This is a genomic window from Niallia sp. FSL R7-0271, assembly GCF_038005785.1.
In the GTDB taxonomy this organism is placed as follows: Bacteria; Bacillota; Bacilli; order Bacillales; family Cytobacillaceae; genus Niallia.
Window position 1 is genome coordinate 2,264,190 of the sequence record NZ_JBBOTZ010000001.1, and the last position, 115,343, is coordinate 2,379,532.

A 115,343-nucleotide genomic window follows, 5' to 3' on the forward strand; every position below is an offset into this window, starting at 1 on the left:
TGTCAGCGATGCTTTTAGAGGTATTTTTCAAGAGAACAGCTGCTCTAACCATTCTCTGTGACTGTAGCAGTTCAATAAACGTCTTGCCGGTTCGCGTTTTTAGCATATTGCCTAAGTAATTCGGATTAAAGTTAAATACCTTTGCAAGTGAGGTTAATGTACAGTCCTTATAGTTATTTTCGATATAATGAAGAATTTCCATCAAATTCGTGCGGCCGATTTTTTCGTAAGTTTCGAAGTTTTTATCAAGCTGATAAATTCGCATCAGTTCAAAAAACAAAACAGGCAGCAAGGCATTAATAATATCTGTCGAATAGTCTGTCGGAAAAAAGAACTCACACAGCAATTTTTTGATAGTATGCTGCAGTTCGTCATGCTGCTCTGAATGAAACAGAATATATCTGTCATGAAGCTGATTCTCTGTTATAGCATTCAGTAAAAATTCAGAAACGACACCTTTCCCTGTAAATTGCGACCAAAAAGCAGTGGAGAAGGTGTCTTTCTTCATAATGATATTGACGAGGATATCATCCTTCCCCAGTGCAGGGATACTGTGTGGAACATCTGTATCAAGAATACATACTTGTCCTTTCGTTAATAGTATTTCCTCACCATTTATTATTTGGCGGCATGTGCCTGAATACACATAATTGATTTCTATAAAGGAATGCATATGCAAAGGCATGTCTGCATAGCGATGATGTTTATTTATAAATATTGGTCCTCTATGAAAAAAATACTCTTCCCGCATTCTAGGGATTGCATCCCCATTTTCTATATGTAATTCATGACCATCAAAGTCATTCACATTTTCTCCTGTCTTAATTTGAAGTTCTTCAATATAATCAAGACTTCGCAATAATTCATCAAGCTGCTGGAGATTCAACTTAGCCACTCTCCCTTTCCCAATATAACCTCCCTCTTACTCTGAAAAAGTGAGCAGCATATCGATATGAGGAATATTATCCTCTAAGTAACTACTAGAAATAGACTTAAACCCAAATGAAGCGTAAAATTTCTCTAAATGACTCTGAGCCTGAATCTTGATTGCTGTCTCGTTTAGGTCATCTTGGATAAACATAATTGCTTTTTTCAGTAAATCATGGGCGAGGCCCTGTCCTCTGTATGCTTTTTTAACGAGCACTCTGCCGATTGACGCTTCTTTGTAAGACACCCCTGCTGGCAATATTCTTGCATAGGCAGCAATTTCTCCGTCTAATTGGGCGAACAAATGATAGGATTCAATATCCTTTCCATCCACCTCTAAATAAGGACAATTTTGCTCGACAACAAACACAGCTGTTCTTTCTTGTAAAATCGTATACATTTCAACAGTATTTAGCTCATTAAATGCTTTCAAATTCCATTCCATCATAAATCTCCTCGATAAGTGTATTTTATCCGTTTATTATATATGAATTTGTACAAATTTCTAACAAAAAAAGTTAAAATAGGACTCTTTCATAAATCATGTGCTTTGGCGGCAAGCTTACCTGTTTTCCTTAAGGATTGCATCTTCCGCATGAACAATGCACATCCAACTTCTTTAGGTAGGAATAATCTCTTTAGATTTAATATTTAGAATTTATGAACTTTAATATTTTCCTAAAAAAATAGGAAATTTGGACGATAGAAAATACGTTCATTACATACATACTTTTTGTTTTCTGGCAAACTCATTGAAAGATGAGGACGCAAAGCTTCAGGTCTAAGGCGTATAAAGCTACGACGGCTGGGTTGCAGGATGTTTCCATATTCTTTGCAGCCCTTGATTCTTTAAGGGCTTTTTTTGTTAGAACACATAAAGGCATCCAATACATATCATAAGGAGGAAATTATGGATTTACAGAAAGTACAGCAGTTATTTCCAAGTGAGGATGGAGATCGCGGGCAGCAATTAAGGCTATTAGGTTATATTGAACAACTAATTGCCGGTATTGACAGCAAAAAAGATCCAAACAAAGCTACATTAGGTCCAATGCAAGAAAAAAGTGATGATTTCTACAAAGAAATCGTGGAGTCTGCGGCAGCTCCCGAATCAGGAATGGATATGGAGGAAATAGTCAAAAAACTAGTTGATCTATCAAACGGACATCCTTACCATACAAGAAATTTCGTAACGAATGTATTACCAATGGCAAGCATACCTGGGATTATTGGACTATTAACCACATCGATTCTAAATGGAAATAACTTATGGGATGTATATGGTCCGGCAGCTTCTGAAGCAGAGGTAAAAGTTATTTCCATGATGTCCAAGCTGGTTGGTTATGATTACAAAAAAAGCTGGGGTTATACAACTTGGGGTGGCCAAGGAGCTGTTTTCAGCGGTCTCCGTTTAGCAATTGCCAAGCAATTCCCGCATGCTAAAGAAGAAGGAATCCCTAATAACCTATACTGCTTTGCTTCTGAAAATGCTCACTACAGCTTGTTAAAATCTGTTGAAGCAACTGGAATTGGAAGCAACCATTTAATTCGTGTGAAAGCAGGCAATGACTTTGCGATGGATATGACAGATTTCAGAAGTAAACTGGAAGAAGTCATTCAAAAAGGCGGTATCCCTGTATATGTTGTCGCAACTACTGGAACAACAGATAGTTTCGGCATTGATGATGTAAAGCAAATCAAAGAAATTACAACAGAAATAGAGAAAAAGCATCAGTTAAAACCAATACATATTCATGCCGATTCTGCTTTAGGCGGTTTTTATTCCCTATTTTCATCCTATGATTTCACCCAAAATCCTCTTGGGTTTGAAAAAGAGGTTTTAGAGGGACTGCGTCATATTAATGAAAGAATGCAGCATATCTCCTTGGCAGACAGCTTATGCTTTGATTTCCAAAAGCTTGGTCAAACACCATATTTAACAAGCCTTTTCTTAATTAAAAATGGCGAAGATCTTGGTCTGCTTGATCTGGAAGAATTCGAAACACCTTATGTCGGTAATCGTGGGTATGGAAGCTACCATACAGGTTATACGTTAGAGTGTTCAAGAATGGGAAGTGCCATCGCAATATATGCTGCTTTATTGGCATTCGGCGTGGAAGGTTACCAGCAAATACTCGCTAATTATGTACGCGTAAATCTTGAGTTTAGAAAAAAATTAACAGCAAGAATCCCTAATATGGGTATCACAAACTATCAAAATATCGGTCCTATTACTACATTCCGACTCTATCAAGATACAGTTCATTGGGATTTAGAACAAAATGGCCAAGCAACGACAGAACAAATCTTACATACAAACGAATTAAACAATGAATTATTTGAAATACTTGGTCAACAGCGGGAAGATGTGTTTTTTGGAGATACGAAAAAACAATGCTTAGTAAATGCTAGTGATTCAAAAGAGCGCCTGCCGATTTATGTAGCAAAATTATTCTCCATTTCTCCATATACGGAAGTAGAACATATCGATCATTTTATTAACGCGATTGAAAATTCTATTAAAAAGATGGAGGGACTAAAAATTGAAGTTACCATCTAGAAATAAATCGATCTTATTTAAAAATATTCTAGATTTTGTTATACCGATTGCTATATTTTCTGTTATTTTTAGTGCTACTCTTTATACTTTTTCGATGAATATTATCAATAATTATGTTATTGATCAATTTGAGAATCGCTTAGAAACTGTTCTAAATGACATGGTAGAAAATATTGATCCAGCTATAGTTCAAAGCGCCGACAGCGGAAGCAGCACAAGCTATCATGAGCTAATAACTACAGTAAATCAATACCAAGTAAAACATGAGGTTGAAAATACTTATGTTCTAGCGAAAAAGGATAATAAAGAATACATTGTTGCCTTAAGCAACACAGATGCGCAGGGTTCAGACTATACTTTCTCAGATGAAATGAAAAAAACTCTTTCTGAGGGAACAACTCATTTCAGCGACATTTATAAGGATGAATTCGGCATTCACAAATCGATATTTGCACCTATTAAAGGAACAGATATGATTGCTGGAGTTGATATGGATGCTTCTTTTATCAATAGCTTAAAATCTTCAGCCCTTTATACGTCATTAGCTTTAACACTGATATTTATTATCTTAGGAATAGTCATTGCCTACTTTGTCAGCAAAAGAATTACTAAACCGATTATTTCATTAAAGGACTACGTAAATGAGGTTGCTGATGGCAACTTGGCTATAAAAGATTTAAATATAAACAGAAAAGACGAAATCGGACAACTTGCAAGTGGAGTTCAGCATATGGTCACAGACCTTAACACTCTTATCCATAAAATTGCTAAGAACGCCCAAGAAGTTTCGACAACCGCTGAAGAACTAAGCTCAAGTGCAGAGCAAACAAATCTTTCTGTTGTTCAAGTAACTGAATCTATTCAGGAAGTTTCAAATGGTGTCGAAAATCAGACGCAAAATATTGATAAAATGAACAAAGGAATATTTAATGTTTCTAAAGGAATGGAACTCATTTTTGATAATGCAAAAGAAGTTTCCATAAACTCAAATGAAACTGCTGATATTGCCACGAATGGATCAATGGTTATTGACTCAGCGATTGAGCAAATGAATGTTATTCATCAATCGATGAAGCATACTTCTGAAGTTGTTAATAGATTAAGTACACAAACGAATGAAATCAGTGAAATTATTTCATTAATCACTGCAATTGCAGACCAAACTAACCTATTGGCATTAAATGCTTCGATTGAAGCTGCAAGAGCTGGTGAGCACGGTAAAGGATTTGCAGTCGTAGCGGAGGAAGTACGAAAATTAGCCGAAGAATCTAGAACTGCTGCAAATGACATTACAAATAAAATAGAAACGATAAAAGTAGAATCTTCCAACGCTGTAGAAGCAATGAACACCGGCTATAGCAAATTAGAAGATGGAGTTGCAACGTTTGACCAGGCTAGAAGTGCTTTTGTAAACATCCAAAAGTCAGTTGAAGGAGTTAACAAGCAAATCACAGAAGTTAATGTTGCGATTGAGGATATGAATAATGGTGTGCAGCAAGTTTCCAAATCAATGGAGGAGCTTAGCGGAATATCTGTTGAAACAACAAGTAATGTTCAACAAATTGCAGCAACCTCAGAAGAACAAACGGCCATATTTGAAGAAATTGCAAATTCAGCTTCCACTATGTCGACAATGGCTGAAAGTTTGCGCGACAGTGTTAAGAAGTTTAAATTGTAATAAGGTTAATTTAACAGGGTGTCTAAAGTTTTCTTTAGACACCCTATTATGCTATTGATCTAACTGAGGCGGCAGCGTCTTAAATCCACTTGTTCGCTTATACAAAAAGAAGATTCCTAGCACCAGCCACACCGTGCCGAGAAGCAGCGCCAGTCTGTCCATACCAGCCCATACATATACGATGACGGCAAACCCAAGTGCCGGTAATACAAAAAATTGCAGATGATTCCAGCCTGTTGGCTTCCAAATTTGACTGCTATTAAGTTTAAGTCCCTCCCTTTTCTTCTTCACATAATACAGCCAGATAACAGAAAGATTCAGTGCAGCAAATCCAAAAAAGGCGCCGTAGTTTACTAGATTCGAAATGGTACCGATATCTACAGTGCTCCCAAGAATAAATTCAATAGCAACAATCATCATAATGTTATAATGTGGCGTATTAAAGCGTTTATTGACTCCTGCAAATATTCCCTTTGGCAAAAGATTATCACGTCCCATGCCATATAATAGTCTTGACCCCGCCGCAGTTGCCACGAGGTTAAACACTGCAAGTGAACTCAAAAAGCCAGCACTGTAAAAAAGCCCAAATCCTTCTCCTCCACTAATCACAGACACTTGATATAACACAGTGTTAATCCAATTTTCATCACTCACATAGTTCCTCCAGTCAGGAATAACTAGCATCGCTGTATAACTGCACACTACCATTGTGACTAAGCCGATACCAACACAAAGAAAAATTGCTCTTGGTATATCTTTTTTGGGGTTTCGCGTTTCCTCAGCCATTGTGGTGATTGCATCAAACCCCAAAAAGCTGAGCACCGCCAAAGATGTTGCGCCAACTAATCCTTCTAGACTATCAAAATGAAAAGGCTGAGTACTAAACAATGTTCCTGTTCCCACATCATTTGCATAAACTGCCCTGCCCCAGACTAATATACAACCCCAAACAACAAATTCACCAAGTAGTAGAAACCAAATCCCCATTTTTGACATCAGCTCTACACCGAATAAATTTAGTATCCCAATACCAATAGAGAAAGCTGCAAGTAACACCCAAAAAGGAATGCCAGGAAAATATTGTTGGACGAGATAAGCTGCACTCACAGAGGTGACAGTTGGTATTAACACATAATCTAAAGTAATAACCCAGCCTGCCAAAAAGCCAAGATGAGGATTCCAACCTCTTCCTACATAGCTGTAGACTGAACCTGCTAACGGAAAATTCTTCACCATAACAGAATAGCTGTTTGCAGTCAAAAGCATGGCACATCCTGCGAGCAAAAATGGCAGGGCGACTGTGCCGCCGGACGTCGTCAGAAGGACGCCAAAGATAACAGCAGGCGCTAATGGCAGCATGTAGTTCAGCCCAAAGGCCGTCAATTGAATAATATTCATCGATCCATGTAATTCTTGTTCATAACCGAATTTTGCTGTGAGTGAATCCTGCTGGGCACTATTTTTCTTTTGCAGCTCCAAATGTTATTCCTCCTTGTTAATGTGAGTGATTATGAATGCTCGTATCCAATTCCCCTTGTTCACTGCTCATTGTTTCGGCAAAGCCTACAGTGCTGATAAGGATAATATTCATTATAAAAAATGCAGAAAAGACCTTTAGCTTCCCTTTAAACGCAGCGGGATTACTTGTTACTGTATCCTTTGTCAACAGTAACAGGACGAAGTAAACGCTAATTAAAAATAGGAAATCCATAGCAAGAATCATGAAGATTGCTTCTATCCCTGTAAGCATCACACCGAGCATGGTTCCCATCATCGCTCCCATCAGGCTTGAGGCTTGTGCTTCCATTATTCCTTTGACTCCAAAATCTTTTCCTGAAAAAACAGCAAGAGCAGCGCTTAAAATGATAGCTAAAACAGTCATTAATGCAAAAAAACCAGGAAACCATACAGCTAGCAGCAATCCAATTGTCACACTACTTGTCATGGACAAAAACATAGGAATACACGATGCATATGGACTGACTAACTTAAATTTTTTTAACTTTTGGCTCAATCCAAAGGAAATAATATATAAGATTACCATCAACAAACTTATTCCGTTTATCATGAATTCCCCTCCATACTGGAAGGAGAAGAAAATTATTTTCTTCTCCTTCTTGTTTTAATTCGTACTGCAATTAGAATTAGAGTGACAAGCTGTTTTCGCTTTTGGCCGAGGCAAATCCAAAGCTGGATTTCGGTCGAAAAAGCCCACTGGTTTTAGCTGGAAATTGATATAAGCTGTTGGCATTACTGGCCAATCTTCTGGTCTTGTAATATGATGGTGCCCCATTGTATACCAAAGTACGATATCATCATTTTCGATATTCCGGTTTTTTGATATATACTTTGGCAAACCGTCACCGCCTTGATGCTGATTTGGATAGTTGCCTGTAGCGTACTTTTCCTTATCATCAAACTTTGTTACATAAAGATGATGTTTAAGAAAGCTGGCCCGTTTCATTACACTTGAATTTTCTCGAGCGAACGGCAGGCAATTTTCTCCTGGCATAATCTTATATCCCACAGGTGTTCCAACAGCATTTAGAGAATTGGGATTTATCACCTTCCATGTCCGCTGTGTTGCCAAATCTAACGTTCGTTGTGCCTCCAATTCTGTCTTAAAGACCTTTGTATCAATATAAAAAGCATTATCGTGCGGATTGTCTGCTCCTTGTTCTTCAGGCAAGGTATTGATTTCCATAACAGAATTGTTCATTCCATCAAGCATAGTGTCTATTCTGTAATTAAAGAAATGCTGATGATAAGCGGCGTTCAGCTTTGGAGCGATTTCTGTTCCATATTTTGATTTTCCACTCTCATCAAATGTTCCTGTATTAAGCATGCCTGTCAGCTTTACTTCATTCTCAATGGTGCCGTCTTGATAAAAGCTCCAATAAAAACCATAATCATAATTCCCGACCGTACAGAAGAAAGAAATCACCAATCTGCGAGACCGGCGTGTTTCTACCTGTTCAGTTCTCCAGTCAGTATGCTTCCAGGCTATTCCATAATCCTCCTCATGTAGACATACAGCGTTCGGTATTGTCCGCACATTTCCCTTACTGTCTGTCATAACGGCATTAAAATAGCGAATTTCCCCTAAGCAGTCACAGCCCAGCGTCAACGAGTTTGCCAGCTGCCCCATTCCATATTCACCTGCGTCGAAGGCGTTTTGAGTATTGTGAGCAAAGCTTGAGTCTGCATACGGAACAACCATTTCTGACAATGCAGCCCTGTAAAGAATTGGTCGCACTACTCCTTTATCCTCATAACCAACTGTATAAAGGACAAGACCTTCTCTTGGCGTAAAACCGAAACGAATATGCCATTTTTGCCACTTAATATAATGTCCTTCCACCTCAAAGCTTGGACCTTCCGGCTGAATTATTTCCAGTGGTTTTAAGTCTGTTCTTAATGTAATACAGTCTGTTGCCTCTGGCGTGTAATTAGCATCAAGAGGCGGCAGTGGACGGATGCCGTGATCTTCAAAGCGATGAATTTTCATTTTATTCAAATCGACATATACGACAATCCCTGTTAATGGGTACGCATAGCCATTATCATTCGGAAATTTTCGCACCCAGCAGATTGCCCTTGCCAGCCGCTTCCCTTCATCTTCTTTGACCCCAAAGTTACCAGCAGACCACGGATCTACCATAACAAGGTCGGGATTTGTAATTCCTCTTCTTTTTAGAGCTTCTTTAAATTCAGGACTGTTCTTCACAACCTGTTCACATTCCTCAAACTCATCCAGCATTATACCAGGTTGGACCCCCGGGATATGGTTCCATTCGAGAACCTTTCCCATAGTGATTGAAACTATTGCTTCAAAAGTTTGTTCCGATTCATTGTCCAGAATAATAAGGAAAGCTTCGCGATTAATGTCTTCACCTACCTTATATTGAAGAACAACATCCTTATCTGGTTCATTTAAAACGACTGTGCAAAAGCGAATACTCTCAGCAAGGTTTTTTTCCTGTTTAAGAATGGCTACTGCTTTTGTTATTTCTTCAGCTGTTAATGGTTCGAGGGGGTGATTGACCTTATTAATAACACTTTGAACACTCATTTTAGTTCCTCCTTGTTTTTGGTTGAACTAAATATACTTAATTTTCAGAATATAAACATTGTAAAAAACGGAACATGTTAGTTCACCTATAAAAACTATGTAAGATAATTTAACATTATTGTGGTGCAATCATAAACGGTTAACTTATAATGTTTAACAACTTGCTTATGTAAGAAATTACGTATCGTAGGAGGAATTTTATGTCTTTTCTATTCAATCCCACTCAGCCTGAAATGAAAAGGTACAGCCATTATTATGAAGAAGCAAAACCTCCTGCGTTTTTGCGGCAGGAGATTTATTTGTTCTATCAATTTAGAGTTCAGAATACTTCGATTGTCCATTTACCTGTCATACCAGATGGCTGTATTGATGTGCTTTTTTGCTTTCATCCGCACAATCCGTTTGCTGTCGTAGCTACCAGCCCTGTCGAACGCTGCACTTATGATTTCATGGCAGACTGTGACTATTTCTGTGTACGTTTTTATCCAGAGCAAACGAGCCTCCGGTTCCAATGCTCCATGAAGGAAATTAATGCTTACAAACAAATATCCTTTTTTGATATCATCCGTTGCCATCCTTCTATTTTGGAGGAATTAGCCCAATTAAAAACATTAAATGAACGCATCCACCGATTTGCCTTCTTTCTACAATCACAGACTCAGAGCGGCAATTACGACTTGAACCTAACCTCGTATTGTCTTGAAAAGATTTATACCTCTCACGGAATGTTAAATATGAAAGAATTATCTTCCCTAACCGGTTATTCTGACCGTTATATCCGCAAAAAGTTTGAACATTATATTGGCTTTTCTCCAAAAGAATTTAGCCAAATTGTCAGACTGCAAAAGTCAGTGGAAAGCCTGCTCGCTAACAATTCAGCAATTAACGAAAAGACAGTAGATAATTTTGGTTTTTATGACAAATCTCATTTCTATAAGGACTTCAAAAAGTACATGCATATTACGCCAATCCAATATAAAGGCATTTGCTCGCTGACTTAATATTATTTTAAAAAGGAAAAGAATGGTTTCCAGAGCTAATTACTTTACAGAATTCGCCCGATGTTGTATCCTCTTAAGGTAGCATATTTCATGTCTCTGTAGCTCAGTAGGATAGAGCGGCAGCCTCCTAAGCTGTGTGTCGTGGGTTCGATTCCCTCCAGGGACGTCATCATAAAAGCTGGCACTTTGCTGCCGGCTTTTTTCTGTCTGCGCCTTAAATTCTCTGCAAAAAACTGCTTATATTTATTGCTTCTCCCCCTAATTGTTTACAGCCATTTTAAAAAAACAGTAATTATTAAATAAAACGCTTGCTAAAAACTTGTAAGCGGTGTCATAATCATTTTATATCATTATCATAGTGTTAGTTTTACTTATTTAAATCATTATCCTAAAAAAGCAGTTATTTAAAGACAAGGGTATGGTGAGGCTATGTTGGTTAATAATTTGAGGGAAAAATTGCTTTCAGAAAATGAAATTGAGGCATTTGCCTTGGCATCTGGAACGGATGATCTGCATGAGATTTTATCCAGTCTAAATTCAGCTTCACAGAGTGCTGAGGATGCAGTTCTGTCAGCAGATTCTTTAATGAACAAGACAGACAAGATTACCATCATGAAACATCCCCGTTATGTCGATATTAAAGTACATAAGCATGACTTTCTAGAAATAAGCTATGCCTATATTGGCGGATTTACACAATGGATTAATGGAGAGACAGTTGTGATGAAGGAAGGCGACTTGACGATATTGGATACAGATGTCATGCATACCATCCAAAAGGCAGATAAAGACACCGTCATTATTAATATTCTCCTCCGCAAAACTTATTTCAATCATAATATTCTTGCCCGTTTGACTGAGAATGATCTCATTTCTAAATTTGTGATTGATGCCATCTACAAACCGAAAATGAAAGGCCGTTACCTTTACTTTCCTTCATCAGGAAATGAAAAAATTAGAAATTGTGTAGATGCTGGATTATTAGAATATTACAATCCTGATATTGGCGGCCAAGAGGTACTCAGCTGCCATATCGTCTTATTGTTTACAGAACTTATGAGAATGTCTAAACAACAACCGAAGACGTTGGCAGAAGATGTCTCAAGTATTGCCATTGTTGATATACTCCAATATATTGAAGAGCATTATTTAACAACAAGCTTAAAGGAGGTTGCGAAGCATTTTCACTTCCATCCTAATTATTTGAGCAGGCTGCTGAAAGAAAATATCGGTAAAACATTCAGTGAAATGGTGCAAGAGCTTCGCCTCCGTCAAGCAAAGCTTCTCCTCGAAAACACACAAATGCAAATAAATCGGATTGCTGACGAAGCAGGCTACACTAATTTCAATCATTTTTATAAAAAATTTAAAGAGTATTATCATACAACTCCTGCTGATTACCGTAAACGTGTGATTTTAGAAAAAAATATTCTTGAATAACTAACATGTTTATGTACCTTAAGCCGACTGAAATAACCAGCGGTTTAGGTACATTTTTTTTTTATAAAACTCAGAAATAGCTTTAAATGGAGAATTGCTTCTTTGACAATAGCTTATCTATTTTCTATAGTTAGGTAGGACTATTCTCACAATTGAAGGAGAGGAAAATAATGATGGAGACGAAATTAAATTCCCGTGACAAAATACTGCAAACAGCTTCTCGGCTTTTTCAGCTGCAAGGTTACCATGCGACAGGCATGAATCAAATTATCAGTGAAAGCGGACTGCCAAAAGGTTCTATTTACCACCACTTTCCTCAAGGAAAGGAATCATTGGCAATCGAAGCCGTCCACTATACAAGCAGTTACATTGAAAGAAAGCTGCAAACGATTATGGATGAAATAAATGACCCTATTGAAGCAATTCAAGCGTTTATTGCCGATACTTCAAGTCAATTTGAATCACCTGAACATATTGAAGGAATTCCGATCGGATTGCTGGCAAGTGAAACGGCACTTATTAGTGAGCCGTTGCGTCTTGCATGCGTTGAGGCATTTGCAAAATGGGAAAGAATTATTGCTGCTAAACTAGTGCAAAACGGATACAACCAAGATTATGCATTAAAGATGGGCATGCTGATTAATTCCATGATCGGCGGGGGGATTATGCAGTCGATAACCCGTAAGGACAAAGCACCATTGCTGGCCATCAGTGAAATTATTCCACAAATTTTTAACAACAAAGGGTAGAATTTTTTATCCCTTTGTATTATGATACTAGACAGACCGGTCTAGTCAATTACAAAGGAGATAAAAGCATGAACTTATTAAAAGAAACAGGACTACCAACAGAAAAAAAACCTTATTTACTAAGAAGCGGTGCTGGGGAACATCGTCTCTTCGGCAGACAAGTTGCCACCATAATGGCAGATTCACCTAGTACAGATAATATTTTTGGGATGGTGATGATTACTGGAGGTAAAGAGGATTCCTTTCCTTCTCATATCCATGAAAACACACATGAAGGAATATTGATTTTAAGCGGCAGACTGGAAATAAAGCTTGATGGCATCAAGTATTTGCTTACAGTTGGCGACTATGCCCACATACCTGCTGGAACTGAGCACAGCTATGTTATGAAAGCCCACAGAACAAGATTTGTCTCTTATACTGCCAATGGTGAAATCGCAGAGCTTTACCGAATTATTGGTAAACCCTACAACCAACCTGAATATCCGCCAAATGTTAATAGTGACATCCCAACTGAAGTTTTGCTGGATGCTACTTTACATACAGATATACAGTTAAAAAAACAGCCTGAGATAACTTCAGAAGTAGCAAGTGTCACGAGCCTGCCTGACAGCGCAATTCCTTATGTTATCTACTCAGGTGAAGGAGACCGTCTTTTGACAGGAGATCAGCTTCATCGCATTATTGCATCACAAAAAAATACAGATGGCCAATTTATTATTGTTGCTTCAGACGGGCCTGCTGGTGACAGGATTGTTGAACATTATCATGAACATCATACGGAAACATTCTTCTGCCTTGAAGGGAAGATGACGATGTGGGCTGACGGCCAAGAGATTGAGATGCTTCCAGGAGATTTCCTTCATGTTCCAGCAGGCACCGTTCACTCCTATCGCCTAGACTCTCACTATACTAAGATGGTCGGCTTGCTCGCTTCTGGTTTATTTGAACCATTTTTCCGCATTCTTGGCGACGATTTTGAGCATTACACCTTCCCAAGTGAGGCGATGCCGCTTCGTTTCGACCGGGTTATCGAAAACTTAGATGTTCTTGATCTAAAAGTGGTCAACAAACCAAAATAAATAGCTAATAAACGATTAAAAGGAGAAGAAAAATGGTTGTCGCTGCAAATAAAGAAAAACAAGGTATAGACAGGCTGGTAACAGTTCTTGTTTTTGCATTAGTTATTTCTGTCATGAATTCCACTATGTTCAACATGGCCATTCCTTCTATTACTAGAGAGTTCAATCTGCTGCCAACAGAGGCAGGCTGGATTGTGACAGCTTACATTATTATTTATGCAATCGGGTCTGTCATTTATGGAAAGCTGGCTGACAAATATATGCTAAAAACATTGCTAACCTTTGGTTTATGCACTTTTGCAGCAGGGAGCATTCTCGGTTTTGCAGCAAGCAGCTTTCCTTTGCTTGTTGCAGGCCGCTGTCTGCAAGCGATGGGAGCATCTGTCATGCCAACTGTGTCAATGATTATTCCCACTCGCTACTTCAATAGTGAAAATCGAGGACGAGTATTAGGTTTAACATCTGCTGGCATGGCGTTAGGAACGGCGATCGGTCCAATTGTAGCTGGCTGTGTGACTAGCTTCTTTAATTGGCATTATTTATTTATTGTCTCCTTGCTGTCTCTTGTTACCTTGCCGTTTTTCCGCAAATACTTACAAGAAGAACAACAGCAGAGATATGGAAAAATAGATTTGGTCGGTGCTGCCTTCCTTGCTGGAACACTCGCTTTTCTGCTGCTGGCTATAACACAAAGCTCCATTTGGTATGCTGCTTTATGTGGTTTATTTTTTATGCTGTTTCTATGGCGGATTCAATCAGCAAGAGACCCATTTGTACAGCTTTCTTTATTCAAAAATAAACAGTTCTCCTTAGGAATTGTCATTTCTGGACTTTGTTCAGGAATCGGCTTCGGAATTCCCTACTTGACACCGTTGCTGCTGCAGGATGTTAATGGACTGTCACCGATTTTGAGCGGCTTGTATATGTTTCCGAGTGCCTTACTTGCAGCAAGTTTAGGGCGAAGCGGCGGAAAACTTGCTGATTTAAAAGGGAATCATGTTCTTACTTATATCGCTCTGCTCGGTTTCTTTGTCGGCTACAGCATCCTTTCCATTGTGGCAGGCTTGTCACCGTATATTATTATGTTTGTACTAATGTTTGCTTGTATCGGGCAAACCTTTATGCAAATTGCCTTGTCCAATACTGTATCAGGCACACTCGTAAAAGCAGACGTTGGTGTCGGAATGGGGATTTTAATGATGACGAATTTTATCTCTGGTGCTCTTTTCACTACATTAATGAGCAAAGCGCTCGAAAAAGGCAGCTTTTCAGTTCAGCTGAATCCGCTCCTTCAAGCACAAGACAGTTTAAACTACAGTAATATTTATACAGTGCTTACTGTTTTAATTATTATCGTCACATTCACTTACCATTTCCGCTTTAAAAGATATAGTGCGATGCGTGGATAAATAAGAGTATACAAAAAAGGAAGGCTAAAAAAAGCCTTCCTTTTGCTATCGACTAACTAGCCTTTGAACATGAATAGCTAAATACAGCTTTTCATTGTTTGTAATATCGTAGTCGAACTGTTTCTTTATATATTCTGAGATTTTTTCTGTACATTCAACACTTCCTGGATGTTTCTGTTTAAAAGCATCATATAAAAATGAATCATCATCCGCCAAGTATGTTTTACTGTACAGCCGTTGTGCAAAAAACTTCAAATGGGTGAGAAACCGGAAATAGTTCAGCGATTCTTCATCAAATTCCATTTTATAATGATATTTAACAATATTCATAATATCCTGAATGACCTTTGTTATGTTAGCAATATTAGGCATTTCCTCACTTAAACCAGCATTGACAATATGCATTGCAATAAAGCCAGCTTCATCTTCCGGCAAATCTACTCCCAGCTTTTGTTTTACGAGCTGCAAAGCTTCCTTACCAATTGTGAACTCATCTTTGTAAAATCGTTTGATTTCCCATAATAAAGCATTCGTAATGATATGTCCTTTTTCTATTCTATCAACAGCGAAGTGAATATGATCTGTTAAGGAAATATAAAAACTGTCAGTAAAGCTTCTGCCGAGCCTGTCTTTAGCAAGCTTAATGATTTCTTCTGTCACTTCCATATATTCAATGGGGACTTCATAAAGAAGGGTCTTGAACTTTTGCGATATATCTTTATTCTTCAGCTCAAAAATCTTTTCAATTTTTTCTTCATCCACGATATCTCCTGGCTTCTTCTGCCAAGCGAGCCCCTTTCCAATAATGATGAGCTCTTCCTGCTTGTCATCAAGTACACTAATGACATTATTATTAAATACTCTGGTTATTTTCATGTAACCACCTATTCGTTTAATATCGTATGTTTCTCTTTATTATAATAGAAAAAGTGATCTAAAAGGACTATTTTTCGAAAATTCAAAAGAAGGAAAGCAACCTTCTGCTTTCCTAAAATGATGCTGATTATAGATTTTCACCGTTTGCAGCGATAACCTCTTTATACCAGTCAAAACTCTTTTTCCGTGATCTGGCAAGCGTGCCGTTTCCGTCATTATCCTTGTCCACATAAATATAGCCATAACGCTTTTTCATTTCTCCTGTTGATGCACTTACAAGGTCGATTGGTCCCCAGCTAGTATAGCCAAGCACTTCCACACCTTCATCTATTGCTTGAGACAGCTCTTTTAAATGCTGACTTAAATAATCGATGCGGTGGTCATCCGAAACTTCCCCATTATCTGTGGGAACATCAATAGCTCCTAAGCCATTTTCCACAACAAACAACGGTTTTTGGTAGCGGTCATATAATTGATTAGCTGTAATGCGGAAGCCTTTAGGATCAATTGTCCAGCCCCATTCTGACTTTTGGAGAAACGGATTTTCAATGGAACCGAACACATTTCCTGAAGTAGTCTTATTGATTTCTGGGTCTGTGCTTGTTGTTCTGCTCGCATAATAGCTGAAACCGATATAATCTACTGTATTGTTAAGCAGAATCTCTTCATCTTCTGCTTCCATTTCAATCGTAATATTATTGTCTTTAATGAATTTTTTCGCATAGCCTGGATATTTACCGCGGGACTGAATATCAATAAAGAAGAACGAATCACGGTCTTTCTCCATTGCGTCAAGAACATCGTCTGGGTTGCAGCTGTAAGGATATGTCTGTCCTGCAGCAAGCATACAGCCGATTTTTGCATCTGGAATAATGTCATGGCAAGCTTTCACAGCAAGTGCACTTGCCACAAGCTGATGATGTGCTGCCTGGTATTTCACCTGCAACTTATCCTCACCCTCTTTAAACACAAGGCCAGCTCCAACAAACGGCAAGTGAAGTAGCATGTTGATTTCATTAAAGGTCATCCAGTACTTTACTTTATCTTTATAGCGGTTGAACAAAGTTGTTGCATATTTTTCAAAGAACCCGACAAGCTTGCGGTTTCTCCAGCTGCCGTAATTCTCCACCAAGTTAACAGGTACATCGAAATGAGCGATTGTCACAACTGGTTCAATGCCATGCTTGTTCAACTCATCAAACAAATTATCATAAAATTTCAAGCCAGCCTCATTCGGTTCGGCATCGTCACCATTTGGGAAAATCCTTGCCCAAGAAATCGATAAACGCAATGCCTTGAAGCCCATTTCGGCAAATAAGGCAATATCCTCTTTATAACGGTTATAAAAGTCAATTGCTTCATGTGATGGATAGAACTCACCCTCAATTGGTTCATAAGAAGTCAGATTACCCATCATAATGTCAAATCTTTTTTGACCCGTCGGCAAAAGATCAACTGTTGTTAATCCCTTTCCATCAGCAAGATATGCTCCTTCAGCTTGGTTTGCAGCGATCGCGCCGCCCCATAAAAATCCTTTTTGAAATGCCAAAATATTTCTCCTCCTTCATATTTAACGCTGGTTAAGTAAGGAGCTGATTCCTTCCTTACTTAACCAGTCTTTTCCTTTTATTTTACATCTAGTTTCAATAACTCATCCACTGTAGTGACTTGTTTTTTATTCGTCAGCTCCATGTTGAAATCCTTGTAGTTCGTCACAACAACAGGAGTTGTTAACAGCTTGCCAGCTTTACGGATTTCTTCCATGTCAAACTCAATCAACAGCTGACCTTTCTCGACATATTCCCCTTGTACTGTATGTGCTCTGAAATGCTTTCCTTCAAACTGAACAGTATCCATTCCGATATGAATTAAAATGTCAGCACCAGAATCTGTTGTAATTCCTATTGCATGATTTGTCGGGAAAAGAGCTGAAACTGTACCAGATACTGGTGCATACAGCTTTCCTTCAGTCGGTTCAATTGCTAAGCCATGACCTAATGCACCAGTTGAAAATGCTGCATCTTCTACTTCAGATAATAATTTCACTTCTCCGTTTAAAGGACTTGTAATTACTTCATGCTGTACAACCGCAGCTGCTACTTCATTAGAAGCTGCTTTCACTTCTGAATTTGAGCTGTTTTTCTGTTCTTTACCGATTCCGCCAAACAAGTATGTTAAAATGAAAGCAACTACGAATGCCACAACAATTGCGATTAATGCACCCCATAGATCCATACCAAGCCCATCAGGACTGATGTAAGTTGGTATTCCGAATATCCCAAGACCGCCAATAATGTAACCCTTTACATTAGCGAATCCTAGAACAGCTCCACCTGCAGCAGCACCAATACAGCTGATGATAAATGGTTTTTTCAATGGCAATGTAATACCATAAATAGCAGGCTCTGTTACACCGAATACGCCGGAAATAAATGCTGGAATGCTCAATGATTTCAATTTTTTATCTTTCGTTTTAATTAAGATGGCAAGAACTGCACCTATTTGTGCAAAGGATGCTGCAAATACTGTTGCAAGAATTGTATCGAAGCCCATTGTCGCCACATTGTTGATCGCAATTGGCACTAAGCCCCAGTGAAGACCGAAAATAACGATTACTTGCCATAGTCCGCCAAGCAAAACCCCTGCAATTAATGGACTTAAGTTATAAATGAATAATGAACCTGCACCGATCAAACTGCTTGCCCATGTTGCAATTGGGCCGATAACCATAAATGTTATTGGAATGACAATTAATAATGTTAATAATGGCACTACGAATGTTTTAATAACATCTGGAATAAAGGAACGAAGCCATTTTTCCACTTTTGCTGCAAAGAATGTAGACAAAATAATTGGTATAACCGATGATGAATAAGACATTAAAATCACTGGAATTCCTAAAAATGTTACATAAATTGGTGATTCAAACATGGTTCCTGCAAATACTGTGTAAAGCGGGTCACCTGTAGTTAGAGTTGAAAGGGTCGGATACACTAATGCGGCTCCGATTGCCATACCGATGAATGGTGTACCGCCGAACTTTTTGATTGCTGTATAACCTAAGAAGATTGGCAAGAAATAAAACAGAGCATCACCAGCTGCATTTAAGATTTGATACGTGCCGGATGTGTTTGTCAGCCAACCAAGTGCGACAAATAGTGCATTAAAGCCTTTGATCATCCCTGATGCAGCTAAAACGCCAAGGACTGGTGTAAAGATGCTTGAAATCATATCAATAAAGCGGCTGAATAGGGAACCTTTTGGTCCTTCCTCTTCATCAACTTGCTCTTGACCTTGAAATCCACCTACTGTGACTACAGCTTTGTATACATCTGGTACATGGTTTCCGATAACTACTTGATATTGCCCGCCGCTTTTCATCACTGTGACAACATCATCCATATTTTTTAGAACCTCTGTATTTGCCTTGCCTTCATCCTTCAGCTTAAAGCGAAGGCGTGTAATACAATGGACTACATTGGAAACGTTTTCTTTTCCACCCACATTAGCAATAATATCTTTTGCCAGCTGCTCATATTTCATTTTTGACCCTTCCTTCTTTTATCTATTTTTATATTTTGCCAAATAAAAAACCTGAGCCCACTAAATCACACTATTAACAGCGTGTTCTAGTCAGTTCAGGTTATGCCCACTTAAGGTAACATTCCATCTAGGAACTTTTATTAAGTTGTTATTTGATAGGTTAAATTTATCATGAGAACGATTACATGTCAACGCTTTCAATAAAAATATTTTTGTAACTTTACAGATTAGTTGCATTATTGAGAATAGATTTATTTGTATTATCATTTTTCAAGTTATTTTATGTATATTTTTAAAATTGGGTCGCAATCTATTTGTAGGGATAAATAGGCATATTTCTTGAGCATTCCTTGTATGCTGGACTTGATTAGAACATATTGAATAATAGGTGAGAACATGTTTAAGGATATAGCAATCGAATTGAGTGTCGGCTTCATTACACTGCTGCTTATGCTAAAAGTACTCGGTAAAATACAATTTTCCCAAATAACACCTTTCGATTTCATTACAGGAATGGTATTAGGAAATTTTGTAGGTGATTCGATATTCGATGAAAGAACAACTGTTTTGGAAATTATTTTTAGCATTTTGCTCTGGGGACTGCTTATTTACATAGTTGAGTTTTTAACACAGAAATCATTTGTTTTACGCAGCTTTTTTGAAGGCAAGCCGTCCATATTGATTAATAAAGGTCATATAGACTATAAAAAGTTAAAAAAAAATCATCTCGATCTCAATCAACTGCAGCATCTGTTAAGAAAACAAGGATATTTTTCTTTATATGAGGCGGAGTATGTCATCTTAGAGCAGGATGGTAATATAAGTGTGGCACCTAAGCATCGTTACGCCACACCCACAAAAGAGGATTTACATATTGATGAACAAAAAGTCCAGCTTTCTTATGCACTCATACTTGATGGAAAAGTGGACAAGCAAAATTTACAGGAGCTGGGCTTTGATGAAAACTGGCTTAAGCTGCAATTATCTCAGCTGCAAATAAAAGATTATAAAGAGGTCCTTTATGCAGAATGGCAGGAAGACAGCGGATTACAACTATCGAAATATGAATATTTATCAAGTACTTAATTTTATTTAGGAAGGTGATTATATTGAAAAAAATGTTCATGTTGCTGCTTTTAACAATACTCCTTTATAATGGTGACCTTGTGTCTGCAAAAACAGAAGAGAAATCTGAAAAAGTAGATGGGTATTTTACAGCGGAGGATATCTTATTTTCTATTATTGAACCAAAATTAATCAGAATCGTACATAATCAATACGACAAAGACATGATCGTTAATCCAGTTAAGGTTGAAGATGTTGCCATGATGCAAAAACAGATAGAAAAAGGCAAATATAACGGCTGGTTTGAGGTTAAGCTGTCCGTATTAGTTGGCGAACCTGATGGCGAAACGAATATGGACACCGTCATTTTAGAAATTGATGCACCTAATATTGGCGGAACAGCTCCTCGGCTCGAAAAAGATGGGGTAAGCGGCATTGAGATCAAGCTTGTTAAATATTATAAAGGAAACTAAAAAAGGGCTGCCCTTGCTGGCAGCCCTTTTAACCACTTTTTCTAATGCCCTTAATTAGACGTGAATATCTCTTTTCTACACTAGATTCAGACCTGTTTAATAGCTTGCTAATCTGTTTATAGGTTAATCCCTTTTCAATCAGCACATGCAGCCTTTTTAGCTCGCTTGTTGTCCAATGACGGTAGCGGACACTTGTTCTCGCTGCTTTTATGTTGCCAGACACCCATTCAGGCAGGGTTGAAAAATCTTTTTTTGACAGCTTCGTAAAGTCAATTAAGCTTTTATTCTGTTCGGCCCATTCCCAAAAATTCTTCATTTTAATGAGAATAAATTGCTTTTTATATCTCGTTACCCTCGTAACTGTCTTAAGTCCATATTCTTCCCAGCTTACAACCGTTTTCGTCGTTACGCCAAGCTTGTTTGCGAGTTCTCTTGCCGTTAACATGCCTGTCTGCTTCCTTGTTGCACCAAGACCAAGGCGGCTCAGTTTGTTGGAAACTGCTCCTGGTGTCCGCCCGAGCTCTTTTGCAATTGCAGTCACTGACCTTTGTCCAACTAATGTTTGTAGAAGCTTAATTTCTTCCGCTCTCCATGGTTTTTTGCTCATACATTCTCACCAAACTTTAGTTTTAGATTTTAAATTGCTTAATAAGATTGTTTAATTCTTCTGCAAGCTGAGCCAGACTAGTGGAGGAAGAAGCAATTTCCTGCATGGATGCGAGCTGTTCTTCTGTCGCGGCAGTAACATTTTGCGTGCCAGTCGCAGTTGTATCCGCAAGTGATTTAACTTCATCAACAGATGTGTGCACTTGTTCGTTTGATGCAAGCAACTTATGGACTAGCTGCTTTTCTTCCTCTATTTGCGGCGTCACATCAGAAATAATTGTTTCAATATTAGTAAAATTAACACCAACTTCTTGGACGACCACTAAACCTTCTTGTACTTCCTTTGTAGCCTGATTGACCATGTACATTGTTGAATCTGTATCCTTTTGAATTTGGCTGACAAGCCTGGAGATTTGCTGCGCTGAAGCCGCGGATTCGTCTGCCAGCTTTTTTACTTCCTCGGCGACTACACCAAATCCCTTGCCAGACTCCCCTGCCCGTGCTGCTTCAATCGCAGCATTAAGCGCTAGAAGGTTCGTTTGGCCAGCAATACTAGTAATCACATCGTTAATATTGCCGATTTCCTTTGATCTTTCTGTAAATTCCTTGAACGATTCAGCCACAGAATGAACGGTATGATTAATTTGTGTCATTTGACCGCTGACTTTATTAATCACTTTTCTTCCATCAGCTGAAACCTCTGCAGCATTTTGGACGCTTTCTGTGATAACCTCTGTATTGGCAAGAACTCGCTTTGACATGACTGCATTATCGTCGATGATAACAGAAACATGATTCATATTGCTCGCTTGTACTCCGCTTGCTTCCGAGACATCTACAATTGTAGCGGTAATGAACTCACTCGCCTTCGTATTCTCCTCTGCGCTGGCACTTAATTGTTCTGCTGCCGCAGCCACCTGCTCAGACGTAACTTTTACCTTCATCATTATGTTATTTACATTTTGAATCATGTTATTAAATGACTTGCTTAAAAAGCCTAATTCATCCTTTGCCTCATACGTTCCTTTCACCGTGAAATCACCTTTTTCGACTTCTCCTAGAAGCTTGACAATTTCTCTAATCGGCACATTTATTGCTTTAACGATGAACAGACCAATCACAAAGCTGGTAATTGCTGATACGCTAATGGTGATAATGAGAAGGATGGTTACCTTTTTTTGCATATTTATGGAATCATGATATGCCTGTTCTGACTCTGCTTCTAATAAGCTGGTAATTTCGTGCAACAGACCGTTTACTTTCTTTCTAATTGATTCTGTCTCTTGTAAAAAAATAGCATAAGCTTCCTTGTTTTTATTTTTAACTGCCAGTTCTATAATCTTGTTATTTGTTTCAATTAAGTCCCCTCTTGCTTTCATATAATCAGCAAATAGAAGATTCACTTCTTTCGTATGATTATATTCGGTTGAAGGAAATTGTTTTGTTAACTGCTCCTGGTCTATTTTCAATAAATTTAAGTTATCTATATATTGTTCATTCAAGCTATCATCACTCGCAAGCATCAGCTTAAAAATTTCCATATTAATCATTAAGCTTTTAGTTTCCATATCGTGTATTAACTTAATCGGCCCAAGGTTTTCTTTAAAAATAATCTCAGAACTTTCTGATATCTTATTTATAGTGACAATACTGAATACTCCGAGTGCTATTAATGGCACCAAAAAAGTGACAAACAGTGTCAACAATTTGTTTTTAACTTTTATATTTTTGAAAATTTTCATTTTCCACACCTTCCATTATTATTCATACTATTAAAAATATTCCTTCACTAATGGTCTGATAGTAATCTATCAAATTAATAATCGTAAACAGATTCTGATTGAATTCTATTGTTCCTTCGCAGAACGCTCCATAAGGCATGTCCAAAGCCGTTTTCTTAATACCATTTTCCTTTAAATACTCAATATAAATAGCATCGTCGATTACAAATGAAAGATATTGATCGCCAACATCATACACAACAAGTTTTTTAAGAGGAAGATAAATCAGATTTCTTTTGGAACAAAAGTTCACTTGTATCAATGATTCCTGTAAGCAGCTCTTCTGCTTCTTGATTAGGATTAATTGTTAATAGCGGCGTGTATTTAAGCTTGGTAAAACCAATAAACCTGGAAGAATCCTTTATCGTTCTATTAAAAAACTCAGAGTCTTGAATGGAATCTGTCAAACACAATGTTTTCATATTTTTCAGTGACAAGGCGAAAAAGTCCTCTCCTATAAGAGTCAATAAATAACCAGTCATTCGTAACCTCCTATAATTTTTAAAATAATGAATGAAAGCTTAATAATATCCTTTTCAAAAGTCTGCTCCTAACTGCTTGGCCAGCAGATAAGCTTCATGTGTTTCCACACCTTCGTGAATGAAATTAGATGGATATATACTGATAAATAGATAACGTTTTCAATAGTGTATGGATGCTTTTAGATAACTTGTTCTAAAAGTCACTCAAGACTTATTTGGGCTGCATAGCTGCATATAGTTCTGACTGACAGCAATAAATTGGTTGAAATTGATGTGTAATCATGGTGATTTGTTCTTCCAAGCAGTTCTTTTTCACCAACCGGTCTCCTGTCCTCCTTTAAGTTTGAATAGGTAAATGCAAGCACAACTTTTTACTAGTGCCTGCAAACTGAAGTCTAATATAGAAAAACCGAAGCGTAAATGTAAGAAAACTAAACACAGTGTAAAGAAAAACTTACTCTCAAAGCTAGTTTAGGAAGGAAAACAGAGGCTTAATGCTCTAACAAAGCCAATCATTAGTTTTTAGTTCTACTCTCAAATATTCCATCATCTTCTATATTTCTGTCAGTTATCTCTAACATGAAACTTCCCGTTCTAAAATTGAGACAACGAGAAAAAAATTTTTTAGTACTATTGAGATAGTGCAAATGTTATATATCCATCACTTCAGTAGTAAGCCTTAAATCCATTGTCTATTACAAGCAGGAGGACCAAGATGAATTTGGAACAAATTGATTATTTATTAGAAGTAGCAAAAGAAAAATCTATCCGTAAAGCAGCAGACAAATTGCATATAACCCCTTCGGCAATCAGCCAATCCATCCTTCAAATAGAGGCAACACTTGGAGTGACTATTTTTCAGCGTTCTAATAAAGGAACCATTCCTACATCAGAAGGGAGTATTGTTTTAAAGCAGGCATTTGAGCTGCAGTGCAAATTTAAAGAGCTGTATGAGGGAGTAAAAGGCATTGCCCAAGGAAGCTTAAGTGTTCCATTGCGAATTGCCTTCACACCAACCTTTGGAAATGTAGGCTACAATGCCTTCATGGCTTTGAAGGCAGAACATAAAGAGCTGAAGGTTGAAATACAAGAGGGAATGCATGAGGAGATTATGGAAACAATTATTAAAAATAATGGCGCATTCGACATTGCCTTTATTGTAGAAAACAGAAATCTGTATGCTTATGATGACTTGTTCCATATAGAGCCCCTTTACAGCAGCTATGTCTGTGTTGCAGTTGGCAAAAACTCCTCCTTACGATCAAAGAAGTTTCTGACCACAGCTGATTTAACAAATGAAAGCATCGCTATATTTGAAACGGCAACACATCGAGAACTAGTGAAAAAGACAGGACTAGAAGACAATTCTGTGTTTGTAACATCCAATAACAGTTTCCTAATCAGAAAGGTTGTAAAAGATGGTCATGCTATTTGTGTACTTGACGATTTTTCCTTAATGAATCATCCAGACACACTGAATGGCGAAATTATCGTGTTGCCTTTTAGAAATCCACATTATATTTATCGCGAAATGTGGGCGGTATATCCTAAAGATAGTGCTAAAAATGAGAATGTCATGAACTACTTAAACACAGTCAAAAACTTAATACGGCAAGGATGCCCATTAGAAGCATTAGGATGACATTTGTTAGGAGGGTCCATAGTGGAAGCCCTCCTATCCCACTTCATCCTTCTATTTTTATGGCAGCATTATTTCTTTGGACCACTCCATATGAATTCTTTTTAACTGTAATAAACGCAATAGTAAATGCAGTTCCGATGGCGAGGATAATGCCTATAATCGCGTATGGAAAATATGGACCAACATAGGCAACAAGGCTGACAATGCTTGAGAGAATATATCCATAAATTCTAACTCCCATTGCTGCAAAAAATGTTGCTGCAACAGTACTTCCAATTGTACAAGCAATAAATGCCTTACGGTTTTTTATCAGCACTCCGAACAAGGCCGGCTCTGTTATTCCTAAAATGGCAGAGATTGTCGCAGATAATATAATAGACTTTTCTGTCTTATTATTCGCTTTAAAAAACATCGCGAAGGTTGCTCCGGCTATGGCCATATTTGTCATAAACATCATTGGCATCAGCATATCATAGCCCTTATCTGCAAAGTTCTGCAAGGCAATCGGAGTAATGGCATGATGCACTCCGAACACAATTTCAATTGGTCTTGCTCCTCCCATTACAACCCCTGCTAATACTGGAGAGATGTCAAACAGCAGTTCTACCATATAAGCCAGCCCTTTTCCTACATAACTGCCCAGCGGACCTGATGCGATAAGTGTAAATGGAATAGTTAAAAATAATGTCAGTGTTGGTGTAAAAACTGTGCGCAAAACAGACGGCATAAACTTATCTACCAATCTATAAATATAACTTAACGCCCAAACAGAAAGAATAATAGGAATAACAGTGCCTGAGTAATTAATTACCGGAATAGGCAAGCCTATAAATTGAAATTGACTTACCTCGCCAAGCTTGGCTGCATCAAGCAAGGATGGGTACATAAAACCGCCTGCTACTGCTATAGCTAAGTATTGATTTGTTTTAAATATTTTGGCTGCGGATGCTGCTAAAAAGAACGGCAGAAAATAAAAGACACCGCTGGCAATTAAATCGAGAATGACTACTGTTTCGCTTTCCTTTGGCAATATATTGAGTGCCAGTAAGCCTGCCAAAATTCCTTTAATCATACCTGCACCTGCTATAGCAGGAACAATAGGTCCAAAAACACCAGAAACTACGTCCAGCAGTCTCCCGAATAAGCCTTTTTGCGTTTTATCTTCCTTCAATTGGCTCCCTTCATCATTCTCATTCATCTCCAGTTCCTCCATTAAAGAAGAATAGTAGGATTGTACATTTGTTCCGATTATGACTTGATACTGATCACTCTTTAATTGCTCTCCGATTACTCCGTCTATCTTTTTCATATTTTCATGATCTATCATAGACTGGTCTATTAAATCAAAGCGAAGTCTCGTCATACAATGCCAGGCCTTCTTTATATTTTCTTTTCCGCCAACATAGGCTATGATTTTTTTAACAGCTTCTTTTTCCTTCATATTCTGCATCCTTTCATAATTCAGGTAACGAACAAAGTAAAACTTGCTAAATGAAGCCTTGATTTGACAAGCAAATAATAGCACAGCATCAGCATTTATGAAAACGGTTTAAAAATAACCAAAAAAAGAGAGAATCCCTTTATTCACTTGGGTTTCAACCTTCCTGTCTCCGCAAATTGGTATGGTAAATGAACTTATACTGATTACTTACCTGACCAAATTGACTTCTAGATTGGCTCTGTGCTTAAATGAAATCACTAAATGACTTGATTTGACACGAATGAAATGAAGAGAGAAGGAGATTAATAGTTGGAACCGACAATCATTACTGACATTGCATCATTTGTCACTAACCCGCATCGCCATAATCTTATTGTGGTGAAAGTAGTAACAAATAAAGGAATTTATGGATATGGATGTGCGACTTTTCAACAGCGCCCATTAGCAGTTCAAACAATTATTGAGGAATATTTAAAACCATTGCTCCTTGGCCGGGATGCCAATCATATTGAAGACATTTGGCAAGTAATGATGGTCAATGCGTATTGGCGCAACGGACCTGTCATCAATAATGCGATTGCAGGTATTGATATGGCGTTATGGGATATTAAAGGAAAGCTTGCTAATATGCCACTTTATCAGTTATTTGGAGGTAAGTCTAAGGATGCCATTGCTGCCTACACACATGCGGACGGCCTAACGATAGAAGCGCTATTCAGTGAAGTCGACAAGCTGATTGAAAAAGGCTATCGTCATATTCGCTGCCAGCTCGGCAAATATGGCGGGAAGAACCATAAGATGCATTTGCCTACGCAAATTAGCGGAGGGGAATTTTTTGATCAGGACATCTATCGCAGGGATGTTGTCGCAATGTTTAGCGCCTTGCGGGAAAAATACGGATTCTCCATTCATTTCCTGCACGATGTGCATGAAAGGCTTTTTCCTAATGATGCCCTGCAGCTTGCGAAGGACTTAGAGGCATATAAACCTTACTTCCTGGAGGATATCCTTCCGCCTGATCAAAATGAATGGCTTGCACGATTGAGAAGTCAATGCAGCACTCCGATTGCCACAGGAGAATTGTTCAACAACCCACTTGAGTGGCGCAATCTGATTGTCAACAGACACATCGATTTTATCCGTTGTCATGTCTCCCAAATTGGTGGCATCACACCTGCATTAAAGCTTGCTGCCTTATGCGAAAATTTTGGTGTGCGAATAGCTTGGCATGGACCTTCGGATATGACTCCAATAGGTGTTGCTGTTAATACACACTTAAATATTCATTTACATAATGCGGCGATCCAGGAAGTACAGGAACCTGATGAAGAAACGAAAAAAATGTTCCCAGGAAATGTTGAAGTAGTGGCTGGCTATATCTATCCTATCGAGAGAAATGGGATTGGCGTTGAATTTAATGAGGATTTGGCACGCAAATATCCTGTCATCTACCGTAAGCATGAGTGGACAGAATCACGTATTCCAAACGGCAGCATTCACACACCGTAACAGCTACATCTATTGCTTAGCCTCCTGCATGAATATGAGGAAACTAATCTTATCATAGAGGTATAATGATGAAAAAACGAGATTTCATTGCAGAAGATATTCTTAGTAAAATATATCAAAATAAATACAAGGCTGGACAAAAGCTCCCTACAGAACGGGAGCTTTCTAGTATATATGCTGTTTCAAGATATACCATTAGAGAAGCGTTAAAAAAACTTGTCAATATTGGGTGTGTATCCATTATTCAAGGTTCCGGTATCTTTGTTTCAGACACTAAATATAAAAGCCCCTTGATTTATAATTCATTAACTGAAAAAAAGTTCAACGAAATCACTTCTGAAATAATCTATTTCAAAAAAATTAAGCCTAATCAAGAATTAGAAAAGATATTTGATTTGCGCCAATTGCCTCATGCACGATTATGGGAATATAAACGAGTCAGGATTGTCGACTATCAAAAAATGCAGATTGAAACGTCGGTTCTTCCTTTTACCTATTTTCCAGATCTTAATGAAGAAAAGATAAAAAGCTCTGTTCATGATTATGTTCAGCAATGCGGTTATCACATATCCCACTTTATCACAACATATCATGCGATCAATATTACGAAAGAAGATGCAGAACTGCTTAACTGTAAAAAAGGAAGCGCAGCTATGCGGATTATTAATAGAGGAATTTTAGAAAATGGTAAAGTGTTTGAATACAGTGAAATCATTAATTTGGATTACTCTGTATCTTATTTCACTCCGTTCAACAAACACAGTCATGAATATAGAAAAAATTAAAAAGACCAGGTGCAATTTATGCCACTGGTCTGTATTTTCTTATTCTATAGTTTAAGAGTGATGCTCTACAATCTTATTCATATCTTCAAGCTTTGCCGTAACCTTCCCGGCATATGTATAATCACCGTAGCAATAAGGGTACCGGAAGTTTAGTTTATCGTTATTGCAAGTATACAGCTCAGGCGATTTTTCTACCATGTATTCAGAGTAGGATTTGGCTATTTCCTCACTGTGATTTGTCTCCTTGCTGACAACGTAATCAATATAGCCTGGTCCCATATTATAACTTTGAATAATCGTATCAATGTCTACCCCATTTGCCTCTCCATATTTGTACATTTCAGAAAAATGGAAGACTCCTTGTTTAATACTTTCAGTCGGATCGGTGATTTCATTTCGGCTCAGGCCCGCAGATTCTGATGACTGCATCGGGTCAGTGCCTTTCCCATGACTTTCCTGATCCATAATCGCAAGCAAAACAGGTGCAAACTCATCAGGTTCGAGGTCATTTCTTTCTAATTCATTGATGATATCAGGCAAATAATTCACTAATCTAGTTTGTTCCGTATGTTTAATGGTTTTAGCGGTCACTAAGTATCCAATATACACAATCATTATTAACAGAATAAGAATCGGCAGTTTCCTTACTTTTCTTCTTTTCTTCAATTTAACCCCTCATTAAAGCAATATAATAATTTTTCGTCGTTATTTACGTTTTCCATTATACAGGATATAAGCAGAAATTTCTTTCTTCAACAGAAAGGTCAGAATATTTTTACCTTTTCGTTCTTCTGAGAGGAGATTATTAAAAAAGGAGATTGATTGGAGCGTAAAGGAAAGACTGCTACTTAGGATGAATGGGACAGGCGAGAGCCTAACACAAATCTCTTCGGTACATATTATCCTTTGCAGATCCTTGAAGAATAAAAAAGAGCAGCTATCCTTTAAGTTACATGGTGTAGAGTGAGAAAGCTGCTTTTACTAGGCTGTACTATTAAACTAACAATCATCTTCTTGCTAATAGTTCGACTGCTTCTTTCACTGGAACAACTTTCGCAAACCGCTTATTCCAAATTTTGTAGTTATAAAATTGATAGGTTTTTTCCCCTGATAAAAACTCATTATCATATGTACTGTTCGTTTCTTCTGGTATGATTACTTCGAATCCTAGCTCGAAAGCGCTTTTGCAGGTCGAATCAATACATTATTCTGTTTGCAGGCCAACTAAAACAATCGTGCTCGTTTCATTGTCTTGTAAATACTGTGTCAATCCGGTTTTTAGAAAAGCACTATTATAACGTTTTCCAAATCTCTTCTCATTATTTATGGGAGCAATGGCAGAAAAGACTCTCCACCCATCTGTGTTTCGTTCAAGTTCCTCGCCTGGATCGTCTTCATGCTGCACATAGATTACTTCTTGATTATTATCCCTTGCAGCACTTATCAGCAGCTTTATATTCTCCACCAATTTTTGCTCATTATATGGATGTTCTGCCATCAATGCCTCTTGAACGTCAACTACCAGCAAGACTGTTTTGCCCATTGTATTCCCTCTCCTTTAACACGATAATAAGCTTTATTTGATAAATAAGGATAAATTTGAAAGGTTTGCTGCTTATACGCACCAAACCTTTTTTAAGTTCCATAGGAGATTAACGTTTCGCTTTTTTGTATCTATATGTTAAAAATTTGTATAATCCATAAACTAAAGCAAGCAGCACTAGTAAGTTTAATAGCTGCCAAGCACCAGTTAAAAATGACATAGTTTTCCTCCGACAATTTCCTCGCAGATAATCTTACCATGTTTTTCAATTTGTTAATAGGGGCTATGGAAGAATTTCTTCCTAGATTATCTAGTTCTGGCGGAATGATTTCTGATAATTACAACAGATTACTTCTTATTAAACTTTTTATATGGTATATTTTAGCTATTAAAATTAGCTAGGAGGAATAGGAATGACAGTAAACGATTTTCGCAAGCCTGATTTTGAGATATCTCCCCAATTTATTAATCGCTGGTCGCCAAGGTCTTTTGTAGAGAAGGACATTCCCGAAGAGGTTTTATTCAGTGTCTTTGAAGCAGCACGTTGGGCTCCTTCAGCTTCAAATATGCAGCCTTGGAGATTTGTTATTGCTCGTACACAGGAAGATTTAGAAAAGTTTCATTCCTTTATTGTGCCAGGAAATCTTACTTGGGCCAAGCATGCTTCTGCTTTAGCTGTTATTATTTCAGAAACAAAGACGGAAAGAGGAGAAAATGCGTGGCATGCATTTGACGCTGGTACTGCATGGAGTCATCTTGCGCTAGAAGCTGCCAATAAAGGCTTGGTTACCCATGCTATGGGCGGCTTTGATAAAGAAAAAGCTCGTCAAGTTTTGAATGTGCCAGAGGAGTATGCACTTCATGCAGTAATTGCAATCGGCTTTCAAGGCGAAAAAGATGCCTTGCCGGAAAATTTGCAAGAACGGGAAATACCAAGTGGCAGACGCCCATTAAAAGAATCTCTTTTCGAGGGAACCTTTGGTAAAGAAGCTCTTAAATAACGACTAAATACATAAGAAAAGGGAAGATAGAGCAATATTCCCTTTTCTTCCTTTAAGCATTATCATCCGCATTTTCTTGTGTCGGTTCTAACCCATCCAAAATCATATAGCCTTCTTCATATTTAAAAATTGGCCTATAAACATCTCCCCAGCTTTTTAATGTTTCTTCAATGAGCATACGCAAGGAAGAAGCCGTTTCGTCTTTCTCGTTCGTATTATTCGTTTTATGTCTGCGATGATAAAGCATAAGCTCGTCAATCCAATAAAAACGGTGTGAGACAATAAGCTTTAGCAATATTCTAATATCCTCGACATACCTTCCGCCATATGGATCATCTACAGGCCAGCCGCCGACCTCTCTTACTGCAGAGGTTCTGTAGCATCTTGGCCATATAGACGTGTTTGCAAGTAAAAAATCATATGGATTAGTATAATGTCTGCCTTGTTTGATTCGCGACATATAAACCTGTCCATTTTCATCTTCAAAGCTAATATTGATATTGCCGCTGATCACAGCAACATCTTCCGGCTGTTGTTTCGCTTCATTAGCCATGCTTTGCAATGTGTTCGGATAAAGCCAATCATCAGGATCGAGCTGAACAAAAAAAGGTGTATCTATATGGCTCAGCCCTGTATTCAAGCTAGCCGATTGCCCTAAATTCTCTGGATGTCTTACATATGAAATTCTAGGATCGACAAGAAACTGTTTTACTAACTCTGGACTTTCATCGGTAGAACCATCATCAACCAACAAGATTTTCCAAGAGAAATAAGGCTGTGCGTAGATGCTGCTGATTGCATCAAGTATATATCTCCCGGGGTTATAAAACGGAATCAGGACTGTAATAATATTATCCATCTTTATTCCCTCCAACCTTTCATATTAAATACATATTTATTCTATGAGAGGAAGTATAAAAATGTATGTTCAAACATCTGCCTTTCGCAATTTTGGCATTCGCGTAGTAGATTCAATATTTATATGTCTATTTAATATAAGCAAAAGGCCTTTTACTTTAAAAGAAAAGACCTACTTAAAACCTATTCTGTTATATGTACTATAAAAATATAAATATTTAATTCTTATAATTAAATGTCCATATTGTTTATAAGGTATTAATAATGAGCTTCAATCGCTAAAATCCCTTCAGTATTAAAAGTATTTTATGCCTATCAATAAGGAATATTTCTTTGCACTATCCATCCTTGTCTATATTTTATAAATGAGGTTATACCAAGCTGTCCCTGCATGCTGGGACTCTGATAGACCATGGTTTTTAAATCCTAATTTCTCATAAAAAGGAATCAATTCTTCCTTGCACGTTAATGTAATTCCTAGTCTGTTATTTTTAATTACAAGCTCTTTTAATTTGTTCATCAAAAGCAGGGCAACCCCTTTGTAACGGGCCTCTTTTGCTACCGCTAATCCAAGAATACTTTGAAATCCGCCTGCAGACGGATTTTGCTGAATACTTTCAAACAGATTATCTGTTATATATGGATAAGGAATGATTGGACCATTAATATAGCCAATGATTTTCCCCTCTTTTTCCGCAACAAGAAACGTATCCTTTATTAAAGCAATTCTTTCTAAAAAGGCTTCCTTTGTTGCTGCTTCTTCTTTTGTAAACCCTTCATTTTCAATGGTTAGCAATCTTTCCAAATCCGTTTCTTTCACATTCCTTATTTGAATCATTTTTCCTATCAACCTTCCGTTTATCTATTATCCGTTCAAGCTTATTATGTATTTTTTCTAGTAACATACCGTCTAACAATTATTCTATTTTTCCACCTACTTCTTGTAAAGAGAGAATTACTTCTTACATAAAAAAACAGGAAAAAGCCTGTTAACTCTTTCCTGACATCATTCAATATGAAGGTAAATTCCATTTGATAATAAGACCTAGATGTGTGAGTCCCCCTCCGAAACCATACAAAAGCAGGCTGTCTCCCTCTTTAATTTTTTGGTCATATAATCCTAGTTGAATCGCCAGTGGGATAGAACTGGAGGATGTATTCCCATATGGTACCATACTTGTTAAAGTCTTTTCGATTGCCGCACCTGATTTATCACAAATAGACTCAATCATTCGCAGATTCGCACTATGGGGAACGAACCAATCCAGTTCCTCTATCGTCATATCTGCCTTTTTTAAAAGCTCTGCCATTGCTCCAGGCACCGTTCTTGTCGCCCATTTATAAACCTCGCGGCCATTTTGAACCATCTTCCCGTTTGTCTTTAAAGGCTCACCATTCATTTGCTCCGACATGGCAGTTCGGTACACATGAATTCCTCCCTCTCCGTTTGTACCCATATGGGATGCCAGAAAGCTAGGATTTTCCTCATCATATTCAACGAGCATGGCACCAGCACCGTCTCCAAATAAAATACATGTCGTCCGATCTGTATAATCAGTCACCTTAGACAGCGTTTCTGCAGCTACGACGAGCACTTTTCGATGCATTCCTGAAGTAATCAGACTATTCGCGAGATGCAAGCCATATGTGAAGCCCGCACATGCAGCACTTAAATCGAATACTCCAGTAGAGCTCATGTGAAAATGTTTTTGAATTTGGGCAGCTACACTTGGGAAGCTGAAATCAGCTGTAGTTGTCGCAACAATAATAAAGTCTACGTCTTCAAGTGACTTTTTTGAGTTTGCAGCCAAATGTTCAATCGCCTTGATTGCTAATGTGGAAGAAAACTCGTCTTCTGCTGCTATCCTTCTTTCTTTTATGCCGGTTCTTTGCACAATCCATTCGTCATTTGTCTCTACCATTTGGGCCAAATCATCATTTGTCAGCCTTTTATCAGGCACGTATGTCCCGATTGCCGTTATTCTTGCTTTAGATATCATGATTGTCTCTCCCTTTGTTAATTTATAACCAGTTTATATATCCAACTATTAGTATCAGGTACTAAATTTATAATATTATTTTCTCGCTTCATTTGTCAACATACTAGTATTGGAAAAGGCTCTGTCCTTTAAATAAGAAAAAGCTATTTTATATAAAATGTTTAAAGCCTTGCATCTGCGACTCAGCTCTTCAAAAACGGGCCATTACCATAAAAAAGACGCTCCTCTAAATAGGAACGTCTTCATTCTTTATCCTTGTTTTGCTGCAAGTTTTTTCTTGGAACTGCGGAAGGCATGCTCAATTTCTTCAAGTGAGCGTCCTTTCGTTTCAGGAACAAATCGTTTTATAAAAATTAGACTCAATATTCCTAATCCTACAAACAGGAAGAAGGTAGTCGATAATCCGAATGCATCAAATAAAACAGGGAATAGCAATCCTACAAGGAAATTCATCATAAACAGACAGAATATTGATATTCCCATCGCTAACCCGCGCATATGAAGGGGAAAGATTTCAGATTGCATCAACCATGTGACAGGTGAAACGGCACCTTGCTGGAATGCTAAAAATAACACCGTCAAACTGAGAATAATAAATGGCAGCATGGCAGATCCTTTCATTACAATCGAAATGATACCGATAAGCAGCAGAGATGTGCTTGTCCCTGCCATGCCGACAAATAGCATTGGGCGTCTGCCCACCTTGTCAAGCAAGGCTATTCCTACGAAAGTCGCCAATACGGAAATGACTCCATTGGCAATATTGCCGATAAGGGCAGCTTCCGTTGAAAATCCTGCATCCTTTAATATTTCTGTTCCATAATACATAATGGAGTTTACTCCTGTTAACTGCTGTATCATGGCGATTCCAATTCCTATAAGTATAATTCTGCGAACATGCGGAAGTTTTAAATCCTTAAAAGTAGCTTTTTTAAGCTTTCCTTCTTCTTTGATTGTATTTTCAATTTCCTTCAGCTCTCTTCGTGCTTGAACTCTTTCTCTTATCTTTTCAAGCACTGCCTGTGCTCCTTTTATATTACCTTTCGAAGCTAACCAGCGCGGACTTTCCGGAACGATTAGCATTCCTATCCACAACAGCACTGCTGGAAGTGTTGCGATAACTAACATATATCTCCAAACATTACCCATTTCTCCGAAAGAATTCGCAAGGATTGCATTAAATATGTAAGCGAGCAGTTGCCCTGTAACAATCATTAATTCATTTTGTGTAACAAGTCTTCCCCTTTTCTCTGCAGGAGCCATTTCTGCTAGGAAAGCAGGAACTGTCACCGATGTAGCTCCGACGGCAAGACCTAAAACAAATCTGCTTAACACCATGATTTCCATATTAGGTGCAAATGTACAGCCGATTGTTGCGATAAGAAATATAAATGCGACGCTGATGATTGTTTTCCGTCTTCCCTTCCTGTCAGCCAGCCTACCTCCGAAAATAGCACCAAAAGCTGCCCCGAACAAAAGAGAACTAGTGACTAGCCCTTGTGTAAAAGGAGTCAAATTCAACTGGTCTTCTCTTGACATATAGGGAAGAGCACCATTTACTACGCCGGTGTCATAACCATATAAAAGACCTCCAAAAGTTGAAATGAATGTAATGAGTTTTAAGTATGCCTTTTGTGAAAGCTTCTGTTTTTTCTGCACATTTCCTGTCTTACTTGTGCGGTCTGTAGAAGATGTTCTCACAAAACCAGGTTCTTCGCTTGTTTTCATGTACTACTATCTCCCTTATAAGAAAAAATTGTGAGTTATACTTCCATTATTCTAAGAAGTGTATACAAGTTAATTACCTTTTCAGGAGATTGTTTAAACATTAGAGACAGAAAATACAAGATAAATGAAAAAAAGCTGCCATTTTGGCAGCTTAGTGTCGGACGACTTATTCTTGCTCATTTTCGACAATGAATTTTGCTTGCTTGTCCATTTTTAAACCAGCAACACATAAAACAATAATAAGAAGAAAGGCAATCAATGCCATCAGAGGAATCGTAATGAACCCAAATAAGTTAAAATAATCGGTCGTACATGATACTCTTCCACATGAGCCTAATTCCGGTGGAAACAGCATAATATAATTATGGTAAAGAGAAATGATAAACCCTATACTCGCTAATGATAAAAAGCTCCAGATTTGATTATAATCTTTCCTTATAAGAGCTAATCCAACAATGACCGGCAGAGGATACATAAATATACGCTGTAACCAGCAAAGCTTACATGGTTCATATTTCATAATCTCTGAAAAAAACAGGCTGCCGAATGTGGCAATAGTCGAGACTAGCCATACAGCCATCAAAAGTCTCTCTTTATTTTTATTTTTCACCTAACATATCCTCCTTGCTGCAGACGAAAAGTTATTGTTTTATAACTGTCATCCATGTCTTCACATTCTTAATACGATAACATAATTTTCTCCTATTAAACATGGCTTGTCTATCCAATTATGGGTATTAAGACAACCATAGGAATTAACTCTTTGTTTGCCAAACATATTTTACTCACTTATTATAGTTTATTTGCGGCAATTAATGTAGGTATGAAAACAAGGTATTGACTTTTGCCAATACCTTTTATTTATTTCACTCTGCTTGTGCAATCACTTCCAGACTGCTATCCTCTGCATAATGAATGATATTAGTGATTTTGTAAAATTTTTTGTCGATTTTAATGGTTTCTCCTATGGATGGAGATGTCTGAAAGATGATCTGTTTGGATTGCCAGCCTCTCTCTTTGTCTTGATACAGTGTATTTAATCTTACCAAAAGGATCACCTCCTATCAGTGTGCTCCCCATAACATATAATTTTTTTTGTTATTTATGACAATTTTTTCTGTTACAGCTATATCTCGTCAGCAAGCTAAATGGAAAAAACAGGACATTGCTGTCCTGCTTTTTTCTAATCTTTTTGGTTATGTACTATGCTGTTTTTATAAATTCTTATTTTGTATCTTCCAATACATCTCGGATAAATAACCCTAAATTTCCGCTCGAATCAAAAAAGATTGACCATAAAAACAAAATTGGAATAGCTACTGTTAAATAACAGTATTTGAATACTTTTTTCATATCTTTTCAAACCATCCTCTCACTAAATATTACTATATTTCACCATAAAAATTTCTTTATTTCGAATAATCTCACTTTTCCGTCGTTGTATTGGAACAGAATCAAAACTTTATAATAAAATAATTTAAATAAGTCTGGTTCACTAAATAACAAATAAAGGGAAGGATTTTTTATGGGTGTAATCAGTGGCAAAGCTTTAATTGAACGTATTGACAGAATGAATACAGAAATTTGGCTGGACGGCTCCAAGCTAGTGGAAAAGCCTTCCAACCATCCAGCATTTAAAGGAATTCTTCAAGCAAAGGCTGCTTTATATGATATGCAGACAAATCCGAACAGATTAAAGGACATGACCTTTCCCTCTCCTCTTACAGGCAATCCTGTCGGTTTATCCTATTTGCAGCCAAAAACGATGGAGGATTTACGGAAAAGACGTACAATGATGGAAGCCTGGGCTAAAGCGACTTATGGAATGATGGGCAGAAGCCCTGATTATTTAAATACGGTGATAATGAGTCTGGCTTCATCTGCTGGACTGCTCGCTGGTGAAGAAAATTGTTTTCCAGAAAATATTAAAAATTTATTTGAAGAAGCACGTGAAAAAGATTTGACTTTTACACATACATTTATCACCCCACAGGTTAATCGGTCCCAGGTATTTTTGGAAGACAGCACGGAACCAATTTCCGCAAAAGTTGTAGCAAGAACCAAGGACGGCTTAATAATTAAAGGGGCACGGCTGTTGGCCACTCAAGGCGGTATTACAGACGAGGTACTCGTTTTCGGAGCACCTAAATTTGATAAAAATGAAGCGTTCGCCTTCAGTATTGCATCAGATACACCAGGGCTTAAGTTTATATGCAGAGAATCCTTTGCAGGCGGCGATTCACTCGTTGACTACCCTTTAAGCGCAAGATATGAGGAGATGGATTGTATTCTCGTCTTTGACAATGTTCTTGTTCCGTGGAATCGGGTGTTCTACTATGACAATCTTAAAGCAGCCAATGACTTTTTGAATAGGAGCTCCTTTCACCACTACGCATTGCATCAAGTGCTGATAAGACAAATAAAGAAAACAGAATTCATATTAGGCATAGCCGAATCTATAATTGACACCATTGACATTAGAGAATATTCACATATACAGGAAAAAATGGCAGAGATTATCATCGCATTAGAGACTATGAAAGCTTTATTAGAAAAGTCTGAGCATGATGCACAGCCTGATCAATGTGGACATCTCGTACCAAATATCCTTCCTCTTCAAGTTGCAAGCAATATTTTCTCGAAAAGTTATCCCCGTTTTAGTGAAATTATTCAGTTGATTGGTGCAAGCGGACTTGTGACATTGCCGCAAGAGAAGTCTTTTCATTCTGCTATTCGCAATGATTTACTTCAATACATGCAAGGTGCAAGTAAAAAAGCGGAAGATCGCAATAAAATATTTCGGTTAGGCTGGGATTTGACGATGAGCGCTTTTGGCACAAGACAGACTCAATACGAACGATTCTTTTTCGGTGACCCAATACGCTCAGCAACCAGTTTATACAAACATTATTCATTGCAGCAGCATGTACAACAAGTAAGCGAGTTTTTAAACTTGCAGCAACCAGATGAGCACAGTTCATAAGAGCCTGTATCTTTTGATAATAGGCTTTTTTGTTTTTTATTATCTCATTGCTTTGCCCTTCTATACAATAAATGGCACAAATCTTCCTCATACATATTCAAGTTTGTTATAGGGAAAACTGAATTTGAAACTTATTAAGGAGGGTTCTAGCGCCATGAAAAAAGTAAAACATTTGCTTGCAGTCGCAGCCTTGACAGCAGTTATGACAGGGTGCGGCAATGATGATGATAATAACGGCACAGCCATGAATGATAATAATAATAACAATACCGAAAACAACTTGAACGCTGACAATATCGGCAATAACTCAGACGAACGCAATAAAGCGGACCTTGACGTAGCTGATAAAGCGGCTGAAAAGATAAAAGATATGAAAGAAGTGAAACGTGCAGTTGTCATGAAGACAGATGAAAATGCCTTTGTTGCTGTACAGCTTGAAGGAAATCAAGAAGATGGTGTAACAAATAAACTAGAAGATAAAATCGCTGACAGAGTGAAGGATACGGATAGTGAAATTGATAATGTGTATGTATCTTCAAATCCAGATTTTTATGATCGCTTCACTAATTATGCTGATGATATTGAAAATGGCAAACCAATCAGCGGTTTATATGATGAATTTGTTGAGACAGTAACAAGGATTTTCCCTAATTCCCGCTAGAAAAGTAAAACACCCAAACCAGTGGTTTGGGCGTTTTTAGTTTATTAATAAGGATAGTATGGGTATGAGTAAGGGTATGGGTATGGCGGATATGGATAATACGGATATCCTCCATAATACGGGCCGCCAATAAGAGCACCAGCAGCTAGACCCCCTAGCAGTCCCGCAGCGAAAGGTGCACCAAAGCCAGGCCGAAAACCCCACGGACGATAAAATGGGCGTCTGCCAAAGCCAATTGGTCTTCTTAAATCATTTTGGTAAAATCCATAATTTGCAGCTATCTCATTCATCTGTAGTTTACCTCCTCTTTATAATCCCTAATAAGATATTCACCCACCCAGCGTCTTGCTTAGGTAAAAGCACTAGTCATTACGGAAAAAAATCGGAGACAAAATCAGAGGCATTCAAGAATAGCGATTTTCTTTAAATCCTTATTATTGTTTTTGGTTTTCCTGTAGCTGTCTTTTGATGATTTCCGGTAAACGGCTAAGAAGTCTTTAACAGACAACACCTTAAATCTCGCTTCTGCTTCCACCTTCATTTCTAACAGGTTATAAGCAACTCCTGCAAAGTGAGGCAGGTCTTCTTCATAGGCGAACCCTATTTCAAACCCATTTTTCTCAAACTTATGCTCGTGTAAATCTGTCAGTTCATACGACAGCTTTTCCATCATTTCCTTTAAAAGGGGCCATTTCTCCTCTATATAAGATATTGGCACAACAATATCAATATCCTGTGGGTTAAAGTTAATACCCGTTACGACTTCAAGCCCTAATGACCCATATAAAACAGGAGTTATACCAAGGTTTTTATTTAAGGCCTTTCCTATATAGAGGAACTCTTGATAAAGTTCGTCACTTGTCACTTGACCATCTCCCTCCTTTACACCTAACTTCAGTATAAAATACCTTTAAGGATGAATAAATCATTATCTCATTTAAACAAATCAACAAAATAGCCGATATAAATATATAGTAAGACAAAAGGGGTAATAGATATGGAAAGAAAATATTTAAATGTGATGGAAGAAATTGTAGAGTCTCTTGTTACCTATTTATTACTAAGTCCAGATTTTCAGCTTTTTTGCAAGTGCGAAAAGTGTAAAATGGATATAATTGCATACAGCCTAAACAACCTGCCTCACCATTACGTAACAACAGAAAAAGGCAGACAACATGTGTTTGACCACTTAAACACAGAAGAAAACAGAAAATGGATAAATAAACGACTTATTAGCGCCATCTATCTTGTAGGAAACTACCCAAAGCATGAGCAGCAGTAACTAGCTGTTATAGAAAAATAAAAAAGGAATGAACTGGACTCACCAGATCATTCCTTTTTTGCTGTTAGTTTGTTGCTGGTTTTCTATTTGGGCTTCCTTGCTTCTCAAGCTCTTTAACTGCTTCTTGACTTGTATCGACTCGTTTAACAAACAGTGCCAGAATTAAAGCAATAGCATTAATAGCAAGTGTCACGTAGAAGGAATATTGAATTCCCTCAAGCAGCGCTTTTTGTGTAAGCAGTGCAGCTGAAGCTTCTGTCACAGAAGCTGGATCTACTCCAGCCATCATACTTTCCGCTTCGTTTTTTGTGACTGTATTCATAATTGTAACAAGTATCGCTGTCCCGATTGATCCTGAAACTTGCTGAGCTGTATTATTAACAGCCGTTCCATGAGGATTCAAACGTGTTGGCAATTGGTTTAAGCCGTTTGTCATGATTGGCATCATTACCATTGACATTCCGAACATACGCAATGTATAGACAAGAATGATATAGGCATGTGTTGAATCTATTTGCAAATGTGCCAGCATATAAGTCGATACACCTGTAATAGCCAGACCTATAACGGCAAGAACACGGGGACCGAATTTATCGAACAGCCTTCCTGTGATCGGCGACATAATCCCCATAATAACTGCACCAGGAAGCATCATTAAACCAGAATCAAGTGGCGATATCCCTCTGACGTTTTGTACATATGCTGGTGTCAAAATCATCCCGGAAAACATCGCAACCGCATTAACTATCGCAATAACAGAGCCTAGCGCAAACATTGGATATTTATAAACACGCAAATCAAGCAGCGGTTCTTCCATTTTTAATTGTCGTATGATGAATACCGCCAATGCTATAGCACCGGCAATCAATGATATTAATACAACTGGATCAGACCAGCCGTCGGAGCTTGCGGAGCTGAAACCATATAACAATCCGCCGAAACCGATGGAAGATAATACAACCGATGTATAATCTAGTGTTGCATTTTTATTTTGTGTCATAACATTCTCAAGCTTCCATGCTGCCAGCAGCAAGCTGATTACAGCAAGCGGAAGAATCATTTCAAATAAAAGTCTCCAGTCATAAAATTCAACAATATAACCAGATAATGTTGGTCCGATTGCAGGAGCTGTAATCATAACCAATCCGAAAATCCCCATAGCAGCACCACGTTTTTCACGGGAGAAGCTAATTAGCATGATATTCATTAACAGCGGGCCCATAACCGAAGACCCTGCCGCTTGGATCATTCGTCCTGCAAGCAATGTGCCAAAGTTAGGAGCAAATGCTGCCAATGCAGTACCTGCTGTAAAAATGGCCATGGAGGTAATGAATAGGCTTCTGTTCGAAAATCTAGTTAACAGGAAGGCTGAAGCTGGTATTAATACACCACTGACAAGCATATAGCCTGTTGACAGCCACTGTACCGTCGAATAATCGTCAATTTTTAGGTCAACCATAATTGATGGTAATGCAACATTCAAAAGTGAGTTGTTTAGAAATGATACAAATGCACCTACAAATAGAATGGCAATCATCAAATATGGAGGTTTCTTTTGTTGTAAACTGGAATCCATATAGTTTTTGTCTCCTTACCCTTAGTAAATTAATTTATCTTTTTATTATCTGCACATGCTAATTGGAGTATGTCAGGACGTTTGATAATTTGCGCAGAGATGTTTTGCTTCTGAAGTGTGTCGACAAGCTTTTTTAATTGCATGTTGATTAAATCCTTCATCATACTTCTTCCCTGCCGAATCCCCTTTTAAGAAGATCCATTTGCTTCAGATAACTGTCAGTCGCCTCTGCAACGGTTAAATCCTTCACATACATTTGAACAATATTATGGAAGGTAACGGCTGTCATAACTCTTACCATGTGATGCAATTCACTTTCATCCTTTAGGTTCAGGTTGCTTTTGTTAATCGATTGGGAGATATTTAAGAAAAGACTTTTTTGCTTTTCTTCGTATACATTATTAGCTAATGTGTTCTCCAATTTATAGTTCATATTCAAAAAGGCGTTTTTAAAAAAGTTTTCATGATTTTGTTCTTTATGATTTGTCACCATAAATTGAAAGGACTTAATAAAGGTTGCGAATAAATCTCCGTCATTTTCCTCTAATATGGAAAGGAATCGCTTCGTATTTTTCTTGGAGATTTCACTTAATAAATAAAAATACAAATCCTCTTTGTCATCGAAATACTGATAAAAACTTCCTCTCGGAATACCTGCGCTTTTAATAATATTGGCAATAGATGCCTCATGTAGCGGAACTCTTGAAAATTCTTCTTTTGCAGCATGAATCAACGTATCTTGCTTATCTGCTGCTAAATGGAAAAATGTTTGTTTTGGCATAAGACAACTCCTACTTCCTATACATGACACAGTGTCACATCTGATAACAAAATTTATTATATGTGACAGCGTGTCATCTTGTCAATATATTAAGATGACATCATGTCACTTTTTTCGAAAAAAATCTTAAACAGATACAAGTTAGCATTTTCCTATTATTTCAAATCGATTATAGGTCTAAAAGATTACACAGTGGCACAAAAGCCCTGCAAGAGAAAAACAAAAAAAAACCAGAACAAGACTCTTTCTAAAAAGGTCTTGTTCTGGCTATCTTTGAATGAGCCTGTTATTTGTTTCCTTTTTGTCTGTCTATTTCCTGCTTAAGACGACCCTCCGGTGCGAAGTCCTTTTCCCAGTTCGGCGGCTTAATGATTTTTCCGTCTTCTTCTCTAAATCTTGGTTTACCATCTTCAAACAGCTTGCCCATATTTGCTTCTTGAACAATCTTAAACAGATTAAATGGCTCTACGCCTGCAATGACAAAGCTTCCCTGGTTAAAATACTCCACATCTGTCAATGCGTCCATTTGTGCAACAAGCACATCATCGACAGGCTTTTTCTCTGTCGTAATTTTAGCAGCGGCTTTATGAAGGCCAGCAAGAAATGCTTGAAACAGCTCCTGAAATTTTTCTTCTTTTCCGTCAGCTGTTGCATAAAGAAATTCTACAAGCTCTTCTCCTGTCCATACAGCTCTGTTTACAGCTGTTTTTTCTTCAATCGGTGCAGGTGTTTCTCCGACTTGATGTCCGAATGCTTGGTGAAAATCTTTCACCATATTATACATAATATTAAGGTCTTTATTTTGTTCGTTTCCCATAATGACTCCCTTTAAAAAAATTCTTCCATGAGTATTTTACCATTAATGCTACCAATATGGGACTTCCATTCTGTTTTTTTTGTAATCCTTGTAAGAGAATATGCGATTTCCTTCTATATAACAACGTTTTGGCCACCGCGGCCTGAACCAACAAAGCAATGTGAAAAAACATTAATTTACTAGTATTTAAACCCCTGTTATAATACTAGAGGAAAGAGGTGTTGAATCAGTGGATATATTCAGTGTTAAAGAATTGTCAGAGGTTGTACGTCATGTAGAAGTCGAAGGTCAAGGGGGTATTTTTACAGAAGAAACTGGAAAACTGCCAAAGGATTATCCAAAAGAATTTCTGAGTAGAATTGTCAACTATATATCCGATCAAGTGTTGATTAATAAGATTGATGCTTTAACCGAGGATGAAGCACTTCATATGTTTGTTAAATCCGTTTATATTGTACGAATCAAACATTTGGAAAGCCCTAATAATTTCGAGGAAAATGCACTTATAGAAAAAGTTTTTGAAGATTATATAATGGAACCTTCCGCGCTTAATTAACCTGCGCTCTTTAGATAAATGTTTTCAGGCTGTTGAGGGCATACCCAACGGCCTGAACTCTCCATATATTTAAGTACTTATCGAGTCCGTTTGTTGCGATTTAGATTACTTACGATTATTTCCACCGTATTTTTCTTTGCAAGTAAATTCTCATATTTTCTTTGAGACATTAAGTTATATTTCCAATCCGCTTGCCATTTTTTTGTTTTCAACTCATAAGTATTCACAGGTTTCCACACCTTTCCAATCATTCTAACAAAGTTTTACCCGCCTACATCATTCTGTAAACATCTTTTTTTATTTCAAAATAATAAATATTCGCTGTCTCTTTTTCAGCTGTTGGAGTACAATAATAAACAGTGAAAATAGGAATGGAGCAGTTAAATGGAAATTAGACAATTAATGTACTTTGTTGAAGTAGTAAAGCAGAAAAGCATGACGAAAGCATCTGAAAAACTGCATGTTTCCCAGCCTGCCCTTAGTAAAGGTGTCAAAAGTTTGGAAGAAGAAATCGGCATCACGCTAATTAATCGATCAAATAAAACACATGAACTAACAGATGCTGGCCAGATCGTTTACGACTACGCGCAAAAGATAATGGCTCAAATGGATGAGATGGCAACTACCCTCCACGATATGACTAATCTTGCTCGCGGGAACATTAACATCGGTATTCCGCCAATGATCGGCAGCCTCTTTTTCCCTAAAGTTATATCTGCATTTCACAAGGCGTATCCGAATATTCAAATCAATATTAAAGAGTATGGAGCGGCTAAAGTAGTCAAGAGTGTCGAAGAAGGAGAAATTGAAATTGGTATTGCCGTATTGCCAATAATGGATGAGTCTTCGTTCCACGTCTTCCACCTTGTGAGTGAAGAAATTAAATTAATTGTCCACAAACAGCATCCTCTTTCCAATCGAAAAAAAGTCCATATGAAAGAACTTATAGATGAAGAGTTTATTTTTTACAGTGAGGATTTTGCCTTATATGAAATGATGAAACGTGGATTCATCAACGCAGGATTTGAGCCGAACATCATCTTTAAAAGCTCACAATGGGACTTCATGATTGAAATTGTTGCTGCGAATTTAGGGATTTCCATGCTTCCAGAATCGATTTGCAACCGCACAACAAACAATCAAGTAAGATTTATTGATTTAGAACCAGTAACTAATTGGCAGCTTGCTGTCATAACAAAAAAAGACCGTTATTTATCTGTCGCCGGGAGAAGATTTATTGATTTTATTCTTCAGCAATAAATGATCATCTCCCCTGCTCCTCCCCCATTTACGCATCACCTTCTGCACGCACCCATTATAACTATTGGTTATTATAATTATAATAATTATGTATTTTACGAATAGCAACATTCAGCGTATGATAACTTATATAGTTAATCTAAGGTTTAAGGGCGAGCATTTATTCCATTGATTGACAGGGAAGGTGATCGTATTGAAATTTCTAATCATTATCGGGCAAATTGCTTTTATACATCTTTTTCTTTTTCTTGGAATGGGAGTAAAAATGGTTGTGTCAGTTCCGCTGCCAGCATCCATGATTGGTCTCATTTTTTTATTTATAGGTTTACAGCTTAAGTGGATTAAACTGAAGTGGGTAGAAACTGGTGCAGCCTGGCTGCTGGCTGAACTGCTGCTGTTTTTCATTCCATCTGCTGTTGGTATCGTCAACTATGAAGAAATCCTTAATATGAAAGGAATTGAAACGGTTCTTCTCATTGCTGTCAGCACCTTTATCGTGATGGGAGCAACCGGATTTACAGCAGAAAAAATCTATAATAGAAAGAGAAGTTTAAATAAATGAACATTATAATGTTTACTGTATTAACGTATATATTTTACAGAGTGACAAAATGGAGTTATAAAAAATGGAAAAATCCATTGCTGCATCCGCTACTGCTGTCACCACTGCTTTTAATTCTGTTTATCAGCTGTCTCCATATTCCAGCAGGAAGCTATTTAGAATCATCGCGGTTGTTGACACACCTGCTCGGCCCTGCAACAATCGCCTTTGCGGTGCCGATATATAAACATAAGCATCTGTTGAAAAAATATTTCGGTGTTATGCTAATAAGTGTCACAACCGGTACTGTAGTAGCTATCACGTCATCTTTTTTTCTATCACAATTAATTAATTTGCGAGCAGATTTCATTATAAGCATATTGCCGCGATCCATCACAACGCCAATCGCAATTGAAGTATCGCAGGAAATTGGCGGACTTCCGACATTAACAACCGTGTTTGTCATCATTACTGGAATCATCGGCGGGATAATTGGACCATATGCAATAAAACTTTTATCCTTGAAATCGCCTATTGCTAAAGGATTAGCTTTAGGAATGGGTGCACACGGTGTCGGAACAACAAAAGCGATGGAATTTGGCGAACAGGAAGCAACCTTTTCGACCTTGGCAATGATATTAGCTGCTTGGATTACGGTGATTTGGGGCAGTTCGCTCATTCCTTTGTTAATGAATATTACAAGCTAAAAAAAAACTAAAATCCAAAGGATTTTAGTTTTTATTTTGAGTAAATGCTATTATTATTGACGACTTGCAACTCTCTAGTCGTTTTTTCCATATCACTGCCGCATATTGGGCATTTTGGTGTTTCAGTGCTTTTAAAATTGTCCCGAATCCAGCATTTGCATGTTTCAGATACACAATCCCAAACTACAACTTCTTCTTTTACAATTTCCTCGTTATTCTTTCGGCCAAATCCCATTGCCAAATGAAACACCTCCATGAAGCTTTTGTTTGATTAGAGCCCACTATCAAAAAAAAAGAGCCCGTAAAACATAAAAAATCACTTGCAAACGTAAGAAATCTACAGACTAGACCTTAAAAACAAGTGACCAAACATATCTATCTTTCTTTTAACCTATCTTCCTATTATAACATACATATATAAAAAGTCAAATAATTAATATTCCATCTTATCATATTCCATTTCAATTGAAAAGCATTAGCTATCCTGTAAGCAATATGATATTATTTTCGAGTATGCAATAAATTCACCCATACTTTGAAATACTATGCAGTGATAGATATAGGAGGTCATCAATAATGAATATAACAGAGTATACAGTGGAAAAGATCGAAGATCCAACTGGCATTTTATCAGGAGAACGATATGAATTCTTTTTAACTCTGGAAGAGGATGAGGAGGACGAGCTGTTTGAGGACGGCACCATTCAATTAAAGGTATTGTTCTTCGTTGAGGAGTCAGAAATGAAAGTGTTAAATTATGACTTTTATAACAGCAGTCAAGACAAGTACTTGGATTTTGCTTTAGAAGAGGACGAGCTTCAAGAAGTATTTAATTTTTGCAGCAGTCATTACAAAGAGGCTTAAATTACATAAAAAGAGCAGGAGACATGTCTCCTGCTCTTTTTATTATACTTCTACCGACTTACCATCTTCCACAATATGATGCATTAAATGCGCAAGATAGTGTATTGGACCAAAAGCGTCCTCTGCTTCTTCCTCTTCATCCTCATCAATTTGCAAATCATTTAAATGAAGTGCTATAAATTGGTAGAAGTCCTTTAATTCAAAGGAAAAACAAGCAGATGGTGTTTCACTTTCTTCCAGATATTGAAGAACTAAATACGATTCTTTTCCACTTTCATCAACTGCATCAAAATAGATGAAGTAGCCGATATTCGTATCCAACTCAAACAGCTGTCTAGTTCCACCGCTAGTTACTCGGTTAAAATCTTCTTCACTCAATTTTTGGACTGTAATGTTTTCCATTCCATCTTCTTTATGAAATTCAACAGTAAATTCTTTCATTATGTAGCACCTCTTTCTTTATCAGCCTTTATTGTAACAGACTTTGTCCAATTAACAAAAATATTGCTTCTAAAAAATTATGCTAAAAAGAACCCTGTCATTAGCAGGGTTCTTTATCATCAGCATATTAAAGTTTCGTTACGTTAACAGCTTGCGGGCCACGTGCGCCTTCTTCAATATCGAAGTTAACTTCTTGGCCTTCATCCAAAGTTTTGAATCCGTCTGTTTGAATAGCAGAAAAATGAACAAATACGTCATCTCCACCTTCTACTTCAATAAATCCAAAACCTTTTTCTGAGTTAAACCATTTTACTTTACCTGTTGCCATTTTATTGCCTCCTAGATTTAAATAACCAGGATATACATTTATATCCTTCATTTGTTTATATTAACCAATTGGAAGAGAAATTAAACATAAAAGAGAAATATTTTTATTAATCTCTATTTCTGTTTCTGTTTCTGCTTCTTCTTTCTCCGCCGCCGCTGCCGCCGCCACGGTTACGGTCATATCCACGTCCGCCTCTGTCATTACGACGACGTCCGCCAGAACGGTCACCTTTCGGCTTCTTAGAACGAAGCGGTTCAACTGCAGTCAATTTAACTGGCGTTGCATCTGGCTCTTTTGTAAGAAGCTTCAATGCACTTGCAAGCAATGTCACAGAATCAGTTTCTTCCAATAATGTTTCAGCAAGACGCTTATATTCTGCAAATTGATTTTCTTCAACTGTTTTTTGGATTTTGTTAATTGTTGCCTGTTGGTTTCCAGCCAATACATCTGTAGTAGAAGGTATCGGGTTTTTCACCATTTTTTTCTTCGTAACATTTTCAATGATGCGAAGATGATCCAATTCTCTTGGAGATACAAATGTTACAGCATAACCTTTTTTACCTGCACGGCCAGTACGTCCGATACGGTGTACATAGCTTTCAGGGTCTTGCGGAATATCAAAGTTGTAAACATGTGTCACACCGCTGATATCCAATCCGCGGGCAGCTACATCTGTCGCTACCATGATATCAATTGTTTGTTCCTTAAAGCGACGGATTACTTGATCCCTTTTGCCTTGAGGAATATCACCATGAATTCCTTCTGCAGAATATCCACGCTTGATTAAGCCTTCAACCACTTCATCAACACGTTTTTTTGTTCTACCGAATACAATTGCAAGTTCTGGTGATTGGATGTCAAGAAGACTGCACAACACATCAAACTTTTGGCGCTCTTGTAATTCGATAAAGTTTTGCTCAATATTTGTAACCGTCATTTCTTTTGCTTTAATTTTAACAAGCTCTGGTTCAACCATGAAGCGTTCTGCTAATGATTGAATTCTTTTTGGCATTGTTGCAGAGAAAAGCAATGTTTGACGTGTTTTTGGTGTTTCACTTAGAATTCTTTCGATATCTTCAATGAAGCCCATGTTTAACATTTCATCTGCTTCGTCCAAGACGATCATTTTTGTATCTTGCAGACGAATTGTTTTACGTTCGATATGATCGATTAGACGACCAGGAGTCGCTGCAATAATTTCTGGTTTTTTCTTCAATCCGCGAATTTGGCGGTTAATGTCTTGCCCACCGTAAATTGGTAATGTACGGATGCCTTTCACTGCACCGATACGGTTAAGTTCTTCTGCAACCTGTACAGCCAACTCCCTAGTAGGTGCGATTACAAGACCTTGAACTGGTTTACCCACTTCAATTTTTTCTAAAAGAGGCACACCGAACGCTGTAGTTTTACCAGTACCTGTTTGTGCTTGTCCAATCATATCCTTGCCAGCAAGACCGATTGGAATCGCCTGTGCCTGGATTGGTGTTGGCTCTTCAAAGCCCATATTGGATAATGCTTTTTCTAAACTGCTGCTTAAATTAAAATCTGAAAAAGTGGTCAATACTTTTTCCTCCTTCATTATTGCTCATTGCATTTAATACTTATAAAGAATGGGCGTTATCTGTTATGATTGTCCATTTTGGATACCCTAGCCTATTTTACCCAAATTAGTAGGCATTTAAATAATCTTATCTTGAAAAATATTGGAGCAAGAGCGTTTTATAAATAATAATAAATATATACTCTCCACTTCCATTCACTTTTTTTCATGTTCTAAAACATTCTGGAAAAAAATATTAGGGGATTTAAATTCCTGATGAAAATGATTGGGTTTATGGAGAATGGCGAAGCACTTTTTGTACTACACTAAAAAAAGGTGATGCATTAAGGAAAGGCATCACCTTTAATCTAAAAATTATTAAGCTTTAGTAACGTTAGCTGCTTGAGGTCCACGGTTACCTTCAACGATTTCGAAAGTTACGTCTTGACCTTCTTCTAAAGTTTTGAAACCTTCTGATTGGATAGCGGAGAAGTGAACAAATACGTCTTGTCCTTCAGTAGACTCGATGAAACCGAAACCTTTTTCTGCATTAAACCATTTTACTTTACCTGTGTTCATTGTAAAACCTCCAAAATTGTGTTACACCTTTAAGAACTTATATAAATCTTTAGGAATCAGTGAAGCATCGCTACCTTTTCGGACATAAGCTATATTTGCAACTATGACCATCTATCCTTAAAAAACATATACCGAACTTACAAGCGTTAAATACATCATATATTCAATAGTGACTTTTGTCAAACATATTTTTTTCTTAATTAAATTCCTTCAGCAGAATCCACTGTGTGCTTCAGCAGCATACTTATTGTAACAGGACCTACTCCGCCTGGTACTGGAGTTATTGCAGATGCGTTTTCCAGGCATGCCTCATAATCGACATCACCGATATTGCCTTTATTATAGCCTGCGTCTAATATTACCGCGCCTGGCTTAATCCAGTCTCCTTGGATGAAGTTCGGCTTGCCGACTGCTGCCACTACGATATCAGCCTGTTTTACGTGGTCTGCTAAATTTGTTGTGCGGGAATGGCATGTAGTTACTGTTGCATCTTCATTTAACAGCAATGCAGATACCGGTTTACCTAAAATCGGGCTTCTGCCGACAACAACAGCATGTTTTCCGCTCGCTTTAATACCGTAATGCTCCATTATCTTCATAATGGCTGCAGGTGTACAAGATGGGAATTTGCCAAATCCAAGAGCCGTTTGCCCATAACCGAAGCTTGTTACCCCATCAACATCTTTTTCGATTGCAATCGTTTCAAATGCCTTTCTTTCGTCAATATGACCAGGAACAGGATGCTGCAGCAAAATTCCATGGACATTATTGTCGTCATTTAAGGCTTGTATCGTTTCAAGTAATTGTTCTGTTGTTGTCTCTTTATCAAGATGGATTCTTTTACTGTCTATTCCTAGCTTTGCACACGCATTTCCTTTCATGCGCACATATGTCTCGGAAGATGGATCGTCTCCAACGAGAATTGTCGCCAGACAAGGTGTTACGCCTTTTGTCTTTAACGCTTCAATTCGGCCTTTCAGTTCTTCCTTAACAGCATTCGCTACTACGTTTCCATCCAGTATTACTTTTTCAGACATGTATATCCCTCCAGGTATTGTGTTAGAAAGGTTAATTTACCTTTTGCCCAGACGACCGGCTATACACTTTTCACAGCTCCCATATGGTTCATTCCATTATTGTCGTCAGTCACTGCGAAACGAATCGTTTTTACTACGTAATCATAACATAGCTTTAATTTCATGAAAACATGTTTCGACAATAAAAAAGGCATCTCCGCATATTTGGGAGATGCCTGCTGTTTCGTGCTTGTGATAGATCTTTACTCATTTATTATTCGAAAATAATTAGACCTATGTAAAAACCGCACTTCTTGGCATATACTTAAGGGTCATGCACCGTGAAACGTGCCATACCTAAAACAATGAAAGCCCTGCCTCTCTTTCATCCTTACGGCTCCGAGGCCGTGCCAGTGTGAATTAGTTCTATGAATTAGAACGGTGGCAAAAATAACATTAACTAGAATAATTTTTTGGAAGGGTTAATCCGCATTTAGGAGATTATTTTAATGTGATTTTTGGAGAAGATTGTTAAAGTGGTGTTTGTTCTATATATCAACTGTTCCTTGTTGTCTTGCTTCTACATAACTTTACACAAGTTCTTTATGATCAATTCCGTTCTTACCTCAAATACATACAAGCAATATCATATCCTATTATTTACAGTTTGTCAATTCTATTTAAACCAAAAGATTAGTCACGGGATTGCCCGTGACTTAATTTTTTTACATTATATGATCCAATAGCTCTTCTGACTGTAAATCAGCTGGCACTGTAGCATGGAGGATTTCCTTTTCAAGCTGTTTTTTATAAAACAGCTGTTCTGCTTGATTCCATCCATAGTAGCTCGCCATATATGCCAATACCTCTTCCTTATATTGAACTGCTTCTTTGATGCCAAACAGCAGCAAGCCTGTTCTGCGCAGGAGCACATCGACTGGAGTCATCGCAAGCTCGTGTTCCAATGCATAATGCACTTTTGCCCATAAAAGCACAGGCATATTATTTTCAGCAGATGCTTTCTGTTCTTTAACAATGCGGTAAACAACCGGAGCATTGCTTCCATACATTCTCGCAACAGCTTCTGCATCTTCCTTCGTCAAGCCAGCATCCATTCCATCTGGAACAATACCGGCAACATAGCTGTCAAACTTGCTCGATCCCCCCACTTTCCCGCCAGATATTGGCAAATGCTTTGTCTGACATTCTGAAAAGCTTTTATTTGCTTTTGCAAATTTCCCACTGACTAAATTGACAACTGTTTCCGCCATTTTACGGTAGCCAGTCAGCTTTCCGCCAGCAATTGTCACAAGTCCAGACTCCGATTCCCAAATCTCGTCTTTTCTTGAGATTTCAGACGGATCCTTACCGTCTTCTAAAATCAACGGTCTAACTCCAGCCCAGCTTGATTCCACATCATCCTCTGTCACATTGACAGAAGGAAACATATATTTAATTGCATTTAAGATATATGTTCTGTCCTCCACTGTCATAGCTGGGTTAACAGGGTCTTCTTTATAGAAAGTATCTGTTGTTCCTACATAAGCTTTCCCATCTCTCGGAATGGCAAAAACCATTCTGCCGTCTGGTGTATCAAAATAAATGGCTTGCTTTAAAGGAAAAACCGATTGGTCGATAACAAGATGGACTCCTTTTGTCAGCTGCAATGTTTTCCCTTTTCTGCTGCCATCTTTTTCCCGAATGCTGTCAACCCAAGGACCGGCAGCATTAACGATAACTTCTGCGAAAACAGAATACTTCTCGCCAGTTAAAACATCTGTTACTGCTACTCCATTGATTTTCCCTTCTGTATCGTAAAGGAGATTTTCTACCTTTGTATAGTTTAATGCTGCCGCCCCTTTGTCTATCGCTTCCTTCATTACTTCTATTGTTAATCTGCTGTCATCTGTTCTGTATTCCACATAATAACCGCCGCCTTTTAATCCATCCTGTTTAACTAGCGGTTCATATGCCAAGGTTTGTTCTTTCGAAAACATTTTCCGTCTTTCCTTTTTTTTCACTCCTGCAAGAAAATCATACACCCTTAATCCAATGCTTGTCGTAAACTTGCCGAAAGTGCCGTCTGTATGAAAAGGCAACAGCATCCATTCTGGTGTTGTAACATGAGGTCCATTTTCGTAAACAACAGCCCTTTCCTTTCCGACCTCTGCTACCATTTTCACTTCAAACTGTTTCAAATATCGGAGTCCGCCATGAACAAGCTTTGTAGACCGGCTAGATGTTCCTGCCGAGAAGTCCTGCATTTCAACTAAAGCAGTTTTCATGCCTCTTGTAGAAGCATCCAGGGCAATACCAGCACCAGTAATTCCCCCTCCGATTACAAGCACGTCAAATTTGTTTTCTTTAAGTTGTTTTTTCAGTAAGTTGCGGTTTGTTTTCATTTTGGAAGTCCTCCTAAGGAATAATGTCCAACAAAAAGAGACCACAAAGCATCATTACCATTACTTGATAACGACTTTGTGGTCTCTCCTAATCTCCGGACATTTTATTAACTTGTTTTTAGTATAACATACTTTTTTATATATTCACAGTATTTTGAATTAAATGATGTAATTTTAGTTTTTGAATGCCATTGTAGCGTTGACTGCTTTTTTCCAGCCAGCATATAGCTCTTCTCGCTTTTCTTCCTCCATGGCAGGATCGAACGATTTTTCTAACTTCCATTGTTCAGCGATTTCAGCTTGGTCCTTCCAGAAGCCGACAGCCAATCCCGCTAAATAGGCCGCACCAAGAGCAGTTGTTTCATTGATGACAGGTCTTTGAACAGGTACATTTAAGATATCTCCTTGGAATTGCATCAAGAAATTGTTCTTAACTGCTCCTCCATCTGCTCGTAATGTTTTTACGCTAATGTTCGAATCCGCTTCCATTGCAGATAAAACATCTCTCGTCTGATATGCAAGTGATTCAAGTGTAGCTCTGACGAAATGCTCTTTTGTTGTTCCTCTTGTTACTCCGAACATAGCTCCCCGCACATCACTGTCCCAATACGGAGTTCCAAGCCCAACAAATGCTGGCACTAAGTAGACACCATCTGTTGACTCCACTTTCGTCGCATATGCTTCACTGTCTTTTGCATCCTTCAGCATTCTTAAGCCGTCACGAAGCCATTGAATAGCAGATCCTGCTACAAAGATACTACCTTCTAGGGCATACTCCACTTTTCCATTCAATCCCCATGCAATTGTTGTCAGCAAACCTTGATTGGAACGGACAGCTTTTTCTCCTGTGTTCATCAACATGAAACAGCCTGTTCCATACGTATTTTTTGCCATACCTTCCTCAAAGCATGCCTGACCAAATAATGCTGCCTGCTGGTCGCCAGCCACACCGGCAATTGGAATATTCTTTCCGAAGAAATGATAGTCTACTGTATGAGCATAAACTTCAGATGACGGCTTTACTTCTGGAAGCATTGACTTTGGAACAGTTAAAATTTCAAGCAGTTCCTCATCCCATTTAAGGTCATAAATATTAAACATTAATGTGCGAGATGCATTCGTATAGTCTGTTACATGCGCCTTTCCGCCAGACAGCTTCCAAATAAGCCAAGTGTCAATCGTCCCGAACAGCAATTGACCGTTTTCCGCTTTCTCTCTTGTACCTTCGACATTATCTAGAATCCACTTAACTTTTGTGCCTGCGAAATACGCGTCAATTAACAAACCCGTTTTATCTCTGAACAATTGGTTGTATCCTTGTGCTTTCAATTCTTCACATATTCCGTTCGTTTGTCTCGATTGCCACACAATCGCATTATAGACAGGCACACCAGTCTCTTTATCCCATACTACTGCTGTTTCCCGTTGGTTCGTAATACCGATGCCTTCAATTTGATCTGCCTTAATATCTGATTCTGATAAAACTGTTGCGATTACAGAGAGAATCGAACCCCAAATTTCACTAGCATTATGTTCCACCCAGCCTGGCTTAGGAAAAATTTGTGTAAACTCCTTTTGTGCTGTATGAACGATTTCCCCTTTTTTGTTAAAAATAATCGCTCTTGAACTTGTTGTCCCTTGATCTAAAGATAAAATATATTTCTCCACAAAAATACCCCCTAATTAGTTTTAAAAATTAATCTAGTATGTGAAAACTAGTATTATGCTGCTTTTTTCATTTTAATAGAATTGTTGCTTTTTGTGCCAAAAAATGCAAGCACTAACACCACTATACTTACGATGATAACTAGCCAAAAATAAGTAGATATTGTTCCTTTATAGAAATATTGATAAAATACAGAAGCTAATCCGCCTCCAAGAATTGGACCTACTACAGGAATCCATGCGTACTTCCAGTTTGAATCTCCCTTGCCTGCTATCGGAAGCAATGCATGAGCGATACGGGGCCCTAGATCTCTTGCCGGGTTAATGGCATAACCAGTTGTTCCGCCAAGAGACATACCGATTACAACAATTAATAGTCCAACTGCGATTGGGTTTAAACCTTCTGCAAACGAATTAGCTCCAATGTAAAGCAAGCCTAAAACTAACATGAATGTCCCAATTAATTCTCCAAGCAAGTTAGAAAATGTGTGCGGGATTGCCGGGCCTGTAGAAAATACAGCTAATTTCGCGCCTGGATCGTCTGTTGCCTTCCAGTGCGGTAAATAATGTAAGTATACGATGACTGCTCCGATAAATGCTCCAAGCATTTGAGCTATGATATATTCAGGCACTAGGCTCCATGCAAAATCACCATTAAGAGCAAGTGCTATTGTTACGGCAGGATTTAAATGGGCACCGCTGATACTGCCGACAGCAAAAGCACCCATCGCAACAGCTAATCCCCAGGCAACCGTTATCACAATCCACCCGCTATTATTAGAAAACGTTTTCTTTAAGTTGCTGCCCGCAACTACTCCTCCCCCAAAAACGATTAAGATCATTGTACCAATAATTTCACCTAAAAATGCAGACATTCAAAATCTCCCCCTTTACACCGAATGAAAAACAAAGTTAAAAAACAGCAAAAAAGGAGAGCACAACAGAAAAATATCACATCAAAATGTGAAAATCTGTGTGCATCTCCTTATCTCCGACACGTTTTATTAACTTGTAGGTTCATCATAACCCACTATGAAAACGCTGTCAACACATTTACAATATTTTCTCTAGAAAAATAGTAAGAACCTATTTATCCCATAATGTCCGTCTGGAAGTAGTTATGCCAGCTGCTCCAGCTTTAATTGCATTATTGACATCCGCTTCCGACCGTATTAGTCCGCCTGCTAATATCGGAACATCCAGCCGTTGTTTAATTTCTTCAATCATCCATGGCATCGTCCCTGGGAGAAGTTCAATATAATCAGGTCTTGTCCTTTGAACCAGTTTAATGCTTTTTTCAATGGCGTGGCTATCAAGAAGGAAGACTCGCTGTATGGCAATTACATTCTTTTGCTTAGCTTTTAGAATGACAGATGATTTTGTCGAAATCAGTCCATACGGCTTAAATTCCTGGCAAATAAATTCTGTAGCAAAGTCATCGCTCTTTAACCCTTGGATTAAATCCACATGATAAATCATTTTTTTGCCTGCACTTCTTGCCAGCTTGCTGATATTTTTCAATTGAGAAATATGTATTTCCAAGAAGACTCCTACTTCATAATCGCTTTCCAAAAAGGCTTCGAATTCCTTTAAATTTGATGATGCAGGTATTATTTTTTGGTCCATCTTTTACCCTCTAGTCATTTATTTTTTCTCTCTTCATAATAGCGGAAAACAAGGATGCATACTAGCAAAAATGCAAACCCAACTGCAAAGCCGCCAACAACATCTGTCGGGTAATGAACACCTAAATAAATCCTGCTTATGCCAATCATCAGAATGACCAAGCATGCAATAATAATCGTTGCTGCTTTTTTTCCTGCTGTCTTCCATATATGCAAGAATACATATGCGGCACTTCCATAAAAAATTAAGGAACCCATGCTATGTCCACTCGGAAAACTGTAACCATGCTCTGTAATCAGCGGCAAAATATCCGGCCGCTCCCGTTTGAATATCCATTTCAAAAACTTATTAAGCAAGCCTCCAAGAGCCGGTGCACAAATCAGAAAAGCGGCAAGAGAAAATTTCCTGTAAAGGCATAAAAGCACTGCGCCAACCACGACTGCCACCGCGATAAACTTAATTGAGCCTAAATCGGTCAATATCACTGTCCATTCGGTTGTAGCATCACTTTCAAAAGACTGAATGTAATCAATAATAACTTGATCAAATGCGATTATTTCCGCTCCCTGTATTCTCGAGGCAACAAAAATAAACATGACGATAAACAATACGACTATGGTTAATATGGTAGTTACATATTTTAATGTCATTTGCTCTGTTTTATTCAATAATTCTCACCTTTCTTATAATGGATTGCCCATTTACATAGAACTGTAGACATAATTACCTAAAAAGGAAAATTTGTCAAACAAAAGCATGCAAAGGGGCAATCCCCCCTTGCATTATGCTTCTTTCGCGACTTTTTTTCTTGTTTTTGTTTTTGTCTTTACCTTTTTTTCTTCTGCTGCTGGCTGTTCCGGTTTAGTGTTGTCTATTGATGCTTGCAATGCTGCCATTAGGTCCATGACATTGGAAGTCTGCACCTTTTCTTTACTTGTAACAATTTCTTGGCCAGTTTTCTTGGCTTCAATCAATTCAAGGAGGGCTGTACGGTACTCATCCGTATACTTTGTCGGATCAAAAGCTGTCGTAAGCTGATCAATTAGCAGGATCGCTGTTTCCAGCTCTTTTTTGGCGATAGTTGCTTCTGCAGGGACATTAGGGACATCTTCAGCTTTCCTGACTTCATCAGGAAAATGAATAGTTTCCATTACTAGTGTATTTTCATACACCCTAATGACTGCAAGCTGCTCCTTCGAGCGAATGATTATTTTGGCGATACCGACCTTGCCTGATTCTATTAATGCCTCACGGAGTAGTCCGTAAGCTTTGTTACCTCCATCACCAGAAGACATATAATAACATTTATCATAATAAATAGGATCTATCTCTTCCATCTTAACAAAGTCGATAATTTCTACTGCCTTATCTTCATTTTCTTTTTGGAGCTTTTCCAAATCCTCTTTATCAAGAACAACATATTTACCTTTTGCATATTCATATGCTTTTACAATATCCTCAGGTGCCACTTCTTGTTCACATGCAGAGCATTTTTTTTCATATTTAATCGGCGCATGACATGTTTTATGCAATGTCCGCAGCTTTATATCTTTATCCTCTGTTGCTGTGTGCAGTTTTATCGGGATGTTAACTAATCCGAAGCTGATGCTTCCTTTCCACATTGTGTGCATACCATCTATTCTCCAATCCTAAATATTTCTTAGTTAATGTGTTTCTTATTAATAAGTTGGCTATTCCGCATGTCTTTCATGCAATGAAATCTTGGAAATGAATGAATTAGTCTCACTAGCGTACACTATTTCGTAAATAAACATTGTTAGGAGTACTGGTTTTATGAAATATACTGCTTCCTTTACAATAACAGAGTACCGCAAAGCTGATATGCTCTTTTCAGTAGGTGTTTCTGACAATGGAAACATCAAAAATGTCGGACAATTCAGCGAAGGATTAACAGCAAAAGAGTTAACCGCCTTATCAGGCATCTTAGAAAAGAATAAACAGTCTGAAGAAAAAGGCGTAATGACAGTCACACCTGGAATTTGTGTAGATTTAGAATTTACTTCCTTTGCCAATGGGCAAATTGAAAATCCAGTATTTCTCCAATTTGTTTTTGAAAAGTCTTGGCAGGAATGCACCTATGAAAAATTACTACAACAAATTGGCATAGAGCAACAAATTACCCACCCAGATAAGCCATTATTTCCGGGTAATGAGTTGCGCAAAATCGACTTTATTGAATATTTAACAGAAGTGAAAGATGTGATGCTTCCATTTTTACATAACCGCTTGCTAACTGTTATTCGTTTCCCACATGGATTGTTTGGCGATTCCTTTTACCAGAAGCAATGTCCAGAGTATGCGCCTCCCTTTGTCCAGACAAGCTGGAAGGAGGATATTAATTACATTGTTTGCAATAATGAGCAGACACTTATGTGGCTTGGCAACCAGCTTGCATTTGAGTTCCATATTCCATTTGAAACGATTCTGTCAGATAGCATGCCGTCTGAAATTGTATTTGATCTCGACCCGCCATCAAGAGATCATTTTTCACTTGCCATTAAAGCGGCCCAAATATTAAAGACCATTCTGGACGGCCTAAAATTAATCGCCTTTATAAAGATATCTGGCAATAAAGGTATCCAAGTTTATATCCCGCTTCCAGAAAAAACGTACACATATGAAGAGGCGAGAGTCTTTACTGAATTTATCGCTAATTATATGGTAACTATGGAACCAAAGTTATTTACGATTGAGCGCTTGAAAAAAAATCGCCATAACCGCCTGTATATTGATTATATCCAGCATAGTGAAGGAAAAACGATTGTTGCTCCGTATTCTATAAGAGGAAATGAAGGCGGATATGTTGCCTGCCCAATTCATTGGGAAGAGCTGACAGACAGCTTGACACCGCAGTCATACTCAATGAAATCCGTACAAAAGCGGATAAAAAACAACATAAACCCGTTTGCAGATTATTTTGAGGCGAAAAAAAAGCAGTCCTTAAAAGCTGTACTGCAGTTCATTCAGTCAAATAACTCATGAAATGAAACGGCATACAAAGAAAAGAGAACCAGCGAGTTCTCCTTTTTTTGTTTATATAAAGATTTTACATAAGCGTTTCATTAAATGGATAAATCATTTCCTTTGTAATTCCTAAATTCTCAAAAAAATGCTGCTCAATAAAGTAACTTATTTCTCTCAATTCAGAAGAAGTCGGAAAAGATGAAATATTGATTTTGGGTATATGCTCAATACATGTATTTACAGGATTTAATTCACCGGCCGATATAAGTAAATCAAACTCCTCATACATATACAGCAGATTTAAACTGGAAGGGTCCAAGCTGGATATTTTTAGCTTACTGTCAAAATGATAGGCTAATATTTCACGAATATAATCTTTTTCACTGTATGTTCTACACACAACAGCTACTTGGATTTTGTGATGGTTCCATCTCCTTATTACAGCTGCTTGTACTAAGGAGAAAATCTCAAGTGTATCAAGCTTTTTAAATAGGAGTGAGTATGGAGTCAGGCATTCCTCAGCAAGCTTTTCTATTGCTTGAAAAAGCTCGTTCTCTTCAAAAAAATCTAAGTATTGCAGAGCAGAATTTTTCACTGTTTCTGTCTCAAATTCCGTTTCAACAGATATTCGCTTTAGTGACTGATACAAGTGGAACAAGAAAATATCATCCTGTGAAATCGGAAAACCAATAAACCGATCAAGCTTTGCCAAATATTGAGCCATTGGATAGCCTCTTTCCGTTTTCATCGAGCTATGAATATATTTTAGATGCTTTGTTCGGTTAAGTGGCCTTTCCTCGCTCATTATAAATATGGAAAAATAAAGGATTTCCTGGAGCTGAACCTCTCTGCGCGGACATTTGACCATATATGGCGACAGCAGTTTAGTTAATTCGAAGTATTTGCTTCCAGCATGTGTATTCAACACTTTATCAGGATAAGAAATATAATGACCCATTGAAGCCCGATGATTGGCTATAAACAGAATAATAGTCAGTCTGTGCAGCGCCCCGGTTCTGTATGACATGGAAAAGTTGGAAAACAGCCTGACTAAATGCTCTTGGAACTTAACGGCATCAAGCCCTTCCTTCACAATATTTGTTTCAAAGGACATGAAGTCCAAATATTGCATAATGAAACGACGAATCTTCTTCTCGTCCCCGACCAAACGGAAGGGACTCGCAGTCAGCATTACTTCTGCCTGTTCGACAACTTCCTGCAGCTTTTCAAGATGCCTATAAGCGGTTGATCTGCTGATATGGACTTCCTGACATATTTGCGAAACATCAACTCCATCATTTAATAAAATGATCTTCAATGTGTGCAAATACGTGTTTTTTTCTCTGATTTGTCCCAATAGATTTTCCAGCGTTCCATTCTCCGGCTTGATAAGCCTTACTCCAAATGTTTCATTCTTTTCAAAAACCCAATCCTCCGGCAGGATACTTTCCAAAAACTCTAAATCACGCCAAATGGTCGTTTTTGAAAAACCTGTTTTATCCGAAAGAACCGCGAGGCTGTTCCACTTATCTTCACTAAGCAGCTGAAAAATTAAGTCAGAATAACGTTTATAAAATCGATTCATCCACATCACCTTTATGCAAAAGATATATTCTATTTTGTTTAATTTAATGAAATTAATGCAGAATAGACCAGTTTTTGAATGTAGTTACTAAGATTTTTTATTAAACGCCTTATCAAAGATTGACCCATCTGTACTTAATTGCTTTGACAACAGCCCTAGTCCGGCTTTTTGTCCTAGACTTTTTTAATATACTGCTAATATGGTTTTTAACCGTCTTATCACTGATTTGAAGATCGTCCGCTATATCAAAATTGCTTTTTCCCTTTGCGAGAAGCTGAAGAACAGTAAGCTCTCGTTTTGAAAAGATATGAAGACCAGCCGAATTATCATCATTCCGCTGTGTTATATGACGGTATTGCTGCAGCACCTTGCTTGTAATAAACGGGTCCATATAGTTTTTCTCAGCTAGCAGACTTCTAACTGCCTCCTTCAGCCAAATCTCTATTTTCTCCATTTTGACAAACCCCATTACACCAATTCTTAATGAGGCATTAAAGTCTTTTTCCTCATCTTCCTGAAACAGCATAATAATCTTCGCTGCTGGATCTTCATCCAATAGCTCTTTCGCTGCTTCTATGCCATCAACATTAGGCATTAAGCTTGAAATAATAAAGACATCCGGGTTATGAGCCTTCTTAATTGGCAGAGCAAATCTGCCATCTTGTCCTTCTGCAATAATTTGAAAGGACTGGTCTTCTCTCAGCATTTGTCGCATTTTCTCTCTGGCACGCGGATTATTGTCTAAAAGTGCTATTGTAGCCATCAATTATTGACTCCCCTTTGAAATACTTGTTGCTTATTTCCAAACACAGCCAAAAATTCGTAACCAAATCCCAACTTTTTGAACAATAAGCAAATGTTGAAAAAGCTAGAAATTTTGATGAAAGAGGGTGCTTATTGATTAAAAAATAAGGAATTGAATGTGAATGAAATTAATAACAATCTACATTTTACAATGAGGATTAAGTTAGCTTCATCCCAATAATGAAATGCAGCTTTTCATTATCTATCATTAATTCTTTAATACTTGTTTTTATCTTATAAAAATTGAAAAATTTCTGTTAAAGCAATACATTCTTAGATTTTTATATATTAAAAATAAATCCCGGCAAAGAATTATCTCAAATGTAAAACGATTCGTTCCGTTTGAGAGCATCAACTTATGCCATTTACATGCTATTCTTGCATAGAAGACTTGTTAACCTTTCTTATGAAGGAGGAATCATGCTTTGAATAACCATATTCAGGATTTAACATGCAAATTATTGAAACATTGCCGCAGGACATTAGGACACTCCATGCGCGTTGCTGACGAACTGCATCAGTTTAGTGCTTTTATTGGTATGGGTTCATCTGCGAAGATTTTTTATATGGGGGCTTTACATGACATAGGGAAGCTGAAAATCGACCCTTCCTTGCTTAACAAGAAGGAAAAGCTGACTGAAATGGAAATGCGTGAGCTTAAGCGTCACACTCTGTATGGTAGACAGCTGTTGGAGGACAGACAAATCTTTTCCGATGAATTTTTAAATACTATTTTATATCATCATGAGAATATAGATGGGAGCGGTTATTACGGATTAAAAGGCAAAGAAATACCTCTTTTTGCGAGGATGATTCGCATCATTGACACATATGATGCTATGGCTTACGGACGAGTCTATCAAGATCCGTTATGTGAAGACCAGGTAAAACTAAAAATGGAAAAGCTTATAAGAACTGTATTTGATGATATGCTTCTTTACTCTTATTTTAGTTATCTGGAAACAAAAAAGCTTCGCTTGCTCAAGGGCGCATTGCAACACTCCTAATAAAGCGTTGCATGAGACTCGCAACGCTTTAAAAAAACTAATTTTCCATTCTGCACTCCAGGGGATCTGCTGTTACGAATGCTTCAATTATAGGATGTCTTAATGTATGATTCTCAATCCATTCTAGAAAACTGACCTTCACTGTAAGCAGCGGCTTTAACCAAACCATATTGCCTTTGTTTGTCATACTCGCAAAAGGGCAGTTGCCAGTTTCAATGGTTTTAAGAATTTTTGTGAGTTCTGCCCAATCCTTATTTGTTAATTTGCCATTGCCGACACTGCCGATATAAACCAAATGATCTGTTTGATCATATAGACCAAGATGCAGGGAATTGGCTACACCATTTTTATATGTTACTCCGCCTATAACAGCAATCAAGTCATGTTGTTTTTTTCTTTTCAGCCAGCGCTTATCCTTGCCTCCAATGGAGTAGCTGCTTGTCAAATCCTTAAAAACTACCCCTTCTAAATCATTGCTAAGGCAGGCTTGCAGCAGCCCCTCCTTGTCGTGAAAGCTTTCGACAAGCTGCACATGCTCATTCGGTATAAAGTACTTCTTTAAAAGCTCCTGCCTTTCTGCAAGACTATGACCTGTCAGCAACTCGCCATCTAGCTGTATTATGTCAAATACCATATAGGTTATTGGCACTTGTTCTAGCATTCCTCCATTAACGCCGACACTTTTTAGCCGATCCCGTCTCATTACTTCGTAAAAAGATGGCTTCCCTTCCTTTAAAGCAATCAATTCTCCGTCCAAAATAAAAGAATCTGCTGAAAAGTAAGCAGTTGTATCGATCAGTTCTGGATACTGTTTAGTCCGCTCATTTAATTTACGATTAAAGAGCTTTGTTTCACCAAATTCATGGTATGTTAGTATTCTTGTGCCATCCCATTTCACTTGGGCGATCCAGTTATCACCTGTAGGTATAGTTTCCGTTACGATTGGTTCGAAAGGGACAATTGGTTTCATTGTTTCAGTCCTTTTTTTCTTTAAGATTCTTCAAATCGCCTGTTTTTATGCTTTGGCGAACCAAGAAATCACCAGGACTAATTAAAGTATGAATATGTAAGTAAATGAACTAGGAAGCCCTTTCAAATCTAAACAACTTATATATACTTTACACTTAACCCAAAATACACGACAACAGAGGATAGTAAAATAACAGCAAAAAACAAAATTTTTCCTTTGCTAGACCATTTATCCATCCAGCCCCATCTTTTACGATTTCTATCCAATAAGAAGAAATCCCCTGCAACTGCTAATATGATAATAAGGTACACAAAAAAAGAATTCAAAGCTGTTTACCTCCTTCATTTTCCTAGCTGTTTATTACAAATTATACCATAAAAAAAAGAGCTGCATTAAAATGCAGCTCCATTAAATTAAAAAGTTTTTGCCAGATCCTTTGCTCGTGCTATGCCGTTTTCCTTGATTTCCTGCGCCTTATCCGGCATTGCTGCATGGCCTTCAATAAACAGACCTTCAAATGTCGGCACCCCAAAGAAGTGCTTAATAATAGCGTTTAAATAGCGGTGACCCATTTCTAAATCGGCTGTTGGACCTTCTGAATAGATGCCTCCGCGAGCTTGAATATGAAGGGCCTTTTTGTCTGTCAGCAATCCGACAGAACCTTGATCTGTATACTTAAAGGTCTTCCCTGCAACAGCAACAGAATCAATATATGCTTTCATAACAGGTGGGAAAGAAAAGTTCCACATCGGTGTGACGAAAACATATTTATCGCCGCCCACAAATTGATCACTTAATTCAGCCAGTCTGCTTACTTTAGACTTTTCTTCATTAGAAAGCTCATCAAACCCTTTTCCTGATTGAAGCTTGCCCCATCCACTGAACACATCACTGTCGATTTCAGGAATGTTTTCCTTATACAAATCGATATGAACAATTTCATCATTTGGATTCTGCTCTTTGTATGATTCAATAAATGCCTGTCCTGCAGCCATGCTGAAGGATTGGGAATGGTCGTGCGGATGTGCTGTAATATATAGTAATTTTGCCATTGTTTATTGCCTTCTTTCCATTAGTTTAGGCACTTATTTTTTGATGAAAGGAAGAAAAAAATACTGCTGTTGCTGTTTTAGATTCTTCCAATCGATAAACATTATTACCAATTAAAAAACCCGGAAGGCAAGTCCTTCCAGGCAAAATTTTATACAAGCTTTTCTTTTAAGTATGTTTGTGCTGCTTCCTGCAGTTTACTGTACTGAGACTCTTCCTGTTCATTGACAACTTTATCATGAAGAATAAAATCACTTAGATTGTTAAGATCTGCTTCCACACCTGCTTCATAAACATATGTTGCATTGCCGATAAGATCAATACGATACTTGCCATCATTTTCATGAACGTAACAGCGGACTTTTCCGCCATTATTGTAGACCTCGATAAATTCACCTGTGTTATTGAAGCCGTTTAAGATGGACACAAGTGATGATGCTGACATAGCTGTTCCGCATGCATTTGTAAATCCAACGCCACGCTCATATGTGCGAACATAAATATTGCCTTTGTCTAATATAGAAACGAAGCTGACATTCACTCCATCAGGGAAAAGTTCATTAGGTCCATTTACATAGCTGCTTATCTCTTCTTGCACCGAAGATTCGATTGTCTCTTTGTCGACAATTGCAATCAGATGAGGATTTGGCACAGCTAAGGCAGTAAATGTAAGCTCCGGATGAAGGCTTTCAATCTTTTCATTTAAAAGCGTCTTCTGCTCGATACGTAATGGCAAATCTGTTGTTTGGAAGGAAACGGGGGAAATCTCCACCAAATATGTTGGAATCTCTGGGAAAATGTCTGCTTCGTTGTTCACTTCAAGATTCGCTTTCATTGTTTCTATAACCGCTTCTTTCACATCAAGAAGTTCACAAACATAGCGGGCAACACAGCGTATCCCATTGCCGCACATAGATGCTTCTGACCCATCTGCATTAAAAACTCTCATGCGGGCATCTGCTTTACCACTCGGCATCACATACAATATTCCGTCTGCTCCTAATTGGGAGCTGCGGTCGCAAAAGGCAATGGCCAAATTTGCGCGGTCTTCTTCTGAGAAGGAATAGCTAGGATTGGAAATCTCGTCGATTATCAAGAAATCATTCCCGCTTCCGTGGCATTTAGTAAGTTTAATATTCATCTGTAATTTCCTCCAACGTTAACTTATATGTTACATTGTACTTCTGCAGTTGCCATTATTGCAATCATAAAACCATTGTTTTACGGACATTCGCTAAATAAATAAGCCTATGTCCTTTTGTTTAGCTTTAGGACACAGGCTCTTCATTACATTTTTTTGTCTTCCATTAATTCTTTTGCCCAATTAAGGGATTCTGCATATACTTTAAACAAGTCTTTTTCCTCAATCCCAAGCTTTCTGCAGCCTTTGCTAATTTGAACCCAGTCTGCTTTTTCGACTGCAAGCACTAGATCAAGCACATCCCTTTGTGTATTGCTTTTTCCAGAGAGCGCATCCATGATTGCTTCATCAAGGGGAACTTGAACTAATATCTCTTCCATATCAAGATTCAAGATTGAATCCATTAATGAAAACATTCCTGTCAAGAAATGTCCGGAGGTATTGATTTTCCCTGGAATGAGTTTTGCAACAGACTCACACATTCTCGCCCTAATAAGACAGTTAGACATAATCTCATACGAAATTCCATTATTCCAGTCTTTTTCTCTTACAGCCAGAACGTACAGCCACTTTTGCAGTTCCATCAGCCCGATAAGAACAATCGCTTGCCTGATGCTTGTAACCTTATGCTTAAGGCCAAAACCTAGTGTATTAATTAATTTAAGGAGCTTGTACGATAAAGAAATATCCTGTTCAATCAAATTAGAAATCATATCAATGTCTGGGTCAATGGAACGAATATGTTTGGAGATACCATAATATGTATGAATATAAGCAGGTACATCATGTGTAGACATGATAGAAGGCTTTGAGAAATAATAACCTTGAAAATAATGATAGCCGGCAGTCCTTGCTGTCTCATAATCTTCCCTAGTCTCAAGCTTTTCAGCAACCATCTCTTTGCCAAGCTGTTTGGCGAGGGTCTCAATTTCAATCCTTGCAGCTTCATCCGTATTCATGAAATCAACTTTAATGATATCTGCCGTGATAAGCAATTCATAGGCATATGGATTTGTATTGTCAAAAATATAATCATCCAGCGCAATTTTATATCCTAACGCCTTTAACTCTTTGCATATATTGATTATTTTTCTGCTTGGCTCGACAGTTTCTAATATCTCTATCACGATTTCTCTCGGTTGAAAATATGTAGGCAGCCCTAGATCCAAAAGATTTTCTGTAAAGTTAATAAAACAAGGTTTTCCATCCGATAACTTTTCTATGCCTATATTTAAAAAACTATTTATGATAACATCTGCTGTCGCATGGTCTCCGTCAATATTTGGAAACATATTAACTTCGTTATTTCGATATAACAATTCATAACCGTACACTTCTTCCATTCTGTTGAACAGCGGCTGCCTAGCCACAAAAACTTCCATTGAAATACCTCCGAACTTCTTTTCTACTCATTTCAAAATATTTAGTATTATTCTAATAAACAAGGCCTTCAAAGGCTGTCGAACTCTGTAGCATTTCTAAAAAGTGACTATATGCTCTATTATAATGGGTAATTTAGCTCAGCCCAAATTTATGTGGCAGATTTTCCCCAATATCTTCAATAAAAACTGGCCGCCATAGGCATAAAACCTATAGAAGCCAGTTATTATCAGTGTGTATATTGAAGGACAAAATTTATTAGGAACAAGGAAGAAATGAAGTATAAAGGTAAAGATACTTCTTTTGCTTTTCCGAGCGCTATTTTCAAGATTGGATATAAAATAAATCCAATTGCCATTCCATCTGCAATGCTGTAAGTGAAAGGAATCATCGCAATGATAAAAAAGCTTGGAAAACTTTCACTTAAATCCTTAAGATCTAGATTACGAATATTTTGCAGCATCAGCCCGCCGATAATAATAAGAATCGGTGCAACAGCACTATTCGGAATCAGCTTTATCACAGGGATAAAGAAAGCAGAGCAAATGAAAAGCACCGCTGTCGTAACAGATGTCAGGCCTGTTTTCCCACCTGCAGCCATGCTAGCAGTGCTTTCAACCGTAGATACAGTTGGGCTGCTGCCGAAAAAGCCGGACAGAAAAACAGATACAGCATTTGCTTGAAAAGCTCGTTTAAAACGTTCCGGTTTTCCGATATATTGAACATGATTGGAAACGAGTCCAATATTTTCGAAAACTAATACCATTGATAAAGAGAACACCGCTACCCAAAATGGTATCGTAATAATCTTATCAAAGGACATATGACCAAATACACTCCAATAATCCTTTAACTGTACTGAATCGCCAGCAGCTCCTGTGTCTATCAAACCGAACATCCATGAAATCAATGTTCCAACTAAGATAGTAATCAGGAAGTTCCCTTTTACATTTCTTAAAAATAAGATAATGCTGATGATTAATGTAATGACTGTTGCCAATACATGCAAATCACTAAAGGAACCAAGTGCAATAATAGAATTACTGCCTTTTTGGACAATTCCGCCCTTTTCGAGGCCAATTAGCATCAAAAATAAGCCAAGTCCAACTGTAAGCGATTCTTTAAGGGAAGATGGTATGGACTGACTAACAATGCTTGCCAGCTTTGTAAACGCAATCAGCATGAACAAAAGCCCTGAAACAAACACGACAGCAAGCGCTTCCTGCCAGCTCAATCCCATTGACTGAACGATTGTATACGAGAAAAGCGCATTAATGCCCATTCCTGGTACAAGTAATACCGGTACATTCCCTAGAAACCCCATCAACAAACAGCCGAAAACAGATGTCAAGATGGTCGCGATAATAGCAGCTTCAAGTGGAATTCCAGCCTCTGATAAAATAAGCGAGTTAACAGCGACAATATAGACAACTGTAAAAAAACCAATCAGACCTGCAAAAAATTCCCCTTTGAAAGTAGCTTCGCTTTCTTTCATTTTAAAGAATTCTGTTATATAGTTTTTCATTTATTAAACCTGTTTAGATATAGCCCTCTCCCTACCCGCATCACTCTATAGAAGTTTTACTTCTTTGAACATAAATTTCAGTCCAAAAACTGCTTACCTCTTTAGGTGAGCCACAATTGAATATGATAGCAGATTTCCATTACTTTGCCAATCCTTTTACAATAAAATTGGCCAAATCCCTTTCCGCTTCCAGAAAAGAATTTGGCCAATAACTAAAATTATATCCTTTATATGTTAAACCATTTCTTTATATAGATTCGCCATTTCAATAGCGTTAGTTGCAGCTTCCCAGCCTTTGTTTCCAGCTTTTGTACCTGCGCGCTCAATCGCTTGTTCAATCGATTCCGTTGTTAATACGCCAAAGATAATTGGTACTCCTGTTGCAAGAGACGTGCTTGCAACCCCTTTAGCTACTTCATTGCTGACAAAATCGAAATGTGGAGTCGCTCCGCGAATAACTGTACCTAAAGTTATAATTGCATCGTATTTATTTGTTTCAGCTAGCTTTTTCGCAGCAAGAGGAATCTCAAATACTCCTGGCACCCATGCAACATTAATATTCTCTGCTTCCACACCATGACGCTTCAAAGCATCTTCAGCACCTGATAATAGTCGTGTTGTGATGAACTCATTAAATCTTGAAACGATGATTCCTACCTTTAAGCCGCTTCCAATTAAATTACCTTCGAATATTCTAGTCATTTTACTGTCTCCTTTTCATCTTCTCTTTTTTGTCTGTATTCTGCTAAGTCTTTTATTGTAATCATTTTCAAATCGAACTTTTGAGCTATTAATTTTAAGTCATCTACCCTAGCCATCGTCCCATCCTCTTTTAAAATCTCACAGATTATACCAGACGGGAAACTGCCAGCCAATTTTGCCAAGTCAACCGCTGCTTCTGTATGGCCATTTCTTGAAAGAACTCCACCGCTGTGTGCAATTAGAGGAAAGATATGACCTGGTCTAGTAAAATCAGCAGCTTTGGCATCTTTTTCTACCATTTTTTCAATTGTCAGTGCCCGTTCAAAAGCGCTGATTCCTGTCGTTGTGTCTTTATGGTCTATACTGATTGTGAAAGCTGTCCCACGAGGATCATTGTTGTTGCTTACCATCGGCGACAGTTCAAGATGGTCTGCAAGCTCCTTTTCTATCGGAACACAGATAAGCCCTCTGCCTTCTTTTGCCATAAAGTTAATCATATCAGGTGTCACTAACTCCGACAGACCGACTAAATCCCCTTCGTTTTCCCGGTCTTCATCATCTGTTACGATGATCAGTTTACCTGCTTTTAAATCTTCTAACGCTTCTTCAATGGAATGAAACATATTATTTCCCCCTTTTTTTGAGTTTAAATGTTTTGCCTTAATAGAAGCCGTTTTCCTTCAAAAAGTCAGGGGTAATGTTGCTGGCACGGCTGCTGTTTGCCTTGTCTCTGTTCATAAACGAATAAAAATATTTTGCCATCATATCAAATTCAAGATTTACGATATCTCCGACCTGCTTCTTACCGACAACCGACTCGGAAGAAGTATGGGGAATGATGCTTACACCTACAGAATGGTCTTTCGTCTCGAAAATGGTCAGGCTCGTTCCGTCCACTGCAATAGATCCCTTCTCTAAAATAAGATGAGAGAATTGTTCTGGGACTTCTATTTCCACGCTGATGCTGTTTTCGATAGTTTTTCTCTCCAATATTCTGCCAACACAATCTATATGGCCTGTTACAAAATGACCACCAAACCTGCCATTTGCTGCCATAGCCCTTTCTAGGTTGACAAACGAACCATTTGTCAGGCGGGATAGAGATGTATCCTTAAAGGTTTCGGGCATTACATCTGCTGTGAATTCATGTTGTTTGAAGCTAGTAACAGTAAGGCAAACTCCGTTTACGGAAATACTGTCCCCTAATTTCATATCTTCCATGATGACTTTCGCTTGTATGGCAAGGACAAGGGTTTTGCCAGTTTTTGAAATATTTTTTACCACACCCGTTTCCTCGACAATACCAGTAAACAATAAGCTTCCTCCTCTAGTTAATATTGCAGGATTTTTATTAAATAGCTGCCTTAACACCATAATTGGGGCGTTTAAAAGCAAATCTAGTTTAGTTATTAATGAGAACAAAATATAAACCGCTGCTGTATGTAATCCAGTTTTTTTCATTTTGACCATTCCTTCATAAAATCATGCAGTGCCTGCCTACAGTTGATAAATCAAATAAAAATAAAAAATCCCGTATAAATATTTATACGGGAGATTGTACAACAAATAAGCGGCTTCATATTTTAAAGGTTACGCCAAAAAAGAGCAGCTTTTTTTGATTTTTAACTAAAAAGTCATCGTCAAAAAAGCGTACCTGAAAATACACCTGTTCATACTAAACACACTTTCATTCCATTTTAGAATGATAGCAGCTTCTGTTTGCCTTCTCCCATCCAGACTATACTGTCGGCTTTGGTTTCTCACCAAATCCACCGTCTTATTATTCATAAGCCGGGTCACGGGCTTAGAGTATTTATACACTCATCACCGCCGGTTGGGAATTTCACCCTACCCCGAAGGCGACCACAACGTCGTGGTCCTTTACTATTTAATTGTTGCTAGTTTACACTAGATATACGCATAATGCAACTACTCTGCTTCAATTTTTTTAGTGCATTTATTTGAGAAAATAAATGTAACTTATTGATAGTATTAGACGTATTAACAATAAACAAACGAAAAATATTTAGTAAGAATGGAGCTAATGTATGACAGAAAATGAAGCTTTTTTATTAAAAGAATTGGATGAAGTGAAGAAATGGGAGAAGGATCAAAGCGGTCTTTGGTTTTGGGAAAAGCTAAGCCGGCTGCCCTTCAAGTTGATTGATAAATTAACACCTGCTTTCATTCAAAATAAAATCGGCCAATTGCTTGATGAAATGGGAAATTACATTCAAAGCGGCGGAAAATTGCTGAGCGACATCTCTTCTTCCAAAAAATATTATAAGCATCTTAACGTTGAAAATTTTGAAGAAGTAAAGGATCTCCCCCTCGTTGAAATGAAAGCAGCCGTTGGAAAGCTCACAAAAAGCCGGAAAACAATAGCAACATTACAAGGTGCAAGTACAGGGATTGGCGGCTTATTTACTTTAGGCATCGATATTCCCTTGCTGCTGTCGATGCAAATAAAAATTCTTCAAGACATCGCCATTTGTTATGGCTATAATCCAAATGAGAAAAAAGAAAGAATCTTTATTATTAAATGCCTACAATATGTTTCTGCAGACGTTATGGGCAAAAACACCATTCTGGACCAGCTATCCCATTTTGATGATAATTCTGAGAAGGTCCAAAGAGAGGTTGTCCTTGAAATGCAAGGCTGGAAAGAGGTTGTATTCGCCTATCGGGATGCTTTCGGCTGGAAAAAGCTATTTCAGATGGTGCCGGTCTTCGGGATTGTATTCGGCGCCTTTTCCAACCGCTCGATGATTCACGACATAGCCGAAACAGGCGAGATGTTTTACAGAAAACGTAAAGTTATCGAGAGGCTAAGCAAGCCAACAAATAATGTTGCCGGTGATTAAAAGAACTGCATACAAAAAAGAAACGGATCAAGAAGCTTGATCCGTTTTTTCTAGTTTTGCAGGATATATCGGGAGCCGAATTACAAATTTAGTGCCGTTTCCTTTTTCACTTTCAACTTGAATGCTCCCTCCCATTTCTTTTATACAATTGTATACAAACATCATACCAAGACCAGTGCCATTTTTTCCTTTTGTAGAATAATATGGTTCTCCCAATCTTGACACTTCCTCCTTACTCATGCCAATACCTGTATCACTTATGGATATCACGGCTTCTTGTTTTTGTTTTATTGTTTTTATCACAAGAATGCCGCTGGAGTGCTCCTCCATTGCCTCGATTGCATTTTTGCATATGTTCACAAGGCATTGGCTGAAATATTGCTGGTTGCCCATAATATGTATGGTGCTTGTCTCCACTTCCATACGTATGGAGCTCTTATTCGCCAGAGGATGAAGCACCTGAGTGATTCGCTGTATTTCTTCTTCCACGTTTAATGCTTCTATTCCATCCATTGGGTTGGGATTAGCAAATGCCAGATAGTCCTCAATTACCTTAACTGCCTTGTCAAGCTCACTTAACGATATGTCTAAATAATTTTTTTGATTATCATTTAAAGCCGTTTCCTGCAAAAGCTGCATAAAACCCTTTACAGATGTCAACGGATTTCGTACTTCATGGGAAATGGAAGCTGCCAGTTGACTGACTGTTTCCATCTTTTGAGCTTGAAATATTTTATTTTGAACGTTCCACAGTTTTTGAATGACCTCTACTACATAAATAATTAAGCATAATACGATAGATTGGATTAGCGCATATTGCAATGCGAGCTTAATAGGAATACCGATACCAGACACCCATCTGACTGCCGCTAAAGTAATTATCGTAGAAAAAATCCCGATTAAAAAGCTGTAAAAGACTTTCTGCTTAATAGATTTCTGCAAGAACCACCTTCGCACAAATAACAGTCCAATCAAATGAATGGGAGCAACAACAAGAGTATTGATTACACCTATTCCATCAAACAAGCTTCTGTATAATATATTTACTAAAGCTAAAACGAGAGCAGCAATGGGACCTCCATACAAGGAACCAAAAATCTGAGCGACCAATCGCAAATCAAAAAGAATACCATTACCAACCTTAATAGGAAAACTTATGCATGCTATAATTGCAGCAGAAGATGATAAGATGAGGAGTGATTTCTTATTTTCCATTTGGCCATTCCTTAAAACAAATAACAGCGGAATAAAGCAGCAAAATAAAAAAAGAAAGAAACCGTTTACTAAAAAGTCGTCAAGCATGATGTATTCACCTTTCTTATCCTTTTTCTTTCATTTTATATGAAGGGAAATTGTTTCACAATGGCTATTTGCTCTCCCTTTTAAGCAGCTGCTTCAGCTTTTCCTCTGTTCCTGATCCATCTACTGGTGTGTAGATGCTGCATCTTAAATCATTCATCCCATGAACCTGAAGCGAAGTGAGATTGTACAGCATTTTCCCAGCCTTTGAATGGCGAAATTCAATCATCACCTCTGGAGCTGAGCTGACTTCACTTTCATTCCACATCACTTCAAAATCAGGGTATTTATCAATCATTGTTTCGATAAATTCAGAGTACCAATCATCTGCCATATACTGCCCTAGGTACGTGCGAAAAATAGAGAGAAAACCTTTAGCGAAATGTTCCCAATTTACAGCTAGGGCTCTTAATTCTTTTCTAGCAAATAACAGCTCAATTAAGTTTCTATTTTCAAGGGAAAGCATATTAAAATCCAAAAAAACTTGTGCAGCTGCTTCGTTCCAGCCGACGATATAGCTTCGCCTGTCTGTAATGATGGTCGGACAGTAGTGAAGTTCGCTCAATATTCTCCTTATAGAAGGTGTAATCAGTTCCCCTTCCTCCATTGGAATACCAGCATTTTTTGTCTCCTCCAATGCCAGTCCAAATAAATACCGCTTTTCATCCTTGTTCAATCGTAATGCATCTGAAACGGCTTCTAATACAGAAATGGACACTTTTATGTCTCTGCCCTGCTCAAGCCATGTATACCATGTGGTGCTTACACCGGCAAGCTGGGCTACTTCTTCCCTGCGAAGCCCTGTTGTTCTTCGCCTCCCGCCTAAAGGCAGTCCGACCATCGCCGGCTGAAGCTTTGCCCGTTTCATCTTTAGAAACTCAGATAATGCTCGCAATCGAATCTCGTCATTCATTCTTTTCACTCCTTTTTAAGATAGTACTATTTATACTAGGATAAACTACAACTTGTAATAGGATAAGTAAACGATAAAATAAAGAAAAAAACAAGCTTTTGGAGGAATGTATAATGAAAAGAGTCGTTGTGACTGGAATGGGTGTTATCTCACCAATCGGAAATAATGTAGAGCAGTTTTGGGAAAATCTCTCTAACGGAATATCTGGCATTCGCAAAATTGACCAGTTTGATGTATCTAATTCCAAAACAACTATTGCAGGAATGATTGCAGATTTTGATGCAGTCGGCAGATGGGGAGCAAAGGAAGCAAAAAAACTGGACCGCTTCGCACAATTTGCATTAGCGGCAGCAGAAGAAGCTTTAAATAGTTCAGAACTTGATTTGGAAGTAGTCGACAAAGACAGGCTTGGAGTATACGTCGGTTCAGGAATCGGCGGCTTGAACACACTCATTGATAATGTAAATATATTAAATGACAGAGGTCCAAACAGGGTTAGTCCAAATCTAGTTCCGATGATGATTTCTAATGCAGCTGCGGCGCAAATCAGCATAAGGCTAGGCGCATTAGGTCCTTCCCTCTCCCCTGTTACGGCATGTTCCATTGGAAATACGTCAATAGGTGAAGCTTTTAACGCGATTCGCAATGATGATGCAGATATTATGTTTGCTGGTGGTGCAGAAGCTGCCATTTCCCCATTATCTCTCGCAAGTTTCGGAAATGCACGAGCTCTATCGACACGAAACGAGGAACCTGAGCTCGCAAGCCGTCCATTTGATGAAGAACGAGATGGGTTTGTGATGAGTGAAGGTGCAGGGATTTTAGTGCTAGAATCATTAGAACATGCAGTTAAACGAAATGCGCCTATCCTCTGTGAAGTAATTGGATACGGAGCAAGCTCTGATGCTTATCATATGGTTGCTTCCCACCCTGAAGGCACAGGTGCTTATTCAGCCATGCGAAATGCATTGAGAAAAGCCAACATTTCACCTGCAGATGTTGACGTAATCAGTGCCCATGCAACAAGCACAAAGGTTGGTGATTTATCAGAAACGCTTGCAATCAAAAAACTGTTTGGCCAAGATGCCTATCGCATACCTGTAACAGCAAATAAATCAATGCTTGGCCATATGTTGGGCGCAGCAGGCGGCGCAGAAGCAGTCGCTCTTATTAAAAGTCTTTTGCATCAGCTTATTCCGCCAACTATCAACTTGAAAAAGAATGACGCTGACTGTGATTTGGACTATGTGCCAAATGAAGCGAGAAAAGCGCCAATAACAATTGGATTATCTAATTCCTTCGGTTTTGGCGGCCATAACTCGGCAATTGTATTGAAAAGCTATCAATAAAGTTAAGGCTGGCAATCACTTTGCCAGCCTTAACTTTATTCCATATGTGTTTGAAAGGAGCAATTCACCAATCAAGTATTTTTATTAATGATCCTTATAAGCAAATATTTTTGCCAATATGGCATAAATATGAATAATATCCTTATTAGAAGCAGAATGATGGATGGAAACAACAGGATGGTTCGGATCTAGAAATCTCTTTTGCCAATCTTTTGGCATCCATCCCTTTTTGACATTTACAATGGCAATGCCTCGTTCATCTTCTAAACAATAATCGGTAAAAGCAAGCGATCTTTTCAAGCACAGCTCTTTTTTTTCATATTTATAAACAGTTTTCGTTGCTTTGTCTGTCCGCTTCTCTTCCAACTTGCTGATAAGCTGTTTTTTTCTGTTTCTAATTTCAACACATTGTTTTTTGACTGTAAACTGATATTGCAGCATGTTTTCCCCATTATAGAACCCATACGTTTTTGCTGTGAATATATCGAAAAACGGCGGCAAATACCATCGAAATAACGTAAATTTGTCATCCCTAATCTCGCCGAGCACTGTGCCCTCACTATCAAAGATAAGCATTCTTAAAGAAGGTGCAGGTAAAAAGGATAACAAAACCGTCTTCGATTGGAGAATAGAGGTAACCTTCTGCGCCTCCAATGTATCTGTAAGCCTCTCACAGCGCCTTCTTTGAATTAAATAGGAGGCAAACGCTGTAATGCTGTATAAGCAAAATGGTATGATTAGAAGAAGAAATAGACGATTCAGCTTAACGCTAATGAACAGTGCAATAAAGAAGATGACTGGAATACAGCTAATAAGGCTCGCGTTTAAGAAGGCAGTGGCTGATTGTCTGTAGTACTTTTCTATATTCATCACAAACATGGCTCCTTACTGATATTTTCCGTTATAATCTAGTATTCTATATTCTATTAACAGCCTCTATCATCTATGATTGATTGGAGTGATATTTTTGAAAAAAATGAAATTCGTTATTATTTTTTGTGCTGTTCTATTGCTTGCTTCTACGTCTTATTATTATGTGAAGATGAAAAGAACTGCTTCTGCTGTTCCCCCTGAAGGTATTCCTTATATTATTATTCTCGGAGCAAAGGTGGATGGTGACGAGTTGTCCAAAGTATTAAAAAACCGGGCTGATGCTGCTATTTCCTACTGGAATAATAATAAACAGGCAAAAATCGTTGTTACAGGAGGCAAAGGAAATGGCGAAAATACAACAGAGGCTGCGGCTCTCAAAAACTATCTGCTCGCAAATAATATTGCAGAAGATAAAATCCTTTTAGAAGATCAGTCTACATCGACGTATGAAAACCTGCAAAACAGCATGGATTTATATAATATTACAGAAGCGGTTATCGCAAGCAGCGACTTCCACCTATACAGGGCTGTCACAATAGCCGAGAAAAAAGGGATGAAGGCCTATCCTCTTGCAGCTAAAACACCCGCTTCTGTTATTATCCCGCTTACTATTCGTGAATTTTTGGCAATTGGCAAAATGAAGATACTAGGTTTTTGACTCTTCAACTAATCGAAAAACCCCAATGGGAATATTACCATTGGGGTTTCTAACTTTAAATAAATTGTTGCTCTTTCCATTTTCCCAGAGCTGCCTTCGCATCGCGATAGCCTTGCATGTATAGATTTTCCAGCTTTTGCGGATTTCTCTCCATGCGTCCAACGACCAGCTTTTCCTGCGGTCTTACTACCATGATATTTCCTTTTTTCTCTTCCTGTTCCACATATTCCAGTGTTTCATTATATAATTTGTATCTTGCTTCCATTGCTTGCTGCAACCCTTTGAATTGGGGATACTTTCGTCTCACAAAAAAAGCAAAACGTGATTTAGATTTACGATAACCGAGATTCCTTGTTAAAATGACAACATTTCTTTTAAAGCCATCCTCTTGCGCCCTTTTTAAGGGAATCGGATCGGAAATGCCGCCATCTAGCAGTTTCCTCCCTTTGAAATCAACAACGGGTGCTAAAAATGGCAGAGAGCTAGAGGCTTCCAAAGCTTTTAGCAGCTCCTCTTTATAATCTTGTTTGCCATAAAATACACTTTCGCCTGTTTGAATATCTGTTGCACCAATTTTAAATTCTGCTTCATTGCCATAAAACGCTTCATAATCAAACGGAACCATCGTGTTAGGAATCTGATTGTAAATGAAGTCCATTCCGAAGAATTGACCTGTTTGTCTAAAATTTCGCCATGACATATATCTAGGATCTGTAACATAATCCAAGCTTACCTTTTTGTTTCTGCCAGCTTGCTGAGACATATAAGAGGCCCCATAGCTTGCCCCTGCTGAAACTCCGATTACATATGGGAAATAGACATTATGCTCCAGAAAGCACTCAAGCGCACCGGCAGTATAAACCCCGCGCATGCCTCCCCCTTCCAGCACTAAACCGATATTTTCCTTCATTTCTATCCTTCTTTCTCTTACCTTCATTCTTAACTATCATAATCGATTAAGCTCATGAAAGGAAAAAAAAAGACTTTCTTCGTTAAGAAGAAGTCTTAAAAACGCATCAGAATATATAGTTGCTCCCAAACCGAGCATTTTTAAATGGCAACTAATCTTAAAAGAAAATTCCTTAGTTAAAAAATTGTCTCTATTTCTCCAGTTACCTAATAAAACGAATGGTAAGAGGTATACGATAATCAGAACCTTCATATGACTTAATAGCAGCTATAATCGTAAAGATGAAGCCAAGAAGTGCAACAATTGGCATTAGAACAAAGCCGACAAGCACAAAAATCAGCAACCAGCTAATAAAACCGTAAATGGCGTACGAGATAAGGAAATTAAAATACTCTTTACCATGATATTTTACAAATTCTGAATCACTTTTTATTAAATAAATAACTAATGGCCCAAGAAATGCTGTGAAAAAACTGGAAACATAAATAAGCATGGCAAATATTCTTTCATCATGAGTTACTTCTTTGTGGAAATTCATTTTGTCCTCCCTTTTGGGTTTCAATAATATGTTGTCTTATTATATACGAGCATAGTGTTAATATGTTTCAGTTTTTTTGCCCTTTTTTCTTAATTGGGATGTTAAGATAATTTTAAGGTAAATGGACTATTATTCCTTTAGGTATTCACCTATTAATCTTTCATCCTAAATTCTTATTTCATTTTTTCTTACACGTCATGTATACTAATGATTGTCTATTCTACAAATAAAATACAAATATTTTCAATAAGCGGGAGAGATGTAAGTGTCTGAACTAGTACATACAATCTTTGACTTTTTATCATCCTTAGGCTATATGGGTATAGCTTTAGGTTTAATGGTCGAAGTAATACCAAGTGAAATTGTTTTAAGCTATGGAGGCTATTTAATCCATTCTGGCCATATTAATTTTTTCGGTGCTCTCATTGCCGGTGTTATCGGCGGAACGATTGCCCAACTGTTTTTATATTGGATTGCGCTGTATGGCGGAAGACCATTTATCGACAGATACGGGAAGTATATTTTAATCAAAAGCTCTCATGTGGATGCTTCTGAAAAATGGTTTCTTAAATATGGGACGGGCATGATTTTTCTGGCGCGGTTTATCCCTGTTGTCAGACATGCTATTTCGATTCCAGCTGGGCTTGCAAGAATGCCAATTGGCCAATTCACCCTTTATACGACTGCAGCGATTATTCCATGGACCGTCTTATTTCTGTTGCTGGGAATGCGTTTAGGTGATCATTGGGAAAATATTGAAACATATGCAAAACCTTATATTACACCAATTATTATTGGAGCTGTTGTGCTGCTGGCTGCATACGTACTTCTGCAATTCCGCAAGAAAAAAAATAAATAAAGTATTTACAAAAACATTACAATTACCTATATTATTTTCAAGACTTTTTTTGTAAAATAGAAGCAGTACGATATTATTGCAGGAAAACAATAAATAAAATATAGGGAAGGCAAATGGTGCGCCACCTAATTAGGTCCTAGTGGGTTCGATTCCCACCCCGAAATTTTTTACAAGCTACAAGTTGATAAAAAATTTCGAGGGCGGAGGCACTTTTTGTTTTTCCTTTGCACACACTGCCCTCATGTATAAGGAGGGTATTTTTATGCTGAAAAAACGTGAATTGGAAGATTGCGCTGTCCTATTTGAAATGATGAAGCATCCGGATGTATTTCCCTTTGTCCGCCAAAAAGCGGCATCTTATGAAGAATATTTATTTATCACAAAACAGACGATAGAAGCAGAAGAAAAAGGTGAACTGATCTCTCGTACCATTCTTGATGAATGGCATAATCCGATAGGAACCATTAATCTTTATGATATTCAAGACGGCATCGGGTTTTTAGGAACTTGGATAGGCAAACCTTATCATGGAAAAGGATATAATAAAATAGCCAAGGAACTGTTTTTTTCAGAAGCCTTCTTTGAGCTGAATATTAACAGTATTTTAATGCGCATAAGAGAGCATAATCTCCGTTCCGTTAAAGCAGCAGAAAAACTCCCTTATGCCGTACATGCTAATGAGACAAGAAAATCGATTGTAGAAAAACTCAAGGAAGAAACAGGAGTAAGCTACGAATTATTTGAAGTCCCTAAAGATGTTTTTACACTATATACAATGCGCTCCAACCAGGAACAGACAGACGATCTGATGGAGGCATAATTATAAAGGTCAAAAAATGCTCAGGATTTATTCCTGGGCATTTACTCGTTTGGTACAGTCAATATTTCCTTCCCATCACTTTCACCTGAACTTCCAGTACATTCGCTTAGTATGTACTTTTTTTCCGTTTCTTCCACTTTCATAAAAATATCCTTACACATGTATTCCTCAAGAGAATCACCATCAACACTTGCAGAAATATTGATTTGCTTTCCGTTAAAGATTAATCTTTCAACCATACGCTGTCCTTCTATCCCGTATGAAACAAAGTTCACTTTTGCTTCTTTTCCCTTCTTTACCTTATCTATAAATCTATTTAATCCATCTAAATTCTCAATTTGATTATGATTGTCAACAACCTGTTCTACACCTATATTTTTTATCCCATATTGCTGACAACCAGACATCATGTGAAGAAGCAACAGCAGACCGATAGTAGCTCGTCTCATAAACCTATCTCCTTGTAATTTTATACAGATAATACCATAAATAGTTATTACTTACACTTATTTTGCATACAAGCCTACTTCGTGAGTCATACTTACCTTCCCTTCCTAATATAGTACACATAGGACAACTTTCTATATAGGAGTGTATTTTTTTATGATTGAATTTTTGAATACTCATATTTGGGCAAGTATATTGCTTGCAGCAATCGTATTTGGAGCAAGCCTCCTGCTGCGCAAATGGTTTACTAACTATTTTTTTAAGTTAATTCTCAGCTACACAAAAAAGAAAAAAATTCATGCTGCAAGCACTGTTCTTGTTGCTTTTGAAAAGCCTGTACGCTGGGTGTTCGTTGTCATTGGCATACAGTTAGCCTTCCTGTTCCTCCCTATTCAGACTGTAAGTTTTGAATCTAGTCTCGTCCGCTCCTGTTTTATCGGGCTGTTAACATGGGGATTGTTTAACTTGAGCAGTGTGACCACCCTATTGTTTCCTAAGCTTATGACAAAGCTGGATATTAATGTAGATAAGATTATCGTGCCTTTTATAACAAAAATGTTAAAAACACTTGTTCTTATGCTCGGTTTTAGCATTATTGCTCAGGAATGGGGTTTTAATATAAATGGATTTATCGCAGGACTTGGGCTTGGGGGACTTGCGATTGCTCTTGCAGCAAAGGAAACGGTCAGCAACCTTTTTGGCGGAGTAGTCCTGGTGACAGAAAAGCCATTTACGATTGGGGACTGGATTAAAACGCCGAGTGTAGAAGGTACAATTGAAGATATTACGTTTAGAAGCACCAAAGTACGGACTTTCGCACAAGCACTTGTAACGGTTCCAAATTCAACGCTTGCCAATGAACCAATTATTAATTGGTCTAAAATGGGAAAACGGCAAGTTTCGTTTTACTTAAAGGTTGATATTCACACGAAAAAAGAAAGATTACAAGCTACCATTGCCAATATGAAAGCAGTGCTCGAGCGTCATCCTGGTGTTCACCCTGAAACCATTCTTGTTTCTCTTGAGTCCTTAAATGACAGCAGTGCTGATATATTAATTTACTTTTTCACAAAAGCTACCGATTATAATGGGTATTTACAAACAAAAGAAGATATTAACTTTCAAATTATCGAAATTATCGAGAAAAAAGATGTAGCATTTGCTGTTCCAAAAAGCACTGTCCATGTAGAGATGCCAGCTGAATTAAACACCGCAGACAGATTATTCTCTCATGGCTAAATTAACAACAGAAAAGTCATGCTGTTTTGCCATATTTTCCTTTTATCTGTGATATAATCGAAACGTTATTGAACAAAAGTGAGGAAATATGATGAATCAAACCTTTACAACAAAGCAAAAACTCAAGCAAATGTTAGTAATTTTACTGCCTGTTCTAGTCACACAGGTGGGCATGTTCGGTCTTACTTTTTTTGATACAACGATGGCTGGCCATTACAGTCCGATTGATCTTGCTGGAGTTGCTGTCGGAAGTTCTTTATGGACCCCTATTTATACTGGCTTAAGCGGTATATTGCTTGCTGTCCCTCCGATTGTCGCTCAAGCAGTCGGCAGAAAAGAGGAATCAAAGGTCAGTTTCTCCGTCGTTCAAGCAATCTATCTGTCATTATCAATGGCAGTTCTATTAATCATTCTAGGAGCTGTTTTCCTAAAACCTATCTTGCAGAGTATGGGTCTTGAACAAGAGGTTCAAGACATTGCCTTCCATTACTTAGCTGCATTGAGCACAGGCATTATTCCGATTTTCTTTTATTTTGTGCTGCGGTCCTTCATCGATGCCCTTGGCCAAACACAAGTAACAATGTTTATTACGCTTTCTGCACTGCCGGTCAATATTGGGCTGAATTACGTATTCATTAACGGTATTTGGATATTCCCAGAGATGGGCGGTGTCGGCACAGGCTACGCTACAAGTATTACATATTGGTACATGCTGTTAACTGCACTCCATATTGTTTATCATAATCAGCCATTTGCTGGATTTAAATTGCTTAGTAAATTCCATGCTGTCTCTTGGGAAAAATGGAAGGAAATCTTGAAGATTGGTGTGCCAATCGGATTCTCGATCTTTTTTGAAACAAGCATTTTCAGTGCGGTGACATTGTTAATGAGCAATTATGACACGAATACCATTGCTGCTCATCAATCAGCTATTAATTTCGCTTCCCTTCTGTATATGGTTCCGCTGAGCATTTCAACGGCGCTGACAATATTGGTGGGTTTCGAAGTTGGTGCAGGTAGGCTGAAGGATGCAAAACAATACAGCTGGATGGGTGTTTTCACTGCCATCAGCATTGCTTTTGTGAGCGGCATCATCCTGATGGCTTTCAGAGGTCCGATAGCAGGCATTTATACAAATGATGCTGAGGTGTTAAAGCTGACAGCAAGCTTCCTTATATATGCGATATTCTTCCAGCTTTCAGATGCCATCCAGGCACCTGTTCAAGGAGCATTACGAGGTTATAAGGATGTTAATATTACCTTGATTATGACACTTGTCAGCTATTGGGTGATTGGACTTCCTTGCGGTTATCTGCTTGCCAATTATTCAAGTCTCGGTCCTTTCGGCTATTGGATCGGCTTAATTGCCGGTTTGGCAACAGGTGCTGTTTTTTTAAGCAGCAGACTGTATTCCGTTCAGAAAAAACAGGCCTTGGCACATAAATAAAGGAGGAATCAAGACGATTCCTCCTTTTTTCTTTCACACTATTTATTGGCTCATTTTTAGCCATCATTTCAATAAATGCATCCACCATTGTGTGCCTCTGCCTTCATGCAAGATGGACAGGGCCTTAGAAACTGGCATCCCCTTTCTGTATGTCCTTCTGAAGTCATTGCATCAAACGCATCAGCCACTGCCAAAGAAGGATATTTCTTCGCCTTTTAGTCCGTCAGGATAGCCTTTTCCATCAAATCTTTCATGATGACTTCGCACATCTTCAAGAATGGTGGCCATTTCTTTTTGCGGCTGTACTTGTTTAAGGATGTTTTCACCAATGACTGGATGTGTTTTAATGTGCATGAATCTTCCTCTGTCAGCTTCCCTTCTTATAACAATACATTATCAGGAATACCTATTTTGCCAATATCATGCAATATCGCTGATTTATACAATAACTCCAACTCACTTGTAGGCAGCTTTAAGTTTTGCCCAATTAACTGCGAATAGCCGGCAACCCTATTTGAATGGCCTGCGGTGTATTGGTCTCGGCATTAAGGGTGGTACTGAGCACCATCATAAAACTGTCTAAGAGCTGTTTATTAATCTTTTCACGCTGAATGATTGTTTCATTCATTCATGAAAGCCTTTGAACAATTCAGCAAACTCGTCTGTATATACCATGCTGTTTGGCTCGGAATACTTGCTTGTGCCAACACTCTCCAGTAAATTTTTCAGCTGATAGATAGGTGTGATTATATCCTTAGAGAGGAATCTTGCCGTTAAAACGGAATAAACAATCGTTATAAAAAGGCTTACAATGGCCCAATTCCAAAACGGAAAATCTTGAATATCACCACTGTCAATCAGCTTGACTCTTGTGGACAGCAAGATAATTACTAATGGAAAGAACACTGATGCTGACTACCGTAGTTAAAAACTTCTGAAATAACCATAATAAAACAGAGTATTCGCATATCTTTGTCCTAATATTTAAACTGGTGAAGATAAAGGCACCGCCAACCCCAAAAACGGCTAAAAAAGATCCAATCATGTAGTTATATAACAAACTGTTCATCCGTTTTTATAAGTATCCAAATCCATGCACCTAATTTTCGTAAAATAATATTATTATCTTATCATCAATAGGATAAAAACAACTGTTCCTTTTACCCGTCAACAGAGTGGAAAATTAATACAAGCGATAATAACACGAATTGGGTGCAAATGAATATGATATAAAAAAATCGAGCACTTCTGAAAGAAAGGATGAATTTCCAATGTTCCCATGGAATTTATTCCCTTTTAATAAAGACACGAAAAACAAAATGCAGCAAATGAGACCTGCCGAGATTCAAAAGTATGTACATGATATGATGGATAAGCTGATGCCAGAATCTCTGCAGAAAATGAACACTGATGAAATGTTCCAAAACATGTCACAAATGACGAATCGACAAACAGGAGCTGAGCCGAACAAATTTGATTATCTAGTATTTGAAACACACCATCACGTCTATGTACGAATTCCTATTAAGGAAGAAATTTGGCTGGAAAGAGTAAAGGTATACTACACCTCCAGTCAATTGATTATTCAACATATACCAGATGAAGAAAGCAAACATACAATTAATCTTCCTTCCCTTGTCAGAAGAAAGGGATCAACAGCCAATTATAAAGATGGTGTATTAGAAATCATGATTCAAAAAAACACACAGGTGCAATATTCTGAGATCGAAGTGTCGGATCTACATTAATCTTCCGAGAAAGGGTGTGCCGAAAATTATGTCGTTTGAAAACCTGGAAAAAATTTATCAGTTTCATGAAAATCCAACTAATGATATGCTCTGGAATAACTTATTTCAAGACTCGCCAAGCCAGCAGCATTTTTTTAATGGCAGGAATGCCATTAAAAGCAATAATCAGTTTCCCCCTTGTGATTTTTATACAAAGAATGGAGTTTGTTATATTGAAGTAGAGCTTCCGGGCATGACCCCGGAAAATGTTGCCGTTAAGTGTGAAGATCATACGCTTCATATTGCTGGGCATTTTAAGACACTTTGTGAAGAGTATGCCTATTATTTAAAAGAAAGGCAAAACCGGAGTTTCCATAAAGTGATTACATTGCCATATGCCATTAGGAAGGAAGAGCTTTCTTTCCAATTTAAAAACGGAATACTAATCATCCAAATACCGCCTGCATCGAAATAAAAAATCAACTCGGTTGCTTTGAGTTGATTTTTCTTGTTTGTTACCCATTATTTAAAGCTTTTATCGAAGCAGTAGAAAGGTCGTTCTTTTCCAGGAAAATGTAATTCTCCTACTTTGTTAAAGCCATTTTTCAGAAACAGATTTTGTGCTTTTTCATTGATGGCATATGTGTCTGTTTTTAAATAGAATGTGTCATTTTCAATAGCAATAATTTCAGCGAAAGCAAGGAGCTTGCTTGCTATTCCCCCGCCGCGTATTTCAGGATCAACCATTAGCCTGTGAATAACATAAAAGTTTTTTTCCGTTAATGTCCATTCAATTAAATCATAGTTTTTACCGCCGATACGGTCAATCGCAATAGAGCCGACTACTTCTTCGTCCATGATTGCAACAAATGCAGAACTGTTTTCAATATCTGTTTTAAAATCCTTTTCAGCAGGATATTTATCAGACCATTGGTCATTTCCTTCTTCATTCATTATTTTTATTGTTTTTGCTGCTATATTCATAATTGCATCTAAGTCATTTATCGTTGCTAGTCTAATTTCCACGCTCAATTCTCCTATTATAGTATTTCTTTATTATTCCCCGTTTACTTGAGACTATTTCATTTTTTCTAAAATGAACTATATGAAAAACCATTATATAAATTTCTCATCAAAAAAACCACTAAAGTACACAGCTACAGAAAATAAAATAAAATTCAAAAACGCGGAAATTTTCACATAAAGAAAAAAACCAAAGGAACTATTCCTTTGGTTTTTTCAACAACTATTATTTACCTATAAATTGCTGTGTCCAGTAATTCCCGTCAGCTACATAGCCTACTCCAATATGAGTGAAATTGCTGCTTAAAATATTAGCGCGATGGCCTTCACTGTTCATCCATGCTTTCACCACTTGCTCTGGTGTTGTTTGACCTTTAGCAATGTTTTCGCCAGCTGCTTTATAGGAAACACCAAATTGCTTCATCATATCAAATGGGCTGCCATATGTCGGGCTTGTATGATCAAAATAATTGTTCTTGCTCATATCCTCAGACTTAGCTCTTGCAACTTTGCTTAACTCTGTATCTAGAGTTAAAGCAGGAAGACCTTGTTTAGCTCTCTCTGCATTTGTCAATTCAACAACCTCTTTTTCAAATGCACTCACACTTGAAGAAGTTTGTGTGGCTTCCGTCTTCTGTTGGTTTGCCGTTGTATCCTGTGCATTAGCAGTGTTTGCTGTTGTAGTTGTTTTATTGTCAGTTGCTGTTGTGTTTGTAGGTGCTTTTGTTGTTGATGTCTCCTTATTTACAGTGTTGCTTGTGCTGCCATAATAGTTTTTAAGCAACTTATTTATATCAATATTACCTGAAAACTGCTTCATTAAGGCATTGATTTGCTCTTCATTAAGATTATATGATTGATACGTTACTTTCACCGCTTCTCTCTCTTGATTAGAAGATGCATCTGCCTGATGCATAACCGGATTTGACATGAATAGAGCTGCAGCTGCTGCTGTTGAAAAGATTAACTTTTTCTTCATCTAAAAAATCCTCCTAAAATATGAATTTCTTAATATCGTATTAAAGGCTTGCTTACAGAAAAATCATATCATACGATTTTTGTCATATTTGTGGATAAAATATCCAACAAGTAAAAGCTAATTAGCTGCAGCAGCTTTTATTTCGCTTAAACCACTTATCGCCCAAAGCATGGTGAAAACTTTTCTAATTCATTAGAAGTTCAAATTATTTTACTTAATTATCCAGAAAATACATATTAAGTATGAAATTAAGTATTGACAAGTTTTGAAGCACAGTCTGTTCATAACAAATATGACAATAACTTGACTTACATAACAGGAAATCAATAATTGTTACTACTGAAAAAAGGGCTGTATATATCCAAAAAAAGGTGGAATAGTAAAAAGGAAGAAGATATAAAGATGGAAGGAAGTATAGTTATGAGTACACCTTATGCTTGCCCAAATTGCCGGACAAATAGAAGCAGATTCAATATTATCCGCCAAGTGCCCCAATCTGTAAAGTTAGACCCTCAAACTGGAAATATTGTAGAAGAGTATACAGCAGATAATCTTTCCCCCTTTCATATTGGCTATAACGGTCCTGACAATCGTATCCAATGTGCAGCTTGCGGACTGGTAGATGAAGAAAGAACTTTTGCTAAATTTGGAGAGATGCGCTAATAAACAAACAAGATAAGCCGTATGCATCTGCATACGGCTTTTGTTTCTATAATGGAAAAAACTCGTCATCAATTAAAACTTTCCACGGCTCAATAGGTGAAGTTCTGACTAACGTCAGCCTTTTCATTTCACTTTTTCTTTTCTCATTTTGAATATAAAGCTGCCACTCCAAGTTTATGTGTAAAACAGTTTCAAATTGATAGTCCTTTGTCTCCTCCACTTTAAACAGCTTTACATTTTCCAGTTCTTCCAAAGCAGCTCGCCAATCCAGTTTTTCTGTACTTAAGTGGTTTAAGATTGTATTATCCTGCTCTTTCATTCCTGCAACAAAGGAGCGCACAGTATCATTTGGATCTTGCTTGTCTAGCTCCATTTTTAAAATACCAGCTGCTTTATATACCATGAGCTTATGTGATAAATCCATATTGTCGGTCTTATGGGTAGTGCTTCCTAAAAAATGAATACAAAAATGGCCTGGAAACTTATTCTGTAATGCTCCTGCTCCATGTGGCATCCCATGCATCGATGCAGCTAGCACTTGATCATCCTTCAAAACAAGAATCGATCTTCTTTTCCAGCTCCATTTTCCGCCGTAGATTTCTTTCATAATCTTTGTATCAGCTGTTGTAAGTGGCTGGACATCAGCATGCTGTGACCCTGCTCTCCGCTGTGCATGAAATAACTTGCCTGTTTCCATATCATAAATGGAAAACTTGCTGTAACGTGGAATGACCTTATCTGCTTCCTTCCATTCGAGCAGCTGAATGCCGTATGTGATTGGAGCATTCTCCTTTGTTTCAGCATGGACGTTTGACACCATAAAAAGACTTGCGGCAACAGCAACAAAAAGAATGAACTTTCGCTTTTTGAACAAAATTACCCTCCTCTACACTTTAGCTAAAGAAAGTTTGCCCGTTTTATTGATAGTTCATTCTAAGTTATTGCGGCAACTTGTCAGATTACAGATTGTCTAACTGTTCTTTGATATGCTGCCAATCAATATTTTCACCGATAAAGACTAGATTTAATGGCATCTTCATATCTTCTCTCATCATTAAGGGCATTCCGTAGGAATACTGAAATAAATCAGGGTAGTGATTTTGATGGAATTGCACATAGCCTTTAATGCGATATATAGTGTCAGGAAGCTCCTTAAGAAATGCTTCAAATTTATCTGAAGCAATTGTATGTTTAAAATGATAGACAAACGAACTAAGCTGTAACGTTTGAATTGTTGTTTTGACTGTTTCTTTCGCGAATTGCATCGTCATATCTTTCAATTTTTGTACTGGAAGCTTTGAATAACTTGTTAATATAGCGAATGCTTTCGGATTGATGCTTTGAAGCTCAAACGTGACTTTTGATTTTTCCGCCTCTGTTAACTGGTCCTGTTTATTTATTAATATCATGTTGGCATGACGTATTTGCTCAATTAGAAGCTGCCCAACTGCTGGACTCATTTTGGAACGCTCTAGCCAGAGCTTCCCATCCATAACCGTTATAATTCCTTTAAGCAATAGTTTATCAGCAAAAATGGGCGAAAGGATACTGTCCATCGTTTCAACAGGATGTGCCGCACCAGTAGTCTCTAGGTAAATTACATCTGGCTTTTCCTCTATCAGCAGTGATTGCAGCTGGCCTTCAAGCTTATCTTGAATCGTGCAGCACACACATCCTCCTAACAGCTCCTTCAGCGGTACATCTGCTTCGACTTCATTTGAATCAATCGATATATCACCAAATTCATTCATTAAGACTGCAACTTTTCTGCCTTCTTCCTTTTCATGAGTGAGCAGTCGCTTCAACAAAGTTGTTTTCCCGCTCCCTAAAAACCCTGATAATATAAATACTTCCGTTTTTTTCATCGTTATCCTCCTTAACTATAAAAGCATAACAATGGAAAAAGGAGGGCAAGTAGAAAATGCCGCTCCTTTCCATATTACTTTTTCAGTTCTTTATTTAGTATTTCGATTGCTTTTTTCATTTGCGTATCATTCTTTTGGATTTTTTCACTTAACTTTTCCATGAGCTTAAGCGTTGTATCTCCAGTAATGACGCCATCTACCTTTAATTTTTCTTTTTCTTGGAATTCCTTCGTTGCTTCCTCTGTACTTTCATCGAAATAGCCGTTCGCATTTTCAACTTTATAGCCAAGTGCATTCAGCATTTCCTGTGCAGTTTTCACTTCATTGGAATTCGAATCCAGTTTTAACTTCGTATCTGGATTAATAATCGTCAATTTTGCATAGCTTGGAAGTTCTACTTTATAGGTCGGTTCAATTCCTTTTTCATGAATCCAGCTGCCATCTGGTGTCAACCATTTATCAGTGGTGAATTTAATATTGCTTCCATCTGATAATTCAATAGCACTTTGAACAGTACCCTTACCGAAAGACTTCACTCCGACTAACGGAACGTCTGCAGACTGATTTACAGCAGCAGCAAGGATTTCAGAAGCGCTGGCGCTTCCCTCATCAATCAATACTACTAATGGCAGCTTGTTTGCATTCGTGTTTTCTGAAGCAACTTGTTCAATTTTACCATTTTTATGCTCCACTTGGAAAATAAGCTCTCCTTCAGGAATAAACAGGTTGGCTATTTCTTGAACTTGTGTCAGCAATCCGCCTGGATTTTGTCTTAAATCAAGAACAATCCCCTTCATGCCTTTCTCTTTGAACTCATTCAGTTTATCAACAAGTTCTTGGGCTGTGTCTGACGAGAAGCTTGTGATTTGAATTTCAGCTATGCCGTCATCACGAAGTTCTCCATAAACCGTCTCAATTGGTATGGTGTCCCTGACAATATCAATTTTTAACGTATCTTCACTGCCAGCTCTCTCTATTTCAAGGCTTACAGTTGTCCCTTTTTTGCCTCTTATAAGTGTGACAGCTTCAGATGAGCTCATGCCTTGCAGGCTTTTGCCATCTACAGTCAAAATATTGTCATTCGGTTTCACTCCGGCTTTTTCTGCAGGAGACCCTTTTATTGGAGACACAACAATAATGCTGTCATCCTTTTCTTGTATTTCGGCTCCAATTCCTTCAAATGAAGAAGAAATACTTTCATTAAAGCTAGATGCCTCCTCCTGGTTCATATAATCAGAATAAGGATCATCTAATGCTGTGAACATGCCGTCAATGGCTCCATTCACCAAGTCTTCTGTGTCGACATCTTGATAAAATTTATCCTTTATCGTATCGTACGCAGAGTAAAGCTTAGAAAATTCGCTTCTGTCTGTACCAACAGTAACAGCTGGCTCTTCGCCAAACGCGAGTGCAACGGTTGTAATCCCTGCAGCTAATATAACCGTAAAGAAAATAAGCATGACAAAGTGAAATTTCTTTATGCGGATAAAACTGTGATCTTTATCTCCCGCTTCGTTTTCCTCATTTATGTTCTTTTCATTCTCCAAATAATTCACCACTTTCATTTGCCCTTTTGGCACCGCGATACATGCCTTTTATAATCAACAGTATCAAAAAAATTGGGTTAATTTATGACATAATTATGAATAAATTTTGAACAAATATCTTTTCTTTAGATTTTTCTAACTTGTTCAAAATATTCCTCTAATGTCCAATTGTTTTCAAAGATATCTTTTGCTGATTTTTTGCCGACATACCGGTAATGCCATGGCTCAAATTTATATTTGGTGATATCCTCTTTTCCTTTCGGATAGCGAAGAATAAACCCGTAAAGATGGGCTTTATCATGGAGCCATTTTCCTTCTTTCGTGTCTTCAAACTCTTCGGTGAGCAGGAAATCGGCACTTTCAGCAGAGATATCCATTGCAAGCCCTGTCTGATGCTCACTGTTTCCTGGATATGCGACTGCTTCTTCTGCTTTTTTCTCTCCGACCTTATCAACTTCTGCCTTAAACAGAACGGACTGACGGTCGTAGGATCGGTAACCTGACACTGCATACAGGATGACACCGTCTTTTTTTGCAGCATTGAACATTTCTTCCAAGGCAGATGCTGCTTCTTTTCTCAAATAGCTTTTTTCGATGTCTTGATCTCCAAAGGAAAACAGCACATCTGGCCTTACCATATCTTCCGGTGCATAACCATCAGGTAAACCGAAATCCTTGTTGACAAGAGAGACAGTATTCGTCGGATTTTGAATAATGTTCCGGCCGTCCACCACTTTAATGTCATTGAAAAATGCTGCTTCAAGAGTCCAAGGGATTTCCTCCTCAGAACCTTCGCTTTCTGAGTCATTTTCCTGTGTGCTGTCTGCAGTTCCTTCTTCATTTGATTGCTCTGTGTCTTTATCTCCATTCCCCGTTGTTTCTTCTGAAGCCTTATCCTTATTTAAAAAGGGAATGTGTTCTGTAATGCCATCCAGTTTACTGCACCCTGTCAAAAGGGCAGTAAGCAACAGCAGCAGCGCTAGTTTTTTCATTCTCCACCCCATATTACACTTGTACAAAAGTACGCTTATTCTTTAATTGCAGCTTCGAGTGACACCTCAATCATTTCATTGAAAGTTGTCTGTCTTTCTGAAGCTGTCGTTTCCTCTCCTGTTAAAACATGGTCACTTACAGTTAATACAGACAACGCTTTGCGGTTAAATTTAGCTGCTAATGTATAAAGTGCTGCTGATTCCATTTCAATCGCTAGAATTTGGTACTTAGCCCATTTTTCCAGCTCAGAATTATCGTTATAGAACATATCTGCTGTAAATACATTCCCGACTTTTAGAGAAAGGCCCTTTTCAATGCCTGCATCATATGCCTTTTTAAGCAGATCAAAGTTTGCTGTCGGTGCATAGTCTACGCCACCGAAAGTAATGCGGTTCATTTGCGAGTCAGTTGAAGCGCTCATTGCTAAAATGACATCGCGAACTTTAACATCCTGCTGGATAGCACCGCAAGTTCCGACTCTGATTAGATTTTGAACGTTATAGCTTGTCATTAATTCATTCACGTAAATTGCGATTGAAGGAGCTCCCATGCCTGTTCCTTGAACAGAAATTCTTTTTCCTTTATATGTACCTGTATATCCAAACATATTTCTCACTTCGTTATAGCATACCGCATTCTCCAAAAAATTCTCCGCGATATACTTTGCTCTCAAAGGATCTCCAGGAAGGAGTACCGTTTCTGCAATTTCGTTTTCTTTTGCGCCAATATGTACACTCATTTTTAAGTACCTCCATTGATAAGAACATTTCAATAAAAAAATATATTAGGAATCATTTCCATATCCTAAACATTCACTATTTGTACTATATCATATTCTAGATTTGGGATAAATACAATTAATAGCAGGATAACAAAACTTTAATCGGCAATACTAATTTTAGCTTTTCCTTTGGGTTAGGAAAACATGCTAATACACACAAGTAACTTTTAAAATTTAAATGTTGAAGGAGATATTATTATGGGAAAAAAGCATCGCAATCGAATTAACTCTCCTAAAAAAAATAATCATATACCGAAAGAAGCCATTATTGCTGAACACGAAGCACATGGCAAAGAAATGTCTGCTAGAGAAAGAAAGAACTAAAAAAAGCAGGTGTGACCAAAAACAGTCACACCTGCTTTTTTAACCTGCATATTTGTTGATTAAATGATAGAGATTCCCCTTTAAGTCTGCCAGCTCCTGCTTATGAATACGCAAGGAGACATAGCTTTCATCCATATCAAGAGCCTCTGCGAATAATCCAGACAGCCCCCTTTGTTTTCTGTCAATCTGAAGCATAACATCGAGCTCATTTTCTGTAGCTGTTAGAATGACTAATTCAACCTCACCCAGCTTACCCCTAAAAGAACCGGAGACCGGAACGAATTCAAACTCCTGCACGAATGGAAGTCGCATTCGATGTGCCCGGCCTGCCTCTTTACAGCCGCCGCCTTTCATATGAAAACCCAGCTCCTCAAAAGCGTGGAACACTCCTCTAGTGAATGGAGATGGAACGATATTAATATGGTCCACATCATTCGGGTCAATAGCTTGTTTAATATCAAGGCCTGTTGAGATCCATACTTTTGTTCTGCCTATCGTAAAGGGAATATCATATGGAAGCACACTCGAAAATGGGATAACCTTTTTCTCTTTTGCCTCAATAGTAAAGGCTCCTGCAGCAAGGAATTCTCCAATCAAGGCCGTTTGTGATTCCTTTTTATCGTCTCTTTCTATTTCGTATTGTGTATACAGTCTGACATATATGGCGTCAATATTTTGAGCAACATTGCCTCCTGTAATATTTATTTCTCCCTCTATCTGTTCACCTGGTAAATAATCGGATTTTTTCAGCACCGTATCAAGTTTTGCTGCGCCAACGCCTACACTTGCCAAGGCTTTTTTAAATATAGACATAATAATTTTTTCCTCCCGCTATTTGCAAAATGATTTTGTTGTAATCATTTACGGAAGGGATGTTATAAAAGTTTCAATTAAACTAAAAAAAAAACAATAAAAAATGGCAAGAGCATTCTCCTGCCATATGAACGAAATAACCTGCTTTTATATTAAACTGTTTTTTCCAAACTTACATTCACTATTCATCCAATTCCTCATCAATAATGCATTTCTCAAGAAGATATTCAAAAGTTATGTCAGCTAATTCTTCCATTTCATCTTCTGTGGGAACGTATCCCCTTTTTAATAGCTCACGAAAGAAAAACTCAGCAATTTCCTCCGTATCTATTATTACGTCAATCTCTTTCAAGCATATCGCCCCCTTTTGTAAGAATATATGTGACATAAGGTAAAACATGCAAAGCTTTTGTACAAATTATCGGATAAATTAAAATATTTTTCAAGAAAAAAGAGACATGTTTAGAGGGCCAGGTTCATATTTATTACTATTGACACTGCAAAACCTAAAATATCGTGAATAATGGGGGAAAATACTGTGAATAAGTTCCAGCATTTAGTCGAAGCTTTTAAAGAAGATGTGAATGAAGATAACAGCAGTATTTTAGGAATATTTGACAAAGGACTCAAAGCATTGTTTTCATTAGTATTGTTCGGCTGTATTCCTTACTTCCTATACCTTATTCTCTAATCTAGTGTAGGACAAGCTTAGAGCTTTTGCTTATCATCCTTGCTGCTTAACTGTTTTAGCTTTCTAATGGTCAGTCTCATTGCATGCTCATACTCTAAATCTTCGAACATCTCATACAATAATTGATAGTCATTATATATATCAAGCAAACCATCAATCAATTCTTGCTTTTCCTTCGTGCTTTCAAGCAGCTCTTTTTCCGACTTACGGTAAGAGCTGTTAGTTTTTTGCAAGTTTACCGGTTTCTTTTTCTTATCCATTATATATAAGAGACCCAGCTTTTGAATAAAGCTGTCAGCATTTTCTGCATCTGCCACTAAAGTGAGTTCTTCTTCCCCTGCCTCAAGCCATTCTCCATCACTAACTCTTGACAGTTCATAAATGATATCTTCCCATGCATCTGATTTGTAACGCCAAATTTCTGTGCGGAAACCCATGATTTTAAAAAGATTGGATCCATAGCCTTTTACTTTGACAAGGTCACCTATAAAATAGCGATATTCAATGTCTATTTTTTCCGTATCCATCAGCTCTCCTTCGAATTCTGACAGCATCTGCAGACTGGATTCCAAATATAATCCTTCACTTTTATTCACTTCGTAGACATGCATGTCATCAAGCCACTTCACGTCTGTGATTTTGCCAACGGTTCCATAGATAGTGATGACAACAGTATCGCCAATTTTAAACTTCGGTTTTTTTCGGTTTCCCATAGTAAAAAGTCCTCTCTAAACAGATTGTGCGATATTCGGTCCGCAAAAAGCAGCACCCTTGCCCCCACAGTCATGCTTAAAGACTTAACAACTAAAGTGGGGGATTTTAATAAGAAACTACCCTTTCATAAATCCACATCTCATCTTCATCCTTTTTTTGTTCGCTGTTTTTCTTATCTGAGATAATATATGCATCATCCTTGCTAATCGCCAATACTCATGTTCTATTTCATTTCGTTTTTTTCTAAATCAGCCATTATACAGGGAATGGACGTTTTGTTAATCCAATATATGTAGCTGACAAACTATTTTAGAATACACTTTAACCAAAACACGGGTTTCATTAAAAAATGGGCAAATAAAAAAGCATTTCGCAAAAAATGCAAAATGCTAATAACGGATTTCCTTTTCTTCTTGAAACAGATACGTTTCCCAAGCTTCATCAAAGATTCTCATACTATCCAAATAATGACCATTTAGCTCTAAATAATTGCTTATTTCATCATAATCAAAGCTGTTTTTTGGGAAGCTGTGATCTAAATAAGCATGATTGGCAAAGTGACTTATGTTATCTTTTGGCTGGGGATGGCGGAATTTCATTAAAAAATGATAAAAAGATTTAGTCATCGTTCCTCTTCCTTATCCGAAATAATATACCGTATACTATACATAACAAGAAATAATGGTGCAAGCATTATTCACTTTTTATAAGACTTCCAATCTATGCCTATTTAACGCTCCTCTTGGTTCCTATTATGTTTAATTCAGAAAAGGCAGGATATAATATAGCATGGCGATATTTAAGAAAGCGGGGAAATACAGTAACTTCTATGAAAAACAAAACTTTTATTCTAGTAATTACCAGTGTATTTGGGATAGCCTTATTTTTGCTGTATTGCCTCTATCATCCCGGCAAAACAAGCTCCAGTACTAAAAACGTCTACGACAAAATAAAGGCAAGTGAACCAGTATCCTATCTTGTAATCGGAGACAGTATCGGAAGAGGTTCTGGTGCGAGCAAGGATCAGACTAAATGGTTTTATTTGCTTGAAGATAAATTATATGACAATTATGGTTCTCCATTAAAACGGAACATGATTGTTCAAAGTGGAGCCACAGCTTTTGAAGGCTTATATAAATTCAAGAATTCCAGTATCCAAAATATTGATCTAATCTTTATCGTCTTTGGAGAAAATGACCGTAAATACATGAATAATGACGTTTTTTATTATTTATACAGCCAGCTTCTTCTCCAAGTAAAAGAAAAATATCCTGCAGCTGAAATCATTACCCTTACAGAAAGCAGTTTAGATAATGAAAATTTTGCAGACGTCATCTCTAAAGTGTCTGGGGAATACCAGGCAACAAATCTTGACATGAGAATTCCATTTCGTAAATCAGGAAAAAGAGCAGAAGAATTAACGAAGGATTTGGTTCATCCAAATGATAATGGCTATCAGCTTTATGCTGAATATATTTACAAGCATTTCAACAAACAGATACAGAACAAGGAAAAGAGTACAGAACTGCCCTTGAATGACTATGCGGCTAAAGCAATCAATATGGTAACAAACAACGATTATACATTTAAAGACAGCTCTTATGTGAAAAAGCAAGGATATTATACTACTGATGATAAGGGTGCCGAACTTGGCTTTACCTTTAAGGGCACCTATCTTGGCGCAAATGTAATAAGAGGTCCGCTGGGCGGCTTAGTTGATGTCTATATCGACGATGAATTTGTAACAAGTATTTCGACATGGTGGCCATTTGAAAAACCAAGGTCTGAGTTTATTGCCGGCGGACTGCCAGATGAAACACATAAGGTAATCTTTCGCTCAGCAGGTAAAGCTTCCTCCCATAACACTTCAGGGTATCACAGAGTGCAGATTTCGTCTGTGATTGTTCAAGACAAATAGTTAACATAAAAAAGGCAATCCTCTAAAACGGATTGCCCTTTTCTTTGTATTGATTAATCTTCAATCAAACAACACTTTGTATTTGCCGTAGCCTTCTTGCTCCAGATCTTCCTTTCTGATGAAACGAAGAGAGGCTGAGTTCATGCAGTATCTTAAGCCTGTTGGATCAGGGCCATCATTGAATACATGGCCAAGATGGGAATCAGATTCTTTCGTCCTAACCTCTGTCCTAACCATAAAGTGACTAGTATCTGTTTTTTCTACAAGATCTTCCTCACTAATAGGCTTAGTAAAACTCGGCCAGCCGCAGCCTGCATCATATTTGTCATTTGAACTGAACAAAGGCTTGCCAGAAATGATGTCGACATAAATACCATCAGCAAATTCGTTCCAATATTCATTATGGAAAGGAGGCTCTGTTCCATTGTTTTGAGTTACTTCATATTGAATTGGTGTCAGTTTGTCTTTTAATTCTTTTTTATTCATGCTTTTCCCCCCAGTTGTTTTTAATAAAAGCAGCTCTTCCTGAGCCTACATGATAGGCGTTATAATGCAGCGAATTTTTTTTGTAGTAATCTTGGTGATAATCCTCTGCGTCATAAAAAACAGATGCCGGAATTATCTTCGTTGCAATCGGCTTGTTAAATTTGCCGCTTTCTCCTAATGCTTTCTTTGAAAGTTCAGCAAGTCGTTTCTGTTCTTGATTATGATAAAAAATAGCTGTTTGGTAGGATTGTCCTCGATCAAAAAACTGGCCGCCTGGGTCTGTCGGGTCAATCTGTTGCCAATATATATCAAGCAGTTTTTCGTAAGGGAACAATTCGGGATCGAATGTAATCTGGACTGCCTCATAATGACCTGTCGTTTCAGAGCAGACTTCCTTATAAGTAGGATTTTCCTTATGGCCGCCCGTATAACCGGAAACAACAGAAATAATTCCAGGCTCCTGATCAAACGGCTTCACCATACACCAGAAACAGCCGCCGGCAAATGTTGCTTTTTCATATTGTTTTTCCATACGATACACCTCTATTCCATTTAGTATGTATACTATCTTTTCCCTATAGGGAGTGTAACAACACTTCTTTTATTAGCTTAAACAAAATCGCCTGAGAAAGCAAAAAAGAGGCTTGCTGAATAATAAAAAGGAGTGCATGCCTGCACTCCCCATTCTCATTATTATTTTCGCTTTGCTTTTATCGTTTTTTTGATACTCTTCCATTTCTTCTTCTCATCTGACTGAGCTTTTTTATTCTGCTTTCTGTCAAGATAAGCAAGTTCTCGCTTCATTTTGAAATAGCTGTTCAGGCGGCCTGACTCCAGCTCTCCGTCCTCTATTGCCTGTTTGACAGCACAATTAGCTTCCCCCATATGACCGCAGTCTCTAAACCGGCAATTTTCAGCCAATTCCTCGATATCAGTGAAACTCTCTAAGATACCGGCACTGCTGTTCCACAGCTGCAATTCTCTCATCCCTGGTGTATCAATTAAAACACAGCCATTAGGCAGCACGAGCATCTCCCGGTAAGTTGTCGTATGACGGCCTTTGTCATCGTCTTCCCTAATTGTTTGCACCGCTTGCTTCTCATAACCTAATAAATAGTTCGTTAATGTAGATTTGCCTACACCGGAAGATCCTAAGAGGGCAATTGTTTTTTGCGGCTGCAAGTAGTCGTTCAAAAGATCAAGCCCCCGATTCTCATGGACACTTACCGCGATTACCGGCACACCGAATGCGACTGCTTCAACTAAAGCGACTGAATCCTCTACATTGTTAGAAAGCTCTGATTTAGTAAGGAGAATCACTGGATTAGCGCCGCTTTCCCATGTCAGTGTCAAATATCTTTCGATTCTGCGCAAGTTTAAATCCTCATTCAGAGAATTAACTAAGAATATCGTATCCACATTTGCTGCTACGATTTGCTCTTCTGTAGTCTGGCCAGCTGTTTTTCTTGAAAATTTACTTTTTCTCGGAAGAACTGCCATTATCGTGCCTTTTCCTTCATTAAGCCGCGGCAGCACAGCGACCCAATCTCCTACTGCAGGATAGTCCTCTCTTCCGACAGCTTCAAAGGAAAGTTTTCCTGACACCTCACACAATAGCTCGCCGAATTCCGTAAAAATCCGGTAAATCCTCTTATGCTCTAATGCAACCCGACCTGCAATAATACCCTCTTTATTTAAGTGCGCTAATGCGCTTTTTAGCTCTTCATTGAACCCGATTTTATTTAAATCCATTTTAATCCTCCATTTTTTTTGCATAATAAAAAACCATAAGCACGTACAGCCCATGGTTTTCACATGCATTCAAATGCAGAATGTAATTCACTTACTTCATAAAGTAAGCGTAGGGCTGTACGATATATGCAATTGCCTTATTTACACAGATTAACTTTTTCATCGTACATCACCCTTTCCGTTATAATTAGTTATAGTATATACCATTTTTTTCTTTTTGTACATATAATTTCCGATTAGAAGATTATTTTTTAGATAGGCACTGTATCATTCGCTTTGCATAAGATGAAGCAAATTGAGCAAATAGGAGTGATACTATGAATAAACAAGGAGACAGCTTTCCCATTCATGAAGCGGGCATGTACAATCTGTTAAGCGATTATTATAAGTATACAAATCCAGAACTTCATATTTACTATTACCAAAAACATCTTCAAAGCCTGAAAATGGCACTCCCGCAAAACATAACAGCAGATACGGAAAGGCAAGCAGAATACGGCAAAATCCGCTTTATCCATGCATCTGTTCAAAAGCCAGCTGTCGATATTTTCATCAATGGAGTAAAAATATTTAAAGAGGTACCCTTTAAAAGCACTACAAATGATATGACCCTGCCAGTAGGCCGCTATCAAATAGACATTTATGAAACAGGGAAGATGGTTGATTCGCTCTGCAGCCAAAAAATCCTTGTAGAAAGTAACATCTATCATACTATTACCTTTTTAGAATCTGCCAATCAATATTTAAAGCTTTACTCCTACCGGGAAGATCCTTTTGTGCATGCAGCTGAAACAAAACTGCGTTTCATTCATCTTCATCCAAAATTGCCAGCATTAAATATTGCTGTCCAAAAAGGAGATGTTGTTTTTCCTGGTTTACACTTGAAGGCATCTACTTCTTACTTAGGGCTATACCCGATGACTGTCTATTTAGAAGCGCGAGATGCAGACACAAATAGACAAATTGCAACTCTTCCTCCTTTAACATTAAAGGAAAACAAAGCGTATTCTGCTTTGATTCTTGAAGGTTCCTCAGAGGAAGCTCCCACAGATATCTTGCTTATATCTATATAAAAAAGGCAGAATATCCATTCTGCCTTTTTACAATTGATTATTCCGTTGGCAAGAGCAAGTTGAAGCGAATTCGATTGTTTTCCAAATCAAATTCCTCTACTTCCGCCGCCATACCGTCGCCGATTTTCATATTAGTAAGATGCACATCAATAGTCTCATCATCGGGATTAATATTAACCCATGATGGAAGCTTATACTGATTCTCAATAAATTTCATTACATAGGAAACGGGAAGAGACAGCTGTCCGATACTGATCGATTTCTGTCTTAATGTAAGGTCCCCATTGTCCAATGGAATTGGTTCAAATGTAAGCTTCATTTCTATATCACTGCTAAAGATCGGCAAATAGCCAAAAAGCTCTACTTCGTCATTAAGATTTACTTCATAATGAACAGGCCCATTTAAGCCTTCTTTTTCCAAATAATTGTTGATAAGCAAAGTTAAGTCTTCTTTATTTGTTGTCACTTGAAACGGAATAACATCTTCGTTCTGTGAATCCACCCTGTCTGCCGATTTGTCAGCAGGTAAAAACACAAGGGTGACAAGGACTAACAGGATAATTATATTGATGGTTGCTAATATTAAAAAAGCTGTTTTCCATTTTTTCTTAAACAAACTCATTCTCCTCTGTTTTCTCTATTCAAGCGCTTCATTGCTAATATTTCCCCAATCGCCTCTTCTTTTACTGTCTGATAAATTTCGTCAGCAATCAATTTATAGCCTTTATCGTTCGGATGAAAATAGTCTGTATAAAGAAGGTTTTCAGATGAATCAGCAAAAATGTGTTCAATTGGCACAAAATAAGTATTGTTATATAGAGTAAGAATATTTTCTCCCGACATATTCCATTCTGTCACAATATCATTCATTTCATCCACGTCAGAAAACCATTTTGTAAAGGGATTATATACACCAACGAGGACTATCGAAGCTTCTTGATTATCTTTGCGAATTTCCTTCAGTATATTATAAAGATTCGTCTCAAATGTCTTCATTTGCCCTGTAAAATCATCGAGCTGCAAATTTGAGATATGATCGCGAACAACTTTCATAATATCATTGCCGCCTATTGTTAAAACAACCATATCTGCATCTCTGATGGAATTCTTGACTTCATCAGATTTAATTTTTTTGAGCAGCTGGTCTGTCCGATTGCCTTTAACACCAAAGTTGCTGATAGTGACGTTCCCTACTCCCTCTTCCTGCTTAAATAGTTGCTGCAGATAAGGGACATAGCCGCCTTTGCCAGTACTGTCACCAACACCCTGTGTCAAGGAATCACCGGCTGCGACAACATTCAAGTCCTCCGATATAAAGCTTTCTGGGACTTCCTGCTTCATGGCTACAACCGTTTCTTTCGAATCATTCCTATGAAAGGAAGTGTTGGTTGTACAAGAAGTAAGCAAAAAAAGCGTTATAATTGAAATCAGTAAGGTAAATGGTCTCATTGGCTAACACCTACCTTTATTGCATTTTTAATCATTATAACATATGGATAAAAGAATGGTTTTTACATTTTTATCCTTCTACCATTAGGCCAAAACTATGCAAATACTTTTTGCCTTTATTGAAAAAAGACCTATTCATTAGGCCTTATATTGTTTTACAGAATGAATGATAGGTAAAAAATAGCTAAAACATTTAGTATGTATGATTGAATAGGCATTTGAAAACAAGCACTTAACTATATAGTGGGATATAAACCTTAAAAGTTGTACCCTTGCCTTTTTCACTTTCGACTTCAATCTTGCCTTTCATTTGTTCGATCATTTGATAGCTGACCATCAATCCCATGCCAGTACCCTTTTCTTTTAAGGAATAAAAAGCTGTTCCTAGTCTGCCTAATTCCTCTTCTGTCATTCCAATACCCGTGTCCTTAATTTCAAAAACCCCAAAACCAGCTTTTTTGTATAAACACACGCTTAACACACCTCCGTTAAGCATGGATTCTATTCCATTTTTAAGAATATTGATCAGCACTTGCTTCAATTCACTGCTGTTTGCGCGTATATAAACCTGCTGGATGTCACGTTCAAAAGTAATGCTTTTCGACATCAATGCATAAGAATGCATTAAGTCAATTACCTTCATGATTAAATCTTCTCCATCGACTTTTTCACTTTGTTCAATTCCAGGCTTCGCTAAAGATAAGTAATCATTAATAATTGTCTCTGCTCTGTTCATTTCTTCAATCATTAGCTTTATGTACATTCGTTCCTCTTCACTAATATGTTCTTTAGCAAGAAATATCTGCAGGAAACCTTTAACAACAGTCATTGGATTTCTTATTTCATGGGCTACAGAGGCTGCTAATTGGCCAATCGCATTCATTTTTTCCGCACGCTGCAGCTCCCGGTGGATTTTCGTGTAGTTCATAATATTGTCCATCTCGTTTAAAGCTTCTTCTACTGAATTCAGCTCAATATCCCGAGACAATGTCCCTAATTCTTTCGAGGTTTTAGAAAGTCTTGTAAAAAGCATAGCAAGCTTTCTAACCATTTCGTTAAGACTGTCGCTGATTGCCCTTATATCGGATGCATGATGGCTGTTTAGCTCCACTTCCAAATTGCCGCTGCTAATCTCCTTTAGTCCCCATATTACCTCTTTTAAAGGCAATAGAAGCTTGCTGATTGCTCTTTTCGTATAGATAAACAGAAGTGCAGCCAAAAACAAGAATAGAACCACAAGCCACAATGACAGCTTGTGAATGCTGCTAAACAAACTATCTGCTGAAATATCCATTCCTATCGCGCCGATAACATTCATGCGCTCGTCTGTTATAGGTATGAATGCAGTATAAATATGGCTGCCATTCTCCTTGCGGAAGCCGCTGTAATCCGGAATTTTTATTAGAGGAATTTTGCTCGTTAACGCTGCACTGCTTGATGTGAAATAGGCTCCATCTTGTTGAAGGACTGACCATTCCTTGCAGGAGGAAGCTTCGTCATATATACAAATATATGTTTGAAGCACTTTTTCTTGTTGGAATGTATAGCTCGATAAGAGGTGTTCCTTATCATCATCACTCATAGAGCCGCTGGCGTAAAACTCCCCATCCGTTAAATGGTGTGCTGCAAAGTTTAACAGACTGTCCGTGTGTTCAGAGACAGCTTTCTTCCACTCATGAGAAGTGATGACATAGATGGATATTATTGCAGCAATTAACAGGAAAAAAGGCATACAAAAAGAGAATAATTGAATTTTATTTAAAAGAGGAAATTGCTTCACTTTTTTCATCATGTTACCCACCAAATCCTTTTAATTCCTTTTTCTAGAAATATAACTAAAAGAATTCGACAGAATTAAACGAAATTCCTCTTATTCCGCTAACTTTTTTTATGAAAGAAGGAGACGTTTAATTGTCCCCTTTCATTTTAGCGAGTTGCTCCTCATATAAATTTCTTAATATATAGACTTTATATAACTCTAATTTTCTTTGTTCTTGTGGATGCCGGTTCAACCCTAACTCTTTTAATCGGGCAACATACCAGCCTTTTGAACCATAATATGCCATTATTCTCTCCCCCTTAAAAAAAGATCCCCTTTACACTATATGTTAATAGGTTATTTCCTATGACCTAAAGCTGTGTACAAAAAAAAGAGATTGATTAATATCAATCTCTAAAAAAAGCTATTCCGCATAATAGCTAAAACCTAAAGCTCCTTGACCTGTGTGTGTGCTAATAACAGGTGTTGTGAAATCAATTTCTATTTTATTAAACCCTGAAACTTTTTCGATTGCATCTGAAAGCATTTTCGCATAATCAAGGCTGTCGGCATGAGTTATGCCTACTCTTTTAATCGTTTTCCCAAAGCATTCCTCCGCGAACGCATTTGCTAAGAACTTTACTGCCTGTGCTCTGCTTCGCACTTTTGTAACGGGTGTGTATACTCCGTCTTCCAAGGAGGCAATCGGCTTAATGTTTAAGAGTGAACCTATAAAGGCTTTTCCTTTACCAATCCTTCCACCTTTAATTAGGTTTTCAAGGGTATCGACGACAACAAATAATTTAGTATGCTTTTTGACATGCTGAATTTTTGCTAATATGTCCTCTTTATCGACACCGTTTTGTGCCATCATAGCAGCCTCAATAACTTGGAAGGATAAGGCTTTAGAAATATACTCAGAATCAATTACGGTAACATCTGCCTCTGTTAGTGCTGCAGCGCTTCTTGCAGAGTCAACTGTTCCGCTCATTCCTCCAGTCATATGGATGGAAATAACCGTATATCCTTCGTCTGCCAATTTATTATACGTTTCAAGAAAAACTCCCACTGGAGGTTGGGATGTTTTCGGAAGATTTTCTGCTTCCTTCATTTTTTGAATAAATTCTGCTGGGTTTATATCTACTCTATCTAAAAAGGTTTCTCCGTTTATTGATATTGATAACGGGATTACTTCAATGTCATATTTTTCAATTAATTCTGATGCCAAATCTGCCGTTGAGTCTGTAACAATTTTAATCTTTTTCATTTCACACTTCCCTTAGTAAAAATCTTGCCTTTTGTAAAGCGTTTTCTTAAACTAAAATTATACATCATTAGTCCTATAAATGGCAAGCAGAATCCTAAACTGGCAATCTGGCAATAAAACACCGTCTACAACTATATAAAAAAACCCCTAATGGAATCAGGGGTTTCTCTAAAAACTGTTAACGCCTTTATACAAGCAAGTTAAACAGGTTTGAATCCTTATTCAGCTCTGTATACGGAAAGCCTTTCAGATCCATTCTTTCAATAAGTCCTTTATAGTCTTCTCTGTGCTTCAGCTCCAAGCCGACTAATGCTGGACCATTTTCTTTATTGTTCTTTTTGATATATTCAAATCTTGTTATATCATCATCAGGACCGAGAACCTCATCAAGAAATTCCCTAAGTGCTCCTGCTCTTTGCGGGAAGTTAACGATGAAATGGTACAACAGCCCTTCATATAATAATGATCTTTCCTTAATGTCCTGCATTCTGTCAATATCATTATTTCCGCCGCTTATAACAACAACAACATTCTTGCCTTTAATCTTGTCCTTATATAAGTCCAACGCTGCGACAGGAAGCGCTCCGGCTGGCTCTGCTACGATTGCGTGCTCATTATAAAGAGAAAGAATCGAAGTACATACCTTTCCTTCCGGAACGAGCAGGATATCCTCGAGCAGCTGTTTACATACATCATAGCTTTTCTCCCCAACACGCTTAACAGCAGCACCGTCAACAAACTTATTAATTTTATCTAGTGTAATAACTTTGCGCTGCAGAACCGATTCTTTCATCGAAGGTGCTCCGGCAGGTTCGACACCGATCATTTTTGTCCCAGGTGAAACACCTTTAATATAAGTGCTTAACCCTGCCATCAGCCCGCCACCGCCGATGCTTGCAAACACATAATCGACAGGCTCCTCGATGTCATTCATGATTTCAATGCCTACCGTTCCTTGACCTGCAATGACATGCTCATCATTGAACGGATGGATGAACGCTCTTTCTTCCTGTGTTGCACATGCGACTGCTTCTTCATAGGAGTCATCAAACGTATCACCTACAAGAACGACCTCTACATTACTTTTCCCGAACATCTTCACCTGCGTTACTTTTTGTTTCGGTGTTGTTGCAGGCATAAAGATTTTCCCGTGCACACCTAAATATCTGCAGGCATATGCCACTCCTTGTGCATGGTTGCCAGCACTCGCACAGACTACTCCATTTTTCATCTTTTCTTTTTCCTGCATGACCATAGAATAAAAGGCCCCTCTTAATTTAAAGGAACGCACATGTTGTAAGTCTTCTCTTTTCAGATAGATATTACAATCATATTTTTCTGACAATCTATGATTTTTTTGTAAAGGAGTATGGGCCACTATGTCTTTAATTCGCTGGTACGCAATCAGAATATCCTCCAACTGCACCGTTTTTTTCATTACATTTTGTTCCATATCCACACCCTCATTTCACAGCTTTTAATTTGTACATTATAACATGTCAGAGAAGGAAATCCATCATAATAATTCTAAATTTTTTGTTTTTTCTCTACAAATCAATCGTTGGAATCAGAAAATTTTTATGATTTAAAATACATGTCAAATAGCAATAATGCTAAAATATAGACATCCTGATCGTCATTAACCGTTATTGTATGAACACCACTGACTAGATTGTTTCTTTTGATGCTGCCGACAACTTTATTGTCACACATCATTTTAGCTTCTCCATTGATTGTTCTTGAAGTGATGGTGAATCCTTCCTCACCTAACGTTCCTCTCATGGATTCCTTCAGATGAACAGCATTTTTCAAGTTAAAAACAGTCGCTGCTTTTCCGAACAATTCTCCATTTTTATAAATAAGCCAGCTTTCATTGTTTGCCAGTAATTTCTCCCGCTCCCATTCTACGCTATACACATTGTCACCAATCGAAAGTCTAAAGGATAAATACCATGGCGCTTTTCCTTCTATACAGCTGTCTACTACTCTGTGCCAGCGCTTTGTAAATAGGCGCTGATAGACACCCTTTTGCTCTTTTCCTTTAAATAGAGGTTTTGGTGTGTGCAGAAATTTTTGCAGCACATAAATAGACCAGTTCTCTGTGTTAGCCGGTATATAAGCCTGTTCCTTTTTGGAAAGAATGTTCGCAACGATATACAGCACAACAGCAGCAACTAAGGAGAGCGATGCTATCATAATCGTTGTCACTTCAATCTGTCCGATGATAAAATACCTGACGACAGTACCAGAGAGTATTAGGAAAAACAGAATATATAAATGCAGCAAAGCATTTCCCCTCCTTTTCTCTTCTTTATGTACGAGTCAAGTAAGCTTTTAGTTTCCATTTTATTGCTTCATTTGTTTTAATTGCTTCAATCCAGTAAAATAAACAAGAAGGAGGGATCGAATGAAATTCTCTGTAAAAGAAGAAATTGCTAACAGCATCACCCATGGAATAGGCTTACTATTAAGTATTCCAGCGCTTGTTTTTTTAATTGTTAATGCAGCTGAAACAGAAAATCCGTGGAGGATTGTCAGCTTTTCGATTTTCGGTACGACCATGCTGCTCCTGTATCTATGCTCGACTCTTCTTCACAGCACAACATATGAAAAACTGAAGGATTTTTTTGAAATCCTGGACCATTCTGCCATCTATTTGCTCATCGCAGGGACATACACACCCTTTTTGCTTGTAGCTATTAGAGGACCCCTTGGCTGGACATTGTTCGGAATTGTTTGGGGACTTGCTGTTGCCGGAATTGTCTTTAAATGTTACTTTGTGAAAAAGTTTATTGTCGCATCCACCATCTTGTATGTTATTATGGGCTGGCTGATTGTTTCAGCGATAGTTCCTTTATTTCAGGCTATCGGAACACAAGGTGCGGTGCTGCTCGTAATTGGCGGTATCCTTTACACAATCGGCAGCATCTTTTATGTATTGCAAAAGACACCTTACTTCCATGCGATCTGGCATGTTTTCGTCTTAGCTGGAAGCTCGTTCATGTATTTTTGTATTTTATTTTATGTATAAAAAAACCAAATCAGCAGCTGATTTGGTTTTTTTCTTAGCTTTTTCGTTCATATACAAGGAAGCGGTAATCATAATCATTCTGTTCATTTCTAATCCCTTTTTCTTCACTGATAACACGCCATTCATTCCAGTCAATTTCGGGGAAATAAGTATCTGCCTCAAATTCACCACTGATTTCCGTTATGTACATTCTGTCTGTAATTTCAAGCGTTTCTTTAAATATTTCTGAGCCGCCAATAATAAAGATTTCCTCATCCTTCGTTGCCTGCCAACTATTGAATTCAGCAATGGAATACAGAACGGTACAGCCTTCACAAGAATAGTGCTTGTCTCTTGTCAGTATAACGTTTTCGCGATTAGGCAGATTCCGCCCGATAGAATCCCGCGTTTTTCTACCCATGACTATAGGATGACCTGTTGTTACTTTCTTGAAGTACTTTAAATCTTCCGGCAGATGCCAAGGCAATTGGTTATTAAACCCTATTGCCTGCTTGTCATCCATCGCTACGATCATGGAAATCATACACTTACCACTCCTTTAATATGAGGATGTGCTTCATAGTTAACTATTTCAAAATCTTCATATTTGAATGAGAATATATCTTTCACATCTTTATTCATCACAAGCTGCGGCAGCGGCTTTGGTTCTCTAGTAAGCTGAAGCTCAACTTGCTCGATATGATTATTGTAAATATGAACATCACCGAACGTATGAATAAACTCTCCAACCTCAAGGTCACATACTTGGGCAATCATATAAGTCAAAAGTGCATAGGACGCAATATTAAACGGCACCCCTAAAAAGACGTCAGCAGAACGCTGATACAGCTGACATGAAAGCTTTCCGTCAGCTACATAAAATTGAAACAGACAATGACATGGCGGCAATGCCATATCAGGTATGTCCCCGACATTCCATGCACTGACTATCATCCTGCGAGAATCAGGATTGTTCTTAATTGTGTGAATTAATTCAGCTATCTGATCTATTGTGCTGCCGTCGCGTGCAGTCCATGATCTCCACTGATGTCCATACACAGGGCCAAGATTTCCGTCCTCATCTGCCCACTCATTCCAAATTCGCACATTATTGTCCTGTAAATATTTAATATTCGTATCTCCATTTAAGAACCATAACAGCTCATGAATAATCGAACGCAAGTGGAGCTTCTTTGTCGTAATCAGCGGAAATCCTTCTGCCAAATCGAAACGCATTTGATATCCAAATGTACTGACTGTGCCAGTTCCCGTGCGGTCCTCTTTCTTTGTTCCCGTCGTCAAGACATGCCTGCATAGATCTAAATATTGCTTCATTTATTCAACATCCTTTTCCTGCTAAAATTTCTTAGTTAATGCTGGCAATCTGTTTGTAAGTTAAAGGTGCCAGCTCCTTTAATGTTTCCTTCGTTGAACCGCCCAAATAATACATGGCAAAGGTTTCGGCAAAATATTCCTCTGGATAGTTCAAAAAATATTGGCTGTACGGAAACAGCGTTGCTTTCTCCTTATTCCAAGCAGCGGTAAAAGCTTCCGTTTTACTATAATAATTCAAAACCTTATAGTCAATGGAATGGGCAAGCTCATGAAACTCCAAATTAACGGAGCCATGCCCGCTGCCCTTTGGGCTCGCTCCAATTTTTACAAGCACTGTTTGGCCGCCGCCGATTCCTGGGACATCATCCCACGTTTTTTCGGACCGATAGCCTCTTGGTACAATTCCGGCAAACTGTTGTGCCGTTGGATTATCTGTCAGCTTCCCCGTAAACAGCTTCACTTTTATGCCTTTTTTCTCGATTTTCTGCAGAAGTGACTGCGGCAGTCTATTTATACGTTTCGCAATTGCTGCTGCTTCTTTCTGGTCAAAGGCTGGTTTTGGCAGCAAAATAATATTTTGCAGGTTCGTTTGTTCAGATTGAGTCAGCTCTCCCTTAATAATGGACTGAACTGGAAAATCCTTTAGAAATATGCCATCTATGTCTTGTTGAGAATTCCCCATAAGGAAGGAGACTATGCCAATCATAAAAAACGGCATAAATCTTCTTATATGCTTCATCCTTTTCTCCCCATCTTTCTTGCGATGTCTATACATTATGTTTGAGGTTCAAGCAGATTCCTAAATTAATAATCTACTAGATTATAGCATATATTAAATCGTAAGAGAGCAGTAAAGGATATTGGAAATACCTTCAAAAAAAACCTTTCAAACAGAACCAATGAAGGCTTCTATTCTGAAAGGCTAACTTGTCGTTATTAACTTACCATAACTTTTCTTTAAACGTCGAGTCCATAGTTGCGGCATAATGCAGCAAGTCCGCCTGAGAAGCCGCTTCCGATAGCATTAAACTTCCAGTCACCATTATGTTTGTACAATTCACAAATAACGACTGCTGTTTCCACAGAGAAATCCTCTCCCAAGTCAAAGCGAAGAATTTCCACATTTGTTTCTTCATTAACGACTCTGACAAACGCATTGGAAACTTGGCCGAAATTTTGGTTTCTTGAATCGGCATCATGAATTGTTACAGCAATGCCTACTTTTTCTACATGTGCAGGCATCTTAGAAAAATCGATGACAATTTGCTCATCATCTCCGTCTCCTGCGCCTGTCCGGTTGTCGCCTGTATGCTCGACACCACCGCTCGGATGTGCAAGGTTATTATAGAAAATGAAGTCCACATCATTTACTACCTTGCCGTTTGCATCTGCCAAAAAAGCAGATGCATCTAAGTCAAAATCAACTCCGCCGTCATAGCGGTTCGTATCCCAGCCTAATCCGATTACCGCTCTAGTTAAGCCCGGGTTTGTTTTTGTTAAGTCGATTCTTTGTCCTTTAGATAGATTAATGGACATCCTTTTCTCCTCCTTTTTTCTTCTGGTTAAAGCTACTATTCCTTAAGAATAAGATTTTACGACTTCACCAAGACTGCCAGCAGATGTGCCAGATCCGATAGCGCCAAACTTCCATTCTTGGCCGTGTCTGTAAAGTTCACCAACAATCAAGCTTGTCATCCCATTATAATTATCTGTCAAGTTATAGTGAAGCATAGTATCGTTTGAGCTTGGATTAACAATGCGGATAAAGGCATTTTGAATCATGCCGAAATGCTGTTTTCGTTTGATTGCATCATAAATATTAACAACAAATACAAGCCTATGAACAGATGCAGGCACTCGGCTCAACTCTACGAAAACTTGCTCGTCATCCCCTGCACCGTCTCCAGTCAAGTTGTCGCCGGAGTGCTGCACACTGCCATCTCTGCTCTTTAAGTTGCCAAAGTAAATAACATCACTGTTGCCCTTTACTTTCCCGTTCTCATCAAGCATAAGCACAGATGCATCACAGTCGACATTTCCGCCAGAACCGCCGCCGCCGAACAAGGAGCCAAATAAGCCGCCGCCACCCTTTTGCTGAACAGGATCCCAGCCTAGTCCTACCATAATTTTTGATAAACCTGGATTGCCTTTAGTCAAATCAACTTTTTGTCCTTTTTGCAGATTGATTGCCATATTGTCCACCCCTATGTATTTGTTTTTTTTATATAGTAGGGCAGAAATGTTCTGCCCTTATATTTAGCCTTTTAATTTCATTTGCTTGAAATTGTTTTGCAGCTGCTCGAGTTTTTTTGTGCCTTCTTCACGAAGTCGCTTATTCTCTTCCTCGATAGACTTTGTCTCCTGCATACCCTTCATAATGATATTCCAAGACTCTTCGATTGTCTCAATCTTAATGCTCGGCGCACCTGCCAGCCTTGCGATATCAACACTTTGCTGAGATATGTTCTGCGCATTGCGGACAAGCATCTCATTTGTACGGCGGTCAAGCTCGCTCATACTGTCTGCTACAAGCTTCTGTCTTTTAGCGGCAACAGCTTGAATCAAACCATTTTTGAAGATTGGAATTGTCGTTACAAATGCAGAGTTTATTTTACCTATCAGCTTCGTATTTCCCCGCTGCAGCAATCTGATTTGCGGTGCTGTCTGCAGGGCAACCATTTTAGCCATTTCCAAGTCATACACTCGTTGGTCGATAAGCTCGATTGCATTGCGCAATGTATCGAGCTGCATGGCTGCAAGCTGATCGCCTTGAATTGCTTTTGCTTCAATTGGAGGTAGCACTTCCTCTTTCAGCTGGTCAGATTTCATCGCACCTGCAACAGCATACTTCTCGAGTGTTAAGTAATACTGATAGTTTTGCTCATACATATTATCGAGCATATTTGTCGACTCGACCATTTCATTTTGGTACTTAGAGATTTCGACATATACTTTATCGATTTCCTGCCCCATAGACTGGTACTTGCCGAATAGCTTCTCCATTAATTTTTCGCTTTTCTTAAATAGCTTCCCGAAAAGTCCTTTTGAGGATTGTTCAAAATCCTTCTTATCAAATTTATCCATAATTCTGCCGAGCTGTTTCAAAAGTTCACCTGAGTCTTCAACTTTTGTCATTCTCATATTCCCTAAAATTTGATCAGAGAATTTCGAAATTTGGACAGCAGGCTCTTTTCCGAACTCCAATATTTGAATTTGGTCTCTTTCGTCAATCGATCTTGCCAATTGCTGCACTTCAGGCTCATTTCTTAACGAAAGCTTGATTTCAGAAACCTTATTTTCCGTTAACACATCTATCACTTGATGTTCATTACTTGAAGAATTAGATGATTGCATATTCACTGCTAATCTCCCCTTCTATTTTTTTTGAAGCCGTTTAGAATCATTTTCTTAAAGAATGATTCTTCCTTATATTCCATATCGAAAACAACATCCTCCAGCCAGTGAGCATCATAGGAGCCTTCTTGAATGAATGTCTCCATATCTGAATGACCTGGCGGATTATAAACGATAATATCTACACCGAATGAATTCAGTAAAAGCAATATAGCCGCATCTTCCCTTGTGAACAGACCGTTAAGCTCTGTTTTGTAGAGAATGACACTCGGCACATCCTGTGAATAGTCAAACTTCTGAAGCAGCTTCAGGATATCTGCAGGAATAATCAGCCCTTGTGTAAACAGAAATATAGCTGCTTCCTCTTCTGTCTCATTCGGCAAAAGCTTCAGCTGCGGCTTATCGCATATTGTGCGTATGCTTGAGGCAATTCCCTTTTGCAGCCCTAGCGGCAAGCGGCTATAGTTCCAGTAATTGGCTGTCATCATTTTGTTAATATCTAATTTCCCTTCTCTGTCGAGGGCACTTCGGTAGTGGAAACGGTAATCACTGACAACAGCTCTTGTAAACGGGAAATTC

The 115,343-nt window shown here is 38.0% G+C and carries 128 protein-coding genes, 1 tRNA gene, 1 pseudogene and 3 riboswitches (2 of these 133 cut by a window edge); of the genes and pseudogenes, 39 read left to right on the top strand and 91 right to left on the bottom strand.

The features are described 5' to 3' along the window. On the bottom strand, positions 1-895 hold the 5' portion of the coding sequence (locus MKX82_RS11535; RefSeq protein ID WP_341077291.1) for an AraC family transcriptional regulator. Its footprint begins 101 nt before the window's first position; only the first 895 of its 996 coding nucleotides appear in the window; its start codon is at positions 893-895; its stop codon lies beyond the left edge, outside the window. A gap of 27 nt (positions 896-922) precedes the next feature. After that, positions 923-1,372, bottom strand: coding sequence for a GNAT family N-acetyltransferase (locus MKX82_RS11540; RefSeq protein ID WP_341079520.1), 450 nt, complete (start codon positions 1,370-1,372; stop codon positions 923-925). A gap of 287 nt (positions 1,373-1,659) precedes the next feature. Then, positions 1,660-1,745: riboswitch (cyclic di-GMP riboswitch) on the top strand. A gap of 92 nt (positions 1,746-1,837) precedes the next feature. On the opposite strand from MKX82_RS11540, the gene MKX82_RS11545 reads away from it, so the two are divergent. Next, the gene (locus MKX82_RS11545) at positions 1,838-3,487 is read left to right on the top strand and encodes a pyridoxal phosphate-dependent decarboxylase family protein (RefSeq protein ID WP_233313569.1); all 1,650 of its coding nucleotides are present in this window, start codon (positions 1,838-1,840) and stop codon (positions 3,485-3,487) included. Beyond that, positions 3,471-5,165 carry a methyl-accepting chemotaxis protein gene (locus MKX82_RS11550; protein WP_341077294.1) on the top strand — a complete coding sequence of 565 codons (1,695 nt, stop codon included), beginning with the start codon at positions 3,471-3,473 and terminating at the stop codon, positions 5,163-5,165. Before MKX82_RS11545 ends, MKX82_RS11550 begins: the two co-directional genes overlap by 17 nt. Before the next feature lie 51 nt (positions 5,166-5,216). Here the strand turns inward: MKX82_RS11550 and MKX82_RS11555 are convergent, their stop codons facing one another. The 3 genes from MKX82_RS11555 to MKX82_RS11565 are packed head-to-tail and all read right to left on the bottom strand — an operon-like array spanning position 5,217 to position 9,237. Then, positions 5,217-6,644: an APC family permease gene (locus MKX82_RS11555; protein ID WP_341077296.1), complete on the bottom strand. Its 1,428-nt coding sequence runs from the start codon at positions 6,642-6,644 to the stop codon at positions 5,217-5,219. 16 nt (positions 6,645-6,660) lie between these two features. Then, entirely contained in the window at positions 6,661-7,233 is a 573-nt protein-coding gene (locus tag MKX82_RS11560) for a hypothetical protein (RefSeq protein WP_251645495.1), read from the bottom strand. Between the two features lie 54 nt (positions 7,234-7,287). Further along, positions 7,288-9,237, bottom strand: a complete 1,950-nt coding sequence (locus MKX82_RS11565; protein ID WP_251645494.1) for a primary-amine oxidase — start codon at positions 9,235-9,237, stop codon at positions 7,288-7,290. Between the two features lie 200 nt (positions 9,238-9,437). Here MKX82_RS11565 and MKX82_RS11570 point away from each other — a divergent pair, with 200 nt between their 5' ends. The 6 genes from MKX82_RS11570 to MKX82_RS11595 all read left to right on the top strand — a co-directional run bounded on the left by MKX82_RS11570 (position 9,438) and on the right by MKX82_RS11595 (position 14,918). Beyond that, positions 9,438-10,238, top strand: a complete 801-nt coding sequence (locus MKX82_RS11570; RefSeq protein ID WP_251645493.1) for a helix-turn-helix domain-containing protein — start codon at positions 9,438-9,440, stop codon at positions 10,236-10,238. Positions 10,239-10,330: 92 nt separating this feature from the next. Continuing rightward, positions 10,331-10,404: transfer RNA gene (locus MKX82_RS11575), tRNA-Arg, on the top strand. Positions 10,405-10,667: 263 nt separating this feature from the next. Then, a complete protein-coding gene (locus MKX82_RS11580) occupies positions 10,668-11,678 on the top strand; it encodes an AraC family transcriptional regulator (RefSeq protein WP_251645492.1) in 1,011 nt (336 codons plus the stop codon). A gap of 173 nt (positions 11,679-11,851) precedes the next feature. Next, entirely contained in the window at positions 11,852-12,427 is a 576-nt protein-coding gene (locus MKX82_RS11585; RefSeq protein WP_233314735.1) for a TetR/AcrR family transcriptional regulator, read from the top strand. 68 nt (positions 12,428-12,495) lie between these two features. Then, positions 12,496-13,509 (top strand): quercetin 2,3-dioxygenase, encoded by a 1,014-nt coding sequence (locus MKX82_RS11590; protein WP_341077301.1) that lies wholly within the window; start codon positions 12,496-12,498, stop codon positions 13,507-13,509. 32 nt (positions 13,510-13,541) lie between these two features. Further along, positions 13,542-14,918, top strand: a complete 1,377-nt coding sequence (locus MKX82_RS11595; protein ID WP_341077304.1) for an MFS transporter — start codon at positions 13,542-13,544, stop codon at positions 14,916-14,918. 45 nt (positions 14,919-14,963) lie between these two features. Here the strand turns inward: MKX82_RS11595 and licT are convergent, their stop codons facing one another. The 3 genes from licT to MKX82_RS11610 all read right to left on the bottom strand — a co-directional run bounded on the left by licT (position 14,964) and on the right by MKX82_RS11610 (position 19,337). Next, positions 14,964-15,794 carry a BglG family transcription antiterminator LicT gene (gene licT / locus MKX82_RS11600; protein WP_233313558.1) on the bottom strand — a complete coding sequence of 277 codons (831 nt, stop codon included), beginning with the start codon at positions 15,792-15,794 and terminating at the stop codon, positions 14,964-14,966. Between the two features lie 127 nt (positions 15,795-15,921). Further along, positions 15,922-17,343: a 6-phospho-beta-glucosidase gene (locus MKX82_RS11605; protein ID WP_341077308.1), complete on the bottom strand. Its 1,422-nt coding sequence runs from the start codon at positions 17,341-17,343 to the stop codon at positions 15,922-15,924. 77 nt (positions 17,344-17,420) lie between these two features. Beyond that, entirely contained in the window at positions 17,421-19,337 is a 1,917-nt protein-coding gene (locus tag MKX82_RS11610) for a beta-glucoside-specific PTS transporter subunit IIABC (protein ID WP_341077310.1), read from the bottom strand. Between the two features lie 396 nt (positions 19,338-19,733). Here MKX82_RS11610 and MKX82_RS11615 point away from each other — a divergent pair, with 396 nt between their 5' ends. Then, positions 19,734-20,423 carry a DUF421 domain-containing protein gene (locus MKX82_RS11615; protein ID WP_341077311.1) on the top strand — a complete coding sequence of 230 codons (690 nt, stop codon included), beginning with the start codon at positions 19,734-19,736 and terminating at the stop codon, positions 20,421-20,423. 23 nt (positions 20,424-20,446) lie between these two features. After that, positions 20,447-20,875, top strand: a complete 429-nt coding sequence (locus MKX82_RS11620; RefSeq protein ID WP_233313555.1) for a hypothetical protein — start codon at positions 20,447-20,449, stop codon at positions 20,873-20,875. Positions 20,876-20,903: 28 nt separating this feature from the next. On the opposite strand, the gene MKX82_RS11625 is transcribed toward MKX82_RS11620, so the two are convergent. From MKX82_RS11625 to MKX82_RS11645, 5 genes are all read right to left on the bottom strand, one after another. Next, entirely contained in the window at positions 20,904-21,482 is a 579-nt protein-coding gene (locus tag MKX82_RS11625) for a DNA-binding protein (protein WP_341077315.1), read from the bottom strand. A 22-nt stretch (positions 21,483-21,504) separates the two neighbouring features. Then, on the bottom strand, positions 21,505-23,223 hold the full coding sequence (locus tag MKX82_RS11630) for a methyl-accepting chemotaxis protein (RefSeq protein ID WP_341077317.1): 1,719 nt from the start codon (positions 23,221-23,223) through the stop codon (positions 21,505-21,507). A 22-nt stretch (positions 23,224-23,245) separates the two neighbouring features. After that, positions 23,246-23,524: a hypothetical protein gene (locus tag MKX82_RS11635; RefSeq protein WP_341077320.1), complete on the bottom strand. Its 279-nt coding sequence runs from the start codon at positions 23,522-23,524 to the stop codon at positions 23,246-23,248. Continuing rightward, entirely contained in the window at positions 23,472-23,744 is a 273-nt protein-coding gene (locus MKX82_RS11640; RefSeq protein WP_233313552.1) for a hypothetical protein, read from the bottom strand. Before MKX82_RS11640 ends, MKX82_RS11635 begins: the two co-directional genes overlap by 53 nt. Before the next feature lie 200 nt (positions 23,745-23,944). After that, positions 23,945-24,109 (bottom strand): hypothetical protein, encoded by a 165-nt coding sequence (locus MKX82_RS11645; RefSeq protein WP_341077324.1) that lies wholly within the window; start codon positions 24,107-24,109, stop codon positions 23,945-23,947. A 350-nt stretch (positions 24,110-24,459) separates the two neighbouring features. On the opposite strand from MKX82_RS11645, the gene MKX82_RS11650 reads away from it, so the two are divergent. Continuing rightward, positions 24,460-25,386, top strand: coding sequence for a LysR family transcriptional regulator (locus tag MKX82_RS11650; protein WP_341077326.1), 927 nt, complete (start codon positions 24,460-24,462; stop codon positions 25,384-25,386). Positions 25,387-25,429: 43 nt separating this feature from the next. Here the strand turns inward: MKX82_RS11650 and MKX82_RS11655 are convergent, their stop codons facing one another. Further along, positions 25,430-26,827, bottom strand: coding sequence for a PTS transporter subunit EIIC (locus MKX82_RS11655; RefSeq protein ID WP_341077329.1), 1,398 nt, complete (start codon positions 26,825-26,827; stop codon positions 25,430-25,432). 309 nt (positions 26,828-27,136) lie between these two features. Between MKX82_RS11655 and MKX82_RS11660 the strand changes: the two genes are divergently transcribed. Both MKX82_RS11660 and MKX82_RS11665 read left to right on the top strand, forming a co-directional pair. Further along, positions 27,137-28,336, top strand: coding sequence for an enolase C-terminal domain-like protein (locus tag MKX82_RS11660; protein ID WP_341077332.1), 1,200 nt, complete (start codon positions 27,137-27,139; stop codon positions 28,334-28,336). Positions 28,337-28,401: 65 nt separating this feature from the next. Next, positions 28,402-29,121: a GntR family transcriptional regulator gene (locus MKX82_RS11665; RefSeq protein ID WP_233313548.1), complete on the top strand. Its 720-nt coding sequence runs from the start codon at positions 28,402-28,404 to the stop codon at positions 29,119-29,121. Between the two features lie 51 nt (positions 29,122-29,172). Here the strand turns inward: MKX82_RS11665 and MKX82_RS11670 are convergent, their stop codons facing one another. Together MKX82_RS11670 and MKX82_RS11675 are read right to left on the bottom strand one after the other, a co-directional pair. Beyond that, a complete protein-coding gene (locus MKX82_RS11670; protein WP_282581393.1) occupies positions 29,173-29,787 on the bottom strand; it encodes a lysozyme family protein in 615 nt (204 codons plus the stop codon). Between the two features lie 538 nt (positions 29,788-30,325). Beyond that, complete coding sequence (locus tag MKX82_RS11675) at positions 30,326-30,664, bottom strand: isochorismatase family protein (RefSeq protein ID WP_341077336.1); 339 nt, start codon at positions 30,662-30,664, stop codon at positions 30,326-30,328. Between the two features lie 413 nt (positions 30,665-31,077). Between MKX82_RS11675 and MKX82_RS11680 the strand changes: the two genes are divergently transcribed. Next, positions 31,078-31,665 (top strand): nitroreductase family protein, encoded by a 588-nt coding sequence (locus tag MKX82_RS11680; protein ID WP_341077338.1) that lies wholly within the window; start codon positions 31,078-31,080, stop codon positions 31,663-31,665. A 52-nt stretch (positions 31,666-31,717) separates the two neighbouring features. Here the strand turns inward: MKX82_RS11680 and MKX82_RS11685 are convergent, their stop codons facing one another. The 7 genes from MKX82_RS11685 to MKX82_RS11715 all read right to left on the bottom strand — a co-directional run bounded on the left by MKX82_RS11685 (position 31,718) and on the right by MKX82_RS11715 (position 37,604). Beyond that, complete coding sequence (locus MKX82_RS11685) at positions 31,718-32,524, bottom strand: glycosyltransferase family 2 protein (protein WP_237941597.1); 807 nt, start codon at positions 32,522-32,524, stop codon at positions 31,718-31,720. A 351-nt stretch (positions 32,525-32,875) separates the two neighbouring features. Next, positions 32,876-33,361, bottom strand: a complete 486-nt coding sequence (locus tag MKX82_RS11690) for a GNAT family N-acetyltransferase (RefSeq protein WP_251645477.1) — start codon at positions 33,359-33,361, stop codon at positions 32,876-32,878. A gap of 172 nt (positions 33,362-33,533) precedes the next feature. Next, positions 33,534-34,523, bottom strand: a complete 990-nt coding sequence (locus MKX82_RS11695; RefSeq protein ID WP_237941598.1) for a ketoacyl-ACP synthase III — start codon at positions 34,521-34,523, stop codon at positions 33,534-33,536. Positions 34,524-34,772: 249 nt separating this feature from the next. Then, positions 34,773-36,251 carry a sugar porter family MFS transporter gene (locus MKX82_RS11700; protein ID WP_233313542.1) on the bottom strand — a complete coding sequence of 493 codons (1,479 nt, stop codon included), beginning with the start codon at positions 36,249-36,251 and terminating at the stop codon, positions 34,773-34,775. Between the two features lie 166 nt (positions 36,252-36,417). Beyond that, on the bottom strand, positions 36,418-36,861 hold the full coding sequence (locus tag MKX82_RS11705; RefSeq protein WP_233313541.1) for a disulfide oxidoreductase: 444 nt from the start codon (positions 36,859-36,861) through the stop codon (positions 36,418-36,420). 256 nt (positions 36,862-37,117) lie between these two features. Then, positions 37,118-37,300, bottom strand: a complete 183-nt coding sequence (locus MKX82_RS11710) for a hypothetical protein (RefSeq protein ID WP_233313540.1) — start codon at positions 37,298-37,300, stop codon at positions 37,118-37,120. A gap of 175 nt (positions 37,301-37,475) precedes the next feature. Next, entirely contained in the window at positions 37,476-37,604 is a 129-nt protein-coding gene (locus MKX82_RS11715) for a hypothetical protein (protein WP_267913271.1), read from the bottom strand. Positions 37,605-37,776: 172 nt separating this feature from the next. Here MKX82_RS11715 and hpaB point away from each other — a divergent pair, with 172 nt between their 5' ends. Both hpaB and MKX82_RS11725 read left to right on the top strand, forming a co-directional pair. Continuing rightward, on the top strand, positions 37,777-39,234 hold the full coding sequence (gene hpaB / locus MKX82_RS11720; RefSeq protein WP_341077349.1) for a 4-hydroxyphenylacetate 3-monooxygenase, oxygenase component: 1,458 nt from the start codon (positions 37,777-37,779) through the stop codon (positions 39,232-39,234). 154 nt (positions 39,235-39,388) lie between these two features. Further along, positions 39,389-39,895, top strand: a complete 507-nt coding sequence (locus MKX82_RS11725) for a YhcN/YlaJ family sporulation lipoprotein (protein ID WP_233313538.1) — start codon at positions 39,389-39,391, stop codon at positions 39,893-39,895. A 44-nt stretch (positions 39,896-39,939) separates the two neighbouring features. Here MKX82_RS11725 and MKX82_RS11730 read toward each other — a convergent pair whose 3' ends face one another. Beyond that, on the bottom strand, positions 39,940-40,185 hold the full coding sequence (locus tag MKX82_RS11730; protein ID WP_233313537.1) for a spore coat protein: 246 nt from the start codon (positions 40,183-40,185) through the stop codon (positions 39,940-39,942). Between the two features lie 104 nt (positions 40,186-40,289). Continuing rightward, a complete protein-coding gene (locus tag MKX82_RS11735) occupies positions 40,290-40,760 on the bottom strand; it encodes a hypothetical protein (protein ID WP_341077352.1) in 471 nt (156 codons plus the stop codon). A 132-nt stretch (positions 40,761-40,892) separates the two neighbouring features. Here MKX82_RS11735 and MKX82_RS11740 point away from each other — a divergent pair, with 132 nt between their 5' ends. After that, entirely contained in the window at positions 40,893-41,177 is a 285-nt protein-coding gene (locus MKX82_RS11740; RefSeq protein WP_233313535.1) for a late competence development ComFB family protein, read from the top strand. Between the two features lie 64 nt (positions 41,178-41,241). Here MKX82_RS11740 and MKX82_RS11745 read toward each other — a convergent pair whose 3' ends face one another. The 4 genes from MKX82_RS11745 to MKX82_RS11760 form a co-directional block, all read right to left on the bottom strand. Beyond that, a complete protein-coding gene (locus MKX82_RS11745) occupies positions 41,242-42,753 on the bottom strand; it encodes a DHA2 family efflux MFS transporter permease subunit (RefSeq protein WP_341077356.1) in 1,512 nt (503 codons plus the stop codon). Positions 42,754-42,782: 29 nt separating this feature from the next. After that, entirely contained in the window at positions 42,783-42,917 is a 135-nt protein-coding gene (locus MKX82_RS11750; RefSeq protein WP_267913270.1) for a hypothetical protein, read from the bottom strand. Next, on the bottom strand, positions 42,914-43,534 hold the full coding sequence (locus MKX82_RS11755) for a TetR/AcrR family transcriptional regulator (protein WP_233313533.1): 621 nt from the start codon (positions 43,532-43,534) through the stop codon (positions 42,914-42,916). The genes MKX82_RS11750 and MKX82_RS11755 overlap by 4 nt, the downstream gene beginning before the upstream one ends. Positions 43,535-43,820: 286 nt before the next feature. Next, complete coding sequence (locus MKX82_RS11760) at positions 43,821-44,351, bottom strand: HAD family hydrolase (protein ID WP_233313532.1); 531 nt, start codon at positions 44,349-44,351, stop codon at positions 43,821-43,823. A 229-nt stretch (positions 44,352-44,580) separates the two neighbouring features. On the opposite strand from MKX82_RS11760, the gene MKX82_RS11765 reads away from it, so the two are divergent. The 4 genes from MKX82_RS11765 (at position 44,581) to MKX82_RS11780 (ending at position 47,415) form a co-directional block, all read left to right on the top strand. Next, positions 44,581-44,907 (top strand): hypothetical protein, encoded by a 327-nt coding sequence (locus tag MKX82_RS11765; protein WP_233313531.1) that lies wholly within the window; start codon positions 44,581-44,583, stop codon positions 44,905-44,907. Positions 44,908-45,291: 384 nt separating this feature from the next. Then, positions 45,292-46,167: a LysR family transcriptional regulator gene (locus MKX82_RS11770; protein ID WP_233313530.1), complete on the top strand. Its 876-nt coding sequence runs from the start codon at positions 45,292-45,294 to the stop codon at positions 46,165-46,167. Between the two features lie 184 nt (positions 46,168-46,351). Then, the gene (locus MKX82_RS11775) at positions 46,352-46,729 is read left to right on the top strand and encodes a CidA/LrgA family protein (protein WP_233313529.1); all 378 of its coding nucleotides are present in this window, start codon (positions 46,352-46,354) and stop codon (positions 46,727-46,729) included. Then, the gene (locus tag MKX82_RS11780; protein ID WP_233313528.1) at positions 46,726-47,415 is read left to right on the top strand and encodes an LrgB family protein; all 690 of its coding nucleotides are present in this window, start codon (positions 46,726-46,728) and stop codon (positions 47,413-47,415) included. The genes MKX82_RS11775 and MKX82_RS11780 overlap by 4 nt, the downstream gene beginning before the upstream one ends. 31 nt (positions 47,416-47,446) lie before the next feature. Here the strand turns inward: MKX82_RS11780 and MKX82_RS11785 are convergent, their stop codons facing one another. Beyond that, a complete protein-coding gene (locus MKX82_RS11785; RefSeq protein WP_233314732.1) occupies positions 47,447-47,650 on the bottom strand; it encodes a cold-inducible protein YdjO-related protein in 204 nt (67 codons plus the stop codon). A gap of 341 nt (positions 47,651-47,991) precedes the next feature. Here MKX82_RS11785 and MKX82_RS11790 point away from each other — a divergent pair, with 341 nt between their 5' ends. Next, entirely contained in the window at positions 47,992-48,279 is a 288-nt protein-coding gene (locus tag MKX82_RS11790) for a DUF6509 family protein (RefSeq protein WP_237941600.1), read from the top strand. Between the two features lie 42 nt (positions 48,280-48,321). Here MKX82_RS11790 and MKX82_RS11795 read toward each other — a convergent pair whose 3' ends face one another. From MKX82_RS11795 to ku, 11 genes are all read right to left on the bottom strand, one after another. After that, positions 48,322-48,720: a cytosolic protein gene (locus tag MKX82_RS11795; protein ID WP_233313526.1), complete on the bottom strand. Its 399-nt coding sequence runs from the start codon at positions 48,718-48,720 to the stop codon at positions 48,322-48,324. Between the two features lie 127 nt (positions 48,721-48,847). Beyond that, positions 48,848-49,048, bottom strand: coding sequence for a cold-shock protein (locus MKX82_RS11800; protein ID WP_233313525.1), 201 nt, complete (start codon positions 49,046-49,048; stop codon positions 48,848-48,850). Positions 49,049-49,154: 106 nt separating this feature from the next. Beyond that, positions 49,155-50,609 (bottom strand): DEAD/DEAH box helicase, encoded by a 1,455-nt coding sequence (locus MKX82_RS11805; protein WP_233313524.1) that lies wholly within the window; start codon positions 50,607-50,609, stop codon positions 49,155-49,157. A gap of 357 nt (positions 50,610-50,966) precedes the next feature. Next, positions 50,967-51,167, bottom strand: coding sequence for a cold-shock protein (locus tag MKX82_RS11810; RefSeq protein WP_233313523.1), 201 nt, complete (start codon positions 51,165-51,167; stop codon positions 50,967-50,969). Positions 51,168-51,367: 200 nt separating this feature from the next. Next, a complete protein-coding gene (locus MKX82_RS11815) occupies positions 51,368-52,204 on the bottom strand; it encodes a bifunctional 5,10-methylenetetrahydrofolate dehydrogenase/5,10-methenyltetrahydrofolate cyclohydrolase (RefSeq protein WP_233313522.1) in 837 nt (278 codons plus the stop codon). Between the two features lie 38 nt (positions 52,205-52,242). Further along, positions 52,243-52,327: riboswitch (ZMP/ZTP riboswitch) on the bottom strand. Between the two features lie 581 nt (positions 52,328-52,908). After that, the gene (locus MKX82_RS11820; protein ID WP_341077365.1) at positions 52,909-54,585 is read right to left on the bottom strand and encodes a glycerol-3-phosphate dehydrogenase/oxidase; all 1,677 of its coding nucleotides are present in this window, start codon (positions 54,583-54,585) and stop codon (positions 52,909-52,911) included. 174 nt (positions 54,586-54,759) lie between these two features. Next, the gene (glpK, locus tag MKX82_RS11825) at positions 54,760-56,253 is read right to left on the bottom strand and encodes a glycerol kinase GlpK (protein ID WP_341077366.1); all 1,494 of its coding nucleotides are present in this window, start codon (positions 56,251-56,253) and stop codon (positions 54,760-54,762) included. A 53-nt stretch (positions 56,254-56,306) separates the two neighbouring features. After that, entirely contained in the window at positions 56,307-57,125 is an 819-nt protein-coding gene (locus tag MKX82_RS11830) for an MIP/aquaporin family protein (RefSeq protein WP_341077367.1), read from the bottom strand. 211 nt (positions 57,126-57,336) lie between these two features. After that, complete coding sequence (locus tag MKX82_RS11835) at positions 57,337-57,876, bottom strand: glycerol-3-phosphate responsive antiterminator (RefSeq protein WP_233313518.1); 540 nt, start codon at positions 57,874-57,876, stop codon at positions 57,337-57,339. Positions 57,877-57,890: 14 nt separating this feature from the next. Beyond that, on the bottom strand, positions 57,891-58,544 hold the full coding sequence (locus MKX82_RS11840; protein WP_237941601.1) for a phosphatase PAP2 family protein: 654 nt from the start codon (positions 58,542-58,544) through the stop codon (positions 57,891-57,893). A gap of 114 nt (positions 58,545-58,658) precedes the next feature. Continuing rightward, the gene (ku, locus tag MKX82_RS11845) at positions 58,659-59,507 is read right to left on the bottom strand and encodes a non-homologous end joining protein Ku (RefSeq protein ID WP_237941602.1); all 849 of its coding nucleotides are present in this window, start codon (positions 59,505-59,507) and stop codon (positions 58,659-58,661) included. A 163-nt stretch (positions 59,508-59,670) separates the two neighbouring features. Here ku and ligD point away from each other — a divergent pair, with 163 nt between their 5' ends. Continuing rightward, positions 59,671-60,879: a DNA ligase D gene (ligD, locus tag MKX82_RS11850; RefSeq protein WP_233313515.1), complete on the top strand. Its 1,209-nt coding sequence runs from the start codon at positions 59,671-59,673 to the stop codon at positions 60,877-60,879. Positions 60,880-60,943: 64 nt separating this feature from the next. On the opposite strand, the gene MKX82_RS11855 is transcribed toward ligD, so the two are convergent. Continuing rightward, positions 60,944-62,446 (bottom strand): helix-turn-helix domain-containing protein, encoded by a 1,503-nt coding sequence (locus tag MKX82_RS11855; RefSeq protein ID WP_237941603.1) that lies wholly within the window; start codon positions 62,444-62,446, stop codon positions 60,944-60,946. Between the two features lie 112 nt (positions 62,447-62,558). Beyond that, positions 62,559-63,209 carry a response regulator transcription factor gene (locus MKX82_RS11860; RefSeq protein ID WP_341077370.1) on the bottom strand — a complete coding sequence of 217 codons (651 nt, stop codon included), beginning with the start codon at positions 63,207-63,209 and terminating at the stop codon, positions 62,559-62,561. A gap of 466 nt (positions 63,210-63,675) precedes the next feature. Between MKX82_RS11860 and MKX82_RS11865 the strand changes: the two genes are divergently transcribed. Then, positions 63,676-64,257: an HD-GYP domain-containing protein gene (locus MKX82_RS11865; RefSeq protein ID WP_233313512.1), complete on the top strand. Its 582-nt coding sequence runs from the start codon at positions 63,676-63,678 to the stop codon at positions 64,255-64,257. A 37-nt stretch (positions 64,258-64,294) separates the two neighbouring features. On the opposite strand, the gene MKX82_RS11870 is transcribed toward MKX82_RS11865, so the two are convergent. From MKX82_RS11870 to ribE, 9 genes and pseudogenes are all read right to left on the bottom strand, one after another. Then, positions 64,295-65,227 carry an ATP-dependent DNA ligase gene (locus tag MKX82_RS11870; protein WP_341077373.1) on the bottom strand — a complete coding sequence of 311 codons (933 nt, stop codon included), beginning with the start codon at positions 65,225-65,227 and terminating at the stop codon, positions 64,295-64,297. Positions 65,228-65,364: 137 nt separating this feature from the next. Beyond that, on the bottom strand, positions 65,365-65,553 hold the full coding sequence (locus tag MKX82_RS11875) for a hypothetical protein (protein WP_233313510.1): 189 nt from the start codon (positions 65,551-65,553) through the stop codon (positions 65,365-65,367). An 87-nt stretch (positions 65,554-65,640) separates the two neighbouring features. After that, positions 65,641-66,279, bottom strand: coding sequence for an FMN-dependent NADH-azoreductase (locus tag MKX82_RS11880; protein ID WP_233313509.1), 639 nt, complete (start codon positions 66,277-66,279; stop codon positions 65,641-65,643). 149 nt (positions 66,280-66,428) lie between these two features. Then, positions 66,429-67,418 carry a diaminopimelate epimerase gene (gene dapF, locus MKX82_RS11885; RefSeq protein WP_341077377.1) on the bottom strand — a complete coding sequence of 330 codons (990 nt, stop codon included), beginning with the start codon at positions 67,416-67,418 and terminating at the stop codon, positions 66,429-66,431. Positions 67,419-67,564: 146 nt separating this feature from the next. Next, entirely contained in the window at positions 67,565-68,800 is a 1,236-nt protein-coding gene (locus tag MKX82_RS11890; RefSeq protein ID WP_233313507.1) for an EAL and HDOD domain-containing protein, read from the bottom strand. A gap of 227 nt (positions 68,801-69,027) precedes the next feature. After that, entirely contained in the window at positions 69,028-70,323 is a 1,296-nt protein-coding gene (locus MKX82_RS11895) for an NCS2 family permease (RefSeq protein WP_233313506.1), read from the bottom strand. Positions 70,324-70,557: 234 nt separating this feature from the next. Beyond that, complete coding sequence (gene ribH, locus MKX82_RS11900) at positions 70,558-71,025, bottom strand: 6,7-dimethyl-8-ribityllumazine synthase (protein WP_233313505.1); 468 nt, start codon at positions 71,023-71,025, stop codon at positions 70,558-70,560. Positions 71,026-71,045: 20 nt separating this feature from the next. Beyond that, positions 71,046-71,648: pseudogene (ribB, locus tag MKX82_RS11905) on the bottom strand (3,4-dihydroxy-2-butanone-4-phosphate synthase); the annotation flags it as partial. Positions 71,649-71,685: 37 nt separating this feature from the next. After that, entirely contained in the window at positions 71,686-72,339 is a 654-nt protein-coding gene (gene ribE / locus MKX82_RS11910; RefSeq protein ID WP_237942306.1) for a riboflavin synthase, read from the bottom strand. Positions 72,340-72,742: 403 nt separating this feature from the next. Next, positions 72,743-72,890, bottom strand: a riboswitch (FMN riboswitch). A gap of 183 nt (positions 72,891-73,073) precedes the next feature. Here ribE and MKX82_RS11915 point away from each other — a divergent pair. Continuing rightward, positions 73,074-73,889: an EcsC family protein gene (locus tag MKX82_RS11915; RefSeq protein ID WP_233313504.1), complete on the top strand. Its 816-nt coding sequence runs from the start codon at positions 73,074-73,076 to the stop codon at positions 73,887-73,889. 27 nt (positions 73,890-73,916) lie between these two features. Here the strand turns inward: MKX82_RS11915 and MKX82_RS11920 are convergent, their stop codons facing one another. Both MKX82_RS11920 and MKX82_RS11925 read right to left on the bottom strand, forming a co-directional pair. After that, complete coding sequence (locus tag MKX82_RS11920; RefSeq protein WP_341077385.1) at positions 73,917-75,191, bottom strand: HAMP domain-containing sensor histidine kinase; 1,275 nt, start codon at positions 75,189-75,191, stop codon at positions 73,917-73,919. A 64-nt stretch (positions 75,192-75,255) separates the two neighbouring features. After that, complete coding sequence (locus MKX82_RS11925; RefSeq protein ID WP_237941607.1) at positions 75,256-76,101, bottom strand: helix-turn-helix transcriptional regulator; 846 nt, start codon at positions 76,099-76,101, stop codon at positions 75,256-75,258. 113 nt (positions 76,102-76,214) lie between these two features. Here MKX82_RS11925 and fabF point away from each other — a divergent pair, with 113 nt between their 5' ends. Continuing rightward, positions 76,215-77,450, top strand: a complete 1,236-nt coding sequence (gene fabF, locus MKX82_RS11930; RefSeq protein WP_341077389.1) for a beta-ketoacyl-ACP synthase II — start codon at positions 76,215-76,217, stop codon at positions 77,448-77,450. An 84-nt stretch (positions 77,451-77,534) separates the two neighbouring features. On the opposite strand, the gene MKX82_RS11935 is transcribed toward fabF, so the two are convergent. Then, positions 77,535-78,323, bottom strand: a complete 789-nt coding sequence (locus tag MKX82_RS11935) for a hypothetical protein (protein WP_237941609.1) — start codon at positions 78,321-78,323, stop codon at positions 77,535-77,537. A 103-nt stretch (positions 78,324-78,426) separates the two neighbouring features. Between MKX82_RS11935 and MKX82_RS11940 the strand changes: the two genes are divergently transcribed. Further along, a complete protein-coding gene (locus MKX82_RS11940; RefSeq protein WP_341079524.1) occupies positions 78,427-78,981 on the top strand; it encodes a YdcF family protein in 555 nt (184 codons plus the stop codon). A 55-nt stretch (positions 78,982-79,036) separates the two neighbouring features. Here MKX82_RS11940 and MKX82_RS11945 read toward each other — a convergent pair whose 3' ends face one another. Then, on the bottom strand, positions 79,037-79,891 hold the full coding sequence (locus MKX82_RS11945; protein WP_237941610.1) for a patatin-like phospholipase family protein: 855 nt from the start codon (positions 79,889-79,891) through the stop codon (positions 79,037-79,039). Between the two features lie 202 nt (positions 79,892-80,093). Then, positions 80,094-80,429 carry a DUF4870 domain-containing protein gene (locus tag MKX82_RS11950; protein WP_251645443.1) on the bottom strand — a complete coding sequence of 112 codons (336 nt, stop codon included), beginning with the start codon at positions 80,427-80,429 and terminating at the stop codon, positions 80,094-80,096. A 265-nt stretch (positions 80,430-80,694) separates the two neighbouring features. On the opposite strand from MKX82_RS11950, the gene MKX82_RS11955 reads away from it, so the two are divergent. After that, entirely contained in the window at positions 80,695-81,288 is a 594-nt protein-coding gene (locus MKX82_RS11955; RefSeq protein ID WP_233313497.1) for a DedA family protein, read from the top strand. Between the two features lie 262 nt (positions 81,289-81,550). Next, positions 81,551-82,108 carry a GNAT family N-acetyltransferase gene (locus MKX82_RS11960; protein WP_233313496.1) on the top strand — a complete coding sequence of 186 codons (558 nt, stop codon included), beginning with the start codon at positions 81,551-81,553 and terminating at the stop codon, positions 82,106-82,108. Between the two features lie 41 nt (positions 82,109-82,149). Here the strand turns inward: MKX82_RS11960 and MKX82_RS11965 are convergent, their stop codons facing one another. Further along, positions 82,150-82,557, bottom strand: a complete 408-nt coding sequence (locus MKX82_RS11965; protein ID WP_251645441.1) for a DUF4362 domain-containing protein — start codon at positions 82,555-82,557, stop codon at positions 82,150-82,152. Between the two features lie 154 nt (positions 82,558-82,711). On the opposite strand from MKX82_RS11965, the gene MKX82_RS11970 reads away from it, so the two are divergent. After that, a complete protein-coding gene (locus tag MKX82_RS11970; protein WP_233313494.1) occupies positions 82,712-83,794 on the top strand; it encodes a mechanosensitive ion channel family protein in 1,083 nt (360 codons plus the stop codon). Between the two features lie 91 nt (positions 83,795-83,885). After that, positions 83,886-85,241 (top strand): MATE family efflux transporter, encoded by a 1,356-nt coding sequence (locus MKX82_RS11975; protein ID WP_233314729.1) that lies wholly within the window; start codon positions 83,886-83,888, stop codon positions 85,239-85,241. A 180-nt stretch (positions 85,242-85,421) separates the two neighbouring features. Here the strand turns inward: MKX82_RS11975 and MKX82_RS11980 are convergent, their stop codons facing one another. The 5 genes from MKX82_RS11980 to MKX82_RS11995 are packed head-to-tail and all read right to left on the bottom strand — an operon-like array spanning position 85,422 to position 86,310. Continuing rightward, on the bottom strand, positions 85,422-85,595 hold the full coding sequence (locus tag MKX82_RS11980) for an HD-GYP domain-containing protein (RefSeq protein ID WP_341077395.1): 174 nt from the start codon (positions 85,593-85,595) through the stop codon (positions 85,422-85,424). A 26-nt stretch (positions 85,596-85,621) separates the two neighbouring features. Next, on the bottom strand, positions 85,622-85,729 hold the full coding sequence (locus MKX82_RS30420) for an HD domain-containing protein (RefSeq protein ID WP_445738844.1): 108 nt from the start codon (positions 85,727-85,729) through the stop codon (positions 85,622-85,624). Further along, complete coding sequence (locus MKX82_RS11985) at positions 85,729-85,869, bottom strand: hypothetical protein (RefSeq protein WP_341077397.1); 141 nt, start codon at positions 85,867-85,869, stop codon at positions 85,729-85,731. Before MKX82_RS11985 ends, MKX82_RS30420 begins: the two co-directional genes overlap by 1 nt. Further along, the gene (locus MKX82_RS11990) at positions 85,866-86,123 is read right to left on the bottom strand and encodes a hypothetical protein (protein WP_341077399.1); all 258 of its coding nucleotides are present in this window, start codon (positions 86,121-86,123) and stop codon (positions 85,866-85,868) included. Before MKX82_RS11990 ends, MKX82_RS11985 begins: the two co-directional genes overlap by 4 nt. After that, on the bottom strand, positions 86,095-86,310 hold the full coding sequence (locus MKX82_RS11995; RefSeq protein WP_341077401.1) for a hypothetical protein: 216 nt from the start codon (positions 86,308-86,310) through the stop codon (positions 86,095-86,097). Before MKX82_RS11995 ends, MKX82_RS11990 begins: the two co-directional genes overlap by 29 nt. A 139-nt stretch (positions 86,311-86,449) precedes the next feature. Between MKX82_RS11995 and MKX82_RS12000 the strand changes: the two genes are divergently transcribed. Then, positions 86,450-86,989 (top strand): Hsp20/alpha crystallin family protein, encoded by a 540-nt coding sequence (locus MKX82_RS12000; RefSeq protein ID WP_237941613.1) that lies wholly within the window; start codon positions 86,450-86,452, stop codon positions 86,987-86,989. A 28-nt stretch (positions 86,990-87,017) separates the two neighbouring features. Next, positions 87,018-87,443, top strand: a complete 426-nt coding sequence (locus MKX82_RS12005) for an Hsp20/alpha crystallin family protein (protein ID WP_233313490.1) — start codon at positions 87,018-87,020, stop codon at positions 87,441-87,443. Between the two features lie 47 nt (positions 87,444-87,490). Here the strand turns inward: MKX82_RS12005 and MKX82_RS12010 are convergent, their stop codons facing one another. Beyond that, a complete protein-coding gene (locus MKX82_RS12010) occupies positions 87,491-87,994 on the bottom strand; it encodes a GNAT family N-acetyltransferase (RefSeq protein ID WP_341077407.1) in 504 nt (167 codons plus the stop codon). Positions 87,995-88,217: 223 nt separating this feature from the next. After that, positions 88,218-88,970 carry a CAP domain-containing protein gene (locus MKX82_RS12015; protein ID WP_341077409.1) on the bottom strand — a complete coding sequence of 251 codons (753 nt, stop codon included), beginning with the start codon at positions 88,968-88,970 and terminating at the stop codon, positions 88,218-88,220. A 420-nt stretch (positions 88,971-89,390) separates the two neighbouring features. On the opposite strand from MKX82_RS12015, the gene MKX82_RS12020 reads away from it, so the two are divergent. Beyond that, complete coding sequence (locus MKX82_RS12020; RefSeq protein ID WP_233313487.1) at positions 89,391-89,633, top strand: DNA alkylation repair protein; 243 nt, start codon at positions 89,391-89,393, stop codon at positions 89,631-89,633. A gap of 46 nt (positions 89,634-89,679) precedes the next feature. Here MKX82_RS12020 and MKX82_RS12025 read toward each other — a convergent pair whose 3' ends face one another. The 5 genes from MKX82_RS12025 to deoD form a co-directional block, all read right to left on the bottom strand. Beyond that, positions 89,680-90,507, bottom strand: a complete 828-nt coding sequence (locus MKX82_RS12025) for a hypothetical protein (protein ID WP_233313486.1) — start codon at positions 90,505-90,507, stop codon at positions 89,680-89,682. 85 nt (positions 90,508-90,592) lie between these two features. Then, a complete protein-coding gene (locus MKX82_RS12030; protein WP_341077415.1) occupies positions 90,593-91,498 on the bottom strand; it encodes a CobW family GTP-binding protein in 906 nt (301 codons plus the stop codon). 74 nt (positions 91,499-91,572) lie between these two features. Beyond that, entirely contained in the window at positions 91,573-93,063 is a 1,491-nt protein-coding gene (locus MKX82_RS12035; RefSeq protein ID WP_341077418.1) for a lmo1851 family serine protease, read from the bottom strand. A gap of 107 nt (positions 93,064-93,170) precedes the next feature. Further along, complete coding sequence (locus MKX82_RS12040; RefSeq protein WP_233313484.1) at positions 93,171-94,037, bottom strand: M15 family metallopeptidase; 867 nt, start codon at positions 94,035-94,037, stop codon at positions 93,171-93,173. A gap of 35 nt (positions 94,038-94,072) precedes the next feature. Beyond that, positions 94,073-94,777 carry a purine-nucleoside phosphorylase gene (gene deoD, locus MKX82_RS12045; RefSeq protein ID WP_233313483.1) on the bottom strand — a complete coding sequence of 235 codons (705 nt, stop codon included), beginning with the start codon at positions 94,775-94,777 and terminating at the stop codon, positions 94,073-94,075. Positions 94,778-95,017: 240 nt separating this feature from the next. Between deoD and MKX82_RS12050 the strand changes: the two genes are divergently transcribed. Beyond that, entirely contained in the window at positions 95,018-95,143 is a 126-nt protein-coding gene (locus MKX82_RS12050; protein WP_282581397.1) for a hypothetical protein, read from the top strand. Between the two features lie 39 nt (positions 95,144-95,182). On the opposite strand, the gene MKX82_RS12055 is transcribed toward MKX82_RS12050, so the two are convergent. Both MKX82_RS12055 and MKX82_RS12060 read right to left on the bottom strand, forming a co-directional pair. Then, on the bottom strand, positions 95,183-95,956 hold the full coding sequence (locus MKX82_RS12055; RefSeq protein ID WP_341077423.1) for a sporulation protein: 774 nt from the start codon (positions 95,954-95,956) through the stop codon (positions 95,183-95,185). 181 nt (positions 95,957-96,137) lie between these two features. After that, entirely contained in the window at positions 96,138-96,308 is a 171-nt protein-coding gene (locus MKX82_RS12060; protein WP_233313481.1) for a YozD family protein, read from the bottom strand. 186 nt (positions 96,309-96,494) lie between these two features. Between MKX82_RS12060 and MKX82_RS12065 the strand changes: the two genes are divergently transcribed. Next, complete coding sequence (locus tag MKX82_RS12065; protein ID WP_233313480.1) at positions 96,495-96,647, top strand: hypothetical protein; 153 nt, start codon at positions 96,495-96,497, stop codon at positions 96,645-96,647. Positions 96,648-96,664: 17 nt separating this feature from the next. Here MKX82_RS12065 and MKX82_RS12070 read toward each other — a convergent pair whose 3' ends face one another. Then, positions 96,665-97,360 carry a hypothetical protein gene (locus MKX82_RS12070; protein WP_233313479.1) on the bottom strand — a complete coding sequence of 232 codons (696 nt, stop codon included), beginning with the start codon at positions 97,358-97,360 and terminating at the stop codon, positions 96,665-96,667. A gap of 390 nt (positions 97,361-97,750) precedes the next feature. Further along, positions 97,751-97,987: a YozE family protein gene (locus MKX82_RS12075; RefSeq protein ID WP_237941616.1), complete on the bottom strand. Its 237-nt coding sequence runs from the start codon at positions 97,985-97,987 to the stop codon at positions 97,751-97,753. 203 nt (positions 97,988-98,190) lie between these two features. Between MKX82_RS12075 and MKX82_RS12080 the strand changes: the two genes are divergently transcribed. Continuing rightward, complete coding sequence (locus MKX82_RS12080; RefSeq protein WP_237941617.1) at positions 98,191-99,279, top strand: SGNH/GDSL hydrolase family protein; 1,089 nt, start codon at positions 98,191-98,193, stop codon at positions 99,277-99,279. Between the two features lie 60 nt (positions 99,280-99,339). On the opposite strand, the gene msrB is transcribed toward MKX82_RS12080, so the two are convergent. From msrB to rsgA, 3 genes are all read right to left on the bottom strand, one after another. Beyond that, complete coding sequence (gene msrB, locus MKX82_RS12085) at positions 99,340-99,765, bottom strand: peptide-methionine (R)-S-oxide reductase MsrB (protein ID WP_233313476.1); 426 nt, start codon at positions 99,763-99,765, stop codon at positions 99,340-99,342. Continuing rightward, positions 99,758-100,297, bottom strand: coding sequence for a peptide-methionine (S)-S-oxide reductase MsrA (msrA, locus tag MKX82_RS12090; protein WP_341077428.1), 540 nt, complete (start codon positions 100,295-100,297; stop codon positions 99,758-99,760). Before msrA ends, msrB begins: the two co-directional genes overlap by 8 nt. A 161-nt stretch (positions 100,298-100,458) precedes the next feature. Beyond that, positions 100,459-101,517, bottom strand: a complete 1,059-nt coding sequence (gene rsgA, locus MKX82_RS12095; RefSeq protein ID WP_237941618.1) for a ribosome small subunit-dependent GTPase A — start codon at positions 101,515-101,517, stop codon at positions 100,459-100,461. A 317-nt stretch (positions 101,518-101,834) separates the two neighbouring features. Here rsgA and MKX82_RS12100 point away from each other — a divergent pair, with 317 nt between their 5' ends. Continuing rightward, positions 101,835-102,590, top strand: coding sequence for a DUF4397 domain-containing protein (locus MKX82_RS12100; RefSeq protein ID WP_233313473.1), 756 nt, complete (start codon positions 101,835-101,837; stop codon positions 102,588-102,590). 37 nt (positions 102,591-102,627) lie between these two features. Here the strand turns inward: MKX82_RS12100 and MKX82_RS12105 are convergent, their stop codons facing one another. The 7 genes from MKX82_RS12105 to MKX82_RS12135 form a co-directional block, all read right to left on the bottom strand. Then, positions 102,628-103,206: a YpmS family protein gene (locus MKX82_RS12105; RefSeq protein WP_233313472.1), complete on the bottom strand. Its 579-nt coding sequence runs from the start codon at positions 103,204-103,206 to the stop codon at positions 102,628-102,630. Positions 103,207-103,208: 2 nt separating this feature from the next. Beyond that, positions 103,209-103,931 carry an SGNH/GDSL hydrolase family protein gene (locus tag MKX82_RS12110; protein WP_341077431.1) on the bottom strand — a complete coding sequence of 241 codons (723 nt, stop codon included), beginning with the start codon at positions 103,929-103,931 and terminating at the stop codon, positions 103,209-103,211. A 340-nt stretch (positions 103,932-104,271) separates the two neighbouring features. Then, positions 104,272-105,831, bottom strand: coding sequence for an ATP-binding protein (locus tag MKX82_RS12115; RefSeq protein ID WP_233313470.1), 1,560 nt, complete (start codon positions 105,829-105,831; stop codon positions 104,272-104,274). Positions 105,832-105,946: 115 nt separating this feature from the next. Then, on the bottom strand, positions 105,947-106,105 hold the full coding sequence (locus tag MKX82_RS12120; protein WP_233313469.1) for a YflJ family protein: 159 nt from the start codon (positions 106,103-106,105) through the stop codon (positions 105,947-105,949). 117 nt (positions 106,106-106,222) lie between these two features. Next, on the bottom strand, positions 106,223-107,065 hold the full coding sequence (locus MKX82_RS12125) for a DegV family protein (protein ID WP_233313468.1): 843 nt from the start codon (positions 107,063-107,065) through the stop codon (positions 106,223-106,225). 187 nt (positions 107,066-107,252) lie between these two features. After that, complete coding sequence (gene ilvA / locus MKX82_RS12130) at positions 107,253-108,518, bottom strand: threonine ammonia-lyase IlvA (RefSeq protein WP_233313467.1); 1,266 nt, start codon at positions 108,516-108,518, stop codon at positions 107,253-107,255. A 125-nt stretch (positions 108,519-108,643) separates the two neighbouring features. Continuing rightward, positions 108,644-109,351 carry a tubby C-terminal domain-like protein gene (locus MKX82_RS12135; RefSeq protein ID WP_341077437.1) on the bottom strand — a complete coding sequence of 236 codons (708 nt, stop codon included), beginning with the start codon at positions 109,349-109,351 and terminating at the stop codon, positions 108,644-108,646. A gap of 121 nt (positions 109,352-109,472) precedes the next feature. Here MKX82_RS12135 and trhA point away from each other — a divergent pair, with 121 nt between their 5' ends. Further along, the gene (trhA, locus tag MKX82_RS12140; RefSeq protein WP_233313465.1) at positions 109,473-110,096 is read left to right on the top strand and encodes a PAQR family membrane homeostasis protein TrhA; all 624 of its coding nucleotides are present in this window, start codon (positions 109,473-109,475) and stop codon (positions 110,094-110,096) included. A 34-nt stretch (positions 110,097-110,130) separates the two neighbouring features. Here the strand turns inward: trhA and MKX82_RS12145 are convergent, their stop codons facing one another. From MKX82_RS12145 to MKX82_RS12175, 7 genes are all read right to left on the bottom strand, one after another. After that, entirely contained in the window at positions 110,131-110,619 is a 489-nt protein-coding gene (locus MKX82_RS12145) for a dihydrofolate reductase (RefSeq protein ID WP_341077442.1), read from the bottom strand. Next, positions 110,616-111,410, bottom strand: coding sequence for a thymidylate synthase (locus tag MKX82_RS12150; RefSeq protein ID WP_233313463.1), 795 nt, complete (start codon positions 111,408-111,410; stop codon positions 110,616-110,618). Before MKX82_RS12150 ends, MKX82_RS12145 begins: the two co-directional genes overlap by 4 nt. 31 nt (positions 111,411-111,441) lie before the next feature. Continuing rightward, positions 111,442-112,149: an anthrax toxin lethal factor-related metalloendopeptidase gene (locus MKX82_RS12155; protein WP_233313462.1), complete on the bottom strand. Its 708-nt coding sequence runs from the start codon at positions 112,147-112,149 to the stop codon at positions 111,442-111,444. 218 nt (positions 112,150-112,367) lie between these two features. Continuing rightward, positions 112,368-112,946: a TerD family protein gene (locus MKX82_RS12160; protein ID WP_233313461.1), complete on the bottom strand. Its 579-nt coding sequence runs from the start codon at positions 112,944-112,946 to the stop codon at positions 112,368-112,370. Positions 112,947-112,988: 42 nt separating this feature from the next. Next, complete coding sequence (locus MKX82_RS12165; RefSeq protein WP_233313460.1) at positions 112,989-113,603, bottom strand: TerD family protein; 615 nt, start codon at positions 113,601-113,603, stop codon at positions 112,989-112,991. 63 nt (positions 113,604-113,666) lie between these two features. Next, positions 113,667-114,764: a toxic anion resistance protein gene (locus MKX82_RS12170; protein WP_233314726.1), complete on the bottom strand. Its 1,098-nt coding sequence runs from the start codon at positions 114,762-114,764 to the stop codon at positions 113,667-113,669. An 8-nt stretch (positions 114,765-114,772) separates the two neighbouring features. Then, positions 114,773-115,343: the final stretch of a YceG family protein gene (locus tag MKX82_RS12175; RefSeq protein ID WP_237941624.1), read on the bottom strand. The gene runs 1,073 nt beyond the window's last position; the window shows 571 of its 1,644 coding nt (coding positions 1,074-1,644); the start codon falls outside the window, past its right edge; it ends in the stop codon at positions 114,773-114,775.

Bases quoted from the DNA above. Each gene is read 5' to 3' on its own strand.
- MKX82_RS11675 (WP_341077336.1), bottom strand. From the start codon at position 30,664: ATGGGCAAAACAGTCTTGCTGGTAGTTGACGTTCAAGAGGCATTGATG.
- MKX82_RS11835 (WP_233313518.1), bottom strand. From the start codon at position 57,876: ATGGACCAAAAAATAATACCTGCATCATCAAATTTAAAGGAATTCGAA.
- MKX82_RS11580 (WP_251645492.1), top strand. From the start codon at position 10,668: ATGTTGGTTAATAATTTGAGGGAAAAATTGCTTTCAGAAAATGAAATT.
- MKX82_RS11950 (WP_251645443.1), bottom strand. From the start codon at position 80,429: ATGAATTTCCACAAAGAAGTAACTCATGATGAAAGAATATTTGCCATG.
- MKX82_RS12120 (WP_233313469.1), bottom strand. From the start codon at position 106,105: ATGGCATATTATGGTTCAAAAGGCTGGTATGTTGCCCGATTAAAAGAG.
- MKX82_RS11745 (WP_341077356.1), bottom strand. From the start codon at position 42,753: ATGGATTCCAGTTTACAACAAAAGAAACCTCCATATTTGATGATTGCC.
- MKX82_RS12020 (WP_233313487.1), top strand. From the start codon at position 89,391: ATGAGTACACCTTATGCTTGCCCAAATTGCCGGACAAATAGAAGCAGA.
- MKX82_RS11880 (WP_233313509.1), bottom strand. From the start codon at position 66,279: ATGGCAAAATTACTATATATTACAGCACATCCGCACGACCATTCCCAA.
- MKX82_RS11925 (WP_237941607.1), bottom strand. From the start codon at position 76,101: ATGAATGACGAGATTCGATTGCGAGCATTATCTGAGTTTCTAAAGATG.
- MKX82_RS12100 (WP_233313473.1), top strand. From the start codon at position 101,835: ATGAATAAACAAGGAGACAGCTTTCCCATTCATGAAGCGGGCATGTAC.
- MKX82_RS11545 (WP_233313569.1), top strand. From the start codon at position 1,838: ATGGATTTACAGAAAGTACAGCAGTTATTTCCAAGTGAGGATGGAGAT.
- fabF (WP_341077389.1), top strand. From the start codon at position 76,215: ATGAAAAGAGTCGTTGTGACTGGAATGGGTGTTATCTCACCAATCGGA.
- MKX82_RS11790 (WP_237941600.1), top strand. From the start codon at position 47,992: ATGAATATAACAGAGTATACAGTGGAAAAGATCGAAGATCCAACTGGC.
- MKX82_RS11975 (WP_233314729.1), top strand. From the start codon at position 83,886: ATGAATCAAACCTTTACAACAAAGCAAAAACTCAAGCAAATGTTAGTA.
- MKX82_RS11785 (WP_233314732.1), bottom strand. From the start codon at position 47,650: ATGGGATTTGGCCGAAAGAATAACGAGGAAATTGTAAAAGAAGAAGTT.
- MKX82_RS11870 (WP_341077373.1), bottom strand. From the start codon at position 65,227: ATGAAACCAATTGTCCCTTTCGAACCAATCGTAACGGAAACTATACCT.
- MKX82_RS11740 (WP_233313535.1), top strand. From the start codon at position 40,893: ATGGAAAGAAAATATTTAAATGTGATGGAAGAAATTGTAGAGTCTCTT.
- MKX82_RS11860 (WP_341077370.1), bottom strand. From the start codon at position 63,209: ATGGCTACAATAGCACTTTTAGACAATAATCCGCGTGCCAGAGAGAAA.
- MKX82_RS11810 (WP_233313523.1), bottom strand. From the start codon at position 51,167: ATGAACACAGGTAAAGTAAAATGGTTTAATGCAGAAAAAGGTTTCGGT.
- MKX82_RS11760 (WP_233313532.1), bottom strand. From the start codon at position 44,351: ATGGGAAACGAACAAAATAAAGACCTTAATATTATGTATAATATGGTG.
- MKX82_RS12080 (WP_237941617.1), top strand. From the start codon at position 98,191: ATGAAAAACAAAACTTTTATTCTAGTAATTACCAGTGTATTTGGGATA.
- MKX82_RS11750 (WP_267913270.1), bottom strand. From the start codon at position 42,917: ATGATGAAGGATTTAATCAACATGCAATTAAAAAAGCTTGTCGACACA.
- deoD (WP_233313483.1), bottom strand. From the start codon at position 94,777: ATGAGTGTACATATTGGCGCAAAAGAAAACGAAATTGCAGAAACGGTA.
- MKX82_RS11695 (WP_237941598.1), bottom strand. From the start codon at position 34,523: ATGATATCTAAAGCAAGAATAACGGCAATCGGGACATACGTGCCTGAT.
- hpaB (WP_341077349.1), top strand. From the start codon at position 37,777: ATGGGTGTAATCAGTGGCAAAGCTTTAATTGAACGTATTGACAGAATG.
- MKX82_RS11615 (WP_341077311.1), top strand. From the start codon at position 19,734: ATGTTTAAGGATATAGCAATCGAATTGAGTGTCGGCTTCATTACACTG.
- msrA (WP_341077428.1), bottom strand. From the start codon at position 100,297: ATGGAAAAACAATATGAAAAAGCAACATTTGCCGGCGGCTGTTTCTGG.
- MKX82_RS12170 (WP_233314726.1), bottom strand. From the start codon at position 114,764: ATGCAATCATCTAATTCTTCAAGTAATGAACATCAAGTGATAGATGTG.
- MKX82_RS11800 (WP_233313525.1), bottom strand. From the start codon at position 49,048: ATGGCAACAGGTAAAGTAAAATGGTTTAACTCAGAAAAAGGTTTTGGA.
- MKX82_RS11995 (WP_341077401.1), bottom strand. From the start codon at position 86,310: ATGAACAGTTTGTTATATAACTACATGATTGGATCTTTTTTAGCCGTT.
- MKX82_RS11560 (WP_251645495.1), bottom strand. From the start codon at position 7,233: ATGATAAACGGAATAAGTTTGTTGATGGTAATCTTATATATTATTTCC.
- MKX82_RS11585 (WP_233314735.1), top strand. From the start codon at position 11,852: ATGGAGACGAAATTAAATTCCCGTGACAAAATACTGCAAACAGCTTCT.
- MKX82_RS12015 (WP_341077409.1), bottom strand. From the start codon at position 88,970: ATGAAGAAAAAGTTAATCTTTTCAACAGCAGCAGCTGCAGCTCTATTC.
- MKX82_RS12055 (WP_341077423.1), bottom strand. From the start codon at position 95,956: ATGTCTATATTTAAAAAAGCCTTGGCAAGTGTAGGCGTTGGCGCAGCA.
- trhA (WP_233313465.1), top strand. From the start codon at position 109,473: ATGAAATTCTCTGTAAAAGAAGAAATTGCTAACAGCATCACCCATGGA.
- MKX82_RS11725 (WP_233313538.1), top strand. From the start codon at position 39,389: ATGAAAAAAGTAAAACATTTGCTTGCAGTCGCAGCCTTGACAGCAGTT.
- MKX82_RS12125 (WP_233313468.1), bottom strand. From the start codon at position 107,065: ATGAAAAAGATTAAAATTGTTACAGACTCAACGGCAGATTTGGCATCA.
- MKX82_RS12030 (WP_341077415.1), bottom strand. From the start codon at position 91,498: ATGAAAAAAACGGAAGTATTTATATTATCAGGGTTTTTAGGGAGCGGG.
- ribH (WP_233313505.1), bottom strand. From the start codon at position 71,025: ATGACTAGAATATTCGAAGGTAATTTAATTGGAAGCGGCTTAAAGGTA.
- MKX82_RS12155 (WP_233313462.1), bottom strand. From the start codon at position 112,149: ATGAAGCATATAAGAAGATTTATGCCGTTTTTTATGATTGGCATAGTC.
- MKX82_RS12165 (WP_233313460.1), bottom strand. From the start codon at position 113,603: ATGGCAATCAATCTGCAAAAAGGACAAAAAGTTGATTTGACTAAAGGC.
- MKX82_RS11770 (WP_233313530.1), top strand. From the start codon at position 45,292: ATGGAAATTAGACAATTAATGTACTTTGTTGAAGTAGTAAAGCAGAAA.
- MKX82_RS11715 (WP_267913271.1), bottom strand. From the start codon at position 37,604: ATGAAAAAAGTATTCAAATACTGTTATTTAACAGTAGCTATTCCAATT.
- msrB (WP_233313476.1), bottom strand. From the start codon at position 99,765: ATGAATAAAAAAGAATTAAAAGACAAACTGACACCAATTCAATATGAA.
- MKX82_RS11625 (WP_341077315.1), bottom strand. From the start codon at position 21,482: ATGAGCAAAAAACCATGGAGAGCGGAAGAAATTAAGCTTCTACAAACA.
- MKX82_RS12035 (WP_341077418.1), bottom strand. From the start codon at position 93,063: ATGAAAGTGGTGAATTATTTGGAGAATGAAAAGAACATAAATGAGGAA.
- MKX82_RS12005 (WP_233313490.1), top strand. From the start codon at position 87,018: ATGTCGTTTGAAAACCTGGAAAAAATTTATCAGTTTCATGAAAATCCA.
- ligD (WP_233313515.1), top strand. From the start codon at position 59,671: ATGAAATATACTGCTTCCTTTACAATAACAGAGTACCGCAAAGCTGAT.
- MKX82_RS11570 (WP_251645493.1), top strand. From the start codon at position 9,438: ATGTCTTTTCTATTCAATCCCACTCAGCCTGAAATGAAAAGGTACAGC.
- rsgA (WP_237941618.1), bottom strand. From the start codon at position 101,517: ATGGATTTAAATAAAATCGGGTTCAATGAAGAGCTAAAAAGCGCATTA.
- MKX82_RS11960 (WP_233313496.1), top strand. From the start codon at position 81,551: ATGCTGAAAAAACGTGAATTGGAAGATTGCGCTGTCCTATTTGAAATG.
- ilvA (WP_233313467.1), bottom strand. From the start codon at position 108,518: ATGGAACAAAATGTAATGAAAAAAACGGTGCAGTTGGAGGATATTCTG.
- MKX82_RS12115 (WP_233313470.1), bottom strand. From the start codon at position 105,831: ATGATGAAAAAAGTGAAGCAATTTCCTCTTTTAAATAAAATTCAATTA.
- MKX82_RS11980 (WP_341077395.1), bottom strand. From the start codon at position 85,595: ATGCACATTAAAACACATCCAGTCATTGGTGAAAACATCCTTAAACAA.
- MKX82_RS11650 (WP_341077326.1), top strand. From the start codon at position 24,460: ATGAATTTGGAACAAATTGATTATTTATTAGAAGTAGCAAAAGAAAAA.
- MKX82_RS11730 (WP_233313537.1), bottom strand. From the start codon at position 40,185: ATGAATGAGATAGCTGCAAATTATGGATTTTACCAAAATGATTTAAGA.
- MKX82_RS11855 (WP_237941603.1), bottom strand. From the start codon at position 62,446: ATGAATCGATTTTATAAACGTTATTCTGACTTAATTTTTCAGCTGCTT.
- MKX82_RS11795 (WP_233313526.1), bottom strand. From the start codon at position 48,720: ATGAAAGAATTTACTGTTGAATTTCATAAAGAAGATGGAATGGAAAAC.
- MKX82_RS11945 (WP_237941610.1), bottom strand. From the start codon at position 79,891: ATGAAGGAAAATATCGGTTTAGTGCTGGAAGGGGGAGGCATGCGCGGG.
- MKX82_RS12050 (WP_282581397.1), top strand. From the start codon at position 95,018: ATGGGAAAAAAGCATCGCAATCGAATTAACTCTCCTAAAAAAAATAAT.
- MKX82_RS11830 (WP_341077367.1), bottom strand. From the start codon at position 57,125: ATGTCTGCATTTTTAGGTGAAATTATTGGTACAATGATCTTAATCGTT.
- MKX82_RS11685 (WP_237941597.1), bottom strand. From the start codon at position 32,524: ATGGATAATATTATTACAGTCCTGATTCCGTTTTATAACCCCGGGAGA.
- MKX82_RS12040 (WP_233313484.1), bottom strand. From the start codon at position 94,037: ATGAAAAAACTAGCGCTGCTGCTGTTGCTTACTGCCCTTTTGACAGGG.
- MKX82_RS11630 (WP_341077317.1), bottom strand. From the start codon at position 23,223: ATGAAAATTTTCAAAAATATAAAAGTTAAAAACAAATTGTTGACACTG.
- MKX82_RS11915 (WP_233313504.1), top strand. From the start codon at position 73,074: ATGACAGAAAATGAAGCTTTTTTATTAAAAGAATTGGATGAAGTGAAG.
- MKX82_RS12075 (WP_237941616.1), bottom strand. From the start codon at position 97,987: ATGACTAAATCTTTTTATCATTTTTTAATGAAATTCCGCCATCCCCAG.
- MKX82_RS11780 (WP_233313528.1), top strand. From the start codon at position 46,726: ATGAACATTATAATGTTTACTGTATTAACGTATATATTTTACAGAGTG.
- dapF (WP_341077377.1), bottom strand. From the start codon at position 67,418: ATGAATATTAAACTTACTAAATGCCACGGAAGCGGGAATGATTTCTTG.
- MKX82_RS11640 (WP_233313552.1), bottom strand. From the start codon at position 23,744: ATGACTGGTTATTTATTGACTCTTATAGGAGAGGACTTTTTCGCCTTG.
- MKX82_RS12070 (WP_233313479.1), bottom strand. From the start codon at position 97,360: ATGGGAAACCGAAAAAAACCGAAGTTTAAAATTGGCGATACTGTTGTC.
- MKX82_RS11610 (WP_341077310.1), bottom strand. From the start codon at position 19,337: ATGAAATATGAGCAGCTGGCAAAAGATATTATTGCTAATGTGGGTGGA.
- MKX82_RS11540 (WP_341079520.1), bottom strand. From the start codon at position 1,372: ATGGAATGGAATTTGAAAGCATTTAATGAGCTAAATACTGTTGAAATG.
- licT (WP_233313558.1), bottom strand. From the start codon at position 15,794: ATGAAAATAACCAGAGTATTTAATAATAATGTCATTAGTGTACTTGAT.
- MKX82_RS11985 (WP_341077397.1), bottom strand. From the start codon at position 85,869: ATGAATGAAACAATCATTCAGCGTGAAAAGATTAATAAACAGCTCTTA.
- MKX82_RS11755 (WP_233313533.1), bottom strand. From the start codon at position 43,534: ATGCCAAAACAAACATTTTTCCATTTAGCAGCAGATAAGCAAGATACG.
- ku (WP_237941602.1), bottom strand. From the start codon at position 59,507: ATGCACACAATGTGGAAAGGAAGCATCAGCTTCGGATTAGTTAACATC.
- MKX82_RS11920 (WP_341077385.1), bottom strand. From the start codon at position 75,191: ATGCTTGACGACTTTTTAGTAAACGGTTTCTTTCTTTTTTTATTTTGC.
- MKX82_RS11665 (WP_233313548.1), top strand. From the start codon at position 28,402: ATGATGAAAAAACGAGATTTCATTGCAGAAGATATTCTTAGTAAAATA.
- MKX82_RS11895 (WP_233313506.1), bottom strand. From the start codon at position 70,323: ATGAAAAACTATATAACAGAATTCTTTAAAATGAAAGAAAGCGAAGCT.
- MKX82_RS11590 (WP_341077301.1), top strand. From the start codon at position 12,496: ATGAACTTATTAAAAGAAACAGGACTACCAACAGAAAAAAAACCTTAT.
- MKX82_RS12160 (WP_233313461.1), bottom strand. From the start codon at position 112,946: ATGTCCATTAATCTATCTAAAGGACAAAGAATCGACTTAACAAAAACA.
- MKX82_RS11700 (WP_233313542.1), bottom strand. From the start codon at position 36,251: ATGAAAACAAGCGAAGAACCTGGTTTTGTGAGAACATCTTCTACAGAC.
- MKX82_RS11690 (WP_251645477.1), bottom strand. From the start codon at position 33,361: ATGATTCAAATAAGGAATGTGAAAGAAACGGATTTGGAAAGATTGCTA.
- MKX82_RS11940 (WP_341079524.1), top strand. From the start codon at position 78,427: ATGAAATTCGTTATTATTTTTTGTGCTGTTCTATTGCTTGCTTCTACG.
- MKX82_RS11565 (WP_251645494.1), bottom strand. From the start codon at position 9,237: ATGAGTGTTCAAAGTGTTATTAATAAGGTCAATCACCCCCTCGAACCA.
- MKX82_RS11655 (WP_341077329.1), bottom strand. From the start codon at position 26,827: ATGAAGGAAAAAGAAGCTGTTAAAAAAATCATAGCCTATGTTGGCGGA.
- MKX82_RS12145 (WP_341077442.1), bottom strand. From the start codon at position 110,619: ATGATTTCCATGATCGTAGCGATGGATGACAAGCAGGCAATAGGGTTT.
- MKX82_RS11680 (WP_341077338.1), top strand. From the start codon at position 31,078: ATGACAGTAAACGATTTTCGCAAGCCTGATTTTGAGATATCTCCCCAA.
- MKX82_RS12110 (WP_341077431.1), bottom strand. From the start codon at position 103,931: ATGAAGCAGGAAGTCCCAGAAAGCTTTATATCGGAGGACTTGAATGTT.
- MKX82_RS11890 (WP_233313507.1), bottom strand. From the start codon at position 68,800: ATGGAAGTTTTTGTGGCTAGGCAGCCGCTGTTCAACAGAATGGAAGAA.
- MKX82_RS11815 (WP_233313522.1), bottom strand. From the start codon at position 52,204: ATGTCTGAAAAAGTAATACTGGATGGAAACGTAGTAGCGAATGCTGTT.
- MKX82_RS11965 (WP_251645441.1), bottom strand. From the start codon at position 82,557: ATGAGACGAGCTACTATCGGTCTGCTGTTGCTTCTTCACATGATGTCT.
- MKX82_RS11820 (WP_341077365.1), bottom strand. From the start codon at position 54,585: ATGAAAACAAACCGCAACTTACTGAAAAAACAACTTAAAGAAAACAAA.
- MKX82_RS11595 (WP_341077304.1), top strand. From the start codon at position 13,542: ATGGTTGTCGCTGCAAATAAAGAAAAACAAGGTATAGACAGGCTGGTA.
- MKX82_RS11970 (WP_233313494.1), top strand. From the start codon at position 82,712: ATGATTGAATTTTTGAATACTCATATTTGGGCAAGTATATTGCTTGCA.
- MKX82_RS12150 (WP_233313463.1), bottom strand. From the start codon at position 111,410: ATGAAGCAATATTTAGATCTATGCAGGCATGTCTTGACGACGGGAACA.